Raw genomic sequence first — 113809 nt, forward strand, 5'->3', positions numbered from 1 at the left:
GGCTCTTGTTGTGGTGGATTGTTGTCCCGCTCCGCCGTGTCGGGGTGGGCTGGGCGTCGGCGCTCATGCGCTGCCGCCTGCGCGCGCCTTGGCGCGGGCCAGAATCGCCGCGGCGCTGGCCGGCAGCGCCGGCCGCGGCGGCGCGGCTTCCGTTTCAGTGGCAGGGGTGGCGACGGGTGCCGGCGCGCGTGCCGCCTCTCTTGCAGCCGCGCGCCGTGCGCGCCGCGCCTCGCGTTCGCGATAGCGCGCGCGTGCGTCCCAGGCGATCTGCAGCCGAGTGCGCGTATCGACCAGCAGCCGGCGCGCCTCGTCGTCGAGTGCAGCCAGCGCCGTGTCCGGCCAGGCGGCCATCAGGCCGGCCTCGATCGCGCCATCGACATCGTCGCGGCGCAGCAGCGCGACCAGGTGGTGTACAGGAGCAGGGCTGGCAGTGGGCTGGCCGGGCATCAATGGTTTCCGAAACTGGGCTTGCGCCGCTCCAGGAACGCGCGTGTCCCTTCGCGCATGTCCTGCGTCGAGAACGCCAGGCCGAACTGTGCAGCCTCATAGGCCAGGCCTTCGTCGAGCGCGGCTTCGCCGCCGACGAGGACGCAGTCGAGGATGCCGCGCAGCGCCAGCGGCGCCGCCTGCGCCAGTTGTGTGGCCAGCGCCATCGTCTCGGCTTCCAGCGCATCGGCCGGCACCACGCGGTTGACGAGGCCCAGCGCCTGCGCACGGGCCGCGTCGATCGGTGTGCCGGTCAGGCACAGCTCGAGGGTCGCCGCGCGGCCGGCCAGGCGCAGCAGGCGCTGGCTGCCGCCAAATCCCGGAATCAGGCCGAGATTGATCTCCGGTTGTCCGAGTTTGGCGGTGTCGGCGGCCAGGCGCAGGTGACAGGCCATCGCCAGCTCCAAGCCGCCCCCGAGCGCGAAGCCGTTGACCATCGCGATCACGGGCTTGGGCATCGTCTCGATGCGGCGCATCGTGCGCTGGCCGCGCAACGCGAAATCGCGCCCCTCGACCGGGCGCAGATCGGCCATTTCGGCGATGTCCGCACCCGCGACGAAGGCCTTCGGGCCGGCGCCGGTCACCACCACCACACGCACCTCGGGTGCCTGTGCGGCGGCCTCGAAGGCCTCGAACAGCGCGTCGAGCGTCGCCGAGTTCAGCGCATTCAGTTTTTCCGGGCGGTGGACGGTGATCACGCGGATGCCGTCGCGATCGTCTATCAGCAGCGGGGAGTCGGCCATACGGGCTCCTGGCGCGGAACCCGGCGCCTGGAACTCGCCGGACCGCGCGCGGTCGGATAGGGAGGTCGTCAGTGGCGGTTAAGCCCTGCGACCGCTATCCTAGCGCGTCAAGAGGGGCGGTTCGACCGCCCTTTCTCGTACAGGCGATATCGAAAAATCTGACCTAGCGGAGAACCAGGGAATGAAGTTGCGTTTTATTGCGGCCGCCGTGGCGGCCATCACGTTCAGCGGTTCCGCGTTCGCACAGCAGCAGGCCGCAGCTCCCGCGGCGTCGGCGACCGACAGGACCACGCTGAGCTATGCGCTGGGGTTCGATCTGGGCAATCGCCTGGCCGAGACCGGTGAGTCGGTCGACGTCAACACGATCATCAAGGGCCTGCAGGACGGTCACGGCAAGCGCCAGCCGACCTACACTCCCGAGCAGATGGGCGCGGCCTACAACGGCTTCCAGCAGCGCATGCAGCAGAAGATCGTCGCCGAGCGTCGCGCGGCGCTGACCGAGAACGAAGGCAAGGCCTCGGCGTTCCTGGCCGAGTACAAGGCGCGCGAAGGCGTGGTGTCGCTGCCCAGCGGCGTGATGTACCGCGTCGTCGAGGCCGGTTCGGGTGCCAAGCCGACCGCGTCGAGCCAGGTCGAGATCGCCTACCAGGCGCTGATCGTGCCGGTCGGCATCGGCGTCAGCGCCGAGGACAAGACCGCACCGTTCCGCGTGTCGGAGGCCCAGATCACCGGTCTGCGCGAAGTGCTGCCGCTGATGCCGCTCAACGCGGTCTACGAGATCGTGCTGCCGCCGGGCAAGTTCGTCACCGGGCAGAACGCGCAGGAGATCGCCAAGCAGCCGGTCGGTGTGATGGTGAAGCTGCTCAGCGTTCGCTGATCACGGTTTCGCAAGTGTGTCCCACGACGCCGACGTGCCCCGCACGTCGGCGTTGTCGTGTCCGGGCCCCGCATCGCCAAGCGCAGACGGAGCGTGCGTCGCGTCGCTAGAATGGCGCGATGGATGCTTCCCACCGCGCCGTGCCGACGCCGTGCACCGGCGTGTGCACGCTCGACGACCAGGGCCGTTGCCACGGCTGCCTGCGCAGCACCGAGGAGATCGGGCGCTGGCTGCAGATGAGCGACGCCCAGCGCCGGCACCTGATGGAGGTGGTCTTGCCCGCCCGCCAGGCCGCGCGCGCATGACGCCACCTGTCCTCGCAGCACGCCTGCGCCGGGTGTTGCATCCCCTCGACGGCGCGCCGACCGCGCGCGGCTGGAATGCCGACGAGCTCGAGGGCCTGCTTGGGCCGGACGCGACCTTGCGCGAGGCCGCGGTGCTGGTCGGGCTGGTCGAGCGCGAGCACGGCCTGCAGGCGTTGCTGACGCGGCGGACCGACACGCTGCGCCATCACGCCGGCCAAGTCAGCTTCCCCGGCGGCCGGCTCGAGCCCGAGGATGGCGGCCCGCTGCAGGCCGCATTGCGCGAGGCGAACGAGGAGATCGGGCTTGCGCCCACCCAGGCCGCGCCGCTGGGCTTTCTCGATCCGCTGGCAACCGTCACCGGCTACCGCGTGGTGCCGGTGGTGGCGATGCTCGATTCCGATTTTGCGCCCGTGCCCGATCCGGGCGAGGTCGCCGAGGTGTTCGAGGTGCCGTTGGATTTTCTGATGTCGCCGGCGAAACTGCGCCGGGTCGACATCGTCTTCGCTGGACGCACGCGCCATGTGCTCGAGTACGAGACGCTGCCCGATGCGCCGACCCACCGCATCTGGGGCGTGACCGCATCGATCCTGTTGAACCTGCGTCGTCATCTGGAGCGCGCATGAGCACCGAGTGGCGCACGCTGGTATCTGCCGAGGCGCTGGCCGCAGCGCTCGGATGCGAGGATCTGCGCGTGGTCGATTGCCGGTTCTCGCTCGCCGCCTCGGCCGGGGCCGTCGATGCCGGCGAACGCGCTTGGCGCGCTGCGCACGTGCCCGGCGCGGTGTATGCGCATCTCGATCGCGACCTGTCGGGGCCACACGGTCCGGGCCGCGGCCGCCATCCCTGGCCGACGGCAGCGGCGTTCGCGCAGGTGCTGGGGCGCTGGGGGATCGATGCCGCCACCCAGGTCGTGGCCTACGACGACGGCGACGGCGCATTTGCCGCGCGGCTGTGGTGGCTGTTGCGCAGCTTCGGCCATCGCCGGGTCGCGGTGCTCGACGGCGGTTGGACACGCTGGACCACGCTGGGGTTGTCGGTCGAGGCGCAGATGCCGATGCATCTGACGCGTGAGGTCGCCGGTGCCTTCGACACCAGTGGGCTGCTGCACACGGCCGATGATGTGCAGCGCCACGTCGCCACGGGTGGCCTGCTGGTCGATGCCCGCGCGGCGCCCCGGTTCCGCGGCGAGGTCGAACCGATCGATCCACGCGCCGGTCACGTGCCCGGCGCGATCAACCGGCCGTATATGGACAACCTGCTCGACGGCCGGTTCAAGCCTGCCGATGCACTGGCGCGCGAGTTCGGTGCGCTGCTCGACGGCCATCCCCCCTCGGCGCTGGTCGCGATGTGCGGCTCGGGCGTGACCGCCTGCCATCATCTGTTGGCAATGGCGCATGCCGGGCTCGACGGCGCGCGGCTCTACACCGGGTCATGGAGCGGCTGGATCGACGATCCCGCGCGTCCGGTGGCAACCGGGCCGTAGACCCTGCGCTCGTGCGACGCGCACAGTGGGGGTGCGCGACGCGTCAGCGTCCCAGTCGCGCCACCAGGGCACGCAGCCCGGCCTGGGTGTCGGGCGCCTGCCAGGCGGCGAGTTGGCGGTCGAGATCGAGCCGGTCGGGCAGCAGTGCGTCGATAAGATCGGCGCGTGCGATTCGGCGCGTTTCGCGCATCGGCGCCTGCGGCAGGGCCAGCAGCGACCGCAGCCAGCCGCAGGCAATAGATACCGTCTCCTCCGGCTCGGCCAAGGCGTCGACCAGCCCGAGCCGCAAGGCCTCGTCCGGATCGACCTGCAGGCCGCCGACGAGCAGGCGCTCGGCCTGGCGCTGGCCCACGGTGCGCCGCATCAGTTGCTGGATGCCGATCGGCGCGACCAGCCCGACCTGGGTTTCGTTGAGACCGATCCCGAACTCGCCGCGCGTCATCACCCGGTAGTCGCAGGCCAGCGCGAGCACGCAGCCGCCGGCCGGTGCGTGTCCGGTGATCGCCGCCGCGACCGGGACCGGCGAAGCCGCGATCGCCCGTACGGCATCGAAGAAACTGTCCCAGGTCGCGCGCAGCGCGGGCGCGTCGAGCGTCAGCAGATAGGGCACGTCGAGCCCCGCGGAGAAGAACCGCGGCTGGCCCGACAGCACCAGACCGGCGACGCCGTCGTCGGCCGCCGCCTCGACGGCCTCGCGCAGCGCGCGGCACAGTGTCGGGTCGAGCGCATTGACCGGCGCGCGTGCGAGCCGCAGTTCGCGGATCGGGCCATGGGCGATGATCTCGATCGGGGACGGCATCGCGGACCTTCCTGCAGATGGAGCGGCGATGGTAGTCGATGCCGCCGGCGCGACCGATCGGCTGGCCCACTGCATGCGGCACGTCAGCCTGCGCGCGTGCCTTCCGGACCGAGCGCGCCATCGCAGTGGCCCCGATCCGCAGCGACACGCAGCCTTCGACTCAGGCCAGCGCCTTGGTCCGCACCGACTCGGGCAGCGCCGTTGGCCGCCCGGTCGCGCGGTCGATCCAGACCACGACCACGTGGCCGTCGGCATGCAGCGTGGCGCCGTCCTCGGACACGATGCGGTGGCCGACCGTGACGCTGGTCGTGCCCACGCGCTGCGCAGACAACTCGACGACGATGCGCGAGGGGTAGGGGATCGGCTGTCGGTAGTTCATCTGCACCGCCGCCAGCAGCGGCGCGGTGGCATCGGTGACCCAGGGTTCGCCGACCGAGTCGAACCAGCGGATGCGCGCTTCCTCCAGATAGGTCATGAAGGTCGCGTTGTTGACGTGGTCGAACGCGTCGAGGTCGCGCCAGCGCAACTCGATCGGCACGCGGATCAGCACTTTCACTTCATTCATGCCTTGGCTCCCTTGGCCTTGGTCGTCTTGCCGGCCCGCTTGGCGGCCGGCTTCGCCTTGGGCTTGGTGTCGGTCTTGCGCAATTCCGCGCGGACCGCAGCGTCCGCCTCGGCAGCCTTGGTCGAGGCGCCCTTGCGCGGCAGCGGCTTGGGCAGGTGCGCGGTCGACTTGCGGGCCAGCTTGCGCGCCGCCCGCGGCTCGGCGGCCTCGGCCGGCACGGTCTGCAGCAGGCGCGCGAGGAACTGGCCGGTATGCGACTGCGGCATCGCGGCGACCTGCTCGGGCGTGCCTTCGGCGATGATCTGCCCGCCGCGATGACCGCCCTCCGGACCGAGGTCGATCACCCAGTCGGCGGTCTTGATGACATCGAGGTTGTGCTCGATCACCACCACCGTGTTGCCGTCGTCGCGCAGCTTGTGCAGCACGCTGAGCAGGTGCTCGATGTCGTGGAAGTGCAGGCCGGTCGTGGGCTCGTCGAGGATGTAGAGCGTGCGTCCGGTGTCGCGGCGCGAGAGTTCCTTCGACAGCTTGACGCGCTGCGCCTCGCCGCCCGACAGCGTAGTCGCGCTCTGCCCGAGCTTGACGTAGCTCAGGCCGACATCGACCAGCGTTTCGAGCTTGCGCGCGATCGGCGGCAGGTGCTCGAACAGCGCCAGCGCGTCCTCGACCGTCATCTCCAGCACGTCGTGGATGCTGTGGCCCTTGTAGAGGATCTCCAGCGTCTCGCGGTTGTAGCGCTTGCCCTGGCACACGTCGCAGGGCACGTAGACGTCGGGCAGGAAGTGCATCTCGACCTTCAGCAGGCCGTCGCCCTGGCAGGCCTCGCAGCGACCGCCGCGCACGTTGAAGCTGAAGCGGCCCGGCGAGTAGCCGCGCGCGCGCGCCTCGGGCACCTGCGCGAACAGCTCGCGCAGCGGCGTGAACAGGCCGGTGTAGGTCGCCGGATTGGACCGCGGCGTGCGTCCGATCGGCGACTGGTCGATATCGACAACCTTGTCGAACAGGTCCAGGCCCTCGATCTCGCGATAGGGCGCGGCCTTGTGCGAGGCGCCGTTGATCTCGTTGGCGGCCAGCGAGTGCAGGGTGTCGTTGATCAGCGTCGACTTGCCCGAGCCCGAGACGCCGGTGATCGCGGTGAACAGCCCCGAGTGGATCGTCAGGTCGACGTTCTTGAGGTTGTTGCCCGATGCGCCCAGCAGCCGCAGCTGCATCTTCGGGTTGGGCGTGTGGCGCTTGGCCGGGATCTCGATCCGACGCTTGCCCGACAGGTACTGGCCGGTCAGCGAGCGCGGCGCCTTGAGCACGTCGTCGTAGCTGCCCTGCGCGACGACCTCGCCACCATGCACGCCGGCGCCCGGGCCGATGTCGACGATGTGGTCGGCCAGGCGGATCGCGTCCTCGTCGTGCTCGACGACGATCACCGTATTGCCCAGGTCGCGCAGGCGGGTCAGTGTGCCGAGCAGGCGCTCGTTGTCGCGCTGGTGCAGGCCGATCGACGGCTCGTCGAGCACATACATCACCCCGACCAGGCCGGCGCCGATCTGCGAGGCCAGCCGGATGCGCTGCGCCTCGCCGCCCGACAGCGTGTCGGCCTTGCGCTCGAGGGTCAGGTAGTCCAGGCCGACGTCGACCAGGAAGCTCAGCCGCTCGCCGATCTCCTTGACGATCTTGGCGGCGATCTCGCCGCGCCAGCCCGGCAGCTCCAGGCCTTCGAAGAACGCCAGCGCCTCGTCGATCGGCAGCACCACCAGCGACTGCAGCGGCCGGTCGGCGACGAACACGTTACGCGCCGAGCGGTTGAGCCGCGCGCCGCCGCAGTCGGGGCACGGGCGTTCGCTGATGAACTTGGCCAGCTCCTCGCGCACCGCGGCCGACTCGGTCTCGCGATAGCGCCGCTCCAGGTTCGGCACGATGCCCTCGAACCGGTGCTTGCGCTGGGTGCGCGCCCCCGAGTCGGTGATGTAGGTGAAGGTGATCGTTTCCTCGCCGCTGCCCAGCAGCACCGCATCGCGCGAGGCCTGCGGCAGGTCCTGCCACGGCGCGTCGACGTCGAACTTGTAATGGCGGGCCAGCGACTGGATCAGCTGGAAGTAGTAGGCGTTGCGGCGGTCCCAGCCGCGCACCGCGCCGGCGGCCAGCGACAGCTCGGGATGCACGACCACGCGGTCGGGATCGAAGAACTCGCTCATGCCCAGACCGTCGCAGGTCTGGCAGGCGCCCATCGGCGCGTTGAACGAGAACAGCCGCGGCTCGAGTTCGGGCAGCGCGTAGTCGCAGACCGGGCAGCTGTACTTGGACGAGAACAGCTGCGGTGGGATCGAGGCATCGTCGATCGCCTGCACCGAGGCCATGCCCTCGCCGAGCTTGAGCGCGGTCTCGAAGGACTCGGCCAGCCGCTGCTTCATGTCCTCGCGCACCTTGAAGCGGTCGATGACCGCTTCGATGGTGTGCTTCTGGCGCAGCGCCAGCGTCGGCAGCGCATCGATCTCGTACAGCTCGCCGTCCACGCGCACGCGCACATAGCCCTGCGCGCGCAGCTGCTCGAAGACCTGCGCATGCTCGCCCTTGCGGTCGCGCACGACCGGCGCCAGCAGCATCCAGCGCTGTTCGGGGTCCAGGGCCAGCACCTGGTCGACCATCTGGCTGACGGTCTGCGCCTCGAGCGGGTAGCCGTGGTCGGGGCAGCGCGGGCTGCCGACCCGCGCATAGAGCAGGCGCAGGTAGTCGTAGATCTCGGTGATCGTGCCGACGGTCGAGCGCGGGTTGTGCGAGGTCGACTTCTGCTCGATCGAGATCGCCGGGCTCAGGCCCTCGATGTGATCGAGATCGGGCTTCTCCATCACGCTGAGGAACTGCCGCGCATAGGACGACAGCGACTCGACGTAGCGGCGCTGGCCTTCGGCGTAGATCGTGTCGAACGCCAGCGACGACTTGCCCGAGCCCGACAGGCCGGTGATGACGATCAGCTGATCGCGCGGCAGGTCGAGATCGATATTCTTGAGATTGTGGGTACGGGCACCGCGAATGCGGATGGTGTCCATCGCCATCGACGTCAGGTCCGGTTGGGGGCGGGGGAGGCACGCACGCACCCTTTGGGGCGCGCGGGAACGGGCAATCGGTCAGACTACCGAGCCGGTCATTTGGGGGCAAATCGGCCGAACGCCAGTGTGACGGGGGCTGGTCGCAGACCATGAGACGAGGCGGTTCAGGTGCCCTTGGCCGATGGATGGCCCGCCCAGGGCGCCCACGGTCGTCCGGTCTGGGGTGGTTTGACCGCAAGCCGCTGATCGCATTACAATTCCGCTTCTGTCCGCCCTCGATGGCGGCAGCGACCACAATAACTACAGAGGAAGTCTGGTCATGAGTTATGCAGTCCTGGTGACGGGCGGCAAGCAGTACCGCGTGATGGCGGGCGAGACGCTGCGCGTCGAGAAGCTCGACGGCGACGTCGGCAGCGAGATCAAGTTCGACAACGTGCTGCTGCTCGGCGATGCCGACGGCGTGAAGCTCGGCGATGCGCTCGCCGGCGCCAGCGTCAGCGCGACGATCAAGTCGCACGGCCGCGCCGAGAAGATCCGCATCATCAAGTTCCGCCGCCGCAAGCACCACATGAAGCGGCAGGGGCACCGTCAGCACTACACCGAAATCGAGATCACCGGCATCGCCGGTGGCAGCAAGTAAGGAGCAGCAGGCATGGCACACAAGAAGGGCGTAGGTTCCTCGCGCAACGGCCGCGACTCCAACCCGAAGTACCTCGGCGTCAAGATCTACGGTGGCCAGGCCATCGAAGCGGGCAACATCATCGTGCGTCAGCGCGGCACCCAGTTCCATCCGGGCAGCGGCGTCGGCCTGGGCCGCGACCACACGCTGTACGCGCTGGTCGACGGCAAGGTCGAGTTCACGACCAAGGGTCCGAAGAACCGCCGCACCGTCAACGTCGTCGCCGCGCAGTAATCCGCGCGACGTTCGTCCGGCACGAAGCCCCGCTCCGGCGGGGTTTCGTCTTTTCTGGCGGGGCAGCCCGCAGGCAAGACGGGATTCGGGAATGGGATGCGGGCGTCGCATGCGCGCACTGCATGGCCAGAGCCGGTCCACGAGGACGGGGCAGGTAGACTGCCGTTGTCCCGCTTTCCCAATCCCACTTTCGAATTCCCCATCATGAAGTTAGTCGACGAAGTCGAAATCACCGTCACTGCCGGCAACGGCGGCAATGGCTGCGTCGGGTTCCGGCGTGAGAAATTCATTCCGCTCGGCGGCCCGGACGGGGGCGATGGCGGTGACGGTGGCAGCGTCTGGCTGGTCGCCGACGAAAACCTCAACACCTTGGTCGATTTCCGCCACCAGACGATGTACCGCGCGCAGCGCGGCGAGAATGGCATGGGCCGGCAGATGTACGGCAAGGGCGGCGACGATCTGGTGATCGTCGTGCCGGTCGGCACCGTCGTGCACAACGTCACCACCGACGAGGTCATCGGCGATCTGACCGCGCATGGCCAGCGGCTGCTGGTCGCACGTGGCGGCAAGGGTGGCCTGGGCAACATGCACTTCAAGAGCTCGACCAATCGTTCGCCGCGCCAGTCGACCCCGGGCGAGGGCGGCGAGGAGCGCACGCTGCGGCTCGAGCTCAAGCTGCTGGCCGATGTCGGGCTGCTGGGCTTTCCGAACGCCGGCAAGAGCACGCTGATCCGCGCGGTCTCGGCGGCGACGCCGAAGGTCGCCGACTATCCGTTCACCACGCTGTATCCGAACCTCGGCGTGGTCAGTGTCGAGCCGGCGCGCAGCTTCGTGATCGCCGATATCCCGGGCCTGATCGAGGGTGCGGCCGACGGTGCGGGGCTGGGGGCACTGTTCCTGCGCCATATCCAGCGCACCCGGCTGTTGCTGCATCTGGTGGAGATCGCGCCGCTCGATGGCAGCGATGCGGTCGATCAGGTGCGCGCGATCGAGCACGAGCTCGGCAAGTTCGATGCAGCGCTGCTCGATAAGCCGCGCTGGCTGCTGATCAACAAGGCCGACACGCTGCTGCCCGAAGAGGCGCATGCCGAGGCGGCGCGGATCATCGAGGCGCTGGCGTGGACGGGCCCGTGGTTCCTGATCTCGGGTCTGGCCCACGAGGGCACGCGCGAGGTGATGCTCAAGGTCCAGGCCGCGCTCGACGAGCTCGATCGGCAGGCGCGCGAGGCGGCCGACGCGGTCTAGGCGGCTGCCCGCAGTTGCCCCTTCGAAGCCCGGCCTCTGGCCGCGCTTTCTTCGTGCATTAACAGGGAAAACTGGGGTTTTGCTCTGGCCCCGGTTTTGGTTTTGCGAGCAAGCAAGCAGGGCGGGCTCACCCATGGCGTGCTGCACGCGGCCCGGACGGCCGGTGCTCTGCCGCAGACGTTGGCTGCGTTCGGCTTTGGGGGCGAAGCGGTGTTGCCCGCAGGGAGGCGTCGCGCGCTGTCGTTGCGCGCTTCGGGGAAGCGCGCTGCAATCGAGCCAACGGGAGTCGGGGGTCCCTGGTCTCAGCGAAGACCAACAAAAAAACCCGGCCGGAGCCGGGTTCTTTTCGCATCGGCCGCGCAGGCGACCGGGCGGGGCTCAGGCAGCCGCCTTGAGCGCCTTGATGCGGGCCGACAGGCGGCTCTTGTGGCGGGCGGCCTTGTTCTTGTGGATCAGGCCGCGCGAGCTGAAACGGTCGAGGATCGGCTGGGCGACATTGAATGCCTCCTGCGCGCCGGCGGCGTCGTTGGCGTCGAGCGCCTTGAGCACCTTCTTGACGGCGGTGCGGAGCTGCGAGCGCTGGGCGGAGTTGCGCGCATTGCGCACGACGGTCTGCTTGGCGCGCTTCTTGGCGGACTTGATGTTTGCCACGATGGATTCCTGGAAGCTGGACGTGTGAAAATCCGGCTTGGCCGGACCAATGGAAATTTGAGCAGGAAATTATGGTGCTTTCATATACTTGCGTCAACAGGCCCGGCCTGAACGGGCTGCGACGGTGACCGCGCCCGATCCGGCGGCCGCCGCGCCCAAGGCTCGAGGCGGCCTGCTGCGCTCGAGCGCAGTGTTCAGCGCGATGACCCTGCTGTCGCGCATTGCCGGCTTCGCCCGCGACATGTTGCAGGCGACCCTGTTCGGGACCGGCGGGGCGATGAGCGCCTTCATTGTCGCCTATCGCATCCCGAATTTCCTGCGCCGGGTGTTCGCCGAGGGCTCGATGGCGATGGCCTTCGTGCCGGTGCTCAACGAGATCAAGGAGCGGGGCGACCGCGCAGCGCTCAAGTCCTTCGTCGACCACATGGCTGGCGCGCTGTGCGCGGTGGTGCTGGTGGTCTGCGCGGCGGGCATGCTGCTGGCGCCCCTGGTTGCGCGGTTGTTCGCGCCCGGCTGGGCCGATCAGCCCGAGCTGCTGGCGCAGACCGCGCAGATGCTGCGCATCACCTTCCCGTACCTGCTGTTCATCTCGCTGATGTCGCTGGCGGCGTCGATCCTCAACAGCCATGGCCGCTTCGGCTTGCCGGCATTCACGCCGGTGCTGCACAACCTGACGATGATCGCCGCGATGCTGTGGCTGGCGCCGCGCTTTTCGCTGCCGCCGCAGGGCCTGGCCTGGGGCGTGCTGATCGCCGGGTTTCTGCAGTTGGCGCTGCTGTGGCCGGCATTGGGCCGGCTGGGCCTGCGGCCGCGGCTGCGGCCGGGCTTTGGCCATGCCGAGGTGCGCAAGGTCGGCCGGCTGATGCTGCCGACGCTGTTCTCCTCCTCGGTCGCCCAGGTCAACCTGATCGTGGGCACCGCGTTCGCCTCGCTGCTGGCCAGCGGCAGTGTCGACTGGCTGTACTACTCCGACCGGTTGATCGAGTTCCCGCTCGGCCTGTTCGGCGTTGCGCTGGGCACGGTGATCCTGCCGCACCTCTCGCGCCGGCACGCGGCCCAGGATGCGCGGGGCTACAGCCAGTCGCTGGACTGGGGGCTGCGCATGGCGCTGCTGGCCGGCGTGCCGGCCGGTCTGGGCCTGCTGCTGCTGGCCGAGCCGATCACCGCGACCGTCTACAACTACGGCGCCTTCGGCGCCTACGACACGCGGATGGCCGCAGTCAGCCTGACCGCGATGAGCCTGGGCGTGCCGGCGTTCATGCTCAGCAAGGTGCTGGCCCCGGCGTTCTACGCCCGCCAGGACACCAAGACGCCGATGCGTGCGGCGATCTGGACGGTGGCGGCCAATGTCGCACTCACCGTCGCGTTGACCACGCCGCTGTGGTTCTACGCGGTGCCCGGCGCGCATGGCGGCATCGCGCTGGCGACGGCGCTGGCGGGCGTGGTCAACGCCGCGCTGCTGTGGCGCTACCTGCGCCAGCGCGCGATCTTCGTGCCCGAGCCGGGCTGGGGACGCTACCTGCTGCGGCTGGCCGGCGCCTGCGTGGCGATGGCCGCGGTGGTGCTTGCACTGCGCGGTTGGATCGGCGAGTGGACCGCGATCAGCGGCTGGCAGCACCGCATCGCCTGGCTGGCGCTGGTGATCGGCGCCGGTGCGGCCGCCTACGGCCTCGCAATGGTGGCGTTGGGCTTGCGGCCGCGGCACCTGCGGCACTGACTGTCGCAGCGAGCGGGCCCATGCGGTCCGCGGCGCGGCGGCCGCGCCCGCTATAATCTCCGGTCACCTTCCGGAATGCGGTGCCTGGCGCCGCTTCCGCCCCGACGAGACGCCATGAGCAGGCTGTTCCGCGACATCGCCGGCGGGTCCGAGTGTGCCGACGGCAGCGTGGTCTGCATCGGGGCGTTCGACGGCCTGCACCTCGGGCACCAGGCGCTGGTGCGCCACGCGGTCGCGCGCGCGCGCGACCTGGGCGTCGCGGCCGCGGCCTTGAGCTTTGAACCGCTGCCGCGCGAGTTCTTCGCCGCCGACGCGCCGCCGCCGCGGCTGGGGCCGGTGCGGGCGAAGATCGAGGGCCTGCGCACGCTCGGTGCCGAGGTCATCGGGCTGCTGCGCTTCGATGCGCGGATGGCGGCGATGTCGCCCGAGGCCTTCGTCGAGCAGGTACTGCTGGCGCGGCTGGGTGCACGCGAGGTCTGGGTCGGACCGGGCTTCCGGTTCGGGCACCGGCGCGCCGGCGATTTGGCGACGCTGCAGGCACTGGGGCGCGAGGCCGGCTTCGTCGCCGGGGAGATCGCGCCGCTGGCGATCGATGGCGAGCGGGTATCGAGCACGCATATCCGGGCCGCACTCGTGGCCGGCGATTTCGTCCATGCCGCCCGCTTGCTCGGACGGCCGTATGCCGTCTCCGGTCGCGTGGTGCGCGGCCAGCAGCTCGGCCGCACGCTCGGCTATCCGACCGCGAACCTGCGCTTCGGCGGCAAGGTGCCGGCGCTGCGCGGCATCTACGCCACGCGCGTGCATGGCGTCGGCGATGCGCCGTGGCCGTCGGTGTCGAGCTTCGGCACCCGGCCCACGGTCGGCGGCGTCGAGCCGCTGCTCGAGGCCCATCTGTTCGATTTCGACGGCGACCTGTACGGGCGCAGGATCGAGGTCGAGTTCGTCGCGCGACTGCGCGACGAGGAAAAGTTCGACGACCTGCCCGCCCTGGTCGCGCAGATGGATCTGGACGCCGTGCGCGCCCGGGCCCTGCTCGCCGAGGCGACCGCCGGCGCCCCTCCACGACAAGAACCGCAACGACAGGACGACGCGTGAGCGCCCAGGCCGACAATTCCCCGAACCCCTACAAGTCGACGATCCACCTGCCGGCGACCGACTTTCCGATGCGCGGCGATCTGCCCAAGCGCGAGCCGGCGATGCTGGCGCGCTGGGAGGAGGACGGCCTGTACGCCCAGTTGCGCGAGCATGCGCGCGGCCGTCCGCTGTTCGTGTTGCACGACGGCCCGCCTTACGCGAACGGCACGATCCACCTTGGCCATGCGGTCAACAAGATCCTCAAGGACATCATCGTCAAGTCCAAGGGCATGGCTGGCTTCGATGCGCCCTACATCCCGGGCTGGGACTGCCACGGCCTGCCGATCGAGATCGCGATCGAGAAGAAGTGGGGCAAGGTCGGGGTCAAGCTCGATGCGGTCGAATTCCGGCGCAAGTGCCGCGAGTACGCCAACGAGCAGATCGACATCCAGCGCCGCGACTTCAAGCGCCTGGGCGTGATCGGCGACTGGGACAATCCCTATCGCACGCTGGACTTTCGCTTCGAAGCCGACGAGATCCGCGCACTGGCGAAGATCGTCGACAACGGCCATCTGACCCGCGGGGTCAAGCCGGTGCACTGGTGCTTCGACTGCGGTTCGGCACTGGCCGAGGCCGAGATCGAGTACGCCGACAAGGTCTCGCCGGCGATCGACGTCGCCTACGTCGCGCGCGATGCCGCGGCGTTCGCGCGCGCGTTCGGCGCCACGCTGCCTGCCGGCGTCGAGGTCGCGCTGCCGATCTGGACCACGACCCCGTGGACGCTGCCGGCGTCGCTGGCGGTGTCGCTGGGCGCCGAGCTCGAGTACGCGCTGGTCGAAGGCCCGCCCGCGCAGGACGGACACCGCCGCTGGCTGGTGCTGGCCGATGCGCTGGCCGAGAACGCGCTGCGCCGCTATGGCGTCGAGGGCGACGTCGTCGTGCACGGCCGCGTGGCCGGCAGCGCGCTCGAGCACCTGGTGCTCGGCCACCCCTTCTATGCCGAGCGCGATATCCCCGTGATCCTCGGCGATCACGTCTCGGCCGAGGACGGCACCGGCGCGGTGCACACCGCGCCCGGCCACGGCCAGGAGGACTACGTCGTTGGCAAGGCCTACGGCCTGCTCGAGCGCTACAGTGCCGCGCAGCTCAACCCGGTCGACGGCCGCGGCGTCTACCTGCCGTCGACGCCGCCGATCGGCGACACCGCACTGGCCGGCCTGCACATCTGGAAGGCCAACGACGTCATCGTCGACGCGCTGCGCGCGCAGGGTAGCCTGCTGGCGTTCGCGAAGCTCGAACACAGCTATCCGCACTGCTGGCGCCACAAGACGCCGATCGCGTTCCGCGCCACACCGCAGTGGTTCATCTCGATGGAGCAGGGCGGGCTACGTGCCGATGCGCTTGCCGCGATCGAGGGCGTGACCTGGTACCCGGCCTGGGGCCAGGCGCGCATCGCCGGCATGGTCGAAGGCCGCCCGGACTGGACGATCTCGCGCCAGCGCACCTGGGGCGTGCCGATCGCGCTGTTCGTGCATCGCGAAACCGGCGAGCCACATCCGCGCACGGTCGAACTGATGCGTGCGGTCGCCGACCGCGTCGAGCAGCACGGCGTCGACATTTGGTACACGCTCGATGCGACCGAGCTGCTCGGCAATGATGCCGCCGACTACGACAGGATCACCGACATCCTCGATGTCTGGTTCGACTCGGGCGTCACCCATGAAGCGGTGCTGCGCGCGCGCGGCTACCCCAAGCCGGCCGACCTCTACCTCGAGGGCTCCGACCAGCACCGCGGCTGGTTCCAGTCCTCGCTGCTGACCGGCGTGGCGATCGACAAGGCGGCGCCGTACCGGCAGTGCCTGACGCATGGCTTCACCGTCGACGAGCACGGCCGCAAGATGTCCAAGTCGCTGGGCAACGGCATCGAGCCCCAGGACATCATGAAGACGCTGGGCGCCGACATCCTGCGCCTGTGGATCGCCTCGGCCGACTACAGCAACGAGATGTCGCTGTCGCAGGAGATCCTCAAGCGCACCGCCGACGCCTACCGCCGCATCCGCAACACCGCGCGCTTCCTGCTCGGCAACCTTGCCGGGTTCACGCCGGCGAGCGATCTCGTCGCGCCGCAGGACATGGTCGCGCTCGATCGCTGGATCGTGCATCGCGCCGCCCAATTGCAGACGCGCATCGAGGACGCGTACGCGCGCTACGACTTCGCCGAGATCGTCCAGGCGCTGTCGAACTTCTGCAGCGTCGACCTGGGCTCGTTGTACCTCGACGTGACCAAGGACCGCCTGTACACGATGCCCGAACACTCGGTCGGGCGGCGCAGCGCGCAGACCGCGATGTACCACATCGCCGAGGCCTTCGTGCGCTGGATCGCGCCGGTGCTCAGCTTCACCGCCGACGAGATGTGGGGCTATCTGCCCGCGCCGGCGCAGGGCACGCGCGAGGCCAATGTGCAGTTCGCGACCTGGTACACGGGCCTGACCTTGCTCGACGGCGACGCCGACTGGGGACCGCAGGATTTCGAGCGCGTGCTGGAGCTGCGCGAGCGCGTGGCCAAGGTGCTCGAGCCGATGCGCGCCAGCGGCGAGATCGGCGCCGCACTCGATGCCGAGATCGAACTGCGCTGTGGCGTTGCCGATGCCAACTGGCTCTCGCCGGTGGTCGACGAATTGCGCTTCCTGCTGATCAGCGGCGACGTCACGCTCGTCGACGCCGGCGACGCGACCGCGATCGGCGTGTCGGCGCGCGCAACCGACAAGCCCAAGTGCGTGCGCTGCTGGCAGCGCCGTGCCGATGTCGGCGCGCATGCCGAGCACACGGGGCTGTGCGGCCGGTGCGTGGAGAACATCGCGACCGATGGCCGCAATGGCGGTGGCGAGACCCGGAGGTGGTTCTGATGGCCCGTCCCGTCCCCAACGCGCTGCCGTGGCTGATGCTGTCGGTGGTGGTGATCGCACTCGATCAGCTGACCAAGTGGTGGGTGCTGACCTCGCTGCCCGAATACACCGCGATCCCGGTCATTGAAGGATTCTGGAACTGGTATCGCACCTACAACACCGGCGCGGCGTTCAGCTTCCTGGCCGATGCCGGCGGCTGGCAGAAGTGGTTCTTCACGATTCTGGCGATCGTCATCAGCGGCGTGCTGGCCGTCTGGCTGGCCAAGACCCCGCGGCGCGACTGGCGCACCGCACTGCCGTTCGCGCTGGTGATCGGCGGCGCACTGGGCAACGTCATCGACCGCCAGATCCACGGCCACGTCGTCGATTTCATCCAGTGGCACTGGCGCGACCACTACTGGCCGGCATTCAACCTCGCCGACGCGGCAATCGTCGGCGGTGCGATCGGCATTGCCCTGTTCGGCTTCTTCCCGGCGAAAAAGAAGTAGCCTCCGCCGCCAGGCAATGAAGTCGTCAGCGTTCTTTCGCGGGATCTGACAGGCCGCGATTGCCGCCCCTTCCCCCGCTTGCGGGGCATTGCACCCTTTACGGGCGGAAGGCTGGGATGGGGGCCAATGATCGGCCCAAAGCTGCGGATCGCGCATGCCCCCGCCCATCCCTTCCTCGCAGGGCGGGGGAGGCTTCGGTTTCATGTATCCCGGACACGCCGTCCTGCCGCCGTTCCGCTTCCGAACCGCCGCCTCCGGTAGACTGCGCATCTCATGGATATCGTCCTCGCCAACCCCCGCGGCTTCTGCGCCGGCGTCGACCGCGCGATCGAGATCGTCAAGCGCGCGATCGAGACGCTTGGCGCGCCGATCTACGTGCGCCACGAAGTCGTGCACAACCGGTTCGTGGTTGAGGACCTCAAGCGCCGCGGCGCGATCTTCGTCGAAGAACTCGACGAAGTGCCCGACGGCGTGACCGTGATCTTCAGCGCACACGGCGTCTCGCAGGCCGTGCGCGAGGAAGCCGCCCGGCGCCGACTCAAGGTCTTCGACGCGACCTGTCCGCTGGTGACCAAGGTGCACTTCGAGGTCGCGCGCCACTGCCGCGCCGGCCGCGACGTGGTGCTGATCGGCCACCAGGGCCATCCCGAGGTCGAAGGCACGATGGGCCAGTGGCGCGCCGAGGCCGGCGCCGGCAGCATCTACCTCGTCGAGGACGAGGCTGATGTGGCCGCACTCGACGTCGGCCAGCCCGAGAACCTGGCCTACACGACCCAGACCACGCTGTCAGTCGACGACACCCGCGGCGTCATCGCCGCGCTTCGCGAGAAGTTCCCGGCGATCCAGGGCCCGAAGAACGACGATATCTGCTACGCCACGCAGAACCGCCAGGACGCCGTGCGCGATCTGGCGAAGGAATGCGACCTGGTGCTGGTCGTCGGCTCGCCCAACAGCTCCAACTCCAACCGCCTGCGCGAGCTCGCCGAGCGCGACGGCGTGGAGGCCTACCTGATCGACGGCGCCGACGAGATCGACCCGCGCTGGGTCGAAGGCCGCCACCACATCGGCGTCACCGCGGGCGCCTCGGCCCCGGACGTACTGGTGCAGGGCGTGCTCGATCGCCTGCGCGAGCTGGGGGCCAACGGCATGCGCGAGCTCGCCGGCGAGCCCGAGAGCATGGTCTTCGCCCTGCCCAAGGAACTGCGCCTGCGCCTGGTCGATTGACGGCCGGCCCCCCGCTCCCTAGAATTCGCGTCCCAAGCCGGAATAGCTCAGTTGGTAGAGCGGCGCATTCGTAATGCGTAGGTCGTAGGTTCGATTCCTATTTCCGGCACCAGCGTCATCGAAAGCCCCGGCCTTGGTCGGGGCTTTTTGTTGTGCTCGCTCCGGTCTTGCGCCTGTTGTCCAGAGCGCAGTGGCGCGGCGCGATGGCGCGCAACCTGACCACAGATGACGTGTTGGATCGGTACACATGCAGACACACACACGCACTGCACTGCATCCGATTTCGACACGATTGGCCCACGGTGCTAGTGTCGAGCGCATCCGGCTGGTCAAGGGACAGCCATAGCAGACGCAATCTTGGCGCAGCGGCGTTGTGGCCGCTGCTGGCCGAGTGCAAGGGCGGACTCGGCTTGCAGGAGGGCGGGCTTGGAGACAGACGATTGGCGCGGTGCGCGCCGTGACGATGCCGCCGCGGACACGCGCCGCGTGCTGATCCACACCGTGGAAGGCGATTTCCATGCAGCCGTGGCCGGGCATGCGCTGCGGTTGCGGGGACACGAAGTCGTGCGCTGGCGCGGCGATCACTATCCCGAGTTCAGCGCCAGCACGGTGCGCTTCGGGGGCGACGGCATGCGCGGAACGCTCGTCTGCGACGGGCGCACGGTGTCGTCGGATGCGGTCGATGTGGTCTGGTATCGCCGGCGGCGTCTGGTGGCGTCGCCGGATTACGTCGACCCCCGTGATCAGGCGTTCTGCACCGAAGAACTGCGGATGGCGGAGCGCTCGCATCCCGAAGCCTTCGCCGATGCCTTCTGGATCAACCCGCCGGCGGCGTCCCTGCTGTGCGAGGTCAAGGCGCATCAGTTCCGTCATGCGCTGGCGGCCGGGCTCACGGTGCCACGCACGTTGATCAGCAACGACCCGGCGACGATCCGGGACTTCATCCGCGAGGTCGAGGAATGCATCTACAAGCCGCTCGGCGGCTACATCTGGAAGGAAGACGGGGCGAGTCTGAAGACCTATACCGCGAAGGTCGGGGTGGACGACCTCCCGGCCGATGCGTTGTTGCGTGCAACGCCTGGCATCTTCCAGGAGAAGGTTGCGAAGGCCTATGAGGTCCGCGCGCAGTTCTTCGGGCACAGCTGCTTCGCGATCAGGATCGACTCCAACACGCTCGAAGGCGGCGACCTGGACTGGCGGCTCGACCAGAGATCGATCCGGCGTTGCGAGCCGGCGCAGTTGCCAGATGCGGTCGAGGCGGCCTGCATCGCGCTCATGGCGCGGCTGGGCATCGTGAGCGGAGGATTCGATTTCATCGTCACGCCGGAGGGCGACTGGCAGTTCCTGGAGGTCAATGAGGCGGGGCAGTTCTTCTTCATCGAGTCCTGGTGCCCGGACCTGCCGGTACTCGATGCGTTCTGCCAATTCATCGAAACCGCGCGTGCGGATTTCAGGTATTCAGCGCCCGGGAAGCCGACAACTTTGACGCAGGCCACGGTTTCGGCCCACGTGCACGGGCTAATCTCGAAATGACTTTCGCAGTCCAAGGATCGCAGGAGCCGCTCAGCGCGGCCTCTTTCGATGTCGCGGCGGTACGTCGTGGCAATGATGTGATGTGTCCCATCCAATCATGAGGAGTGGTGATGTCCAGAAAGTCCGAAGAGCGTACGGCCGCGGCCGTGGAAGGCCGGGTGTTGGCGCGTGTGCTGTCCCGCGAGGAAATTGCGCACGTCAGTGGCGGGGCTGGCCCGTTGGCCGAACCGACCGATTCGTGGGTCGACCAGGGCACCTGCACGCCCAAGAGCGATCCGCCGTTGGTGTCGGATCCGCATCTGTGAGTCCATCGTGCGTGCGCGTCTGACGATTTCGCGGGCGCCTATCCTGGCGGCGATCCAATCGTCGCCGGGGTTTTATGGTCTGGAGTAATCGCATGCAGGCGCGTCTTGCGGGGGCGTTGCTGGTGTTGGCCTGCGATGCCGCACTGGCCGCGACGGGGACGCCATCGCCGTCCGATCCCTATATCGAGTTCCTGTGGTCCAAGACGCCCGAGGGCGCGCTGGCCAGACAGGAAACGCGTTCGTTCGTGCTCGGCGAGCGCTTCGGGCACCAAGTCTGCGTCGCGGTGCTCGATGCCGACGCCAAGACATCGGGGCTGACGATCGAGATGCGTGACACGGCGGGGCGCGTGGTCGCGCAGCAGGCGCATCCGGATTTCGATGGCAGCAAGCGCTGCTTTCCTGCGCAATTGCCGCCGGACGCGATGCCAGGGAGGTGGCGTGTGGTGGTCTACCTGGATGGCGCCGCGGCGCCGGCCGGCACCCGCGAAGTCGAGGTGTATCCGACGCTCGATGCGCTGATCGCTGCCACGCCCCAGGACATGCCCTATGTGCTGGGGCGTCCCAACTACGACGCGACGATCGCGCCCGAAGCGTTTGTCGGTGAGCTGGCCTGGGTCATGCACATCGCGCCTGACGGCAGCGTCGACCGGGTGGAGATCGAGCGTGCCGAGGGCATTGGTCTGAAGATCCGCGATCGCGCCATTCGTGCCGGCGAGATCTCGCTGTTTCCGCCGCGCTCGGGGCCCGACTCGACTTCGACCTTTCGTCGGCAGCTGTCGTTCCGGAACGACGAGTAGCCAATCTCTCTGGCGCACGGGCAGGCTGCTTGAGGCGTCGTCGCCACGTCCGCCGCAGTTTCCGCGCAGCATCGCAGATGCAGTCGCCGAGCCGGGATGCCCACGGTGCCCAAGGTCAGCGGCATCGGGTCGCATTCCCTGTATCGGCCGGCGCCGCGACAATGCGCGCAACCTGCCCACGTCTTCGCCGAGATGATTCGTTCCCTGTACCTCGCCGGACCCGATGTGTTCCGGCCCGATGCCCGCGCGCGCGGGCTCGAGCTCAAGGCGCTGTGCGCGCGCTTCGGCGTCGAGGGCTTGTATCCGCTCGATCAGGACGTGCCGGCGACGCTTGTCGATCCGGGCGAGCAGGCGCGGTGGATTTACCGGGCCAACATCGGCCTGATCGAACGCGCCGATGCGGTGCTCGCCAATCTGGATTTCTTCCGCGGACCGGAGCCCGACAGCGGCACCTGCTTCGAGGTGGGCTATGCGGTCGCTTGCGGCAAGCCGGTGTACGGCTATATCCCCGAGGGCGGCACGCTGGCCCAGCGCATCCGCCTGCGCCATCCCGAGGCGATCGGACCCGACGGCGTGCTCGATGTGCACGGCTGGAACATCGAAGAGTTCGGGTTGCCGCTGAACCTGATGCTGTCGGTGCCGGCACCGCTGGTGGTCGGCGATGCGGCGATGGCGTTGGCGCAGTTGACGCGTCGTGGCGAGACGCCGCTGATGCCGGCGGAGGTGCCACGCGCGTCCGAACGCCAGGGCGGCGTCACCAGTCCCTAGGCGAATGCGCCGGGGCTCAGGCCACTGCCACGCGATTGCGCCCGGCGGCCTTGGCGCGGTAGAGCGCGCTGTCGGCATCGCGCAGCCAGTCGGGCGGTGAGCCGAACTCCGGACGCGTCGTCGATACGCCGATACTGGCCGTACACGCCAGCGTTGGATGGCCATCGAACGACAGCGCGGCGATGCCGGCGCGGACATACTCGGCGACCGCGGCCGCGCGTGCCGGCCCCGCGGGAGCGAGCAGGATCGCGAACTCGTCGCCGCCGATCCGGGCCGGTGTGTCGGTGGCGCCGGCAGCCGTCCGCAGCACATCGGCCACCCGTCGCAGCACGAGATCGCCGACACCGTGGCCGTAGTGGTCGTTGATCGACTTGAAAGCGTCGAGGTCGATCATCAGCAGTGTGGCCGGATCGCCATGGTGATCGAAGCGCGACAAGGCGTCGCGCACCCGGATGTCGAAGTGTCGCCGGTTGGGCAGGTCGCTGCCCGAGTCGGTCCGGTTGCTGCGTTCGAGCTCGCGGTTTTGCCGGGCGATCGTCCTGCCCAGGCGGTAGGTCACCAGGCTCAGCGCGATGGGATAGCCGACCATCAGCGGGACGCAGGCGAGCAGGGCGCGTGTCGAGGTCTGCGGCGCGAATGGATAGCCGGCCAAGGCCCAGCCGGCCAAGAAGGCGAGTGCAGACACCATGGCGGCCCGCCAGAACAGACGCCATCCGCCCGCAGCCATACGGTCGGAGGCGAGCACCGAGGCGATGGCCACCGTCGGCAGCAGGTTGACCGCGATCGCCGCGATCCACAGGCCACCGGCCGCCGCATCGATGAGGAGATTGCGGTACTCGGTGGCGACCGGGTCGTGTGCGCGTTGCGAACGCATCCAGGCCAGTTGCGGCCACAGCACGGCGTTGAGCGCCAGCGCGACCCAGAGCCAGACCGGCGCCTCGCGTTCGGCCAGCACCGAGGCGATCGGCAGCGCACACAGCGCGGCACCCAGTATCCGCATGCGGCGGATCCGGGATGGGAACAGTTGGGCTGCAGGACGTGCCCGGTGGTGAAGGTCGTCGCGGTCGGGCATCGGGAGCGGCCCCCCCCCGGGGCCCGTTGTCCGAGGCGATTGTAGCGGTGCCCGGTGGCGGCGTGCGGGCGTCTGCGTCTCCGTCGCTGCGACTGCGCTCGGCTATCCTGCCGGGCCCTGCAATGGACCGATCATCGATGGCCAAGCCCGCCGCCAAAGCCCGAACCGCCTTCGTGTGCAGCGAGTGCGGCGCCGACTACAACAAGTGGCAGGGGCAGTGCAGCGCTTGCGGCGCCTGGGACACGATCGCCGAGATCGTGCTCGAGAGCGCGGTTTCGGTCCGCTCGCCGGCGGCACGCCGCTCGGGCTGGGCCGGCAAGGTCGACGCGCCCAAGGTCATGGCGCTCAAGGATGTGCAGCAGGGCGAGGATGTACGGGTGTCGACCGGCATCGGCGAGTTCGACCGGGTACTGGGCGGTGGTCTGGTCGAGGGCGCGGTGGTGCTGGTCGGCGGCGACCCTGGCATCGGCAAGTCGACATTGCTGTTGCAGGCGCTGGCGCGGATGGCGCACACGCTGCCGGGGTTGTACGTCACCGGCGAGGAATCGCTGGCCCAGGTCGCCGGCCGCGCGGTCCGGCTGGGGCTGTCGCTCGACGGTCTGCATGCGCTGGCCGAGACCGGCATCGAGCGCATTCTCGAGCACGCCTCCAGGCTCAAGCCCGGGCTGATCATCGCCGACTCGATCCAGACCCTGTGGACCGAGTCGCTGACCGCAGCTCCCGGCTCGGTGAGCCAGGTCCGCGAGTCGGCCGCGCGCCTGGTGCGCTATGCCAAGGAGACCGGCACGGCGGTGTTCCTGGTCGGTCACGTCACCAAGGAAGGCGGTATCGCGGGCCCGCGCGTGCTCGAGCACATGGTCGATGCGGTGCTGTATTTCGAGGGCGACAGCGGCAGCCGCTTCCGGGTGATGCGCGCGTTCAAGAACCGCTTCGGCGCGGTCAACGAGCTGGGCGTGTTCGCGATGGGCGAGAAAGGCCTCAAGGAGGTCGCCAACCCCTCGGCGATCTTCCTGTCGGGTGCGGGCGCGCAGCAACCGGGCAGCTGCATCATGGTCACGCGCGAGGGCACCCGGCCGCTGCTGGTCGAGGTGCAGGCGCTGGTCGACGCCTCGCCGCTGTCCAACCCCCGGCGTGTCGCGGTCGGCATGGAAGGCAACCGGCTGGCGATGCTGCTGGCGGTGCTGCACCGGCACGGCGGCATCATGACCGGCGACCAGGACGTGTTCGTCAACGTCGTCGGCGGCATCCGCGTGCAGGAGACCGCGGCCGACTTGCCGGTGCTGCTGTCGGTGTTGTCGTCGCTGCGCGACATTCCATTGCCGGACAAGACCATCGCCTTTGGCGAGGTCGGCCTGGCCGGCGAGATCCGGCCGGTGCCCAATGGCGAGGAGCGTCTGAAGGAGGCTGCCACCCACGGCTTCGTGCGTGCGATCGTGCCGCGCGCCAATGCGCCCAAGGCCGGCGCCTACAAGGGCATGGAGGTCATCGCGGTCGAACGGCTGGCCGAGGCGCTCGAGCATGTCTGAGTGCCGGGTCGGGCGTCCGGCCTCAATCGACTGAGTGCCGGTGATGCCGCTTGCCCGCGTCGTCTCGATCGCGTTGCATCCGTTCGTCGTCTTCGCGACGCTCGCGTTGCTGGCGGCCTGGCGTGCCGATCCCGCCTCGCTCGGGCGTACCGCGCTGGGGCTCGTCGCCGGGGTCGCGATCGTCGCGGCCTTCATCTGGCAACGGCGACGGGGCGGGCATTGGGAAACGGTCGATGCCTCGCGGCGGCAGGAGCGGCCGCTGCTCTATGCGCTGCTGCTGATCGTCGCCGGTGGCTACTGGCTGTGGATGGGCGGCCGGGGTTCGGCCACTTCCACCGGCGTGCTCGCGGCGGCACTGATGTTGTGCGCGGCGGGCCTCGCCAACCGCTGGATCAAGCTGTCGCTGCACATGGCGAGCCTGGCGTTTGCGGGCGTGGCGATCTGGCCGCTGTCGCCCGCGGTCTCGGTGACGGCGCTGCTGGCCTTGCCGGTCTTGGGCTGGTCGCGGCTGCGTCTGGCACGGCATACCTGGCCCGAGACGATCGGCGGCACCGCGCTCGGGTTGGCGACGGGTCTGGCGCTGCTGGCGGTGGGCTGACAACGCGCGCCCAGGTCGCGCGTGTTCGCTCAGTGGCCGCCGGAGGCCGCACCGCCGATCTTCGCCGCGAACGGCGGCCGCGCCATCCAGACGAACGCGATCACCAGCAGGAACAGGATGCCCAGCAGGTGGAAGATCTCGTTGAAGCCGATCTGGGTCGCCTGCTGGGCGATCATCTGATCGAGCATCATCGCGCCGCGTTGCACATCGCCCTGGCCGAGCGCGGCGACCGTCTGCTGGATCGCAGGATCGTGTGCGGGGATGTGCTCGGTCAGCTGCGCATGGTGGATGGTGCTGCGCTGGTTCCAGGCCCAGGTGGTCAAAGAGGCGGCGAAGCTGCCGCCGAGCGTGCGCACGAAGGTCGCCAGGCCTGAGCCGGCAGCGATCTCGTGCGGTTCGAGGTCCGACAGCAGGATGGTGAGCACCGGCATGAAGAACAGCGCCACGCCCAGGCCCTGCCACAGCTGCACCATCGCGACATGCTGGAAGTCGACCTCGAGATTGAAGCCCGAGCGGATGAAGCTGGTGAAGGCCATCACCATGAACGCGAACGTCGCCAGGATGCGCAGGTCGAAGCGGGTCGCGTACTTGCCCACCAGTGGGGTGAGCAACACCGGCAGGATGCCGATCGGCGCGGTCGCAAAGCCCGCCCAGATCGGCGTGTAGCCCAGGTTGCGCTGCAGCCACAGCGGCACCAGCAGGCCCACGGCGAAGAAGGCCGAGTAGCCGAGCACCATCGCGAGCGTGCCGAAGGCGAAGTTGCGATGGCGGAACAGCCGCAGGTTGACGATCGGGTCCTTCTCGGTGAGCTCCCAGATCAGGAACACCGCCAGGCCCAGCACCGAGGTGATCGCCAGCCAGACGATCTTGGTCGACTCGAACCAGTCTTCCTCATTGCCCAGGTCGAGCAGCGTCTGCAGTGCGCCGACGCCGATGATCAGCGTGATCAGGCCGACGTAGTCCATCTTCGGCGTCTCGAGCTTCTCCGGGCGCCCACGCAACTGGCTGGCGACGACAAGGCTGGCGAAGATGCCGATCGGCACGTTGATGAAGAAGATCCATTCCCAGCTGTAGTTGTCGGTGATCCAGCCGCCGAGGATCGGGCCGCAGATCGGCGCGACCACGGTGACCATCGCCAGCAATGCGATCGCCTGCCCCCGCTTGGCCGGGGGATAGATCGAGATCAGCAGGGCCTGGGTCACCGGATACATCGGGCCGGCGACGAAACCCTGCAGCGCGCGGGCGGCGACCAGGAATCCCATGCTCGAGGCCAGGCCGCACAGCAGCGAGGCGATCACGAACGCGAACGTCGCCCACACGAACAGCTTGCGCTCACCGAAGCGGCGGGTCATGAAGCCGGTCAGCGGCAGCGCGATCGCATTGCTGACTGCGAACGAGGTGATGACCCAGGTCGCCTGGTTCGAGCTCGCGCCGAGGTTGCCGGCGATCGTCGGCAACGAGACGTTGGCGATCGTGATGTCGAGCACCTGCATGAACGACGCCAGCGCAAGGCCGATGGTCGTCAGCGCCAGGTTCGGCGGACGGAAGGCGGAGGCAGCGGCCGGGGCGGGAGCGCCCGGCGCGTCGGCGGTGGTCGTGGACATGGCGGCCTCGGTGCCGGGAGTCGGCTCAGCGGCGGGCGGCGAGCTGAGGCAGGTTGGCCTCGATCGTGCGCGTGATCAGCGCATCGGCCTGGGCTTGCTGCTCGGCGTAGGCATCGGTCGACAGCAGCGGCGCGGCGCGCTTGGCCTGGGACGTGGCCAGTACCGGGCCGGTCTGGTCGCGCACCGCGACATCGACGTGCATGCTCAGGCCCAGGCGCAGCGGATGCTCGGCCAGCTGCGCGGGATCGAGTTCGATGCGCACCGGCACGCGCTGGACGATCTTGATCCAATTGCCGCTGGCGTTCTGCGCCGGCAGCAGCGAAAACGCGCTGCCGGTGCCCATGCCGAGGCTGGCGACCTTGCCGCTGTAGCGCACCTTGCCGCCGTAGAGGTCGGCGCGCACTTCGACCGGTTGGCCGATGCGCATGCCGGTGAGCTGGGTCTCCTTGAAGTTGGCCTCCACCCAGACCTGCTCGAGCGGCACGATCGTCATCAGCGTGTTGCCCGGCTGCACCCGCTGGCCGAGCTGCACCTCGCGGCGGGCGACATAGCCCGACACCGGCGCGACGATGGCCATGCGTTGCAGGTCGAGCCAGGCGCGGCGCAACTGCGCGGCGGCGGCCTGGACCTGCGGCTGGCTGGCGACCTCGGTCGCGTCGACCAGCGCGCGGCTGCGCGAGAGTTGACCTTGCGAGGCCGACAGCGCGGCTTCGGCGCCGGCCAGCACGTCGCGGGCGTGGGCCAGTTCCTCGCGCGAGACCGCACCGCTGGCGACCAGCCCCTCGCGGCGGCGCACGTCTTCGCGGGCCTGGCGCACGGCGACCTGTCGCGCCGCCAGTTCGGCCTGACCGGATTCGACGCTGCTGTAGAGGCCGCGCACCTGCCGGACCGTGCCGGCGAGGTTGGCGACCGCCTGGTCGTAGGCGACCTGGGCGTCGTTGGGGTCGAGGTGCACCAGCGCCTGGCCGGCCTCGACGCGCATGCCTTCGTCGGCATCGATCGAGACCACGGTGCCCATCGTCTGCGGCACGATGCTCACGACGTTGCCCTGCACGTAGGCGTCATCGGTGTCCTGGTGCCAGCGCGCGACCAGCAGATACCACGCCGCCCAGCCGACCCCGGCCAGGATGGCGACGGTGGCCAGGATCGTGAGCGCGCGGCGGCGCTTGCCAGTCTTCTGTGGCGCGGTGGCGGTGTTGGATTCGGAGGTCATGGCGTGGTCGCCCCGGCTTGGGTCTGCGTGGAAGGGGTGGGCGCGGCGAGCGTCAGGCCGCCGCCGAGTGCGCGGTCGAGATCGACCGCGGCGCCGAAGCGCTGCGCGCGCAGCGTGGCGAGTTGCTGTTCGAGCTGGAACAGCGGCCGCTGCGCAGCGAGCACATCGAGCTGGTTGCCGATGCCGGCGCGGTAGCGGGTATCGGCGAGCGCGAACGCCTGGCGGGCGGCCTCGGTCGCATCGGCGACGGTGTCGATCTGCGCGTCGAGCGCGCGCGCCGTCTGCAAGGCGTCGGTCACCTCGCGCAGCGCGACGACCAGCGCCTGGTCGTAGCTCGCGACCGCAGTGTCGTAGTCGGCGTCGCGCTGGGCCAGGCCAGCGCGCAGCCGACCGCCGTCGAAGATCGGCAGGCTCAGCGCGGGGCCGCCGAAGCCGAGCACCGCATCGCTGCCGAACAGGTCTGAGAGGTTGCCCGCCGCCAGGCCCACCAGCGCGCTGAGATTGACGCTGGGCTTGAAGGCAGCCTTGCCGGCGTCGACGCCGCGTGCGGCGGCTTCGACGCGCCACCGCGCGGCGACGACATCGGCGCGATGGCCCAGCAGCTCGCTCGGCAGTACTGCGGGCACGCCCGGCGGTGGCGTCTGCAGCAGGCGCGGGCGGGCGATGTCGAGGCCGCGGTCGGGACCCTTGCCCAGCAATGCGGCCAGCGCATTGCGCGCCATATCGATCTGCTGCTGCGCAGCCTGCGCCTGCTGGCGCGCGATGCCGATCGCGGTGTCGGCATTGCGCAGCTGCAACTGGTTGTCGAGGCCGGCGTCCACGCGCTGCTGCGCGAGGTCGCGCAATCGGCTGGCGCGGTCGATCTCGCGCTGCGCCACGTCCTGCGCGTCGAAGGCCTGCGCCAGCGCGATGTAGCCGCGCGCGACATTCGATGACAGCGTCAGGCGCGCGGCCTGCGCATCGACTTCGGCAGCGCGCGCCTGCCCAGCAGCCGCCTCGAAGGCCGCGCGCTGGCCGCCCCACAGATCGGGCGCCCAGGCGAAGTCGAGCATCAGCACGCCACTGGCCTTGAAGTCGCCGCCGATCGGGTCGGGCGCCAGAGTTTCCGGCAGTTGCACACCGCTCACGCGCGCGCTGGCGCCGAGAGTCGGCCGACGCTGCGCATCGGCCAGGCCGGCCTGCGCCTGCGCGCTGCGGGTGCGGGCATCGGCGGCGGCCAAGGACGGGCTGTCACGCAACGCTTCATCGATCAGCGCATCGAGCTGCGGGTCGCCGAACGCGGTCCACCAGTCGCTGCTCGGAAAATCCGCAGCGCTGAGCGGGGGGCCGGCCAGGCTGCGGCCTGCAGCGAGCGTGTCGGCATCGCTGGGCGTGAGCTGCGGCGCCAGGCCGCGACTGCTGGCGCAACCTGCGAGCAGCAGTGCGGCGACGATCGGCAACACCGCAGCCGGCGCCCGTCGCCGGGCGCGTGTCGTGGGAGAAGGCATGGTCACTGTCCCGGGAAGGAGAGGTTGTCGCGAACTTGTTCGAGAAGCCGGATGAACTGCTGCCGCTGGGCGTCGTCCATGCCCGACATCGCGCGCTCGCGCACGCGGTTGCCGCATTGGTCGATGTCGCGCCAGATCGCCTCGCCCTGCGCGCTGAGTCGGATGCGCACCACGCGGCGGTCGTCGGGATCGGCATGGCGCTCGACCAGGCCGCGGTCGATCAGCTTGTCGATCAAGCGGGTCATCGCGCCGGGATTGAGCTCGGCTGCGCGGGCGAGATCGGTGGCGTTGCTGGTGCCCAGCGCCAGCTTCTTGAGCGTGATGTATTGGCTGAAGCTCAGCTCATGCCCGGCCTGGGCGAGCTCGTCGGCCATGCGCGTCCACATGGCATCGCGGACCTGCCGGAACAGCAGGCCCAGCGACGAACCGCTGGCGGAAGCGCAAGGGCGGGGAGCGTTCGACATGGCGGCGCATATTCCTCGCCGTTGCAATTGTTGTCAAGGCAAGTATTGCCGCCGCAAGCGGTGTTCAGGTAGGCGGCTGGTATCGGTTCAGGCGTTGACCCGTCGGTCAGGGAGCAGGTTGGATGTCGTAAGGCTGCCGGAACTGGCGCAGCGGCTTGGCCGGGTTGGGCCCGATGCGGTAGAGCTGGGCGGCCGCTCGGCCCGCGGTTCGCAACCGCGTCGCGGCCAGCCCTTCGGCGACTTCAGTCTGGACGTCCACGACTTGGCCGTCCGGCCCAAAGCCCAAAACCCAGACGAACCGGCCCACATAGTCGGCCGGCGCGAGGTCGTCTGGATAATCAGTACGTCCGTGGACGTACATGCGGTCGCCTTGTGCGAACGCAGCCGAGGCCAGGGACTCCGCCACCTCGATCGTGGTCTGCGCCGCGATCTGCCCATCGAAACGCAGGACGATGCGACGCAGGCCGGGTGTCACGCCCAGCGCGGCGAGGTCGATCTTGCCGCAGCGGACGAACTTCGATTCGGTTCCAGGTTCGGTGCCTGACCACAGCGTGTGGCGGCCGGCGCTGTCGTCGATCTCCAGCTGAACATCGACCGGGCGCTGCGGGAAGCCCTGCGTCTTCCAGCAGGCCAGGTGCGGTGCCTCGGGATGGCGCAACAGGCCCTGGGCGACCGGGCGGGCGCCGGACCCCGCCACCGGCGCGTTCCAGAGAAACTCGATGTGGCCGAAGATCGGCGAATGCGCCTCGTCGTCCGCGGTGGCCGTCGAGATCGAAGCGGCGAGTGCGAGGGCGACTATCCATGTGCGCATGCGCGTTTTCCAGATCAGTGGGCAGAGCTCAGACCGGACGCCGCAGCACCAGCTCCAGCACGAATTTGCTGCCGAAGAACGCCAGCACCAGCAGCGCCATCGCCGCCAGCGTCCAGCCGACCGCGCGGGTGCCGCGCCAGCCATGACGCCAGCGGCCCAGCAGCAGGGCGCCGAACGCCAGCCACGACAGCACGCTCAGCACGGTCTTGTGGATCAGGTGCTGGGCGAAGAAGTCGTCGACGAACAGCACACCGGTCACCAAGGTTGCGGTCAGCAGCGCGAACCCGACCCAGATCGTGCGGAACAGCAGCGATTCGAGCTCGGTCAGCGGTGGCAGCGCGCGCAGCCAACGATGGAATTCGCGTCGGCGCAGTGCGCGTTCCTGCGCCCACAACAGCATCGCGAGCAGGGCGGCGATCGCGAGCGTGGCGTAGGACAGCAAGGCGCACCAGGCGTGCAACTGCAGGCGCCAGTCCGGCACGCTGGACGCGACATGCGCGCCCCGGCCGTAGGAGATCAGCGCCGCGGCGGCGATCGGAAACACGATCACGCCCAGCGCGGCCATACGTCCACGGATGTCGTAGAGCATCGTCAGCACCGCCATGCCCAGACCGACCAGCGACAGCGCGGCGTAGAAATGCAGCTCGGTGCCCACGTCGCGCCACACCAATATGTGCGCGGCGGCATGCAGCGCGACGGCGGCGCCGGCCGGCACCGCCCACCACGCGTTGCCGGGCGCAGGGTCGCGCCCGACACCGTGCACGAGCGCGACGGCCGCGGCCAGGTAGAGCAGGGCTGCGATGAGAACCATTGTCATCGCGGAAGTGTCGCACAGGAACGCCCCAAACGCGCCTGCCGCCGATCGACGCGGGCCGGGGCGCCGGGGCGTGCGGGGCTATAATCGCCGACCGTTTTCAAGCCAGCCCGAGTCCCCGCATGTTCGAGTCCCTGACCCAGCGCCTGTCCGGCACCATCGAGCGCCTGCGCGGGCGCGGCCGTCTGACCGAGGAGAACATCCGCGAGGCGACCCGCGAGGTGCGCATCGCGTTGCTGGAGGCCGACGTCGCGCTGCCGGTGGTGCAGGCACTGATCGAGCGGATCAAGGTGCGCGCGGTCGGCCAGGAAGTGCTCAAGTCGCTCACCCCGGGCCAGGCGCTGATCAAGGTCGTGCGCGACGAGTTGACGGCGGTCATGGGCGCGCAGGCGACCGAGCTCAATCTCGCCGTGCCGGCGCCGGCGGTCGTGCTGATGGCCGGCCTGCAGGGCGCGGGCAAGACGACCACGGTCGGCAAGCTCGCCAAGCTGCTGAAGGAAAAGCGCAAGAAGAAGGTCATGGTCGTCAGCGCCGACGTCTACCGTCCGGCCGCGATCGAGCAGCTGCGCACGCTGGCCGAACAGGTCGATGTGCGCTTCTTCCCGTCCGAGGCCTCGCAGCAGCCGGTCGACATCGTGCGCGCGGCGATCGCCGATGCGCGCAAGTCGTTCATCGACGTGCTGCTGGTCGACACCGCCGGCCGCCTGGCGATCGACGAGGCCATGATGGCCGAGATCAAGGCGCTGCATGCCGCGGTCAATCCGGTCGAGACGCTGTTCGTCGTCGACTCGATGACCGGTCAGGACGCGGCCAACACCGCCAAGGCCTTCGGCGAGGCGCTGCCGTTGACCGGCGTGGTGCTGACCAAGACCGACGGCGATGCCCGCGGTGGCGCGGCGCTGTCGGTGCGCTACATCACCGGCAAGCCGATCAAGTTCGTCGGCACCGGCGAGAAGGTCGACGGCCTCGATGTCTTCCATCCCGAGCGCGTCGCCAGCCGCATTCTCGACATGGGCGACGTGCTGTCGCTGGTCGAGCAGGTCGAGCACCAGGTCGACAAGGACAAGGCGGCCAAGCTCGCGCAGAAGGTCGCCAAGGGCAAGAAGTTCGACCTCAACGACATGAAGGACCAGCTCGAGCAGATGCAGAACATGGGCGGCATCGGCAGCCTGATGGAGAAGCTGCCGGGCTTGGGTCAGGTGCCCGAGCATCTCAAGCAGCAGGTCCAGCAGAACAAGGAAGTGCCGCGGATGATTGCGATCATCGACTCGATGACCAAGAAGGAGCGGCGCAACCCGACCCTGCTCAACGGCTCGCGCCGCGCGCGCATTGCTGCCGGCTCGGGCACGACCCCGGCCGACGTCAACAAGCTGATGAAGCAGTACATGCAGATGGAAAAGATGATGGGCAAGATGGCCCGCGGCGGCATGAAGGGCATGATGCGGGGCCTGCAGGGGATGATGGGCGGCATGGGCCGCATGCCGTTCCGGTGAGCACGGGCGCGCACCCGGCGCGCCAGCGGGCCGACGCGTTCTGTGCGCGCTTCGGCCTGCGGATTCCGGTCCTGCTGGGGCCGATGGCCGGCGCCTGTCCGCCGGCGCTGGCGGCGGCGGTGGCCGACGCCGGCGGCCTGGGCGCGATGGGCGCGGTGCTGTCGCAGCCGGCCGACATCGAGACGTGGATGCGCGCGTTCCGCGACCGCACCACGGGCCCGGCGCAGGTCAATCTGTGGATTCCCGATCCGCCACCGGCGCGCGACGCGGTCGCCGAAGCGGCGACCCGGGCGTTTCTCGAACGCTGGGGGCCGGTGGTGCCGGCCTCCGCCGGCGACGCCACACCGGCCGACTTCGATGCCCAGTTCGACGCCTTGCTGGCCGCGCGTCCGGCGGTCGCCTCGAGCATCATGGGGGTGTTTTCTGCGGCGCAGGTCGAACGCCTGAAGGCGGCCGGGATCGCCTGGTTCGCCACCGTCACCACGCTCGACGAGGCGCGGCAGGCGCAGGCCGCCGGCGCCGATGCGGTGGTCGCACAGGGGGCCGAGGCGGGCGGACACCGCGGCGCGTTCGAGGCCGCCGAGGCCGAACACCGGATCGTCGGGCTGTTCTCGCTGGTGCCCCGGCTGGCCGACGCCCTCAAGCTGCCGGTCATCGCCGCCGGCGGCATCGCCGATGGGCGCGGCATCGCCGCCGCGCTGACGCTCGGCGCGAGTGCGGTGCAGGTCGGCACCGGCCTGTTGCGCACGCCCGAGGCGGCCATCGCGCCGGCGTGGGCGGACGCACTGGCGAGCGCCGAGCCGGAGGCCTGCTGGCCGACTCGGGCGTTCAGCGGCCGGCTCGGCCGTGCGCTGGCGACCGGCTACGTGCGCGCAGCCGCGGCCGACGGCGTACCGCCGCCGCGGCCGTACCCGGTGCAGCGCGGGCTCACCGCGCCGATGCGCGCCGCCGCGGCCCGCGATGGCCGTCTCGACGCGATGCAGGCCTGGGCGGGGCAATCGGCCTGGTTGGCGCAGGCGCGGCCCGCCGGTGAGCTCGTGCAGGGCTGGTGGCGCGACGCGCAGGCGTTGCTGTGACACGCGCCGCGCTTGCTGTCAGCCACTGGATCGACGGCCGGCCGGCGGAGACGGCGGACCTCGCCGCGGCCCTGGTCAACTACGGGCATTTCTCGACATTGCAGGTGCGCGGACGCGCGGTTCAGGGGCTGGACCTACATGTGGCGCGCCTGCAGGCCGCCAACCTCGAACTGTTCGGCAGCCCGCTGGCGTCGGACGCGCTCCTCGGCGCGATGGCCTCGGCGCTGGTGGCCGCTGGCGTCGACGATGCGACAGTGCGCATTGCGGTGTTCTCGCGCGATATGCCGGCCGTCGAGCGCGGCGAGGCGGTGCCGACGGTGCTGCTGGTCGCGTTGTCGCCGCCGCGCGCGCCGCCGGCCGCGCCGCTGCGGCTGGCCTCGCATATCCATGTCCGTACGCTGGCCCATCTCAAGCACGCCGCCACGTTGCCGCTGTTGCATGCACGCCGGCAGGCCGCGCTGGCCGGCTACGACGATGCGCTGCTGGTCGATGCCGACGGCACCATCGGCGAGGGGGCGCTGTGGAACGTCGGCTTCGTCGCCGGCGACACCGTGGTGTGGCCGATCGCGCCGGCGTTGCGGGGTACGAGCGAGCGTTTGCTGCAGCGCGCGCTCGAGACCGCGGGCATCGCGCAGCGCCACGCCCGTGTCGGCCTGGACGATTGCGCGGGCTTCGAGGCCGCGTTCGCCTGCAACAGCGGCGGGGTGCGTGCGGTGGCGTCGATCGACGGCTGGCGCTTCGATGTCGACGCGGCGATGCTTGGGCGCCTGCGCGCGTTGCTCGCCGCGCAGCGCTGGGTGCCGCTCGCGAGTGCACGCTGACCGGCGCTTGCACCGGCCGCCGCCGCTTCCGCTATAATCGCCGGCTTACCTCGCCACCCTGGCGACTGGGCAACACAGGAAGCAAAGCAATGGTCAAGATCCGTCTGACGCGCGGCGGCGCCAAGAAGCGTCCGTTCTACCACATCATCGTGACCGACTCGCGCAGCGCGCGCGACGGCCGCAACATCGAGCGCGTGGGTTACTACAACCCGGTCGCGACCGGCGGTGAGCAGCGTGTCGTCCTCGACACCAAGCGCGTCGACCACTGGGTCAAGAACGGCGCCCAGATGAGCGACAAGGTCCGCGCCCTGTACAAGGAAGCGGGCAAGGCTGCGGTCGCCGCTGCCTGATCCATGGGCCGCGCCTGCGGGCGCGGCCATGCCGATATGAACGACCCGACGCGCCAGCCGCCCCAGCGGATGATCCAGCTGGGCAAGGTCCATGGCGCGTTTGGCGTGCGTGGTGAAGTGAAGCTCGAATCGTTCACCGAGCCGCGCAGCGCGATCTTTCGCTACCAGCCGTGGGTGCTGCGCGACGGCCGCGGGGGTGAGCGCACGCTGTCGGGTGCGCGCGGACGCGAGACGCCCAAGGGCGTGGTCGCCACGCTGCCCGATATCGCCGACCGCGATGCCGCCGAGGCCGCACGCGGGCTCGAGGTCTGGGTGCCGCGCGAGGCGCTGCCGCCGCCCGCGCCGGGCGAGTACTACTGGGTCGACCTCGAGGGTCTGCGCGTGCGCAACCTCGACGGCGTGGACCTGGGGACGGTGTCCCATCTGTTTTCGACCGGCGCCAACGACGTGCTGGTCGCCCAGAGCGAGCGCGAACGCATGATCCCGTTCGTCGTGCCCGACTATGTCGTCTCGATCGATTTCGACGCCGGCCTGGTGACGGTCGACTGGGACGCGGACTTTTGACAGCGGCGATGCGCGATCGGTGATCGGACGCGCCGGGTCGCGATGCGCGACGCGGCGCCGCACCCTGGATCGGCCAGTGTGGCCATCTCGTCGTTGGTGACCGGAAAGGACCGTCATGTCGTCGGAAGCTGAAACGCACCCCGCCTCCCGAGCCACCGAGCGCGCTGGCATCCGCATCGATGTCGTCAGCCTGTTTCCCGAGTTCATCGACCAGGCCGCCGCGGTCGGCGTGGTCGGGCGCGCGCGCGAGCGCGGGCTGATCGCGCTGCAGGGCTGGAACCCGCGCGACTACGCACAAGGCAATTACCGCCGGGTCGACGACCGGCCGTTTGGCGGCGGTCCGGGCATGGTGATGCTGATCGAGCCGCTGCGGGCTGCGCTCGCCGCTGCGCGTGCGGCCGATCCGGCGCCGGCGCGGACGATCTACATGAGCCCGCAGGGGCGGCCACTGACCCAGGCCAAGGTGCGCGAACTGGCCGCGCTGCCGCGGCTGATCCTGCTGTGTGGCCGCTACGAGGGCGTCGACGAGCGGCTGCTGGAGGCCGAGGTGGACGAAGAAGTGTCGATCGGCGACTACGTGCTGTCGGGCGGGGAGCTGGCCGCGGCGGTCATCGTCGATGCGGTGGCCCGGTTGCAGGAGGGCGCATTGAACGATGCCGACTCGGCGGTGCAGGACAGCTTCGAGGGCGATGGCTTGCTCGACTGCCCGCATTACACCCGGCCGGTCGAGCATGCGCTGGGCCGGGTGCCCGATGTGCTGCTGTCGGGCAACCATGCCCAGATCGCCGCCTGGCGCCGGCAACAGTCGCTGGGCCGCACCGCCGAGCGGCGCCCGGACCTGCTCGACGAGTCCGCGCTGGGCAAGGCCGACCGGCGGCTGCTCGCGGCCTGGCGGGCCGAGCGCGGCCAGGATCCGGACGCCTGAGCGCCGCCGCGCCGGCAGTGGCATTCGCTGGGCGGCTGGGCCTATAATGCGCGGCTAACCAAAAACAACGGGCCATCGTGCCCGCCATGCCAGAGCGTGCGTCCACGTGCACCACGCCTACAACGACTCCAACAGGCCAAGACCATGACCACCAAGCCCTCCTTGAACACCCTGCTGCAGGAATTCGAAAGCGCCCAGACCGCGCGCGAGCTTCCCGACTTCGGCCCCGGCGACACCGTCGTCGTCAACGTCAAGGTCAAGGAAGGCAACCGCGAGCGCGTGCAGGCCTACGAGGGCGTGGTCATCGGCAAGAAGAACGCCGGTCTGAACTCCGCGTTCACCGTCCGCAAGATCTCGCACGGCTACGGCGTCGAGCGCGTGTTCCAGAGCCACAGCGCGCAGATCGAGTCGGTCGAAGTCAAGCGCCGCGGCAAGGTCCGCGCCGGCAAGCTGTACTACCTGCGCGGCCTGGAAGGCAAGAAGGCCCGCATCAAGGAAGACCTGTCGGCTTCGGCGAAGGCCAAGAACGAGAAGGCACGCGCCGACAAGGCTGCTGCCGCCGCCGCACCGGCGCCGGCTGCCGAGTAATCTCGGCCCGGTTTCGATGTCGCACGACGGCCGCCGCAAGGCGGCCGTCGGCGTTTGGGCGTCTTGATTGGATGTTCGACATGCCGCCCGCCCCTGATTGCCGTGCTTGATTTGCCTGGCGGCGCACCGATATCGGACCGATGAATCAAGCCCCGGGCTCCTCTGCCGCCGACAGCGTCCGCCTCGATCTCTGGCTATGGGCGGCGCGCTTCTTCAAGACCCGCGCACTGGCCAAGCAGGCGATCGAGACCGGCAAGGTCGATGTTGGCGGTCAGCGGGCCAAGCCCGCACGTGCGGTGCGCCTCGGCGATCCACTGCGTGTGGCCCGAGGCGAGGAAGTGTTCGAGGTCGTCGTGGCGGGCCTGTCGGACACGCGCGGACCGGCCAGCGTGGCCCAGGCGCTGTACACCGAATCGGAGGTCTCGCGTGCTGCGCGTCTGGCGCGCGTCGCCGAGCAACGCGCGCAGCGCGCCGGCTATCGCGCGCCCGAGCACAAGCCCGACAAGCGCGCCCGACGGTTGATCCGGGCCCTGGGCGATATCGACGCGCTGTAGCGCCGGCGCGATTAGAGGGCGGGAACATGTCCGAACGCGCGACACGGCTGCTGCGTCTGCTCGATGATCTGCGCCGTCGGCGCCTGCCGGTCCCTGGACGCGAACTGGCCGATGGGCTGGGCATCAGCCTGCGCACCCTGTATCGCGACATCGAGGCCTTGCGCGGGCAGGGCGCCGAGATCTATGGCGACCCTGGCGTGGGCTATCAGCTGCGCCCCGGATTCCTGCTGCCCGCGATGATGTTCTCCGACGAGGAGCTCGAAGCGCTGGTGCTGGGCGCGCGCTGGGTCGGCAGCCACGCCGATCCGGAGCTGGCGGCCGCGGCCACCCGCGCACTCGACCGACTCGTCGGCGTCTTGCCTGGCGCATTGCGTTTGCAGGTGGAGACCAGCGGCCTGTTCGCCCCGCATTGGGCGCCCTCGGAGCCCGAGCCCTGGCTGCCGATCCTGCGGCGTGCGATCCGGGGCGAGCGCGCGTTGCGCATGCAGTACGCAGACGCGGCGGGACGCGGCAGCGTGCGCACGATCTGGCCGTTCGCGATGGCCTTCCTGTCCGATACCCGCCTACTCGCCGCCTGGTGCGAGACGCGCGGCGATTTCCGTCACTTCCGCGCCGACCGGGTCGTGTCGTTGGAGGACACCGGCCTGCGTTACACCGTGCGTCGCCACGAGTTGCTGCGCAGATGGCATGCCCAACGACGGACCGTGCGGCACGCGGCGGTTGGCGACGACGCTGCTGACAGCCACTGACAGCGGGGCCGTGGAGACTGGCGGCTCTTTCCAGACCGAGCAGGCCCCCGATGACCGATACGCTGACGTTCTACACCCATCCGATGTCCCGGGGGCGCGTGGCCCGCTGGATGCTGGAGGAAACGGGGCTGCCCTACGAGGAGGTACTGCTCGCGTACGGCGGCAGCATGAAATCGCCGGCGTATCTGGCGATCAACCCGATGGGCAAGGTCCCGGCGATCCGGCATGGCGATATGGTCGTGACGGAGAATGCGGCGGTGTGCGCCTATCTCGCCGAGCTGGTGCCCGACAGGCAATTGGCGCCGCCGCCCGGCTCGCCCGAGCGGGGCAGCTACTACCGGTGGCTGTTCTTCCTGGCCGGACCGTTCGAATCGCTGCTCACCGCGCAGGAGACCGGCGCCTTCGCGCCGGCGCGCACGGCCGGCTACGGCAACCCGGACGACGTGATGCGGACCTTGGAGCAGGCGGTGACGGGCAGGCGGTTTTTGGCGGGCGAGCGCTTCAGTGCGGCGGATCTGTATATGACCGCGGTGCTGGGCTACTACATGCAGATCGGCGCGATCCCATCGCGGCCGGCCTTCGTCGAGTACGTGCGCGCCCACGCCGCACGCCCGGCGGCGCAGGTGGCTGCGAAGCGCGACGATGCCCTGATCGCACAGGCGTCGGCAGCCAGCTGACGCCGGGCCGCGGGCGGCCGCATTGCGCGGCCGTCCGCGTTGCCTCGCCGATGCAAGATCAGCGCAGGTCGAACCGATCGAGTGCCATCACCTTCGTCCAGGCCGCGACGAAGTCGTCGACGAACTTGCCCTGGGCGTCGTCGCTGGCATAGACCTCGGCCAGCGCACGCAATACGGCATTGGATCCGAACACCAGGTCGACGCGGGTGCCGGTCCACTTCACTGCACCGCTCCGACGATCGCGACCCTCGAACACGTCGCGCGCCTTGGAGCGGGGCGACCAGGCGGTGTCCATGTCGAGCAAGTGGACGAAGAAGTCGTTGCTCAGCACGCCGGGCCGGTCGGTGAACACGCCGTGCCGGGTGTCGTCGACACCGATGTCGAGCACACGCAGGCCGCCGATGAGCACGGTCAGTTCGGGGGCGGTCAGTGTCAGCAGTTGCGCCCGGTCGATCAGCAGCGCTTCGGCGGGGATCGCCGAGGGGCCGGCCAGATAGTTGCGGAAGCCGTCAGCGTGCGGCTCGAGTACCGCGAACGACGCGACATCGGTCTGTGCCTGGCTCGCGTCGGTGCGACCGGGCGAGAACGGCACGGCGATCTCGCGGCCGGCCGCCATCGCGGCGTGCTCGACGCCGGCATTGCCCGCGAGCACGATCAGGTCGGCCAGCGACACCTGCTTGCCGCCCGGCGCGTCGAGGTTGAACGCGCGCTGGATGCGCTGCAGTACGTCGAGCACCCGCGCCAGTCGGTCGGGGCGATTGACCGGCCAGTCCTTCTGCGGCGCCAGACGGATACGTGCGCCGTTGGCGCCACCGCGCTTGTCGCTGCCGCGGAACGTGGACGCGGACGCCCACGCAGTGCCCACCAGTTCGGAGACCGTCAGGCCCGATGCCAGCACCTGCGCCTTGAGCGTCGCCACGTCGGCCTCATCGATCAACGGATGCTCGGCCGCAGGCACCGGGTCCTGCCAGATCAAGGCTTCCTTGGGAACCTCGGGGCCGAGGTAGCGTGCGCGCGGTCCCATGTCGCGATGGGTCAGCTTGAACCAGGCGCGAGCGAAGGCGTCGGCGAAGGCCTGTGGGTTCTCGAGAAAGCGCCGCGAGATCTTGCCGTACACGGGGTCGAAGCGCAGGGCCAGGTCGGTGGTCAGCATCCGCGGTCGGTGCTTCTTGGCCGGGTCATGGGCGTCGGGCACGATGTCGCCGGCCTCGCGGGCGACCCACTGGTGCGCACCGGCGGGGGACTTCTCCAGTTCCCACTCGAAGCCGAACAGATTCTCGAAGAAGTTGTTGCTCCACAGCGCCGGTGTCGTGGTCCAGGTCACTTCCAGGCCGCTGGTGATCGTGTCGCCTGCCTTGCCCGAGCCGAAGCTGCTGCGCCAGCCCAATCCTTGTTCCTCCAGGTCGGCGGCTTCGGTTTCTGCACCGACATGCTCGGCTGGACCGGCACCGTGGGTCTTGCCGAAAGTGTGGCCGCCGGCAATCAGTGCGACCGTTTCCTCGTCGTCCATCGCCATGCGGCCGAAGGTATCGCGGATGTCGTGCGCGGCGAGCAATGGGTCGGGGTTGCCGTCGGGGCCTTCCGGGTTCACGTAGATCAGCCCCATCTGCACCGCGGCCAGCGGGCGTTCGAGCCGACGCGTGTGGACGTCGCCGTCGGCATCGTCGTCGGACACCAGCACCGCTGCGTCGCCGGGCTTCTCGACACCGTGCGAGCCGTGTGCGTAGCGCACGTCGCCGGCGAGCCAGGTCGTTTCACGGCCCCAGTACACGTCCTGGTCGGGCTCCCAGGTGTCTTCGCGCCCGGCGGCGAAGCCGAAGGTGCGAAAGCCCATCGTCTCCAGCGCCACGTTTCCGGTGAGGATCAGCAGGTCCGCCCACGAGATCCGCCGCCCGTACTTGCGCTTGATCGGCCACAACAGTCGCCGGGCCTTGTCGAGATTGACGTTGTCGGGCCAGCTGTTGAGCGGGGCGAATCGCTGCTGGCCCCGGCCGCCGCCACCGCGGCCGTCGCCGGTGCGGTAGGTTCCGGCCGCGTGCCAGGCCATGCGGATGAACAGCGGGCCGTAGTGGCCGAAGTCGGCCGGCCACCAGTCCTGGGAGTCGGTCATCAATGCGCGCAGATCGCGCTTGAGGCCGTGGTAGTCGAGTTTCTCGAACTCGGCCGCGTAATCGAAATCCGCGCCCATCGGATCGGACTTCGACGAGTGCTGGCTGAGCAGATCGACGCGCAACTGGTTGGGCCACCAGTCGCGATTGCTCGTGCCCTGGACAGCGGCATCGTGATGGAAGGGGCATTTGGCTTCGGTGGACATGGGGGCCTCGCGGTTGGCGCAGAGTGGGTCGCGACCGGTCGGGTGGTAAGTCCCGGTGCTGCCGGACAGTTGCCTGGTCACAGGGGTAATCGCGATATCGCGGCGATGCACGTATAGCGATTCATCGCAACTGGGCTTAGCGTAGTGGTGCGTGATGCGCTATGGAAATCGATTGTTTCCCAATAATCTATAGTTAAAAGCTATCGATAGACGCGGAGGCCGTTGACATCGGGGGCGGCATCAAGTCGCACGCGCGCTCAGAGCGTTTCGGGCATCATGGCGCCGCGCTGACGGACCAACGCTCGATGAATCAAAACGAACGGACCTCCTTTTTCCCCGTGCTTGCAGCTCTTTTACTGCTGCTCTCCGCATCCGCAATGTGGTGGCCGGCATTACGAACGCCGCTCTGGGGAGACGATTACGTTTTCCTCCATGCGGCGCGCGTGACGAATGCGCTCGGTGCACCGTGGTGGTCGGACTTCTGGCCGACATCGCCGCCCCGGTTCTGGCGTCCGCTCTCGCAGGAGGGGTATTGGCGCTGGGTCGATGCCTTCTTGGGGGGGCGCTCACGCGCTGTCCATGGGGTTAGCCTTGGGTTGCACGCATTGGCGACGCTGGCAGTGGCACTGTTCGCCTTCCGTCTCGCTCGTGCCTGTCAATGGCAGCGTTCATTGACTGTTGCCGCGCTGAGTGGAGCGGTCCATGGCACGCTGACGATGCACCTCTTGCCGGTGCACTGGGCTTCCGCTGCGAACAATGCGTTGCTGACACTGTTCACGATGCTGCTGATGTCGGCTTGGGCGGCGACCATACATATGTCCGGACGCCGTCGTTACATGCTCTACGCGTCCCTTCCTATTTGGCTTGGACTGGCTCTGTTAAGCAAGGAATCGGCTGCCTTATCCCCAGCACTGATGGTTCTGGTCAGGTTGTTCGTGTCGACGCGACTGCCCGATCGACATGAGATTGTGGCGTGGGCGGCCTGTGTCTGCGTCGTCTTGGTGTGGCTGCTTCTACGCGAGCGCTTCACCGAAAACACTGACGCGTCCTACGCCATGGGATTGGGGGGCCACGTCTTCCGCAACGCGGCTGCGTTCGGTGCATGGATGTTAAACGTGCCACGCGAAGCACTGAGGATGGCAGTGGAAGGCGAGCGATTGCGTGGTGCTGCTTGGATTGCCGCAACTTCCCTGCCGATGCTGACTGCTTGGTGCATCGCGGTCTGGCGAGGGCATCTACTCTTGCGCAAGTGGCAGTGGCTTTGTATTACGGCATTTGCCGTTACTGCCTACGCGCCATACTTTCTGTTTGCTTGGAACAGTTACGAATACTACGCGGCGATCGCAGTGATCCTACCGGTCATTGCGCTGGCTCGGTGCCTTGCCAGAAGCCGTGCAGCGCTGCTAGTAGCGGGATTGATCAGCGCTTCGTCGTGGATCGCGGTTGAAGGCACGCGCCAGCTTGAGCACCCGGGCCTGATTGGTCGAGCGCATGAAGCAGAGACGTTGTTGCTCGCCCTCCAGATGCAGGGCGTGAGCGGCCCCTTCAATGTAAGCGTCGTCGATTCCCAGCGATTTTATGCGATTGGTCAAATGGGGCTTGCATGGAGACTCGGCCTGTCCCCTGAACAGATTCAGGTTGGGGGCGACTGCCCGGCAATCGGTCACTGCTTGGAGTTCTCACTAGATGGGCGATGGCGGTGGCGCCCCGACCCGAGCGAAACGGGGATCGCAGTACCTCCCGCCGCCCTTTGAGCGCGAGCCGACCTTGAGTGACTTTGCGCTGGCGCGCCTATGCTTCGAGGTCCCTCGGCTCCAGGCGAGTCATCTGCGGGCTACAGCAGCGCGCGTATCCGGTAAAGCGCTTCCAGCGCCTGCTTGGGCGTCAGTTCGTCGGGATCGATCCCGGCCAGCGCTTCGACCGCGGCCGACGGCGGCGCGAACAGGCCGATCTGCTGCGGGGTGCCGAGCGTGTCGGCCGACATCGGCGGCGCGGGCGTGTCGTTACGCCGCTGCTCGAGCTCGGCCAGCCGCGCCCGGGCATCGCGCACGACCTGTTTGGGCAGGCCGGCCAGCGCTGCGACCTGCAGACCGAAGCTGCGGTCGGCCGGCCCGTCCTTGACCGCGTGCATGAACACCAGCGTCTCGTTGCCCTGCTGGTCGCGATGCTCGACTGCGTCCAGATGCACGTTGGCGATGCCGCTGCCGGGCTGCGCCAGCGCGGTGAGTTCGAAGTAGTGCGTTGCGAACAGCGTGTAGCTGCGGTTGCGGCCGGCGAGATGGCGCGCGCAGGCGTCGGCCAGCGCGAGTCCGTCGTAGGTCGAGGTGCCGCGGCCGATCTCGTCCATCAGCACCAGCGATGCGTCGGTGGCGTGGTGGAGGATGTAGCTGGTCTCGGCCATCTCGACCATGAAGGTCGACTGGCCCTTGGCGAGATCGTCGCCAGCGCCGATGCGGGTGAGGATTCGGTCGATCGGGCCGATCGTCGCGCGGGCCGCCGGCACGAAGCTGCCGATGTGCGCGAGCAGCACGATCAGCGCGTTCTGGCGCATGTAGGTGCTCTTGCCGCCCATGTTCGGGCCGGTGATGACCAGCATGCGGCGGTCGCCGAACTCGGGGCCGTCGCCGAGCACCAGGTCGTTGGGCTCGAAGGGGTCGCGCCGCACCGCCTCGACCACCGGATGGCGGCCACGCTCGATGCGCACGCCCGGATGCGCGTCGAGCTGCGGGCGCGACCAGTCGAGCGCCTGCGCGCGTTCGGCGAAACAGGCGAGCACGTCGAGTTCGCTGAGCGCGCCCGCGCACTGCTTGAGGGTCTCGAGGCTGGCATTGAGCGCGTCGAGTAACTGTTCGTAGAGCAGGCGTTCGCGGGCGAGCGCGCGCTCGCGTGCGGACAGCACCTTGTCCTCGAACTGCTTGAGTTCCTCGGTGATGTAGCGCTCGGCATTGGTCAGCGTCTGCCGCCGCGTGTAGTGCGCCGGCGCCTTGGCCGCGTGCGCTTTGCCGATCTCGATGAAGTAGCCGTGCACACGGTTGTAGCCGACTTTGAGCGTGGCGATGCCGCTGGCCTCGCGCTCGCGCGCTTCCAGATCGACGAGGAACTGGTCGGCGTTGGTGCTCAACCGGCGCAGCTCGGCCAGCTCGGCATCGTAGTCGTCGGCGAACACACCGCCGTCGCGCGCGAGCACCGGCGGCTGCTCGACCAGGGCCGTGGCCAGCAGGTGGGCCTGCTCGCCGTGCTCGCCGAGGGCGTCGTGCAAGGCGCGCAGGCGCGGCGAGTCGATCGCCTGCAGCGTGGTGCGCAGGTCGGGCAGCAGCGCCAGGCCGTCGCGCAGCGTGGACAGGTCGCGCGGCCGCGCCGAGCGCAGCGCGATGCGTGTGAGCACGCGTTCCAGATCGCCGAGCGCACGGAAGCGCTCGCGCAGCGCGACATCGGCGCCGTCCTCGATCAGCGCCTCGACCGCGTGCAGGCGCTCGCCCAGCACGCCGCGATCGCGCAGCGGCCGGTGCAGCCAGCGGCGCAGCAGGCGCCCGCCCATCGGCGTGACTGTGCTGTCGAGCACGCCGAGCAGGGTATTGCGGGTGTCGCCGTCGACGCGGGTATCGAGTTCGAGATGCCGACGCGTGGCGGCGTTCATCGCGATCGCGCCGTCGCCGCTTTCCACCGCGATCGAGGTCAGATGCGGCAACCGCTGCTTCTGGGTCTCCTCGACGTAGCCGAGCAACGCGCCGGCTGCGGCGATCGCCAGCGGCCGGTCGTCGATGCCGAAGCCGGTGAGGTCGTGCAGGCCGAAGAACTGCAGCAACTGGCGGCGGCCCGAATCGGCATCGAACAGCCACGGCGGCCGCCGGCGCATGCCGCTGCGCTCGCCCAGGAACGCAGGCCAGCCGTCTTCGTCGGGCACCAGCAGTTCGGCCGGGTCGAGCCGCGCCAGTTCGGCCTCCAGCGTGTCCTCGTTGGCGCATTCGCAGACCAAGAAGCGCCCGCCGGCCAGATCCGCCCAGGCCAGCCCGTAATGGCCGGCGCGATTGCGCGCGACCGCCATCAGCAGCGTGTCGCGACGCTCCTGCAGCAGCGCCTCGTCGGTCACCGTGCCCGGCGTCACGATGCGCACCACCTTGCGCTCGACCAGCCCCTTGCTCGCGGCCGGATCGCCGATCTGCTCGCAGATCGCCACTGACTCGCCGAGCGCGACCAGCCGCGCCAGATAGCCTTCGGCCGAATGGTGCGGCACCCCGGCCATCGGGATCGGCGCGCCGGCCGAGTTGCCGCGCTGGGTCAGCGTGATGTCGAGCAGCCGCGCCGCCTTGCGGGCGTCGTCGTAGAACAGCTCGTAGAAATCGCCCATGCGGAAGAACAACAGCACGTCCGGGTGCTCCGCCTTGGCGGCGAAGAACTGCTGCATCAGGGGCGTGTGCGTGGCCGCGCTTTTGGTCGACGAGGATTTCGAATGGGAATCAGCGGTTTGCAAGCAACGTCCTTACAGGATCTAGCGGTCGGTACACAGCCGGCAAGGCCGTGTCTGTTGCGCGCCAGCGCGGCTGCGCTCACTTGGATGCGATCAAATCGACGTGACAACGCACAGACAGCGGATCGACCAGGGATGAGGTGGTTGCAACGCAGGTAGGGCCCCACGTCGCCAAGGCCCCAGTTTAAGCCCTCCGCTAGGCGTCGCTGCGAATCGAGCGTGACCGAGGCGCTGTCGCGGCTGGGCCGACGAGGGGCGTCAAGGTCCTTTCGCCCTCGTAAACGGCGGAGACGCTCGACCGGCGCTTGCGGTGACCCGGAAGCCCTGGCGCACTCGGTTGTCCACGCCGGTGCCCCCGCGCGCTCTGGGGCAGGTGGCGCAAGCAGGAAAGAAGGTCTGCCGGCATACGGCGCGGGCCCGTCCCGCGCCATGACCTGCTCCAGGCCATTCCGCTGAGGGGATGCCGCGCAACGCCCCGTCGATTCGGACTGGCCGCGGTTCGCCCCCTCCAGGCGACGACACGCGGCTTCTGCTGCCGATGCGCCTGGCTCGATGGGTTCGGCCATCGACTGTCATGCGCTCCAGGTTGGTGACTTGTGAGAGGGCGGTGACTAACGCACGAAGCGGTCTGCCGCGATCGACTCACGCAGCCCGATTGCTGCTGGACTTCACGCTTTGTGCGAGGACTTGCGCCTGCTCGTTCATTTCTTCGACGGAGGCAGCCATTTCCTCCACCAGCGCTGCGTTCTGCTGCGTCATGGTGTCCATCTGAATGACACTGTGGTTGATCTGCGCAATCCCGGAGTTCTGCTCGGCACTTGCCGCTGCGATTTCTGCCACGATCTCGTCGAGGCGAATGACCATGCCCTTCAAGCCATTGATGCGCTCGCCCGCTGCCCGCGATTGCGCCGATCCACGGGCGACCTGCTCGCCCGACGTGGTAATCAAGGCCTTGATTTCCTTGGCGGCAGCGGCGCAGCGCTGCGCCAAGCTACGCACCTCACTGGCTACGACGGCGAAGCCGCGCCCCTGTTCGCCTGCCCGTGCGGCTTCCACCGCCGCATTGAGCGCCAAAATGTTGGTCTGAAATGCGATGCCGTCGACCACGGTGATGATGTCGGAGATCTTGCCGGCCGAGGCCTCGATGTCCTTCATCACCTCGACGATGCCGGCAACCACCTCCTGTCCACCGTCGGCAGAGGCCGCCGCTTCACTGGCAAGTTTGCTTGCGCGCGTCGCGCCTTCCGCGTTCTGCTGCACCGTGCTCGTCATTTCCTCCATCGAGCTTGCGGTCTCTTCGAGCGCCGCCGCCTGCTGCTCGGTCCGTCGCGAGAGATCCCGGTTGCTCGACACCAGGTTCGCCGACGTCGCCGTGAGCGATTCCACAACCTTGGCCAACTGCACGTTGGCTTCGATGTCCAACAGCGCCCCGACCGCTCGAAGCGGCGTCCCGTCACTCGCACGCTTCGTCAATCCGCGGGCACGGAACCAACGATACTCGCCACTCTTGAGTTCAAGACGGTACTCAATATCGAAGCCGGTCCGCCCGCTGCGATCACTCAGGTGGGCTGCGAATGCGTTCAGAGACCTTTCCTTGTCTTCCGGGTGCAGGCGGGAGGCCCAGCTATCCAGCACGTTGGGGAACTCGGCTTCGCTCGCAAAGCCGAGCAGACGGCGGAACTGATCGGACCACCAGAATTCATTGTTGGGATTGATCGGATCGCCGGCGATGACGCTCATGTCCCACAGGCCGTCGTTGAGCATCTGGGCGCCCAGCTCGAACCTGATCAACGTCGTGTCGAGGAATTGATCGTGCTCGCGCTGGAGGGTGATGTCCCGCAGTGTGCCTGCCACAGCTCGTCCGCCGGTCGGCGTCGGGATGGCCCTTGCATCGACCCGGAACCAGCTGAAGGCCCCGTCCCGCATGCGTAGACGATGCTCGCTTTCGAACGCCGAGCCGTCACCGCGTTTCACGAACGCGGAGAAGTCCTGGGTCACGCGTCCTTTGTCCGCCTCGTGGATGCGGTCGATCCACGTGTCCAAGGTGGCGGGAAGCTCCTCGCTGGTGCCGTAGCCGAGCGCGCGGGTGTAGCTGGCAGACCACCAGGCCTTTTGCCTGGTGTCCGGGTTGGACGTGTCAAGGCATGGAATCCCCCACAGGCACGCAGCCGATTGATCGGACATCTGGACAACGCTCAGCGCCTCCTTGAGACGTTCAGCCATCCCGGCCGCCTGGGCTTGTGCCGCTTGCGTCTCATCCCGCGATGCGCGCAACTGCCGCGCCAGATCGCGGATCAGGACTGCGTCTGGTCCTTTCGGCCAGTCAGGGGCCACGCCGTTCAGCTCGGCCGATGCGGCCGCGGAGAGAGCCTGAGTCATGCGATTCTTGATCCACATCGGGGGGCGCCTTTGTATGTATGCCGGGGGAATCAGCCGGTAGCGGCTGGGCACCGGCGATCTTGATGTCCCGATTTGCAGCGCACATCCTGAGTTCATGCCGGTTCATCGGCGTCCAGGGCATCGGGACCTGGCGTCGAGCGTTCTCGCAAGTCAGCCGCCCCCCCGATGCGGCAGCGGATCGGAAGCCCGAATGCGCGACGCGCTTGCGTGGATGCGGTAAAACAGGCTTTTGGGCAGGCAAGCACGACGATGAGCGCAATCCCCGACGACGCGGCACTGCAGGCGATGGCCGCCAGGCTGGGCGGACTGCTGCATGACCGCCACCATCGCCTGGTGACCGCCGAAAGTTGCACCGGCGGCTGGATCGCCAAGGCGATGACCGATATCGCCGGTTGCTCGGACTGGTTCGATTGCGGCCTGGCGGCGTACAGCTACGAGGCCAAGCAGGCGTTGCTGGGCGTCAGTCTGCAGACGCTCGAAACGCATGGCGCGGTCAGCCGCGAAACCGCAATCGAGATGGTGTCCGGCGCGTTGGTCAATTCCGGCGCCAGCATCGCGGTCGCGGTGACCGGCATCGCCGGGCCCGGCGGCGGCAGCGACGACAAGCCGGTCGGCACGGTGTGGATCGCGTGGAAGCGGCGCGGCGACTATGCGCGCGCGCAGATCCATCATTTCGAAGGCGACCGTGAGGCGGTACGGCGACAGACCGTCGCGGCGGCGCTGCGCGGGCTCGAGGCGACGCTCGACTGATGTGGGAGACGCTCGCCACCGTCCGCGATCTGGGCCGCATCCAGGAGATTGCCTCGGTCCTGGTGCGCTATGGCTTCGGCGATGTCGTGCAGCGCATCGGCATGGCTGGCGCGCTCGAGCGTGCCGGTCGCCTGTTGCATCTCCACGCGGCCGATACCGCGCGCATGACCCAGCCCGAACGGGTCCGCCATGCGCTGCAGGACCTGGGACCGACATTCGTCAAGCTTGGGCAGATCCTCGCCACGCGCGTCGACCTGCTGCCGCCGGACTGGATCGAAGAACTGGGCCGGCTTCAGAGCCGGGTGCCGCCGGTGCCGTATGCGGCGATCCATGCCCAGCTGATCGAAGACCTGGGCGAGGCGCCGGACACCGCGTTCGCACGCTTCGAGCCTGAGCCGATCGCCGCCGCCTCGCTCGCGCAGGCGCATCTGGCCTGGCTGCACGACGGCACGCCGGTGGTGCTGAAGGTGCGGCGCCCCGGAATCCGCGAGATCGTCGAAGCCGACCTGCGCCTGCTCGCGCGTTTGGCCGAGATTGTCGAGTCGCAGGCGCCGGACCTGCGCCGCTATCGCCCGGTGGAGGTCGTGCGCCAGTTCGATGCTTCGCTGCGGCGCGAGTTGGACTTTGCGGCCGAGTGCCGCAACGCCGAGCGCATCGCAGCGAATTTTGCCGACGATCCGGCTGTGCTTGTGCCCCGGGTGCACTGGCAATGGACCTGCGAGCGGCTCAATGTGCAGGACCGGGTGGTCGGCATTGCCGGTGGCGACCTGGCCGGCATCGAGGCCGCAGGCCTGGACCGCCACGCGCTTGCGCTTGCGGGCAGTGCCATCGTCATGAAGATGGTATTCGAGGATGGCCTGTTCCATGCCGACCCGCATCCAGGCAACCTCTTTTTCCTGCCCGATGGCCGCATTGCACTGATTGACTTCGGCATGGTCGGCCGCGTGCCGCCGGAGCTGCGCTATCAGGTCGCGCGACTGCTCCACGGGCTGGTCTCCCAGCAACCGCAGAGCGTGTGCGATGTGCTGCTGGACTGGACGACGAGCGATGTCGAGGTCGACGAGGGGCGGCTGCAGAACGAGATCGACGGTTTCGTCGACCAGTATCGCGGTCTGCCACTGCGCGACCTGCGGATGGGTGCGATGCTCGCCGACATTACCGGACTGCTGCGCCGGCACGGTCTGATGCTGCCGCCCGATCTCGCGCTGCTGATCAAGGCCTTCCTGACGCTGGAAGGCCTCGGCCGCCAGCTCGATCCCGGCTTCGACATGACCAGTACCGCGCAGCCGTGGCTGGAGCGGGTGATGCTGCAGCGCTACGCGCCACGCGCGCTGGCGCGGCGCGGGCAACGCACGCTGTCGAGCGCGATCGATCTTCTGGCCGATCTTCCGCGTGACCTGCGCCGTCTGCTGCAAAGCGCGCGTCGTGGTCGCCTGCGCGCACAGATCGAGGTGACCTCGCTCAAGTCGTTCGGCGACCAGGTCAACGCCGCCGCCAATCGGCTTACGGTCGGCGTCGTCACCGCCGCGCTGATCATCGGCTCGTCGATCGTCATGAACAGTGTCAGCGGCGGCGCAACGCACCGCTGGCTGATGGCGCTGGGCGTGCTCGGTTTCGTCGGCGCGGGCCTGAGCGGGGTGTGGATCCTGCTGTCGATCTGGCGCAGCGGCCGCAAGTGACGTGGATCTCGCCTGGGCGGCGCTGCGCGCCGCCCGACGGTACGATCAGCGTACCGGCATGCCCGGTTGCGCGCCGTCATCGGCCGCCAGCAGTGCAAGCGCGCCACCGTCGAACCCGGCCGACAGGATCATGCCTTCGCTCAGGCCGAAACGCATCTTGCGCGGCGCGAGATTGGCGATGAACACCACGTTGCGGCCGACCAGCGCTTCGGGCTCGCCGTAGCTGGCACGGATCCCGGAGAAGATCTGGCGCTTGCCCAGGTCGCCAGCGTCGAGTTCGAAGCGCAGCAGCTTGTCCGAGCCCTCGACGGCCTCGCAGACCAGGACCTTGCCGATCCGCAGATCGAGCTTGGCGAAATCGTCGATCCCGACATAGGCGGTGTCGGTGGCCGCGGGTGCGGACGTTGCCGGCGCCTTTGCCTCGCTCTTCTGCGGGGCGGCGGGGGCAGCGGCGGCGAGCGTGTCCTTGGAGGCTTCGGTCATGGCGGTGAGCAGGGTCGGGTCGATACGGGTGAACAGCGGCACATAGGCCTGGATCGTCCGGCCGGTCAGCGGCTGGTCGAGATCGTGCCAATGAGTGACGGGCGCTGCGAGGAACGCCGCGGCCTGTGTGCTGGTGCGCGGCAGGATCGGCTGCAGGGCGCCAGCGAGGATACGGAACAGGTTCAGGCCCTGGGTGCAGACGGCCTGCAGTTCGGCGTCGGCGCCCGCCTGTTTGGCGATCACCCAGGGCTTGCGATCGTCGATGTAGCGGTTGGCCTCATCGGCAAGCGCCATCACCTGGCGGATCGCGCTGGCCGGGTCGTTGCGCGCATAGGCTTCGCGCACGCCGGACAGCGCCGCGACGAAACGCGCGTACTGCGCCGGATCGGGCAGTGCGTCCGCCAAGCGCGCGTCGAAGCGCTTGTGGATGAAACCGGCGCAGCGGCTGGCCAGGTTAACGAACTTGCCGACCAGGTCGGCGTTGACGCGCGCGACGAAGTCCTCGAGGTTCAGATCGAGGTCGTCGACGCCGCCCGAGGATTTCGCCGCGAAGTAGTAGCGCAGCGCCTCGGGGTCCAGACCCTGGTCGAGATACGTGCGCGCCATGACGAACGTGCCGCGCGACTTGGACATCTTCGCGCCATCGACCATCAGATAGCCGTTGACGTGAAGCCGCGTCGGGACGCGCAGATCCGCACCGTGCAGCATCGCCGGCCAGAACAGGCCGTGGAAGTTGACGATGTCCTTGCCCAGGAAATGGTGCAACTCGACATCGCCGTCGGGCGACAACCAGGCGTCGAAATCGATGCCTTCGCGCACGCACAGCGTCTTGAAGCTGCTCAGATAGCCGATCGGCGCGTCGAGCCAGACATAGAAGAACTTGCCCGGGTGGCCGGGGATCTCGAAGCCGAAGTAGGGCGCGTCGCGCGAGATGTCCCAGGCGCGCAGGCCGCCCTCGCCGTCCAGCCACTCTGCGAGCTTGGCCTTGACGCCGGGCGCCGCGACATCGCCGGCGAGCCAGTCGCGCAGCATGTCCTGGAAATGGCCGAGTTCGAAGAAGAAATGCTCGGACTCGCGCACCTCGGGCGTGGCGCCGCTGACCACCGACTTCGGGTCAATCAGGTCGCTGGGCGCATAGGTCGCGCCGCAGTGCTCGCAGTTGTCGCCGTACTGGTCGGGTGTGCCGCACTTCGGGCATGTGCCCTTGACGTAGCGGTCGGGCAGGAACATGCCGCGCACCGGATCGTAGAGTTGCGCAACGGCGCGACGTGCGATGTGTCCGCCGCGCTCCAGACGCGCGTAGATCGTCTCCACCATTGCGCGGTTGGCCGCCGAGTGGGTCGAGTCGTAATGGTCGAACGCGACGCCGAACGCGGCGAAATCCCGTACATGCCCCGCGTGGATCTCGGCGATGAACGCCTCTGGCGTGGTTCCCGCCTTCTCGGCTGCCAGCATGATCGGCGTGCCGTGGGTGTCGTCGGCGCAGACGAAATGCGCGACATCGCCCGCCATACGCTGGGCCCGGACCCAGATGTCGGCCTGGATGTACCCGACCAGATGGCCCAGATGCAGCGGGCCGTTGGCATAGGGCAGGGCGGCGGTGACGAGCAACTTGCGCGACATGGCGATGGCAACGGCAGGAACGGGGCCGGATTATCGCATGCCGGTCCGGCGCCCGGTCCTCGCCAAAAAAAGAGCCCGGCGTAAGCCGGGCTCCTTCATGACGCAACAAGCGGATTAGAACTTGTAGGTCGCACCGAGGTACACGAACCGGCCGACGCTGTCGTAGAACGCGTGGCTGGCTTCAGCACCGAAGTAGTTCGCCGGCGGGTCCTTATCGAACAGGTTGTCCGCGCCGATGTACACCTTGATGCCCGAGTCCGGGAACGTGTAGCCAACCTGGGCGTTGTGGTAGGTGTACGAACCATTGCGGATCGGGCTGGTCTGGCCCGGGTTGCTCTGGTACGACGCCGGCTCGACGCGCAGGTTGTGGTGCATGTAGCGGGCCGTCCACGAGACATCCCAGTCGCCGCGCTGGTAGGCGGCTTCCAGGTTGCCGCGCAGGCGCGGGTCGGAGACCGCGGTCACCCACTCCTTGTACTCGTTCGGGAAGTCCTGGAACTCCCACTCGCGAGACTGGATCAGGCGGGTACCGACCATGCGCGTGACCATGTTGCCGCCCATGAACTCGAAGCGGTAATCGACTTCGAAGTCAACGCCGACGCGGCGGGACTTGGCCAGGTTCTCGTTCAATGCGCGCCAGCTGTAGATGCTGTGCTCGGGGAAGAAGCGGCCCTGCGGATCGGTGTAACCACCCGGCCCTGCACGCAGGACCTGACCACAGAAGAGGTTGCCCGCCACACCGCCGGGGGAGTCCACGCAACGCGTTGCATTGGTCTGGCCATTCACCGCGCCGATCGCGTCGTCAAGGGTGACGCGCCAGTAATCGACCGAAATGCCCAAGCCCTTGACGAACTCGGGCTGCCACACTGCGCCGAACGAGACGGTCTCAGCCGATTCGGGACGCAGATCCGGGTTGCCGCCGCTCACGCCGGGGCGCCGGGCCGTATAGCCGTCCTCCCAGCCGACCGGGACGCCCAGCGCAGAGCAATTGGCCTGGCGGAGCGCCTGGTCGGCGGCCGTCGCGGGGCGATTGTTGTTAGTACGGGTGTAGTCGCAGGGGTCGTTGATTGCTGCGAAGTTCTCGGACTGCGGGTTGAACAGCTCGCCGATGCTCGGTGCACGCACGGCCTTGGCGGTGGTACCGCGCAGGCGCAGCGACGGGAACATCTGCCAATCCAGACCGATATTCCAGGTCTTGGTCGAGCCGATCGTGTCGTAGTGCGAGTAGCGGCCGGCCAGATCAAGCGACAGACGCTCTACGGCCGGCAGATCGGCCAGCAACGGGATCGTCGTTTCGAGGAACGCTTCGCTGACCTTATATTCACCACCGCGGCTGGCGATGGCATTGAGGAAGGTCAGCCCCTGAGCGGCAAGCGGATCGGTGTCTTCCTGGCTGCGCTCCTGGCGATGCTCGACGCCCGCCGCGAAACCGACATCGCCTGCAGGCATCGAAAACAGCGCGTTGTTAGCGACCGATGCGCTGTACACCGTCTGCTTGAGCTTGGAGCGGTTCAGCGAATCGACGTTGAACCACGCCGCAGCCGCCGGGTTGGCCGCGACTGCGCCGTTGCCAAAGACCGAGAACGGCACGCAACCAGCCACGAGATCGGCGCGGTACTTCTGGAGGGTGTGGATGTTGAACGCATTCGGATCGACCGTGCTGCGGCAAGCGAGGTTGCCATTGGCATCGAGAACCGTGTCCAGGCCCGCGTGCCAACGTTCGTTGATGCGGTTATTGAGGTTCAGGCGAGAGATCGACGACTCGCCGTAGTTGAACGAGGTCTCGTAGGTCCAGTTCTCGCCGAAGAAGCCTTCCAGGCCGACCACGATACGCTTGGTATCGCGCTCGATCTGCTCGCCACGACGACCTGCATCGACGTTCATGCGGCCGATCTCGAAGTACTCGGCCGGTGTGCCGTTGAGCGTTTCGGTCCGCAGCAAGCCGGGGTTGGCATCCATCAGCGCACGCAGCTCGGGCGTGATGTAGGCATTGTCGGTACGGATGCGCAACTGCGAGTCGAACGCCGACTGGCCGTAAAAGTGCGCTTCGGTCTTGCTGTACTTCGCCTCGGCGAACACGCGGTGGTTGTCGTTGATGTCGAAACCGAAGATCGCGTTGACGCTGGTGCGATCGAACTCCGGCTCCAGGTCCGCCAGCGAGTTGAGGTCGGTGAAGTCGCAATCGATGCAAGACGTACCGGCTGCGTTGTACCAGCCATCGTAACGGTTGCGAGAGATGCTGCCGTCAGGATTGAAGTGATAGCGCTGCGTCGGATTGAACGGGTTGCTTCTGGGATCAATCTTGCCGCCCGTGTAGAACGAGCCGCCGAACGAGATCGAGTGGTTGCCACCCGGACCGGCGAGAATGTTCTGCGGATTCGACTCGCTCGACGGCTTGGAGGGATCGTAGTTCGGGTTGGGAGTCGTCACCAGGTAACGACGGCCGATTTCGCGACTCGTGCGGCTGAAACGGTCCTGCTCGCTGCGCTCGACCGAGAACGCAACATTGCCGCGGTCGTCGGCGAAGTTGCTGCCGGCCGAGAAGCTGAGGAACTGCCGGCCAAAGCCGCCTTCGCTGGCCGCGCCCTTCTGGCCGCGCAGTTCGAAGCCCTCGAAGGACTTCTTGGTGATGAAATTGACGACACCCGCAACCGCGTCGGCACCGTAGACGGCCGAGGCGCCACCGGTAATGACCTCGACGCGCTCGATCCACTCGACGGGGATGGTGTTGGTATCGACCGCGGTCGATCCCGGGGTCGCGCCGACATGGCGGCGGCCGTTGACCAGCACCAGCGTGCGCGAGGTGCCCATGCCACGCAGGTCGAGCAGGCCGACGCCCGCGGTGCCGATGAAGCGGGTCGAGTTGCCCAGCGTGTAGGTTGCGCTGAGCGCCGGCAGCTTGGTCATCAGGTCGCCGATCGTGATCGCACCGGTGGCGCGGATCTCTTCGGCAGTGATGGCCGTCACCGGCGAGGGGGTCACAAAGCCTTCGCGCGCAATGCGCGAGCCGGTGACGTTGACCCGGTCCAGGGTCTGGGTGTCCGTATCGGGCGCCACGTCCTGGGCATGGGCAGCTGCCGTGGCCAGCAACGACAGCGCGATGGCCGCACAAAGCGGTGCGGTCTTGTTAGAAATCATCAACATACATCCCCTTGGTAAAAAAAAGCCCGCCCGAGGTCGACCTTGGAGGGCGCCCGGAATTAACTCCGAGTTAACCTATTTGCCATAGGTTCGTAACGAAATCAAGACTTGCTGTCTCGTTCGAAGACCGCTCTTGTCGGGATCCGGAACAGGGGGATGACACTGAATGCGCTGACGGCAGATAGCGACTTCTTGCTGAATACGCCATGCACACACCTCGCCTCCCTGATGCGCGAGCGATCAGGGGGCGGGAAGACATAGGATCCAAGCCTGTAGGCGGGATCCAAGGGCGGCTTATTCCCGCTGCCAGACCTGCTCGCGGCAGATGAAGGCGATACAGCCCGACACGCCGAGCCGGTTGGCATCGATCAACTTGGCCTTCGAACGATAGGTTTTGCCGTTGGCAGGGTCGAGGATCGTGCCGCCCGACCATTCATTGCCGTCCGGCTTGAGATCCCAGAGGATCGTCATGCCGGTGATCGGCTGATTTCGACGCTCGCCTGTGCACTTATCGCAGGTCGGGTTCGGCCCGCGATCGGAATGCAACACCTCGACAACCTTGCCGCTCAGCGTGCCGTTGGCAGCCTGACTGATTTCGACAATCGACTTCACCCGGCCGGTTTCGTCGTCGATGGTCTTCCAGCGGCCGGCCGGTGACTGCGCCAGGGCCACGAACGGAATGGACAGCAAAGCGGCTGCGAAGGCGATTGGCATCTTGCGCATGTGACACCTCGTTGACGGGCTGGTGGCGCGAGTCTATAGCGCCGCTTCGCGGAAAGGCAGCTTAGATATGAACCAGTTCAAGAGTGGACGAGGAGGCCCCGGCCAGGGCCGGGACCTCCTGCGTGTGCCGCTTACTTGAACTTGTAGTTAAAGCCGGCGTAGTAGTACCGGCCGATGTTGTCGAAGAGCGCCGATTCGGCAGTGTCGCCGAACAAACCACGCGGCGGCGAGCGGTCGAATGCGTTGTCGATACCCAGATAGATATCCCAGCCGGTTCCCGGCACTTCGTATCCGAACTGGAAGTCGCTGTAGGCCATCGAGCCGGTCCTAATCTCGTTGCGCTGGAACGGATTGGTGTTGTAGCTCTCCTTCGCCACACGCAGCATGCTATCGACGTAGCGCAGCTCCCACGACGCACGGAACCCGTTCTGGACGCGATACGTGGTCGACAGGTTCGCCCGCCAGCGGGGCGTACCAATCGTCGTCACATCCTCGATGAATTCACCCGGATCGTCCTGGAAAGCGAACGTGCGCGCCCGCAACATCCGGGTGCCGACGAAGCGCATGTCGAACTGTCCCGGACCCCACGGCTTGCGGTAGGACATCTCGACGTCCACGCCCGAACGCTCGAGCTTGGAGACGTTCTCGAGCAGTGCCCGGACGAAGGCGATCTCGTACGCCGGGAAGCCGCCGCCACCGCTGGCGCCGGCGCGATCGATCTGATCGCAGAACCGGTTGTTGATGCCCGACGGCGAATCCACGCAACGGTTGGCGACCTGCTGCCCGCTGACCGACGAGATGGCATCGGTCAGGCTGACGCGCCAGTAATCGAGGGTGACGCCGAAGCCCGGGATGAAATCGGGGGTGAAGACCAAACCGGCGCTCAGGGTCTTTCCTTCTTCCTGCGCCAGATCAGGATTGCCGCCGCTCAGCCCCGGACGCGTCGACTGAACGGTCGAGATGTAGTTTGCGGGGATGCCGAGCGCGGCGCAGTTGGCCGCACGCAGCGCCGGATCTCCGGCAGTGGAGATCCCGCGGCCGGGACGGGAGTCGCAAGGATCGGAGATTGTGAAGAAGTTCTCCGACTGCGCGCCGTAGAGCTCACCGATGTTGGGTGCTCGCACCGCCTTGGAGTACGTGCCGCGCAGACGCACCGACGGCACGACCGTCCAGTCCAGGCCGGCCCGCCACGTGGTGGTGCTTCCGATTGTGTCGTAGTCGGAGTAGCGACCTGCGAGGTCGAAGATCAGGCTGTCCACGCCAGGGAGATCGGCAAGCAGCGGCACGCTGAACTCGGTGAAGACTTCCTTCACCGAGTACTCGCCGCCTTCGCTCGGGATCGCGTTGAGGAATGTGAGGCCTGCGTTGGACAGTTCATCGGCCTGGGTCCGGCTCCGCTCGCGGCGGTACTCGGCGCCGGCCGAGAACCCGACGCCACCTGCGGGTAGCGTGAACAGCGCCGAGTTCGCCACCGAACCACTGAAGACAGTTTGGCTCAGCCGCCCCTTGCTGACGGTATTGGCATTGAACCAGGCGCGGGCCTCGTCACTGACCGCGCCATCGCCGAGGATGCTGAAAGGCACACAACCGTTGGCACCGAACGGAGTGACCGGCAGACCGGTGTGCGGATTGATCGAAGTCGGATCGATCGACGAGCGGCAGACGATCTGGCCGCTGGCCGGATCGATCACCGCATCCAGACCGGCGTAGAATCGCTCAGTGATGCGGTTGTTGACATTGATCCGGCGTTCCTTCGTCTTGCCGTGGACCAGCGAGACCTCGTAGGTCCAATCCGGAGAAAGCGAGCCTTCGAACCCGATGACAGCGCGCATGGTGTCGCGCGTGACGTCTTCGCCGCGCTGCCCGGCATCGGTGTCGAATCGATACACCGAGATCCCGGGCTGCAAATCCACCTCGTTGGTATCTTGATCCCAAACAGACGCAACCAACCCATTATCGTCGATGAAGTCGCGAAGCTCCGGTGACAGGTAGGGATTGTCGCGGGTGATGGAATACGGGATCGGGCTGCTGAAAGCGGGCTGGCCGAGATACTTGGACTTCGTTTGGGCGTACTTGCCTTCGAAGAAGAACCGGTGATTGTCGTTGAAGTCGAAGTTGACGATGGTGTTGATCGAGCCGCGATCGAAGCCGGGCTGCAGATCCGCGACGCGATTGAGGTTGAGATAGTCGCAGTCCTGGCAGGCATTCGGGTCGTTCACCGTGCCAAAGTCCTGCGGGCGGAACTTGCCGCCTGGGGTCAAAACGTACGGGACCGTATAGTCGGCGTTATAGAATATGCCTCCCTCCGTCAGGCTGGTCAGTCCTGCATTGGGAAGCAGCAGGTTCTGATAGTTGTCCGGGCCTGCAGGGCGACTGGGGTCGTAGTTCGGATTCTGGATCGTGCGATACGAGGTCCGCCCGATTGCGCGATCGGAGAAACGGAACCGGTCCTGGGTGCTGTACTCGACCGAGACACCCACATTGCCCTGGCCTTCTGCGAACTGGGTGCCGGCCGTGATGCTTCCGAACGAGCGCTTGAAGCTGCCTTCGTCCGAGATCCCCGTCTGGCCGCGCATCGTCACGCCTTCGAACGAATCACGCAGGACGAAGTTGACGACGCCCGCGACTGCGTCTGCGCCGTAGACTGCCGACGCACCGCCGGTGATAACTTCGACGCGCTCGATCCATTCGACCGGAATGGTGTTGACGTCGACCGCGCCGGAGCCGGGCGTGCCGCCGACGTGGCGGCGGCCATTGACCAGGACCAGGGTCCGATCGGTGCCAAGGCCGCGCAGGTCGAGGAGGTTCAGGCCGACCGTGCCGATGAAGCGCGACGAATTGCCGAGCGAGAAGGTCGTGGCGAGCTGCGGCATCTCGTTCATGAGATCGCCGATCGTTACCGCACCGGTGGTGCGGATCTCTTCAGCAGTGATCGCGACTACCGGGGATGGCGTCACGAAGCCCTGGCGAGGAATGCGCGAGCCGGTGACCGTGATCTTGTCGAGCTCGGTCGTCTCGGACTGGGGGGCGGTCTGCGCAAAGGTCGCCGCCGGCGCACATGCCAGGGCCGCGAAGATGGCGGTCGCAAGGTGGGAGCACCTCGCCTGGGTCCTAGATCTCATCGATATCCCCTTCGAAAGCGTTGATAGACGGACGGGCGTCCGTCGGCCGATTTAACGCCAAAATTACGAAGTGTTCAACTTGCGTTCATTGCGTTCCTCTTGACCTAAGTCCTCGCCGCGGGAAGACCGCTCGGCGAGAATGGGCTCCTCATTGCAACGAAGACGTGTCTCATGTCGATGCCCAGCGCCACGCCGATCCCTGCCCGCGCCGTCCAAGGCGCCCTTCACCCACATCCGCGCATCCGCAACATCATCGCCGTCGGCTCGGGCAAGGGCGGGGTCGGCAAGTCGACGACGTCGGTGAACCTGGCGCTTGCGCTGGCGGCCGATGGCGCCCGGGTCGGGGTACTGGATGCCGACGTCTACGGGCCGAGCATCCCGACGATGCTCGGCCTGTCCGGCAAGCCGGACAGTCCCGACGGCAAGTCGATCCTGCCGCTGCAGGCCCACGGCATCGAGGCGATGTCGATCGGCCTGCTGGTCGACCAGGACACCCCGATGATCTGGCGGGGACCGATGGCGACGTCGGCCCTGCAGCAGTTGCTCAACGACACGCGTTGGGGCGGCGAGGAAGGCCTGGACTACCTCTTGGTCGATCTGCCGCCCGGCACCGGCGACATCCAACTCACCCTGGCGCAGAAGATCCCCGTCGCTGGCGCGGTGATCGTGACCACGCCGCAGGAGGTCGCGACGCTCGATGCCCGCAAGGCGCTGAAGATGTTCGAGAAGGTCGAGGTCGCTGTGCTCGGCCTGGTCGAGAACATGGCCCAGCACGTGTGCTCGAACTGCGGGCATGTCGAGCATCTGTTCGGGTCGGGCGGCGGCGAGCGCATGGCCGAGCGCTATGGGGTGCCATTGCTGGGCGCATTGCCGCTGGAGATCGGGATCCGCGAGCAGGGCGATGCCGGTGCGCCGATCGTCGCCTCCGCGCCGGGCTCGGCAGCGGCTGCGGCCTATCGGGCGGTCGCGCGGGCCATGGTCGCCGAACTCGAGAAGCGCCCGCGCGCGCCGATGTCGATCTCCGCGTCCCTGGTGTGATCGCGGCGGGGTGCGGCGGGCCGGTGCCGGCCCTACAATGCGTATTCACTGCCGCATCCGCCCCGGGAACACCGTATGAGCATCAAGAGCGACCGCTGGATCCGCCGCATGTCCGAGCAGCCGGGGGGCATGATCGAGCCGTTCGAGGCCGGGCAGGTCAAGCACGTCGACGGCCAGCGTATCGTCAGCTATGGCACCTCGAGCTACGGCTACGACGTGCGCTGCTCGCGTGAGTTCAAGGTGTTCACCAACATCAACTCGACGATCGTCGACCCCAAGCGGTTCGACCCCAAGAGCTTCGTCGACGTGGTCGGCGACGAGTGCATCATTCCGCCCAATTCGTTCGCGCTGGCGCGCACGGTCGAGTACTTCCGCATTCCGCGCGACGTGCTGGTGGTGTGCCTGGGCAAGAGCACGTATGCGCGCTGCGGCATCATCGTCAATGTGACCCCGCTCGAGCCGGAGTGGGAAGGCCACGTGACGCTGGAGTTCAGCAATACCACGCCGCTGCCGGCCCGCATCTACGCCAACGAGGGCGTGGCGCAGATGCTGTTCTTCCAGTCCGATGCCGACGACGTCTGCGAGACCTCGTACAAGGACCGCGGTGGCAAGTACCAGGGCCAGACCGGGGTGACGCTGCCGCGCACCTGAGCAACCTGTCGCTTTCTTCCAACAAGGACGTGTGATGCAAGACACCAACCCCTATCAGGCCCCGGTGGCCGAGTTGCAGGGCGATACCGACGAAGTGCTGGCCGAACGCGGCACGCGGCTGGGCGCGGCGGTGATCGATGGCCTGATCGGGCTTGCGATCATGACACCGGTGATGTGGCTCGGCGGCTACTGGTCTGCAGTGATCGCGGCGGCCCAGCGCGGTGAGCAGGTCGGGTTCGGCCTGCAATTGCTGTGGATGGGGATCGGCCTGCTGATGTTCGCGGTGATCCACGCCTGGCCGCTGCATGTCGGTGGCCAGACCTGGGGCAAGCGGTGGCTGGGGATCCGCATCGTGACGCTCGATGGCCGGCCGGTGACCGCGACGCGCGCGCTGTTGGCGCGCTACCTGCCGTTGCAGGCCGTGGGCGGGATCCCCTGCCTGGGGGCGCTCGCGGTCCTGGTCAGCGTGTGCATGATCTTCCGCAAGGACCGGCGCTGCGGCCACGACGTCGTGGCCGGCACGCGTGTGGTCAAGGTGCGTTGACGCGCGCTCAGCCGGGCAGCACGGCCTGCAGGCGGTTGATGCGCTCCACCAGCAGTTCGGGCGAGTACGGGCGGGCCGCGACGCGGCCCCAGACCGGCGCGGGCCAGGCCGGATCGTTCTGGTCGCGACCGATCACGTGCACGTGCAGTTGCGGCACCTGGTTGCCCAGCGCCGCGATGTTGAGCTTGAACGGCCGGAACGCGTCACGGATCGCGCGCGCCACGATATCGATCTCCTCGGTCAGCAGGCTGCGCTGTTCGCTGCCAAGGTCGATCAGTTCGCGGGCGTCGGGCAGGCGGGGGACCAGGATCAGCCACGGATAGTTGGCATCGTCCATCAGCCGCACTTCGCTCAGTGCGAGCGTGGCGACCGGGTGGGTGTCGTCGGCCAGCTGCGGGTGCAGGACGTAGCGGGCAAGGGCGGCGGTGTGCGGCATCATCGGCCTCCGGTCAGCGCAGCGCCGCGGCGAGGAACTTCATCGTCTGCCGGCGGGCCTCGGCGGCGCTGTCGGGGTGGTAGTGGGCCGGGTCGACGTCGCGGTTGAAGGCGTGGCCGCCCGGGTGGACATGGATCTCGGCGTCCGGCTGCCGCGCGCGATGGGCGGCGATATCGGCTTCGGGAATGCTGGCGTCGTCGGCACCGAAGTGGAACAGCATCGGCGCCTGCAGCGGTTCATCTAGGAACGGCACGGTGCGCGCGCCGTAGTAGCTGACCGCGGGTAGCCCCAAGCGGGTGTTGGCCAGGAAGGCAAGGCTGCCGCCCCAGCAGAAGCCGACCACGCCGATCTGGCGATGGCCTTCGCCGCGCAACAGGTCGCGTGTGGCGCGGACGATGCTGACGGCGCGGTCGAAGCCGAGCTCCGTGGCAAGCGCACGGCCGCGCTCGAAGTCGGCGGCCTCGTAGGTCAACTCGACATTGCGTGCGACCGGGTCGAACAGCGCCGGGGCGATCGCGACATAGCCGGCCGCCGCGTAGCCGTCGGCGACGCTGCGGATGTGGGCGTTGACGCCGAAGATCTCCTGCAGCACCACGATCGCGCCTTTGGCGGCGGCGCCATGCGGCGGGTCGGCCCGCCAGGCGTTGACCGGCCCCGACGCAGTGGCGACGACGATGTCCCGGCCCATGGCGGCGTCCTGTTCACATGATCGGCCCGAGTCTACCCCAGGCCGGTGGCCGCAGGACCGCCCCGGCCGCCGCCGCTATACTGCGCGGCCCCTCGTGCCCCGCAACCGCGGACCGGTCCATGCCGGCCGGCCGGCGGTGCGCGTGGGCTCCTCCCTCCTGCACCCACCACGGTTCCCATGTCCGCAGCCAGTCCCAAGGTCGGTTTCGTCAGTCTCGGCTGTCCGAAGGCCCTCGTCGATTCCGAACGCATCCTCACCCAGTTGCGGGTCGAGGGCTACGACATCGTGCAGACCTACGACGATGCCGACGTGGTGGTCGTCAACACCTGCGGGTTCATCGATTCGGCGGTCGCCGAGTCGCTCGACGCGATCGGCGAGGCGATGGCCGAGAACGGCAAGGTGATCGTGACCGGGTGCCTGGGCAAGCGCGAGGAGATGATCCGTGGCGCGCATCCGGGCGTGCTGTCGATCAGCGGGCCGCAGGACTACGGCTCGGTGATGGGCGCGGTGCATGCGGCCTTGCCGCCGCGGCACGATCCCTTCATCGACCTGGTGCCCGATACCGGCATCAAGCTGACGCCGCGGCACTATGCGTATCTGAAGATCTCCGAGGGCTGCAACCACCGCTGCAGCTTCTGCATCATTCCTTCAATGCGCGGCGACCTGGTGTCGCGCCCGGTCGACGACGTGCTGCGCGAGGCCGAGCGGCTGGTACGCGGCGGCGTGCGCGAACTGCTGGTGATCTCCCAGGACACCTCGGCCTACGGCGTGGATGTGCGCTACGCCGAGCGGACGTGGCGCGATCGCGCGTACCAGACGCGCATGAAGGCGCTGTGCGAGGGGCTGTCGGAGCTGGGCGTGTGGACGCGGCTGCACTACGTGTATCCGTACCCGCATGTCGACGACATCATCCCGCTGATGACCGAACGCCATGCCGACGGCAGCCGCAAGCTATTGCCGTATCTTGACGTGCCGCTGCAACATGCGAGCCCTCGCATCCTCAAGCTGATGAAGCGGCCCGGCGCGATCGAGCGCACCCGCGAGCGCATCGCGCGCTGGCGCGAGATCTGCCCCGACCTGACGATCCGCAGCACCTTCATTGTCGGCTTCCCCGGGGAGACGGAAGACGATTTCCAGCAGTTGCTGGACTTCCTCGATGAGGCTCAGCTCGACCGCGTCGGCGCGTTTGCCTACTCGCCGGTCGAGGGCGCGACCGCGAACCTGCTGCCCGATCCTGTGCCAGAGGCGGTGAAGCAGGAGCGGCTGGCGCGGTTCATGGACAAGCAGGCGGAGATTTCCGCAGCCCGGCTCGAGGCCAAGGTCGGCACCGTGCAGTCCTGCCTGGTCGACGTCGTCGACGGCGACCTGGCGATCGCGCGCACGATGGGCGATGCGCCCGAGATCGATGGCGTGGTGCAGATCCAGGACGGCCGCGAGGCCGGCTTGTGTCCCGGCGATTTCGTCGAGGTGGCGATCATGGGCAGCGACGAGCATGATCTCTACGGCGAAGTCGTGGAGACGGATGCATGAGGCGATGGGCGAGCGGGATTGCGACGGGGCTGCTGCTGGCGTTCGTGGCCGGCACCGCAGGCGCGGCGGACGGGCTGAGCGGCACCTACCGGGCGGTGGACGAGGATCCGGCGACGGCGCTGGCCGACGCCCAGCTGACGCTGCGGGCCGAGGGCCGCGGCTGGTTGGCGATGTTCCGTGGCGAAGGGCTGGCCATGCTGCCGCTCAGCGGGCGTGAGCAGGCGGCACTGTTTCCCGGTGTCCCGCCCGAGGCCGGACTGCAGTGCGCGTCGTCGAGCGCGTTCCTGATGTGCCGCGTCGCGCCGGGCACCGTGTTCCCCGACCAGAAGTTCACGTCGACGACCGGGTACTTCAGCGCGTTCTCGGACACGCAGATCCACGAGCTGCAGCGCATCGATTGAGCGCCCGGCCGGGCGCAGGTCCGGCGCGCGCCCTCGCGTATCTACGGCGCGGGCGCTGCCTGGGCGGCCGTCTCGACATAGGCCCAGGTCGCGGCCTCGATCGCGTCGATCGCCGCGATCGCGCCGGGCAGCAGGGCCCGTCCGCCGTCGCCGCCATCGTCGCGCATCCGCCCTGAGGCGTTGTAGTCGACCAGGGCCTGCCAGGCCGGCAGGCGCGCGTCGACGGTTGCAAGCAGCTGCCGCAGCGCGCCTCGCGCGATCACGTTTCCCGCGCCATCCTCATGCGCTGCCAGAACGGTGTGCGCCCGCGCGCGGAATGCGGCGTCGAAGTGATGGGTATCGGTCCGCGCCTTCCAGAACGCGCCGAGCCGGAACCGCTCGTCGTCGGCGGCGCGTGCGCTGCGCCCGGAGGGGCCCGTGCCACGTTCGATCAGGAACGGCCGCAGCCGCGCGGCGAGAGCGGCATGGGCGTCGGTCGTTGGGTCGGCAGGGGCCGGGGCGGGCGTGGTCGCCGGCGAAGTGGGGGCGGGGCCTGGACTGCAGGCGGGGAGGGCGGCGGCCAGCAAGATGAGTACGGCGCTGGTGCTGCGCGCGCGGAGCCTCCTGTTCGCAGCCGTGGCGGTCCGGCCACCGTGTCGGCGATCGCGGCCCATTCAGTCGGCGTAGTCGACCGAGACGATCGCGAACGTGCGCGACCCGCCCGGCAGTTCGACTGCGACCTCGTCGTCGACGCGCTTCTTGAGCAATGCGCGCGCGAGCGGTGAATCGATACTGATCCAGCCTTCGCGCGCATCGGTTTCATCGGGGCCGACGATGCGGTAGCGGCTGCACTGCCCGCTGTCGAGGTCTTCCAGTTCGATCCAAGCGCCGAAGAACACCGCCGCAGGATCGGTCGGCACGGTGTCGACCACGCGCAGCGCTTCGAGCCGCTTGCCGAGGTAGCGCACGCGGCGGTCGATCTCGCCCAGCTGTTTCTTGCGATACGTGTACTCGGCATTCTCCGAGCGGTCGCCTTCGGCCGCAGCGGCCGACAGGGCGCGTACGACCTCGGGCCGGCGCACCCGCCACAGATCGTCGAGCTCGGCCTTGAGCCGGGCGTGGCCGTCCGGAGTGATCAGCGCGGTGCTCTTTTCCGGTGGCGGGCGCCAGCGACTCATCGGCGCCCGATCCCGCCCAGCAGGTTGCGCACGATCCGGTTGGTGATCGTGCGCACCGCCTGCTTGCCGGCAGCCTGGACCGCGCCCTGGCGCCGCTTGGTGCCGAACAGGAACTCGTTGAACTTCTGGCCCAGGCCGCCCTCGGCCGCATCGGCATCGCGCGGCTTGGCCGGGGGGGCGTCGCCCGCCGCGGTCGCGGCCTGCGCGCGTTGGGCCAGCAGTTCGGCGGCCGATTCGCGATTGACCGGCGTGTCGTACTTGGCGCCGACCGGACTACCGGCGCGCACGCGTGCACGTTCGGCCTCGCTGATCGCGCCCATCCGGCAGCGCGGCGGCGCGATCAGCGTGCGCTCGACCGGTGCCGGCGCGCCGCCGGCCTGCAGCATCGAGACCAGCGCCTCGCCGGTCTTGAGCGTGGCGATCGTGGCGGCGACGTCGAGCGCGGGATTGGGCACGAAGGTCTGCGCGGCGGTGCGCACGGCTTTCTGATCGCGCGGCGTGTACGCACGCAGCGCGTGCTGCACGCGATTGCCGAGCTGGCCGAGCACGGCCTGCGGCACGTCGTCGGGGAACTGCGAGCAGAAGTAGACGCCCACGCCCTTGGAGCGGACCAGGCGCACCACCTGTTCGATGCGTTGTTGCAGCGACGCCGGGGCGTCGCCGAACAGCAGATGCGCCTCGTCGAACACGAACACCAGTCGCGGCTTGTCGAGGTCGCCGACCTCGGGCAGCGTCTCGAACAACTGCGACAACAGCCACAACAGGAACGTCGCGTACAGCCGCGGCTTGAGGATCAGCCGGTCGGCGGCGAGGATGCCGATCACGCCGCGGCCGTCGGTGCGCGTGCGCATCAGGTCGTCGAGCGCCAGCGCAGGTTCGCCGAAAAACGGTGCGCCGCCGTCCTGTTCCAGCCGCAGCACCGCGCGCTGGATCGCCGCGACCGACGGCGCGGAGACCAGGCCGTACTCGGACGAGACCGCCTTGCGCTCCTCGGCGACCAGCCCCAGCAGCGCGCGCAGATCGTCGAGGTCGAGCAGCAGCAGGCCGCGGTCGTCGGCGAGCTTGAACACGATGTCGAGCACGCCGGCCTGGGTATCGTTGAGCTCGAGGATGCGCGCCAGCAGCGTCGGCCCCATCTCGCTGACCGTCGTGCGCACCGGATGGCCGGACACGCCGAACAGGTCCCAGAACACCACCGGGCTGGCCTCGCCGGCATAGTCAGGTACGCCGATGCGCGCGGCGCGTTCGCGCAGCGCCTCGCCGATCTCGCCGGGCACCGCCAGACCCGCGACGTCGCCCTTCACGTCGGCCATGAACACCGGCACACCCAGGCGCGAAAAGCCTTCGGCCAGCGTGGTCAGCGTGACGGTCTTGCCGGTGCCGGTCGCGCCGGCGACCAGGCCGTGACGGTTGCCCAGCGCAGGTAGCAGGTGCACGGGGCCACTGTCGGGCGTGGTGACGGCCTTGCCGATGAGGATCGGATCCATGGATTCAGAGCGCTTGGAGGAAGTCGCGATTCTAGGACCTCGTCGCTGCCGGTGCCGTGCCGTCGTCGAGGTGGGTGACGCGCGCACAATGGGCGGGTGTTCTCAAGGAGCGTCGCCATGCCCTCTCGACTCCCGTCGCGTCTGCTCTGCCTGATCGTCGCGGCCTTGCCCGCAGTGGCCCTTGCCTGCGCGTTGCCTGCCCCGGACGGGCCGCTGCCTGTGGGCCAGCAGCGCTTCGAACTGGCCGACCCGACGCGGCGTGGCGTGGCGGGCGAGGCGCCCGATGCGGTGCGCACGCTCCCCGTCGTCGCCTGGTACCCCGCCGCGCAGGCCGCGCCGCCACGCCCGTATCTGCCGCAGGACGAGGCGGCGCGGCTGTTGCCGGCGCTGGCGCGCAATCTGGGCTACGCCGTCGACGACACCCGCGCGATCGCCGCCTGTACCGCCGCAGGTGCCGGGACCGGCGTGGCGCCGCGGCCCGAGCGCGGCTTCCCGTTGGTGGTCCTGAGCCACGGCTTCTTCCTGTATCCGGCGCAGAACACCGCACTGGCGCAATCGCTGGCCAGTCATGGCTATGTGGTGGTGGCGCTGGGGCATCCCGGCGACGCGGTGGACCTCGCGCTGTCCGATGGTCGGGTGGTGCCGACCGACATGCGCGCCGAGGCACCGGCGCTGCTGGAATGGCGCCGGCGTTTCCATGCCGCCGACGATCACGCCACGCGCGCCGCGTTGATCGATGGTTACGCACAGGCGCTGGCCGGCAGCCGGCTGGGCGCCAGCCAAGCGACCTGGCGCGAAGACGTGCTGTTCGTGGTGCACGCATTGCAGGCCGGGCACGTGCCGCCGACGTTCGCGCCGGTGCTGGCCGCGGCCGACTCGCAGCGGCTGGCGATCGCCGGCATGTCCTTCGGCGGTTCGACCGCGGCGACCGCCTGCCAGCGGTTGCCGACCTGCCGCGCGGCGGTGAGTCTGGACGGGTTGAATTTCGACCCCGGACTCTACGATGCCGACCTCGGTCGGCCGCTGCTGGCGCTGACCAGTGACTGGGTGCGGTTTCCGCTCTACGACGGCACGCCTGTCGACCCTGCGTTCCACCACAACGATTACGCCTACGCGCGCTGGACGCAGGTCGGGCTGGCGCCGGAGGTAATCCGGCTGCGCGTGCCCGGGACCCGGCACATGGCCTTCAGCGACCTGCCGCTGCTGATGACCGGACCGTCGCACGAAGCGCGCTTCGGCGATGCGGATGCCGCCGCGACCGCGCGCGGGATCGCCGCGGTGACGCGCGCGTTCCTGGCCCACCATCTCGACGCCGCGCCCGCGGCCGACCTCGATGCGGCGATCGACGCAGCCGGCTTCGCCCGCCACGACCCGGCACAGACCCGCGACTGGGCCCGCTCGCAGGCCGGGGCCGGGCAGCCGGACGGCTGAGCCCGGCGACCGTCGCTCGCCTTGCCGCGGCGCGATGGCCGGGGCTACCCTGCCGGCCCCTCAAAGCGAAGTCCCGCATGCCCGAGTCCCGGTTCTCCCGTCGTTTTCCGCTCGCGCACCTGGGTGCGCTGGCGCTGGCGTTGGTTCTGTCCAGTCACGCGACCGATGCGCACGCGCAATCGCGCCGCGACCGCGAGGCAGCCGAGGCGCTGAATCAGCGGATGCTCGATGCCGAGGGGCGCTACCGTGAAGCGCTGGTGCGCATCGCCAACGACGACCCGGCGGGCGTCGAGGCGAGCAATGCCGCGCTCGAGGACATGGAAGACGTGATGGTGGCCTGCGAGAAGCAGCGCGGCTGCAGCGTTCCGCAGCTGTTGACCAGCTACAAGCGCCTGCTCAAGGCCGATGCCGACGCGCAGGCCGGGCAGGGCGAGGACGACGCGCCGGTCGATGCGCCGGACGGCAGCCTGCCGACCGCCGATGTGCCCGCCACTGCCAGCGCTTCGGCGCTGCTGAGCGAGGACGAGCGGTTCAAGCGCATGGTCGAGCTCAATCCGGCCGTCCAGGCCGGCATCCGTCGCTGGCTCACCGACATGCGCGTGTCGCTGATCACCAGCCATGAGAACTACCAGTACATGCGGCATCTGATGTCGCCGGCCTTCAAGCGCAGCGGCCTGCCCGAGGCGCTGCTGTTCGGCATCATGGCCAAGGAATCCAACGGCCGGGTGCACGCGCGTTCGCGCGCCGGCGCCGCCGGGCCGCTGCAGTTCATGCCCGCGACTGGGCGCCGGTTCGGTCTGGGTCCCGACGGCAGCGGCTTCGACACGCGCTACGACCCGCGCCAGGCGGCCGATGCCGCGGCGGTCTACCTCAACGAGCGGTTCGCCCAGCACGGCGACGAGATCGAGTACTGGCTGGCGGCCTACAACGGCGGCGAGGGGCGCGCGCTGCGCGTCTACCGCGAGGCGGCGGGCCGGCGCTTCTGGGACCCGGACGTCTACAACCAGTTCCCGCCCGAGACCCGCGACTACGTGCCGATGGTGATTGCCGCGGCGTGGCTGTACCTGCATCCGCAGGAGTACGGGCTGACCTTCCCGAAGGTCGATGCCCGGCCGGCAACGTTCCGCCTCGAGCGGCCGGCGTCGATCTACGAGCTGACGATCTGCCTGGGCAACGGCAACACCCGCGATGGCTACATGCGCGCGCTGCGCAACCTCAATCCCAGCTATGAAGCCGAGAGCCTGCTGCCGGTCGGCACCGTGCTCAACGGCACCGTGCGCATGGCCGGGCTGTACCGCCAGTGGTGCGTACGCGGTGCGCGCGCCGATCTGGCGGCCGAACTGGTGAACAGCGATCCGCGCGCGGCGATCGTGCGCACCGGCGCGATCGAGGTGCTGCCTGACGCGAACGTCGAGGCGCCGGCGGCGCTGCCGGCCGCGCCCGCCGCCCCGCGGCCGCCGCAGGCCACGCCCGCGCCTGCGCGCAGCCATCGCGTCGCGCGTGGCGACACGCTGGGCAAGATCGCGCAGCGCTATGGCTGCAACATCTCGACGCTCGCGCGCGCCAACGGTCTGCGCGCACCGGCGTACGCGCTCAAACCGGGACAGACGCTGACGCTGCAGGGCTGCGCGCGCTAGACGCTGCGCGCCGCGCCCTCGCCCGAATGCGGGCAGGGCGCGGGTCTGGTCACGCGCCCAGGCGCGTGGCCAGCCGTTCGCCCAGGCGCACCGGCGATTCGGCGTGCAGCGTCGGGGCCAGTTCGGCCACGCCGGGCGGCAGCAGCACGATCACCGTCGAGCCGTAGTTGAAGCGCGCCATTTCGGCGAAGCGCTCGAGCACGATGCCGCGCCCGCGGTAGTCCTTGCGCTGGATCCGGTCGCCGTAGGCGGGGATCTCCTCGCCGGCCCAGACCGTTTCTACGCCCGAGACCAGCAGCGCACCGACCATCACCTGGACCATCGGCCCGAAGTCGGTATCGAAGTGGCACACCAGCCGCTCGTTGCGCGCGAACAGTCGCGGCACATTGGCGACCGCGTCGGTGCCGACGCTGAACAACCGGCCCGGGACGTGCACGGTCTCGCGCAGCGTGCCGGTCCAGGCCATGTGCACACGGTGGTAGTCGCGCGGCGACAGGTACACGGTGGCGTAGCGGCCGTCGAGGTAGGGCGCCGCGTCGTTGGCGTCGCCGAGCAGTTCGGCGACGGTGAACGATTGGCCCTTGGCCTGGAAGATGCGGTCGCCCTCGATCGCGCCGCACTGGCTAATGTGGCCGTCGGCCGGCATCAGCAGGGCGCGCGGGTCGGGGTCGGGGCTGCGCGCGCCCTCGCGCAGCGCGCGGGTGAAGAAGGCATTGAAGCTGGCGTAGGACGCCGGGTCGGGATTGGCCGCCTCCGACAGGTCGACGCCGAAGCGGCGCACGACCGTGTCGATCAGCCAGCGCCGCGTGCCCGGATGGGTCGAGTAGGCCAGCCGGCGTGCCATCGACGACAGCAGGCGGTGCGGCAGCGCATAGGTCAGCGTGGTCGTCAGGCTCATGGGCGCGTGTCCGTGGTCAGGCGCAGCAGGTCGTCGGCGATGGCGTCGGGCTGGGGTGTCTCGCCGTTGAGGACGCTGCCCGAGACCACGCCGGCCATGCGGCCCTGGGGATCGAGCACTGCCATCGAGGCGCTGTGATCGATCGTGTAGGCGCCGGCCGGCGCGTCGCCGCGCAGCGGCACCTTGGCGAACACCATCGACAGCGCGCGCGTGAAGCGCTCGAGCGTCGGCAGGTCGGCGGTTGCGGCCAGGGTGTCGCGGTGGAAGGCATGCGCGTAGTCGCCGAGCCGCTGTGGCGTGTCGCGCTCGGGGTCCACCGACACGAACAGCACCCGCGGCCGGGTCGCCCCGGGCAGCGCTTCCCAGCGCCGCTGGGCCTGCGCCAGCTGGGTCAGCGTCATCGGGCACACATCGGGGCACTGGGTGAAGCCGATGAACACCAAGGTCCAATGTCCGGCCAGCGCGCTGGTCGGCAGCGGGGTGCCGTCGGCCTGCTGCAGTTCGAGTTGCGGCAGTGCGCGCGGCTGGGGATAGAGCTGCACGACCTGTAGCGACGGGCGGCCGGCATCGGCGCCGCCGGTGAAGTAGCGCTGCGCTGCGAGCAGGCCGAGCCCGCCGGCGAGCGCGATGCACAGGATCACGAGGGTGGTGCGGTTGAACATCCGTCTGGGGCCGCGAGTCGAGGGACCGGGCATCATAGCCCGCCGCGCGCGCCTGTCCGGTCGCGCGCGGGAGCGCGGCGGCGGCTGACCTATAATCGCCGGCCATCAGCCGTCCCCCGAGCCGCGCGCGCCATGACCGAAGAACTGCAGACGATCGTCGACCTGATCCGCTATGGCGCCAGTCGCTTCAACGCCGCCGGGCTGACCTTCGGTCACAGCTACGACAACGCGATCGACGAGGCCACCCAGCTCACGCTCCACGCGCTGCACCTGCCGCACGACCTGAGCCCGGTCTACGGGCAGTCGCGAGTCACCTTGGCCGAAAAGGAAGACGTGCTGGGCCTGTTCCTGCGTCGCATCGAGGAGCGGATCCCGGCGGCCTATCTGATCGGTGAGGCCTGGTTCGCCGGCCTGAGTTTTAAGTCCGACCGCCGCGCGCTGGTGCCGCGTTCGCCGATCGCCGAACTGATCCTGTCCGGCTTCGAGCCGTGGCTGGGCGGCCGCGAGGTGCGTCGCGCGCTGGACCTGTGCACTGGCTCTGGCTGCATCGCGATCGCGATGGCGCACCACAATCCCGATTGGCACGTCGACGGCGTCGACCTCAGCGACGAGGCGCTGTCGCTGGCGGCCGAGAACGAGGCCCGGCTGGAGGTGCGCAACACGCGCTTCCTCAAGTCCGATCTGTTCGAGAGCCTGCAAGGCGAGCATTACGACCTGATCGTGACCAATCCGCCGTACGTGACCAACGACGAGACCGACGCGCTGCCGCGCGAGTACGGCTACGAGCCCGAGATGGGCCTGCGCGCTGGCGACGACGGCCTGGACCTGGTGCTGAAGATCCTGCGCGACGCGCCGCTGCATCTGACCGAGGACGGGCTGCTGATCTGCGAAGTCGGTGAGTCCGAGCAGCATCTGATCAAGCTGCTGCCCGAGCTGCCGTTGCTGTGGGTCGAGTTCCAGGTCGGGCAGATGGGCGTGTTCGTTGTCGAGCGCCGCGACCTGGTCGCGCACAACGCGCGCATCGCCGAGCTCGCGGCCGCGCGCGCATCGGCGCCGGCTGCGGCCTCCAGCGCTGCCGCGGGACCGGCCAGCGACCTGTTCTGACGCACCGCACCACGGGCCGTCCCAGCGCGTTAAGCTTGGCGGCCCTCCTGTTTCGACGGCGCGCCAGCGCCGCGGTGCCATGTCCAGCAATCGTTTCGGTCAGCTGTTCAGTGTCACGACCTTCGGCGAGAGCCACGGACCGGCGATCGGCTGCGTGGTCGATGGGTGCCCTCCGGGCATCGCGCTCGCGCCGGAGGACTTCGCGCATGATCTCGCGCGCCGGGCGACCGGCAAGAGCCGGCACACCTCGGCGCGCCGTGAGGCCGATGCGGTCGAGATCCTCAGCGGCGTGTACGAAGGCACGACCACCGGCACGCCGATCGCGCTGCTGATCCGCAATACCGACCAGCGCAGCAAGGACTACGCGAACATCGCCGCGCAGTTCCGCCCTGGACATGCCGACTACGCCTACTGGCAGAAGTACGGCATCCGCGACCCGCGCGGCGGCGGCCGCTCGTCGGCGCGCGAGACGACAATGCGTGTGGCCGCCGGCACGATCGCCAAGAAGTGGCTGGCGCAGCGTCACGGCGTCCAGGTGCACGGCTGGCTGTCGCAACTGGGCGAGCTGGTGCCGTCGGTGTCCGATTCGCAGGCGATCGACTGGACCGTGGTCGAGGCCAACCCGTTCTTCTGGCCGGATGCGGCGCAGGTGCCGGAACTGGAGGCCTATATGGACGCGCTGCGCAAGTCCGGCGATTCGGTCGGCGCGCGCGTGACCGTGGTCGCCGACGGCGTGCCGCCGGGCTGGGGCGCACCGATCTACGGCAAGCTCGACGGCGACCTGGCGGCGGCGATGATGTCGATCAACGCGGTCAAGGGCGTCGAGGTCGGCGACGGCTTCGCGTCGGTCGCCCAGCGCGGCAGCGCGCATCGCGACCTGATGACGCCGGCCGGCTTCGCGTCCAACCATGCCGGCGGCGTGCTCGGGGGAATCAGCACCGGCCAGCAGATCGTGGTCTCGACCGCGTTCAAGCCGACCTCGAGCCTGCGCCTGCCAGCCGATGGCGTCGATGTCGATGGCAACGTGGTCGAGGTCATCACCACCGGCCGCCACGATCCCTGCGTGGGGATCCGCGCCACGCCGATCTGCGAGGCGATGCTGGCACTGGTGCTGATGGATCAGGCGCTGCGCCATCGCGCGCAGTGTGGCGATGTCGGCGAGGTGGGGCCGCGGATTCCGGGACGCCTCGATGGCTGAGCCGCGTCCGCGGGTTTGGGTCGCGCAGCCGCTGTTCGACGACATCGTCGCGCAGCTGCACGCGCACTTCGACGTCGTCCAAGTGCCCACAGTCGTCGAGCACGACCCGGTCGCGATCGCCGCCGCGTTGCACGATGTCGATGGCGCGCTGGTGACGCTCAACGAGCGCGTCGGCCAGGCCGAGGTCGCGGCCGCGCCGCGCCTGCGTGCGATCGCCAATGTCGGCGTGGGCTACAACAATCTCGATGTCGCCGCGCTGCACGCGCGCGGCATCGTCGCGACCAACACCCCCGACGTGCTCACCGAGACCACGGCCGATTTCGGCTTCGCGCTGATGATGGCCGCCGCGCGTCGGATCACCGAGGCCGAGCGTCACCTCCGCGCGGGGCGCTGGCAAGGCTGGAACTTCAAGGGTCTGCTCGGCGCCGATCTGCACGGCAGCACGCTGGGCATCCTGGGCATGGGGCGGATCGGGCAAGGCATCGCCCGGCGCGCCGCCGGTTTCGATATGCGCGTGCTGTATCACAATCGCAGTCGCCTGCCCGCAGAGACCGAGCGCAGCTGCAATGCGCATTACGTCGAGTTCGAGGCGCTGTTTGCGCAGGCCGACCATCTGGTCCTGGTGTTGCCGTACTCGGCCGCCAGCCACCACATTGTCGATGCCGCCGCGCTGGCGCGAATGAAGCCGACGGCGACGCTGACCAATATCGCCCGCGGCGGCATCGTCGACGAGGGCGCGCTGGCCGACGCGCTGGCGCATGGCCGGCTGGCATCGGCGGCGCTCGACGTGTTCGAGGGCGAGCCCGATGTCGACCCGCGCCTGCTTGCACTCGACAACGTGGTGCTGACCCCGCACATCGCCAGCGGCAGCCTGGCCACGCGCCGGGCGATGGTCGCGCTCGCGGTCGACAACCTGATCGCCGCGCTGGGCGCAGGCCCCGATGCCGGCCGCCCGCCGAGCCCGATCGCGCCGGTCGGCCAGGCCGCGAAACGACCGGGAACCGCCTGAGCTTCAGGGCGGGCGGTTCCCCGAGCCCCGATCAGCGCCTGCGTTTCCCACGTTCCCCTTTTTCGAGAGTGCCCGTCATGTCCCAGTCTCCCTCCCGCACCTTCCGCGTCGCTGTCGTCGGTGCCACCGGCGCCGTCGGCGACACCATGTTGTCGATCCTCGCCGAACGCGATTTCCCGGTGTCCGAACTCGTCGCTTTGGCGAGCGAGCGCTCGGCCGGCACCACCGTCAAGTTCGGCGACGAGGACATCGTCGTGCAGGACCTGGCCACGTTCGATCCGAGCGGCGTCGACATCGCGCTGTTCTCAGCCGGCGGCGACACCAGCAAGGCGTACGCGCCGAAGTTCGCCGCCGCCGGCGCGGTGGTCATCGACAACAGCTCGGCATTCCGTTACGACGACGACGTGCCGCTGGTGGTCAGCGAGGTCAATCCCGAAGCCGCACGCAATCGCCCGCGCGGCATCATCGCCAATCCCAACTGTTCGACGATGCAGATGCTGGTCGCGCTGGCGCCGCTGCACCGGCAGGCGGGGATCGTGCGGATCAATGTCGCGACCTACCAGTCGGTGTCGGGCGCAGGGCGTTCGGCGATGGAGGAGCTTGGTCGCCAGACCGGCGACCTGCTGAACTTCCGCGACCTCGATCCGCAGAAGTTCCCGGTGCAGATCGCTTTCAACCTGATCCCGCACATCGACGATTTCCTGGACAACGGCTTCACCAAGGAGGAGATGAAGCTGGTCTGGGAGACGCGCAAGATCCTCGGCGACGACAGCATTCTGGTGAACCCGACCGCGGTCCGCGTGCCGGTGTTCTACGGCCACTCCGAAGCGGTGGCGGTGGAGACACGCGACAAGCTCACCGTCGAGGCGGCGCGTGCGTTGCTGGAGCAGGCGCCGGGCGTGGAGGTCGTCGACGAGCGGCGCGCGGGCGGCTATCCGACGCCGGTCACCCACGCCTCGGGTCGCGACGCGGTGTTCGTGGGCCGCATCCGCGAGGACCTCTCGCATCCCCACGGCCTGAACCTGTGGATCGTCTCGGACAATATCCGCAAGGGCGCTGCGCTCAATGCGGTGCAGGTCGCCGAACTGGTCGCGGCGGAGCGCTGAGCATGCGCGCTGGCCGCCCGCCGTCCGCGGCGTCGCCGACGTTGCGGAGCGCGGCGGCCGGCCGCTACAGTCGGCCGATGGATCGGGGGAAGGTCGTGTCGCGCATCGTGCAGCACCTGCTGGTGGCAGGCGCCCTGCTGGGCGTCGCCGGACCGGCGTTGGCGCTGGGGCTGGGACGCATCGAGGTCCGCTCGCAGCAGGGCGAGCCGTTGCTGGCCGAGATTCCGGTGATCTCCAGCGACCCGGCCGAACTGCGCCAGTTGCAGGCCCGGCTGGCGTCGCCGGAGACCTTCGCCCGCATCGGCCTGGCGCCGCCGCGTGGCGTGGTCTCGGACCTGCGCTTCGGCGTCGCGCTCGATGCGCGCGGTCGGCCGGTGATCCGGGTCACCAGCGCCGCACCGGTGCAGCAGCCGGCGCTTGCCTTCCTGGTCGAGGTCGATTGGGGCCAGGGCCGACTGGTGCGCGAGTACTCGGCGCTGCTCGCGGTGCCCGACACCGTCGCGGCCGAAGCGCAGCCCGCGATCCAGGCACCTGTGGCCGCGCCGGCCGACGCGATCGTGCGGCCGCCGGTTGTCACCGCCACCGAGACGCCCGCTGCACCGGCCCCGGTGCAGGCACAGGCGCCGACCGCGTCACAACAGGCGCCGGCCACGCCACCTGCAACGCCGGTGCGCACGGCACCCAGGCCTGCCCCGCCGCCCGTGCGACCCGCGGCAAGCATCGCCCAACCTGCCAGCGATCGCGCGCAGACGTTGCCGGCCGTCCGGCCCGGCCAGACCCTGTCGACAATCGCCGCGCCCTTGGCGCGTGAGGCCGGCATCAGCGTCAACCAGGCGATGGTGCTGCTGCTGCGGCACAACCCTGATGCCTTCATCGGTGGCAATCTCAACCTGATCCGCCAGGGCGCCGTGCTGCGCGTGCCGCCGCGCGACGACTGGGCCGAAGCCGGCGTCGCCGAGGCCGATGCGCTGGTGCGCCAGCAGGTGGGGCAGTGGCGCGACATGCGCCAGCCTGCCGCGGCGCCAGTGGCGACTGCGCCAGCCGCCGCCACGACGCCACCCCCGACCGCCCCCCGCACCGCACCCGCCGCGCCCGCCGCTCCCACTGCGGTCGCCACGCCATCGGCCCGGCTCGAGATCACACCGCCGGCCGGCGACGCCGCGCTGGCGGCGACACAGTCCGGCATCGCGGCCGGCGCTGGAGGAAACATGCTGCGTCAGGACCCGCACCAGGCCGAAGAGGCCGCGATCTCGCGCGACGCGGAACTGGCCGAACTGCGGTCCCGACTCGACGATCTGGAGCAACTGCAACGCCAGCAGCAGCGGTTGATCGAGATGAAGGACGCCGACCTTGCGGCCGCGCAGCAGCGTCTGGACGCGGCCCAGGCGTCGCCCGGCGCGCCCTGGTCCTGGTTGTGGCTGACCCCGGCGCTGCTGGTGGTCGGTGCGCTCGCCTTCCTGCTCGGTCGCCGTGGGCGCCGGGCCGCAGCGGCGCGGACAACCGTGAGTGCCGTGGACGGGTCGCCGGCCGCCGCCCAGGCGGCCGACGCCGTGCCCGCCTTCGCGCGGTCGGCACCGCCTGCCGCTGCACCGGTTGCAGCCCCCGTCGTGCCGCCGACCGGTGGGCCGACCTGGCATGTCGGCGATACGCCCCCGGCGTCCGACGTCGCGCCGGCGGCGGCGCCACCTGCGCCGGCACCGGTCCAGACGCCGGTCGAGCTCGATCGCGGCGACGCGGTCGAACCGCCGGCCGGCATCGAGCGTCTGGAACTGGCCCGCGCCTACATCCACCTGGGCGATGTCGACACCGCGCGCGGCCTGTTGCAGGACGTGGCCGATGGCGGCGAACCGGTCGCTGCGGCCGAGGCTGTGCGCCTGCTGCGTACGCTGGGCTGAGCGCGCGATGCGATTCGCGCTGGGCGTCGAGTACGACGGCAATGGCTTTCTGGGCTGGCAACGGCTGAGCAAGGCCGGCGAGGGCGGGCAGGAGTCGGTGCAGGCCGCGCTGGAGACGGCGCTGTCGAAGATCGCCGCGCATCCGGTGGCCACGGTCTGCGCCGGGCGCACCGATGCCGGCGTCCACGCGCAATGCCAGGTCGTGCATTTCGATACCGAGGCCGCGCGCGCGCCGCGTGCCTGGATGCTCGGTGCGACCACGCTGATGCCGCCGCAGGTCAGCGTGCGCTGGTGCCAGCCGGTGCCCGACACGTTCAATGCGCGCTTCTCCGCGCGCGCGCGCCATTACCGCTACCGCATCCTCAACCGCCAGGTGCGCCCGGCATTGCACCGGCAATACCTGTCGTGGGAACTGCGGCCGCTCGACGCGGCCGCGATGCATCGTGCCGCCCAGGCGCTGGTCGGCGAGCAGGATTTCTCTGCGTTCCGCACCGTGCATTGCCAGGCGCCGCATGCGCGCCGCGACCTGCAGCGCATCGCGGTCCGCCGCGAGGGCGACGAGGTCGTCGTCGAGGTGCAGGCCAACGCGTTCCTGCACCACATGGTCCGCAACATCGTCGGCTCGCTGCTCGAGGTCGGTGCCGGGGCGCAGCCCGATACCTGGATCGCCGAGGTGCTGGCCGGCCGCGATCGCCGCCTGGCCGGCCCGACCGCGCCCGCCGCTGGCCTGGTCTTTCTGGGGCCGTTGTATCCGCCGGAATGGAACCTGCCGGCGGAGGTCACGCTGCCCTGAGCTCAGGACGTTCGGATCGCCCTGCTCAGAAGCGGGCTTCGAGCCCGAGGGTCACCAGATCCGCACGGTTGATCTCGGTGTCGCAATAGGCGGTGCTGTAGACGCGATAGCAATAGCTCGACGCGTACAGGTGGTAGGTGTAGGCCAGTGTCAGATTGACGTGGCGGTGGATGTCGACGCCCAGGCCCACGCCCGCATAGCCGCCGTCGGCCGAGTCGCCTTCGCCCACATCGGCGTACCAGTAGCCCAGGCGCGCCATCGCGAACAGCGGTGTGCGGCCGAACTGGAACCGGGCGTTGGCACCGAGGCTGCCGTAGTCGGCACCGCCGAAGCGCCAGCCGTCCTTCGATGTCGCGTCGATCCGTGCGGCAACACCTTCGATGCCGACCTGCACGACCGGACCGGCCTGCCAACGGTAGCCGGCGCTGATCGCCTGGGTGTCCTGGCGCACATCGTCGTAGATCCAGGCCTGGCCTGCCTGCAAGGCGACGAAGGCGGCGCCTCTCGGGGTCTCGGTCGTGGGCGTGGTGACGGCGGGCGAGGGGGGCGTTTGGACGGCGTGCGTCGGCTCGGTCGCAACCAGGCGCGCGGGCGGCGGTGCAGTCTCGGCGGCGGCTCGGTGGGCCGGCGGCTGCGCGGCAGCGGGTGGCGTCTGTTCGGTCTGCTGGCGCTGTCGGTACTCCGTCCAGGCGGGCGACAGGCTCTGCGCGTGGACGGGCAACACGGCCGCCGCGGCAATCGCGAGTACGTGGCGTGCGATCGGTTTCATGGATTCCCCCTGAGGTGCGCGGCCGCAGGGCCTGCGTTTTCGAGGACGCGGCGCGCGCAGACATGCCGGCCACGCGTCGGACCTGACGCGGATCTCGTGATCGGGGTGAATACCGGTTGGCGCGCAGTCGAGTCAGGGCGCACGTGGCACGCGCCTTCGTCGTTGCTGTCGTCGTTCCCTGACGGCACCCTCAGCCGGCGGCGCGTAGCGTGTGCAGCGCCGCGCAGGCTGTCAAGCGTGCGTGTCGGGCCGCGCGACGCTAGGCTGGCCGGATGCGAGCGACCTCGATCAAGTTCTGCGGGCTGACCCGGCGCGAAGACGTCGAGGACGCGGTCGCACTCGGCGTCGACCATGTCGGCTTCGTGTTCGCGGCGCGCAGCCCGCGCCGGCTCGATCTCGACCAGGCACGCGGGCTGCGCGCGGCGGTGCCGCCGCAGGTGCAGGTGGTCGCGTTGACGATGGACAACGCCGCTGCCGAGGTCGCGGCGATCGTCGAGGGCCTGGCCCCCGACGTGCTGCAGTTCCACGGCCAAGAGGACGCCGCGTTCTGTCGTGGCTTCGGGCGGCCCTACTGGAAGGCGATCGCGATGGGCGGCGATCCGGCGGCCGCGTTGCGCACGCTGGGCGATTGGCCCGATGCCGCGGCGTTCCTGTTCGATGGCCATGCGGCCGGCGAGCCGGGCGGCGGCGGCGCGCGCTTCGACTGGGCGGCGCTGCCCGCGACGCTCGACCGGCCGTTCTGGCTAGCGGGTGGCCTGGATGCCGGCAATGTGGCGCAGGCGATCGCGACCGCGCGGCCGGCGGGGGTCGACGTGTCGAGCGGGATCGAATCCGCACCCGGCCGCAAAGACGCCGAGCGCATGCGTGCGTTCGTGGCGGCGGTGCGGGACATCGCGCTCTAGCTGGGTTCGGTGCTGCGTTGCCGCTCGGCGGTCAGGCCAGTTCTCGCGACAGCCAGTTCGCCAGCCCGTTGGCGCGGGCATCGTCGCCATCGCGCGGGCTTGCGAGCACCCACTGGGCGCCGGTGGCGGCAAAGCCCCAGGGGGCGAGCAGGCGGCCGGCAGCGAGATCGTCGGCGACGAGCTCCTGCGGCGCGATCGCCACACCGAGTCCGGCAACCGCGGCTTCGAGCAGGAAGTAGAGATGCTCGAAGCCCGTGCCCAGGGCCTGGGGCGGCGCTGCACCGCTGGCCGCCGCCCAGGCGGGCCACGCCTGCGGCCGCGACAGGGTGTGCAGCAGTGGCTCGCGCAACAAGGCGTCGGGTGCGAGTGCGCGCAGGCGTGCGACCTCGGGATGCCGGGGGCTGACGACTGGTCCGATGCGTTCGGGCGCCAACGGGCGTACGCGCCAGGTGGCCGGCCAGGGCGCCTGGCCGATCAGCAAGGCGGCGTCGAAGCCGGCCAGCGACTGCGGAAACGCGCCCTCGTGCGGCGACAGGTGCAAGCGCAACACAGGTAAGGCCTCCGCCAGTCGAGGCAGGCGCGGAATCACCCAACGCGCGACTAGGCTGCCCGGGCAGCCGAGCACCAAGGCCGCATCGCCCTGCGTGTGCCGGATCGTCGCGACCGCACTACGCAGGCGCGCGAAGGCATCGCCGGCCGCATCGCGCAGACGTTCCCCGGCCGGCGTGAGTCGCAGGCCGCGGCCGGCGCGGACGAACAGGGGCGTGCCTAGCGCGTCCTCGAGCAACCGCACTTGGCGGCTGACCGCCCCATGGGTCACATGCAGGGCTTCGGCGGCCCGGGTGAGGCTGCCCAGCCGGGCGGCCGCCTCAAAGGCGCGCACGGCGTTGAGCGACGGCAGATCGGCATCGGTCATCTGTGAGATTTCCTGAGCTAACGGTCAGATCTTATCGGTTCCGGGGCTTGGACGTGTGCGCTAGAGTGCGAGTCATCTTTTCGCCGTGTCCTTTCGATGTCCGACGCTCCGATCACCGACTTCCACGCCTATCCCGACGCCGCCGGCCACTTCGGTCGCTACGGGGGCCGCTTCGTCGCCGAGACGCTGGTCGGGCCGGTCGCCGAACTCGCGGCCGCTTACGACGCTGCGAAGGTCGATCCCGCGTTCCAGCAGGCGTTCGACGCCGACCTCGCGCATTACGTCGGTCGGCCCAGCCCGATCTATCACGCGCAGCGGCTCAGCGACGCGGTGGGCGGGGCGCGCATCCTGCTCAAGCGCGAGGACCTCAACCACACCGGCGCGCACAAGATCAACAACACCATCGGCCAGGCGCTGCTCGCCAGCCGGATGGGCAAGACCCGGATCATTGCCGAGACCGGCGCCGGCCAGCACGGCGTGGCCTCGGCGACCGTCGCCGCGCGCCTGGGGCTGGAGTGCGTGGTCTACATGGGCGCGACCGATATCGAGCGGCAGAAGATCAACGTCTACCGCATGCGCCTGTTGGGCGCGCAGGTGGTGCCGGTGACCTCGGGCTCGGCGACGCTCAAGGACGCGCTCAACGAGGCCATGCGCGACTGGGTCACCAACATCGCCGACACCTTCTACATCATCGGCACCGTCGCCGGACCCGACCCGTACCCGCGCATGGTCCGCGACTTCAATGCCATCGTCGGCCGCGAGGCGCGCGCACAGATGCTCGCCGAGTACGGCCGGCTGCCCGATGCGATCACCGCGTGCGTGGGCGGCGGCAGCAACGCGATCGGCCTGTTCCACGCGTTCCTCAACGATCCGGGCGTGCGCATCGTCGGCGCCGAGGCCGCTGGCGACGGCATCGCGACCGGCCGTCATGCCGCCTCGATCGCCGCCGGCCGTCCGGGCGTGCTGCACGGCAACCGCACCTATGTGATCTGCGACGACGATGGCCAGATCACCGAGACGCACTCGGTGTCCGCTGGGCTCGACTACCCGGGCGTCGGCCCCGAGCATGCGTTCCTGGCCGACGCCGGCCGCGCGCAGTACGTCGGCGTCACCGACGACGAAGCGCTGGCCGCGTTCCACCAGCTTGCCCGCACCGAGGGCATCCTGGCCGCACTCGAATCCAGCCACGCCATCGCCCAGGCGATCAAGCTCGCGCGCGACCTGCCCAAGGACGCGATCGTGCTGGCGAACCTGTCTGGCCGCGGCGACAAGGACGTCCACACGATCGCCGGGCGCGAGGGGTTCACGCTGTGAGCGCGGCGACCGGATCTGCGATGTCCCGGATCGACGCCCGCTTTGCCGCGCTGCGCGCCAGTGGCCGCAAGGCGCTGATCCCGTTCGTCACCGCCGGCGATCCGTCGCTGGATGCGACGGTGCCGGTCATGCGTGCGCTGGTCGACGCGGGCGCGGACATTCTCGAGCTCGGCGTGCCGTTCTCCGACCCGATGGCCGACGGCCCGACGATCCAGCGCAGTTCCGAACGCGCGCTTGCACGCGGCGCCGGCATGGCCTGGGTCCTCGATGCGGTGCGTGCGTTCCGGGCGACGGATGCCACGACCCCGGTCGTGCTGATGGGCTATCTCAACCCGGTCGACATCCGCGGCCCGGCGGCCTTCGCCGCGCAGGCGTGCGAGGCCGGCGTCGATGGCGTGCTGCTGGTGGACCTGCCGCCCGAGGAGGCCGGCGAGTACCGCGCCGCCTTCGATGCCCAGGGTCTGGCCCTGATCCTGCTGGCCTCGCCGACGACCGATGCCACCCGCATCGAGACCTTGTGCGCCCAGGCGCAGGGCTACCTGTACTACGTCAGCTTCGCCGGGGTCACCGGTGCCTCCGACCGGCTCGACCCGACGCAGGCTTCGGCCCGATTGCGGACGCTGCGACAGGCCAGCCGCGCGCCGGTCGTCGCCGGCTTCGGCATCCGCGATGCCGCCGGTGCCGCGGCGATGGCGGCCGACGCCGATGGCGTGGTCGTGGGTAGCGCCCTGGTCGCCGAGATCGCCGATGCCGCCGATCCGGGCGAGGCCGCGCGCCGCGCCGGGGCGTTCCTGGCGCCGCTGCGGGCCGCGCTCGACGCCGCCTGAACAGCGCGGCCCGGCACCGGCCGTCGGTTACACTTCCGCGCTTCGCGGCCCCGTACGGGCCGGCGGGAGTACACGAGCCATGTCCTGGTTGCAGAAGATCATGCCGCCGCGCATCCGCACCGATGCCGCCGCGGTCCGCAAGCGCAGCGTCCCCGAGGGCCTGTGGGAGAAGTGCGAGCGCTGCAGCGCCGTGCTCTACGGCCCCGAACTCGAAGAGAACCTCGAGGTCTGCCCCAAATGCGGGTTCCACCGTCCGATCCGCGCACGCGCGCGCCTGAAGGCTTTCCTGGACCCGGGCAGCGTGCAGGAGATCGCGGCTGACCTCGGCCCGACCGACATCCTGAAGTTCAAGGACCAGAAGAAGTATTCGGACCGCATCAAGGCCGCACAGCGCTCGACCGGCGAGCGCGACACCCTGGTCGCGATGCAGGGCACGTTGATGCAGCGCCCGATCGTCGCCAGCGCGATGGACTTCGCCTACATGGGCGGTTCGATGGGCTCGGTCGGCGGCGAGAAGTTCGCGCGTGCCGCCGAGCAGGCGCTGGCCGCCGGTACCCCGTTCGTCAGCTTCGCCGCCAGCGGCGGCATGCGCATGCAGGAAAGCATGTTCTCGCTGATGCAGATGGCCAAAACCTCGGCCGCCCTCGGCCGTTTGCGTGAGGCCGGCCTGCCGTACATCTCGGTGTTGACCAACCCGACCTTCGGCGGCGCCTCGGCGTCGTTCGCGATGCTCGGCGACATCAACATGGCCGAGCCCGAAGCGCTGATCGGCTTCGCCGGTCCGCGCGTGATCGAGCAGACTGTGCGCGAGACCCTGCCCGAGGGCTTCCAGCGCAGCGAGTTCCTGCTCGAGCACGGCGCGATCGACCAGATCTGCGACCGCCGCGAACTGCGTGCGCGCATCGCGCGTCTACTCGCGTTGCTGAGCCGGCAGGACGCGCCTTCCGAGGCCGCCGCGTGAGCCGCAGATACTTCGGTACCGACGGCATCCGCGGCCGGGTGGGCGAGGGCTCGATTTCGGCCGATTTCGTGCTGCGCCTGGGCAACGCCTACGGCCATTCGCTGCGCGCGCGCGGCGCCGACTGGCGGCGCCCGCAGGTGGTGATCGGCAAGGACACGCGGATCTCCAACTACATGTTCGAGGCCGCGCTCGAGGCCGGCCTGGTCGCGGCCGGGGTCGACGTGCAGCTGATGGGCCCGATGCCGACGCCTGCGGTCGCGCACCTCACGCGCTCGCTCGGCGCCGACGGCGGCATTGTGATCTCGGCCTCGCACAACCCGCACCACGACAACGGCATCAAGTTCTTCAGTGCGCAGGGCGAAAAACTCGACGACGCCACCGAACTGGCGATCGAGGCGGCGCTCGACCAGCCGTTCCGCACCGTGCCGTCGGAGCGGCTGGGCAAGGCAGTGCGTACGCGCGATGCGGTCGGCCGTTATGTCGAAGCCTGCAAGGCCTCGGTGCCGCGCGGCTTCGATCTCGACGGCATGCGCATCGTCGTCGACTGCGCCAATGGCGCGACCTACCAGGTCGGGCCGATCGTGCTGCGCGAGCTGGGCGCCCAGGTCGAGGTGATCGGCGCCGAGCCCAATGGCGTCAATATCAACGACGGCGTCGGCTCGACCCATCCCGAAGGCCTGGCCGGACGCGTCAGTCACAGCGGTGCGAACCTCGGGATCGCCTTCGACGGCGACGGCGACCGCGTGCTGTTCGTCGACAGCAACGGCACTGTGCGCGACGGCGACGATCTGCTCTACGTGCTGGCCCGCGACTGGCAGCAGCAGGGGCGCCTGCAGGGACCGGTCGTCGGCACGCTGATGAGCAACTATGGCCTGGAGCGCGCCTTCGGCGAGGCCGGCATCGGCTTCCTGCGCGCCAAGGTCGGCGATCGCTATGTGCACCAGGCACTGATCGAACACGACGGCGTGCTCGGCGGCGAGACCTCCGGTCACCTGCTGTGTCTGGATCGCGCCAGCACCGGTGACGGCATCATCAGTGCGTTGCAGGTGCTCGAAGTGCTGCGCCGCCGGGGCGTGTCGCTGCAACAGGCGCTGCACGGCCTGGCGAAGGTGCCGCAGCGCACTGTCAACGTCCGCTACGCGGGCGATGCCAAGCCGGCCCAGGCGCCGTCGGTGCAGGCCGCACTGGCGCAGGCGCAAGCGGCGGTTGAGGGTCGCGGCCGCGCGTTCCTGCGGCCGTCGGGCACCGAGCCGGTCGTGCGCGTGACCGTCGAGGCCGACGACGCCGCCCTGATGCAAACCACACTCGATCGACTGGCCGACGCCGTGCGCGCGGCCGCTGCCTGACTTTTGGAGGATTTTTCATGACCGCCCGCATTCCGACGCTCGACATTCGACGCTTCGACACGGACCGGGACGCCTTCGTCGCCGAGCTCGGCGCTGCCTACCGGCAGTGGGGCTTTGCGGGCATCAAGGGCCACGGCATCCCGCAGGCGCAGATCGATGCGGCCTACGACGTCTTCAAGGCGTTCTTCGCGCTGCCCGAGGCCACCAAGCTGCAGTATCACGTCCCCGGCGGCGGCGGTGCGCGCGGCTATACCGCGTTCGGTGTCGAGACCGCCAAGGGGGCCCAGCACTTCGACCTCAAGGAGTTCTGGCACATCGGCCGCGAGATCGCGGACGACTCGAAGTACCGCGACGTGATGCCGCCGAACCTGTGGCCGTCCGAGGTGCCGGGCTTCCGCGAGCACGGCTATGGGCTGTACCAGGCACTCGACGCGCTGGGCGCGCGGGTGCTCTCGGCGCTCGCCCTGCACATCGGCTTGCCCGAGCACTGGTTTGCTGACAAGACCGACAGTGGCAACTCGATCCTGCGCCCGATCCACTACCCGCCGATCACCGCCGATGACATCCCCAACGTGCGCGCCGGCGCGCACGAGGACATCAACCTGATCACGCTGCTGGTCGGCGCCAGCGCCGCCGGGCTGGAAGTGCGTTCGCATGATGGCGAGTGGGTGCCGTTCACCTCGGACGCCGACACGATCGTGGTCAACATCGGCGACATGCTGCAGCGCCTGACCAATCACGTGTATCCGTCGACGACGCATCGGGTAACCAATCCACCGGGCGAGGCGGCGCGCCAGCCGCGCTATTCGGTGCCGTTCTTCCTGCACCCCAATCCGGACTTCCTGATCGACGTACTGCCCTCGACGGTCACTGCCGACAACCCGAGCCGCTACCCCGAGCCGATCACCGCCCAGGGCTATCTCGAGGAACGGCTGCGCGAGATCAAGCTGAAGTAGCGGGATTGGGGATTGTGGATTCGGAACGGCGCCGTCATGGCGCCGCTTCTTTTGGTTCCTCGCCGAAGTCCGAAGTGCTGGTTTCTATCTCGATCAGGCGCTTGTCTCCGGAACGCGCGTCGCGCCGGCCGGGGGCTGCTCCTCGGCTCGGTCAGCCATCCTGGCTGACTCGCCGCCGCGGGCCATCCATGGCCCTCTATCGCAACCCCCGACCAGCACGACGCACTGCGTCCGACGGCGCGCAACTTCTCCCAGCATGCGGTGCTGCGTTATCCGAAGTCGGGTTGCCTGCGCCCGCGGCAGCGGACTGGCAGCCGGAGGCCGCGTCGAGCGCGCCAGGGATGGCGCGCGCCCGAGTCAAGGCAGGATGCCTTGACCGAGGGGGGAGCGGCTTCCGGCCGGCAGGCTGCTGCCCGTCCGAATGAGAGCTTCCCTTCCCGCCCTTGGGAAAGGAGCACTTCTTGCGCCCTTTAGATCACCCATTCACGCACCCCCGGCTCCTCAAAACCCGTACACCACGTTCACCGTTGTCAGGCGGTCGGTGCGCTGGCGGTCGTCGGTGACCTCGGTATTGTGGCGGATCTCGAAGCCGGCCTTGAGGGCGAGGGCGTCGGTCATCTTCACCTGCACGCCGAGCTCGTTGCGGGCGAAGGTGTTGTCGCTGCCCGATTCGATCAGCAGAGTGTCGTAGAGGCGGGTGTTGTCGTTGAGCTGATGGCTGAAGTCCATGAAGCCGCGGACGATCGCCTCGTTGTTGTGCACGCGCACATCCTGCGCCTTGGCCCAGCGGTAACCGGGGCCGATCTCGAACACCAGCTTGGTGCGCTCGTCCATGAAGGCTTCGAAGCCGTAGCCGCCGGCCACCGTGGTCTGGTACTCGTTGGTGCTGAAATGGTCGCGCTCGTTGCGCGCCGAGCCGAACACGTAGTGACGCTCGCCGAGTTGGTAGCCGGTCGAGCCGAACAGCTCGTAGCGGCGCGCGTTCTCGACCTCGTCGGCGGTGCCGTACAGGAACGACGCATTCACCGCATGCTTCCACAGTTCGGTCTCACGGGCGAGCGCGAGCTTGCCCACGATCGTTTCGCTGTCGGTGTTGCCTTTGGAGATGGCCACGCCGAGCTCGCCGGTGCCGGTCCAGCCGTCGGTGGCCAGGGCGAGGGTGGGGGCCAGCGCGAGCGCGCAGGCGAGGGCGGTGAGGGCAGGGAAAGAGCGCATGGGGGGGAACTCCGGTCATCGTGGACATCACGCGAAACAGGCCGCGCAACAAAAAGCCGGCGAGGGCCGGCTACGGCTATTTTGCGATGTGAAGGCCGGCCTTTGAAGGCCCGCGCGATTCTCCAGCTATGCCCCGTTGGGTTGCAGCGCCTAGAATCCCCGTTCCGCATTCATGAGGATGGCCAATGCGTCCACGCATCGTCGCCGGCAACTGGAAGCTGCACGGCAGCCGTGAATTCGCCAATGCGCTGGTATCGCGGATCGCCGCGACGCCGGCGCCGGGGGTCGAGGTGGTGATCCTGCCACCGCTGCCTTATCTGGGCGACCTGGCCGAAGCCTTCGCGGGTGCCCAGGGCCTTGCCTTCGGTGCCCAGGATGTCAGCAGCAACCAAGAGGGCGCCTATACCGGCGAGGTGTCTGCGACGATGCTCGTCGATGTCGGCGCGCGCTTCGGGCTGGTCGGCCATTCCGAGCGTCGGCAGTACCACCACGAGAGCAGCGAGCATGTGGCGCGCAAGTTCCTGGCAGCGGTCAATGCCGGGCTGCGGCCGATCCTGTGCGTGGGCGAGTCGCTGCAGCAGCGCGACGCCGGCCTCACCGAGGACGCCATTGCCGCCCAGTTGCGCCCGGTGCTCGACCTGGTCAGCGCGGCCGCCTTCGCCGACGCGGTCGTCGCCTACGAGCCGGTCTGGGCGATCGGCACCGGCCGGACCGCGTCTCCGGACCAGGCCCAGGCCGTCCACGCCTTCATCCGTAGCGAAATCGCGGCACGGGATGCTAAGATCGCCGATTCGTTGCCGATCCTGTATGGCGGCAGCGTCAAGCCCGCCAACGCGGCCGAGCTGTTCGCGCAGCCGGATGTCGACGGTGGGTTGATCGGCGGAGCCTCGCTGTCGGCCGCCGATTTCCTGGCCATCGTCGCTGCAGCCGCGCGCTGAGCGGCCCCTCGTACCACACGTTCTGCGAGCGCCCACGCAATGCTGTTCGTCTTCAACATTCTGTTCGTCATCATCGCGATCGCGATGATCGCATTGGTCCTGATGCAGCGCGGTGCCGGCGCGTCGGCCGGTTCGGGCTTCGGCGGCGGCGCCTCGGCCACGGTCTTCGGCGCGCGCGGTTCGTCGAACTTCCTGTCCAAGGCCACCAAGTGGCTGGCGATCTCGTTCTTCTCGATCACCCTGTTCATGGCCTGGTACGCGATGCATCGCGCCAACCCCAATGCGCTGGACATGGATCTGGGCGTGATGGGTGCGCAGCAGCAGGCGCCCGCCGTGCCGGCAGTGCCGCAGGGCGACGCTGCCGTGCCCGCAGCACCGGCAGTCTCGGGCGCGGTCCCGCAGGCGCCGGCCGACGCCGCGACTGTGCCGTCGGCACCGGCGCAGGAACCTGCGCCGCAGGCTCCCCAGACGGAATAATTCGCGCTACAATGCGCGGCTACCGAGTGCTGCAGTAATGCGCTCGGGCGGTTTCAGGTTTGCCCAGGTGGCGGAATTGGTAGACGCACTACCTTGAGGTGGTAGCGGCTTAGGTCGTGGGGGTTCGAGTCCCCCCTTGGGCACCAGAAAATACGGACGTCGGCACGCGTGCCGCGCCGGCGAAAAGCCCCCGCAAAAGCGGGGGTTTTTCGTTTCAAGCACGCGGTTTGCTGTGGTTGAGACGCGTTCTTGCCGCATGCGTCCGGTCGGCGCCTGGGCGCCTCCTTGCAGGCCGCCCGAATCGCGTATCGGCCCGGGGTAATCGTTTACTCGTCAGTTCTGAAAACGGTACAATTAGGGGGATCGGTGGAGGCGTCGCCAACGCGGCGGTCCCCGATATGCGTGAGGCGCCCAGGCGCCTCGTGAGTGCGACGTCACGACGTCGAGCCAAGGCCGCAAACCTGCGGCTGTAGCCGAGAGAACAATCCAGTGCTGGCCGAATATCTGCCGACCCTGCTGTTCCTGATCGTTGCCACGGGGATCGGCATCGCCTTGCTGGTCGTTGGCAACCTGCTCGGGCCCAAGCGCCCGTCGCTGGAGAAGCTGTCGCCCTACGAGTGCGGATTCGAGGCATTCGAGGACGCGCGCATGCAGTTCGATGTGCGCTACTACCTGATCGCGATCCAGTTCATCGTCTTCGACCTGGAAATCATCTTCATCGTGCCCTGGGCGACCGTGTTCCGCGAACTCGGCATGCTCGGCCTGATTGAGATGGGCATCTTCGCCGGCATGCTGCTGCTCGGCTTCATCTACGTGTGGAAGAAGGGAGCGCTGGAATGGGAGTGAGCCAGACCGTTGCGCGCCTGATGAACAACCCGCTGCCGGAAGGCCGGGTCGACGACATCCTGCGCCCCGAAGGCGAAAACCCGCTGCTCGAGCGCGGTTTCGTCACCACCAGCTCCGACGCGCTGCTCAATTGGGCGCGGACCGGCTCGATGTGGCCGATGACCTTCGGTCTGGCCTGCTGCGCGGTGGAGATGATGCACGCCGGCGCAGCGCGCCTGGACCTGGACCGTTACGGCGTGGTGTTCCGCCCCAGTCCGCGCCAGTCCGACGTGATGATCGTGGCCGGCACCCTGGTCAACAAGATGGCCCCGGCGCTGCGCAAGGTCTATGACCAGATGCCCGATCCGAAGTGGGTCATCTCGATGGGCAGCTGCGCCAATGGCGGCGGTTACTACCACTATTCGTATTCCGTGGTGCGCGGCTGCGACCGCATCGTGCCCGTCGATGTTTACGTGCCGGGCTGTCCGCCGACGGCCGAGGCACTGGTCTACGGCATCCTGCAGTTGCAGAAGAAGATCCGCCGCGCCACCAATTTCGGCGACGAGAAGACGGGGCTGCGCGATGCGTGACCAACCTGTTCGGGAAACGGCGAGCGCATTCGCCGCGCGCCTGCGCACTCGCTTTGCGGACGCCGAAGTGGGCGTTGCGCTGCCGCGCGGTGAGGTGACGATCACCGCCGCCGGCGACTGGCTCGACACTTGCCGCGCGTTGCGCGACGAGTTCGGCTTCGAGTCGCTGATTGATCTGTGTGGCGTCGATTATCTGGGCTACGGCAGCGACGAGTGGGACACCGAGGTGTCTTCCGAGGGCTTCAGCCGCGGCGTCGAAGGCCGTGGTCCGGGTCGCTTCCGCTTCGGTGAAGCCCCGAGCCGCCAGGTCGGCCAGCCCGATGCGACCGCCGAGATCCCGGTGCCGCAGCGCCGTTTCGTCGTGGTCGCGCAGCTGTTGTCGATCCGTCACAACCGCCGCCTGACGGTGCGCTGCTTTGCGCCCAGCGACGATCTGCCGGTCGTGTCCTCGCTGACCGGGCTGTGGCCGGTCGCCGACTGGTTCGAGCGCGAGGCGTTCGATCTGTTTGGCGTGATCTTCGAAGGCCATCCCGACCTGCGACGGATCCTCACCGATTACGGCTTCGTCGGCCATCCGTTCCGCAAGGATTTCCCGTTGATCGGCAACGTCGAAGTGCGTTACGACGCCGAACGCAAACGCGTGGTCTACGAGCCGGTGACCTCGGTCGAGCCGCGCGTCGGCGTGCCACGCGTGATCCGCGACGATGCCCGCTATGCGACCGCCAGCGGTGAGCAGATGGCCCGCCGCGCGGAGGACGCCAAATGAGTGCCGTGCCGACTACTTCCCTGCACCAGGCGAACACCACGCCGAGCGCGGATGTCCTCAAGCAGGAGATCCGCAACTACACGTTCAACTTCGGCCCGCAGCATCCGGCCGCGCATGGCGTGCTGCGCCTGATCCTGGAAATGGACGGCGAGACGGTGATGCGCGCCGATCCGCATATCGGCCTGCTGCATCGCGGGACCGAGAAGCTGGCCGAGTCCAAGCCGTTCAACCAGTCGATCGGCTACATGGACCGTCTCGACTACGTGTCGATGATGTGCAACGAGCACGCCTACGTGCGCGCCATCGAGACGCTGATGGGCGTCGAGGCGCCCGAGCGCGCGCAGTGGATCCGCACGCTGTTCGACGAGGTCACGCGGATCCTCAACCACCTGATGTGGATCGGCTCCAACGCGCTCGACCTGGGCGCGATGGCGGTGATGCTCTATGCGTTCCGTGAGCGCGAAGAGCTGATGGACGTCTACGAGGCGGTCTCGGGCGCGCGCATGCATGCCGCCTACTACCGGCCTGGCGGTGTCTACCGCGACCTGCCCGAGCGCATGCCGCAGTACAAGGAATCGCGTTGGCGCAAGGGCGAGAAGCTCAAGCGCTTCAATGCCTGGCGCGAGGGCTCGATGCTCGACTACCTGGAGGCGTTCGCCAAGGACTTCCCCAGCCGCGTCGACGAGTACGAGACCCTGCTCACCGACAACCGCATCTGGAAGCAGCGTACTGTCGGCATCGGCGTCATCCCGCCCGAGCAGGCGATGGCCTGGGGCATGACCGGCCCGATGCTGCGCGGTTCGGGTATCGAGTGGGATCTGCGCAAGACCCAGCCGTATGCGCGCTATGCCGATGTCGATTTCGATATCGCGGTCGGCGTCAACGGCGACTGCTACGACCGCTACCTGATCCGCGTCTTCGAGATGCGCCAGTCGGCACGGATCATCGCCCAGTGCGTGGCATGGCTGAAGGCCAACCCCGGCCCGGTCATGCTCGACAACTACAAGGTGTCGCCCCCCTCCCGCGCGGAGATGAAGGACGACATGGAAGCGCTGATCCACCACTTCAAGCTGTTCACCGAGGGCTATTGCGTGCCCGCGGGCGAGACCTACAGTGCAGTCGAGGCGCCCAAGGGCGAGTTCGGTTGCTACCTGGTCTCCGACGGCGCGAACAAGCCGTTCCGCGTGCATCTGCGCGCGCCCGGCTTTGCGCATCTCTCGTCGATGGACGCGATCACCAAGGGCCACATGCTCTCGGACGTCGTCGCGATGATCGGCACCTACGACATCGTGTTCGGAGAAGTCGACCGATGAAGGCGACCGGAAATTTCGAGAACGCCCGCAACGTCGACCCGATGGTCGTGCTCAGCGAGGACACCCGCGCGCACATCGACCACTGGTTGACCAAGTTCCCGCCTGACCGCAAGCGTTCGGCGGTGCTGCAGGGCCTGTTCGCTGCGCAGGAGCAGAACGGCGGTTATCTCACCGACGAGCTCATCGCCGGCGTGGCCAAGTACCTGGACCTGCCGCCGGTGTGGGCGTACGAGGTCGCGACGTTCTACTCGATGTTCGAAACCGAGAAGGTCGGCCGCAACAACGTCGCCTTCTGCACCAACATCAGCTGCTGGCTCAACGGCGCCGAGGATCTGGTCGCGCACGCCGAGAAGAAACTCGGCTGCAAGCTGGGCGAGTCCACGGCCGACGGCCGCGTCTTTCTCAAGCGCGAGGAAGAATGCGTCGCCGCGTGCTGCGGCGCGCCGGTCGTGGTCATCAACGGTCACTACCACGAGAAGCTCTCGCCCGAGAAGGTCGACGAGCTGCTCGATGGTCTGAAGTAGGGCAACGCGCGGACATGGCACATCACCATCCCAAGTCTTCCGAAGGCTACGGGCCCGTCGGGCCTGCGCCCAAGGAACACCAGGCGGTTTACACCACGCTGCATTTCGACAAGCCGTGGAGCTACGAGAACTACCTCAAGACGGGTGGTTACAGCGCGCTGCGCAAGATCCTCGAAGAGAAGATCCCGCCGGCCGACGTCATCGAGATGGTCAAGCAGTCGGGCCTGCGCGGTCGTGGCGGCGCGGGCTTCCCGACCGGTCTGAAGTGGAGCTTCATGCCCAAGGGCGAGATGCAGAAGTACATCCTCTGCAACTCCGACGAGTCGGAGCCGGGCACCGCCAAGGACCGCGACATCCTGCGCTACAACCCGCATGCGGTCATCGAAGGCATGGCGATCGCCTGCTACGCGACCGGTTCGAGCGTGGCCTACAACTATCTGCGCGGCGAGTTCCATCACGAGCCGTTCGAGCATCTGGAAGAAGCCACCGCCGAGGCCTATGCCAACGGCTGGCTGGGCAAGAACGTGCTCGGCTCGGGCATCGACATCGACATCTACAACGCGCTGGGCGCGGGCGCCTACATCTGCGGCGAGGAAACCGCGCTGATGGAGTCGCTCGAAGGCAAGAAGGGCCAGCCGCGCTTCAAGCCGCCGTTCCCGGCGAACTTCGGCCTGTACGGCAAGCCGACCACGATCAACAACACCGAGACCTACGCCTCGGTGCCGGCGATCGTGCGCAACGGCCCGGAGTGGTTCCTGAATCTGGGCAAGCCCAACAATGGCGGCTGCAAGATCTTCTCGGTCTCCGGCCACGTCGCGCGTCCGGGCAACCATGAGATCCGCCTGGGCACGCCGTTCTCCGAGCTGCTCGATCTGTGCGGCGGCATGCGCAATGGGCACCGCATCAAGGCGGTGATCCCGGGCGGTTCGTCGATGCCGGTGCTGCCGGGCGAGACGATGATGGGCCTGACGATGGACTACGACGCGATCCAGAAGGCCGGCTCCGGCCTGGGGTCGGGTGCGGTCATCGTGATGGACGAGACCACCTGCATGGTGCGCGCGTGCCAGCGCATCGCCCGTTTCTACTTCAAGGAGTCCTGCGGCCAGTGCACGCCCTGCCGCGAGGGCACCGGCTGGATGTACCGCATGCTCACCCGTATCGCCGAACACAAGGCGACCGTCGACGACCTGCAGATGCTGCGAGCGGCCGCCGGCCAGATCGAGGGACACACCATCTGCGCGTTCGGCGAGGCCGCCGCGTGGCCGGTGCAGGGCTTCCTGCGCCACTTCTGGGACGAGTTCGAGTACGCGATCGTCAACCGGCGTTTCCTGGTCGACGATCAGCGCAACGGCACCGTGGTGTCGAAGGCGGTGGCCGCATGAGCGCGCAACCTGTGAATCCGAACCTGCCGCCTGACCACGTCACTGTCTTCATCGACGGCGTCGAGTTGGCCGCGCCCAAGGGCTCGATGATCATCCAGGCCGCCGACAAGGCCGGCATCGCGATCCCGCGCTTCTGCTACCACGACAAGCTGGCGATCGCGGCGAACTGCCGCATGTGCCTGGTCGAAGTCGAGAAGATGCCCAAACCCGCGCCGGCCTGCGCCACGCCGGTGATGGACGGCATGAAGGTCGTCACGCGCAGCGAGAAGGCGCTCAAGTCGCAGCGCAACGTGATGGAGTTCCTGCTGATCAACCATCCGCTCGATTGCCCGATCTGCGATCAGGGCGGCGAGTGCGAGCTGCAGGACCTGTCGCTGGGCTACGGCCGTTCGGTCAGCCGCTTTGCCGAGCGCAAGCGCGTGGTGCCCGACGAGGACCTCGGTCCGCTGGTCGCCACCGAAATGACGCGCTGCATCCAGTGCACGCGCTGCATCCGCTTCACCGCCGAGATCGCCGGGACCTACGAGCTGGGTGGCATGCAGCGCGGCGAGAACCTGCAGATCGGCACCTATGACGGCAAGCCGCTGACGACCGAACTGTCGGGCAACGTCATCGACGTGTGTCCGGTCGGCGCGCTGACCAACAAGGTCTTCCGCTTCCGCGCGCGGCCGTGGGAGTTGATCGCGCGCGAGTCGCTCGGCGGCCATGACGCGCTGGGCAGCAACCTGTTCCTGCACCTGCGCCGCGGCGAAGTGATGCGCGCGGTCCCACGCGACAACGAGGCGGTCAACGAGTGTTGGCTGTCGGACCGCGACCGTTATTCGCATCAGGGCCTGGCGGCCGAGGACCGTGCGCTGCATCCGCAGATCAAGGACGGCGGCCAGTGGCGCGAGGCGACCTGGGACGAGGCGCTCACGCGCGCGGCCCGGATCCTGCGCGACAACCCGGCCGACGAACTCGGCGTGCTGGTGCACCCGGCCACGTCGAACGAGGAGGGCGCGCTGCTGGCACGTCTGGCCGACGCCCTGGGCTCGGGCAACCTCGACCATCGCATCGCCCAGCGCGACCTGTCCGATGGCGCCGTCGCGCAAGCCTTCGCAATGCCCGTCGCCGAGCTCGACAAGGCCGATGCGGTGCTGATCGTCGGGTCCAACCTGCGCCATGAAGTGCCGCTACTGCACCACCGCGTGCGCCAGGCGTGGAAGCGCGGCGCCAAGGTCTATGTCGTCAATCCGGTCGATTTCGAGTTCACCTTCGACATCGCCGACAAGGCCATCGTGGCGCCGTCGCGCATCGCCGAGACGCTGCAGGTCGCCGAACTGGCCGACGCGCTGCGCGATGCCAAGCATGCCGCGATCCTCGTCGGTGCGCAGGCGGAAACCAGCGCGCATGCCGCCGACATCCGCAAGGCCGCGGCCGCGCTGGCGCAGTCGACCGGGGCCGCGCTGTGCCGGATCCCGCAGGGTGCGAATGCGGTCGGTCTGACGCATGCCGGCGTGCTGCCGACCACGCGCGATGCCAACGCGATGCTCGCGCAGCGTCGTGGCGCCTATGTGATCTACGGCATCGAGCCGGGCCTGGACTTCGCCGATCCGGCGCAAGCGATGCAGGCACTGGGCGCGGCCCAGGTCGTGGCGTTCAGCCAGTTCGCCTGCGAATCCACGCGCAGCGTCGCCGACGTGATCCTGCCGATCGGCGCGCTCGCCGAGATCGATGCCACGCTGACCAACCTCGACGGACGCGCGCAGCATGCGACCGCAGCCGGCAAGCTGCCGGGCGATGCCCGGGCGGGCTGGCGGGTGCTGCGTGCGCTCGGTGGCGAGCTGGCGGTGCCTGGCTTCGAGTTCACCGATCTGGCCGGCCTGCGTGCGGGTCTGCAGCCGCGGACCGTGACGGTCGCGGCCTCTGCGGCCCCGACGGTCGACGGCGACGGGCTCGAACTGGCGGTGACCCAGGCGATCTACCGGGTCGATGCGCTGACCCGTCGCGCCGCGGCGCTGCAGTCTCATCCGCTGACCCTGGGCCCGCGCATCGCGCTGCATCCCGATGACGCCTCGGCGCAGGGCGTGGCCGATGGCGGCATGGCCAAGGTCAGCAACGCGGTGGGCACCGGCACGCTGCAGGTCGTCGTCGACGACCGCGTCGCCCCCGGCGCGGCATGGGTCGAATCGGGCTACGGCGCCACCGCGGCGCTGGTGGCCGGCAAGGTCAAGGTGGTGGCGGCATGAGCATGCCTACAGCAAGCCTTTTGCAAGGCGGCGTTTCGCAAGCCGGCGTGACGAACACCGCATCGTTGCTCGGCGATCTCACCGCGCCACTGCACGACGCGCTGCTGTCGCTGGGCGGCCTCGGCGTGGTGTTGTGGATCGTGCTCAAGATCCTCGTGATCGCGATGCCGGTGATCATCGCCGTGGCGTTCTACGTGGTCTGGGAGCGCAAGCTGATCGGCTGGATGCACGTGCGCCATGGGCCGATGTATGTCGGCATGGGCATCTTCCAGGCCTTCGCCGACGTCTTCAAACTGCTGTTCAAGGAAGTCATCCAGCCGACCAACGCGCAGCGCGTGCTGTACGTGCTGGCGCCGCTGATCACCCTCGCGCCGGCATTCGCGGCCTGGGCGGTGGTGCCGTTCGACGCGCAGTTGGTGCTGTCGAACGCGAACGCGGGCCTGCTGTACCTGCTGGCGATGACCAGCCTGGGCATCTACGGGATCATCCTGGCCGGCTGGGCGTCGAACTCCAAGTACGCGTTCCTGGGTGCGATGCGCGCCTCGGCGCAGATGATCAGCTACGAGATCGCGATGGGCTTCGCCCTGGTCGGCGTGATGGTCGGCGCCGGCAGCCTGAATCTCAGCGAGATCGTCATGGCGCAGTCCGGCGGCAAGGGGCTGTTCGACTGGTTCTGGTTGCCGATGCTGCCGCTGTTCGTGATCTATTTCGTGTCCGGTGTGGCCGAGACCAACCGCTCGCCGTTCGACGTCGTCGAAGGCGAGTCGGAGATCGTCGCCGGCCACATGGTCGAGTACTCGGGGTCGGCGTTCGCGCTGTTCTTCCTGGCCGAGTACGCGAACATGATCCTGATCAGCTTCCTGACCTCGACGTTCTTCCTCGGTGGCTGGCTGTCGCCGTTCCAGGGCTGGTTCGACGGCGTGCCGGTGCTCGAGTGGCTGGCGGTCGATGGCTGGTGGTGGCTGTTTGCGAAGGTGTTCTTCTTCGCCAGCTGTTTCATCTGGTTCCGTGCGTCGTTCCCGCGCTACCGCTATGACCAGATCATGCGGCTGGGCTGGAAGGTGTTCATCCCGATCAGCATCGGCTGGATCGTGGTCACCGCGTTGATGGCGTACTTCGGCGTATTCGAGGCAGGGCAGTGATGGGCAAGTTCGTTGCATGGTTCAGGAGCCTGCTGCTGCTCGAGTTGCTCGGCGGCATGGCACTGACGTTCCGATATCTGTTCCGGGACAAGTACACGCTGATGTACCCGATGGAGAAGGCGCCGCAGTCGCCGCGCTTCCGTGGGCTGCATGCGCTGCGCCGCTATCCCAACGGCGAGGAGCGCTGCATCGCGTGCAAGCTGTGCGAGGCGGTGTGCCCGGCACTGGCGATCACGATCGATTCGGAGCCGCGCGCCGACGGCACCCGCCGCACCACGCGCTACGACATCGACCTGTTCAAGTGCATCTACTGCGGGTTCTGCGAGGAATCGTGCCCGGTGGATTCGATCGTCGAGACGCATATCCACGAGTACCACTTCGAGAACCGCGGCGAGAACATCGTGACCAAGCCGCAGCTGCTGGCTATCGGCGACCGTCTCGAGTCCGAGATCGCCGAACGCCGCGCCGCCGACTCCGCGTACAGGTAAGCCATGGACCTCGCCCTGATCTTCTTCCTCGTCTTCGCCGCGACGACCGTGATGTCCGCGGTTGCGGTGATCAGTGCCCGCAACCCGGTGCACGCGGCGCTGTTCCTGGTGCTGACGTTCTTCTCCACCGCCTGCACCTGGCTGCTGGTCGGCGCCGAGTTCCTCGGCATCGCCCTGGTGCTGGTCTACGTCGGTGCGGTGATGGTGTTGTTCCTGTTCGTGGTGATGATGCTCGACATCGATGTCGCGCCGCTGCGGGAAGGCTATGTGCGCTACCTGCCGGTCGGCCTGATCGTGGCGGTGGTGATGCTGCTCGAGATCCTCGCCTTGATCGGCGTGCGCAGTCGCATGACGCCGTTCGCGGTCGATGCGGTCGACGCGGCTGGGGTCTCGAACACGGTGTGGCTGGCCCGCCGGCTGTTCACCGACTTCCTGCTGCCGTTCGAGGTCGCCGCGGTGATCCTCACCGTCGCGGTGATCGCCGCGGTGACGCTGACGCTTCGTCGCCGTCCGGGCGCCAAGCACCAGAACCCGGGCGAGCAGGCGCGGGTGCGGGCCCAGGACCGCATGCGCGTGGTGAAGATGGACGCAGTGCGTCCGGTGGTCGAGGCCCCGGCTGATGCCGGTGACCTGCCGACCGAGGGAGAAGCGAAATGACCGAGCTGTTCGGAACCGGCCTGTCGCTGGGCCATTACTTGTCGCTGGGCGCGGTGCTGTTCTGCATCTCGGTGGCGGGCATCTTCCTCAACCGGAAGAACGTGATCATCCTGCTGATGTCGATCGAGCTGATGCTGCTCGCGGTCAACATCAACTTCGTCGCATTCTCGCGCGAATACGGTGATGCCGCCGGTCAGATCTTCGTGTTCTTCATTCTGACCGTGGCCGCGGCCGAGGCCGCGATCGGCCTGGCGATCCTGGTCACGCTGTTCCGCAACCGGCGCACGATCAACGTCGCCGAACTCGACACGCTGAAGGGCTGAGCCGGGCATGGAGTACACCATTTCAAAGGGCATCCTGGTCGCGATCGTCCTGGCCCCGCTGCTGGGCTCGATCATTGCCGGCCTGTTCGGACGCCAGGTCGGGCGCACCGGCGCGCATGTGGCGACGATCGCCGGTGTCGCGGTCAGCTGCGCGCTGTCGGTCTACACGCTGTGGCAACTGCTGCAGGGCGCCGCACCGTTCAACGAGAACGTCTACACGTTCTTCGAGGTCGGCAACTACTCGGCGCACGTCGGCTTCCTGGTCGACAACCTGACGGCGATGATGATGGTCGTGGTGACCTTCGTGTCGCTGCTCGTGCACCTGTACACCATCGGCTACATGGCCGAGGACCCCGGTTACCAGCGGTTCTTCAGCTACATCTCGCTGTTCACCTTCTCGATGCTGATGCTGGTGATGGGCAACAACTTCCTGCAGCTGTTCTTCGGCTGGGAAGCGGTGGGCCTGGTGTCGTACCTGCTGATCGGCTTCTGGTTCAAGAAGCCCAGCGCGGTGTTCGCCAACATGAAGGCGTTCCTGGTCAACCGCGTGGGCGACTTCGGCTTCCTGCTTGGTATTGCCGGGGTGCTCTACTGGTTCGGCAGCCTCGACTACGCGACCGTGTTCGCGGCCGCCGACACCACGATCGGTGGTGGCCAGACGGTCGAGATCATCAGCGGCTTCGAGTGGTCGGTGGCGACGCTGGTCTGCATCTGCCTGTTCATCGGCGCAATGGGCAAGTCGGCCCAGGTCCCGCTGCACGTGTGGCTGCCCGATTCGATGGAAGGCCCGACCCCGATCTCGGCGCTGATCCACGCCGCGACGATGGTCACCGCCGGCATCTTCATGGTGGCGCGCATGTCGCCGCTGTTCGAGCTGTCGGAGACCGCGCTGCAGTTCATCCTGTTCATCGGTGCGACCACCGCGTTCTTCACCGGCCTGATCGGCATCGTGCAGAACGACATCAAGCGGGTCGTCGCGTACTCCACGCTGTCGCAGCTGGGTTACATGACGGTCGCACTGGGCGTGTCGGCGTACTCGGCCGCCGTGTTCCACCTGATGACGCACGCGTTCTTCAAGGCGCTGCTGTTCCTGGCCGCCGGCTCGGTAATCATCGGCATGCACCACGAGCAGGACATGCGCAAGATGGGCGGCCTGCGCAAGTACATGCCGATCACGTTCTGGACCAGCGTCATCGGTACGCTGGCGCTGGTGGGCACGCCGTTCTTCAGCGGCTTCTACTCCAAGGACACGATCATCGAGGCGGCCAAGCACGCCGGCGACGGCGGCTGGGTGTACCAGTACGCGTACTGGTCGGTGCTGCTGGGCGCGTTCGTGACCTCGTTCTACAGCTTCCGCCTGCTGTACATGACGTACTTCGGCAAGGAGCGCTTCCGCGACGCGCACGCCTCCGACGCGCATGCTGCGCACGATGCGCACGGCCAGGAGACGCATCACGAGCCGCTGGACGACGACGGACACGGCCATGCGGTCGCCCATGCGCACGACGACCATGGTCACCACGGCCATGGTGCGCACGAGCCGCACGAGTCGCCGTGGGTGGTCACGCTGCCGCTGATCCTGCTGGCGATCCCGTCGATCCTGATCGGCTACTTCACCGCCGGGCCGATGCTCTTCGGCACCGATTGGAGCGGCCACCATGCAGGCAACGGATTCTTCGACGGCGTGATCCACGTGCTGGCGTCCAACGACGTGCTGGCGACGCTGAAGGAAGAGCTCTGGCACGGCCCGGTCGGGTTCGCACTGCACGGTTTCGTTGCCCCGGCGTTCTGGCTGGTCGTGGCCGGCTTCGTGCTCGCCACGGTGATGTACTGGTGGAAGCCGGAGCTGCCGGCCAAGGCCGCGCGCGTGTTCGCGCTGCCGATCCGGGTGCTCGAGCGCAAGTACTTCGCCGACGACCTGTGGATCGGTGGCTTCGCCGGTGGCGGCGTCGCGCTGGGCAAGCTCTCGCGCGTGTTCGACACCAAGGTCATCGACGGCCTGTTCGTGAACGGCTCGGCGCGCGTCGTCGACCTGGTCTCGGGCCTCGTCCGCCGGCTGCAGTCCGGCGCTCTCTACCACTACGCATTCGCGATGATTGTCGGCCTGATCGTGCTCCTGGCCGTCCTCATCAAGTACTGGCGCTGACGGAAATACCCACGTGTCGAACTGGCCTCTTCTCAGTCTATTGATCTGGCTGCCGATCCTCGGCGGCGCCTGCGTGCTCGCATTGGGCGATCGCCGCGCCGATGCCGTGCGCTGGGCGTCGCTCGCGGTCGCCGTGGCGGTGTTCGTGCTCAGCCTGCCGCTGTTCACCGGCTTCGATTACGCGAATGCGGGGATGCAGTTCCTCGAGCGCCGCGAGTGGATCCCGTCGCTGGGCATCGAGTACCACCTGGGCGCGGACGGCATCTCGGTGGCGCTGATCATCCTGACCACGCTGACCACCGCGCTGGTGCTGATCGGCGCGTGGACCTCGGTGAGCAAGCGCGTGCACCAGTACTACGCCGCGATGCTGATCCTCGAGGGCATGATGATCGGCGTGTTCTGCGCCGTGGACGCGATGCTGTTCTACGTGTTCTTCGAGGCGATGCTGATCCCGATGTTCATCATCATCGGCGTGTGGGGCGGTCCGCGGCGCGTCTACGCCTCGGTCAAGTTCTTCCTCTACACGTTCCTCGGCTCGGTGTTCATGCTGGTCGGGCTGATCTACCTGTACCTGCAGGCCGGCAGTTGGCAGTTGCCCGACCTGTACGCGGTGCGGTTGTCGGCGACCGAGCAGACATGGCTGTTCTTCGCGTTCCTCGCCGCGTTCGCGGTCAAGGTGCCGATGTTCCCGGTGCACACCTGGCTGCCCGATGCGCACGTCGAGGCGCCGACCGGCGGCTCGGTGATCCTGGCGGCGATCATGCTCAAGATCGGCGGCTACGGCTTCCTGCGCTTCAACCTGCCGATCACCCCGGACGCCGGCCACGAGTGGGCGTGGCTGGTGATCGCGCTGTCGCTGATCGCGGTGGTCTACGTCGGCCTGGTGGCGCTGGTCCAGCAGGACATGAAGAAGCTGGTCGCGTATTCGTCGGTCTCGCACATGGGCTTCGTGACTCTGGGCGTGTTCATCGCGTTTGCGCTGGTGCGCGACGTCGACGCCGGCGATGCGGCCCGCCTGGGCCTGCAGGGCGCGATGGTGCAGATGGTCTCGCACGGCTTCGTGTCGGGTGCGATGTTCTCGTGCATCGGCATCCTGTACGACCGCATGCACACGCGCATGATCAAGGACTACGGCGGCGTGGCCAATGTGATGCCCTGGTTCGCGGCCTTCTACGTGCTGTTCGCGATGGCCAACTCTGGCCTGCCGGGCACGTCGGGTTTCGTCGGCGAATTCATGGTCATCCTGGCCGCGTTCCAGAACCACCCGCTGATCGGCTTCTTCGCTGCGATGACGTTGATCATCGGCGCCGCGTACACCCTGTGGCTGGTCAAGCGGGTGCTCTACGGCGAGGTCGCCAATGCGCACGTCGCCGCGCTCAAGGACATCAACGGCCGCGAGGCGCTGGTGCTGGGCGTGTTCGCCGCGGGCACGCTGCTGATCGGTGTCTACCCCAAGCCGCTGACCGACCTGATGGAGCCGTCCATCGCGCAACTGGCGAACGTGATCGCCGCCAGCAAGCTGTGAGTCCATATTCAATGAGAGCCGTGCCGCGATGATTTCCGCTCCGATGACGCCCCCCGTCCGCACGTTGGCCGAGCTTGGCCCGATCGTGCCTGAGCTCGTCGTGATCCTGGGCGCGTTCGCGCTGCTGATGCTCGACCTGTTCCTCGACCCGCGCCGCCGCATCGTCACCCATGCGCTGGCGGTGGCCACGATGCTCGGCGCCGCCGCGCTGATCGCCGCCGGGATCGGCGGCCACGGCACGATCCTGGCCGACATGTTCGTGCGCGACGCCGGCGCGGACGTGCTGAAGGTCGCCGGTCTGATCGTCGGCGCGATCGCGCTGGGCTACGCATGGCCGTACCTGCGCGAGCGGGGCCTGTACCAGGGCGAGATCCCGGTGCTGTTCCTGTTCACCAGCGCCGGCATGATGCTGCTGGTCTCGGCCAACAACATGACGATGGTCTACGTCGGCCTGGAACTGCTGGCGCTGTGCTCGTATGCGCTGGTGGCCTGCGACCGCGACAACCCGCTGTCGTCGGAAGCGGCGATGAAGTACTTCGTCCTCGGCGCGCTGGCCTCGGGCATGTTGCTGTTCGGCATGTCGCTGATCTACGGCGCGACCGGTACGCTGTCGCTGCCCGGTATCGACCAGGCGGTCGCTGGGCTGGTGGGCGAGGGGCGCGTGCTGTTGCTGACCGGCATGGTGTTCGTGCTGGTGGGCATCGCGTTCAAGTTCGGTGCCGCGCCGTTCCACATGTGGCTGCCCGACACCTACCACGGCGCGCCGACCCCGATCGTCGCGTTCATCAGCTCGGTGCCCAAGCTGGCCGCGTTCGGCATGGCCTGGCGCCTGCTCGACACCGCGCTGGGCCAGGTGCACGACCAGTCACAGCTGCTGCTGGCGCTGCTCGCGGCGCTGTCGCTGGCGGTCGGCAACCTGTTCGCGATCGCGCAGACCAACCTCAAGCGCATGCTCGCCTACTCGACGATCTCGCATGTCGGCTTCCTGTTCCTCGGCCTGGCCGGCGGCGGTGAAACCGGACATGCGGCGGCGATGTTCTACGCGATCAGCTACGCGATCATGTCGGTGGCCTCGTTCGGCGCGATCGTCATGCTCTCGCGCGCCGGCTTCGAGGCCGAGCGGATCGAGGACTACAAGGGTCTGAACCAGCGCAGCCCGTGGATGGCCGGTCTGGTGCTGTGCATCATGGCCTCGCTGGCCGGCGTGCCGCCGTTCCTCGGCTTCTGGGCCAAGCTGGTGGTGCTGCAGGGCGCGCTGGAAGGCGACCTGCTGTGGCTGGCGATCGTCGGCATCGTGTTCGCGGTCATCGGCGCGTTCTACTACCTGCGCGTGATCAAGGTCATGTACTTCGACGCGCCCAACGCCGCGCCGGTCGCGCAGCGCCCGGGCCAATTGCTGCGCATCGTGTTCGCGGTCAATGCGCTGGCGCTGCTCGGGCTGGGCCTGTTCTGGAGCCCGCTGATGGCCTGGTGTCAGCAGGCGTTCGCCTGACCGCAAAGGCCGCGCGTGCGCGGTCCATCGATGTCTTCAATACCGGCCGGGTCTTCGACCCGGCCGGTGTCGTTTGCGGGATCCGTTCGATGTCGATACGGCCGAGCGCCGCCATTGGACACGCGCGCATGAGGATGTGACCTCGGTCATGGGTCGAGCACGGCGCTGGCGTATTCATTTGCATGGCGCCGCGCGGGCGTGTTACCCCGGAACCCGCCCGTCGACGACGGCGGGCCGGTGCGGCGCGCGGCTCGCCGGATCCTCCGGTCACCGCCGGGCTGCACCGGGACGTCACCCAACCAGCAAGGAGACGATCATGGACAAGGTCAAGGCAAGCAAGGATCAGGGGACCCGTCGCAACCCGGCCGGCGATGCGAGGTCCAACCTCGATCGACTGATCGGGCAGATGCAGAAGCAGACGGCGAAGGGCACCGCCCTCGACACCGCCGGGATCGCCCCGCAGGCGACCTGCTCGCGCACGATCTACTGCGTCTGAGCGCAGTGCCGCACCGGCCGGCGATGCCGGCAGGTGCGGCCTTCGTGTTGCGGATGGCATCGGCCATGGACATGGCAACGGCGCCGGCGCATGCCGGCGCTTTCGATTGGGACCGCCTCGCGGCCTGCCATCGTGCAGGCCGTGCGGTCTGCCTGCCGGCGCCGCCGCTGTGGCCGATCGCATCAGCGTATCGCCTGGCGATCGCCATCTGCCGGCCCTCGCGCGCGGGTATCCGCTTCTTCTCGGTGCCGGCCCTGCGCTTCTTCGCCGGGGATACCGAGATCCGCGCGCCGGGTGCGCTGCTGCCCGACGCGCGCGACGCATCGGCTGGCGCGTATCTGCGTCGCCTCGCAGCCGAGTGTCCAGACGCGCCGGCATGGCTGGACATCGAATCGCCCCTGGTTGTCGATCCGGCGACATGGCGGGATGTCCGCGGTTTTCTTTCTGGTTGGTGCGAACGGCTGGGCTGCCCAGTGCGTCCGGTGGCCTCGCACCTGCTGCTGGGACGCTTCCGGCGCAATACCAATGACCGCACGGCCGCGACGCTGCTGCTGCCATTGCTCGGGCAGGTCGCCGTGACGCAGGGCGCCGGTGGCGATACGCAGCGCGTCGCGCCCGGCCAACTGCTGTACAGACCGCCCGGCGAGGCCGTGGAGGTGGCCGAGGACGTTGGGGGCGTCGCGTTGCGCCTGGACATCCCCGTGCAGCGGACGGCCTCCACGCGCGAGCTGATCGCACTGTTCGCCTCGCTGGTGCAACCCGAGCGCTATCCCCAGGGCCTGGTGCCGTATCTTCCGGCGACGCCCGCATGTGCGGCCGACGGCGCGATCGTGCTGCCTGATGCGCTCGCCCGCGATGTCGAGGCGCTCGGCGACTTCGCCGCCGGGCCGAATGCCGAACTCGCCCAGCGCGTGCAGTGGATCGCCCGCGCCAGCGCCTGCGCGTTGGAGCCGGTGCCTGGCTGCGCCGAGCCGCCGGACCTTGCCCCGGGCGACCGTATCCGCAGCGCGCCCGGGACCCGCATTCTCGAACTTCCGGCAGGCGAGGGGACGCGGCTGTGGGCGATCAACGGGCACACGCTGGCCGTCGAGGCGACACCCGGCAGCCGCAGGCTGCGCGAGGCGCTGATGCGGGGCGGATCGTCGACCGTCGCCGCGTTGTGCGGATCGGAGCCGGCGTTGCGGGACGCCCTGGCGCAGTTGTGCGCAGCGCGCGGGGTCGAGTGGACTGCCGCCGACCGTGCCGGAGGGGTCTGAGGTCTTGGCCCGTCGTGTGCGGCGCGAGGCGGTCAATGGCCGCGACCCGGGGCGGCCGGCCTCACCTGCCGGTCTCGTGCTGACGCTGCCCGTCGCGGGTTCGACGGTCCGGCTGCCGCCTGACGCCAGGGCGTTCGTGCGCGCCGTCGCACGCGGCGGTGGCGGTGCGCTGTTGCAGCCGCGCGCGCGGCAGCGCCGGGACGGGCTGGTCGAAGCGCTCGGGCCCTTGCAGGGCCCGGAGGATGCGCGCCGGCTTGCGGCGGTCCTGGCCCGGCCGGCGTTCGCGCCGTTCGTCGATATGCTCGAGGCGTTGGGGCCATGGTGCCGTGCCCTGGCGCAGGCCCATGCCGATCTCTTTGCGCGCCGGGTGCTGGGGCTCGGCAACACCGCCTTGTTCGCCCCGTTGATCAGTGACGCGTTCGTCCGCTGCGCCGCCGGCGGGCCCGACACGGCCGAGGCACTCGAAATCAGTCGCGAGCAGTTCCAGCGCTTTCTCGAGCGCTTCGTGCTGCGCCTGCGCCGCGATCTGGATGCCGGGGTCTTCGGCGATGCGGTGCGCGGGCCGGTGGTCGGGCTGTGGGCCAGCGCGTCGGAAACGCACAACGGTGGCCAGCGCGTGCTGTGCCTGCGGCTGCGCGGCGGCAGGTGCATCGCCTACAAGCCGCGACCGGTCGATGGCGAGCGGCTCTTTCTCGCCGACGGGGCGGGCCGCGGCGACGCCGCGCTGTTCGCCTGGCTCAATGCGTGCTCACCGGTGTCCGGTCCGGTGCGGCTGCCCACGCTGCGGGTCTGGCGCGGCGTGGGGCGCGACGCTTGGACCTACAGCTGGCAGGACTGGATCGCGCCGCCGCGCCAATGGGGCGTGCTGGACCCGGCGCAGCCGTCGATCGAAGGCGCGCGCCTGTCGCCGCGGGCCGCGGCGAGCTATTGGCGCTCGGCCGGTGCGCTGGCCGTGGCCTGTCACGCGGTCGGCGCCACCGACCTGGGCGAGGGCAACGTGCTGTGCGGCATCCGTCCCGGTGCGCCCGACCCGATGCCCTATATCGTCGATATGGAAGTGTTCGGCTGCCACATGACGCGCTTGACCGGCACCGGATTGGTCCTGGGCGATGCGCAGACCGGTCACCCGGGCTTCGCGTCCCGCCTGCAGGCCGATGCTGTCGAGGGGCCAGCCGCCGGCTTGTTCGCGGCGCCCGGCGGCGCACTGGCATTGCGACCGGCGGCCGTGTGGGCACGCACCACGTCGCGGGCGGCGGTTGCCGATCTCGCCGGCAATCTCGGTCCTGCGCGTTATCTGCCGGCGATGCTGCGCGGCATGTTCGATGCCTGGACCTGCCTGCTGCATCACCGGCGCGCGTTCGACGCGCATCTGCGGCGGGCGCTGCGCGGTGGGCGCGTCCGCGTGCTGACCATGCTGACCGCAACCTATGCCCGCGCGCTTGCCGCGCAGGCCAGCGGCGCGCCGATCGACATGCGGTCATTCGGCCAAGCGGAGCGTACGCAACTGGCGCGTGGCGATGTGCCGTACTTTTTCGCAGCGGCCGGGGGCGGCCCGCTGCAGTGCCTGGCCGCGCCGACGTTTCTGTGCGCCCGTGCGGCCGGGCCGGTGACGCTCGCGCTGCCGTCGCTGCGGCCGGACCTGCATGCGCGGCTGGCCTGGCGCCCCGACCTGGTCGATCTGGCGACGCTGCTCCAGGACGCGGTCGCACATGCGTATCGCGATCTCGAACGCGACGCGCCCGAGGTCTGGCGCGACGGTCGCGGCTGGCGCTTGTGCGATCCGGCGCTGGGCGTCGCGCTGCATCTTCGCAGCGCGCATGCTGGGGAGGTCCACCTCGACTGGCCCGTGGCGAACTGTCGGGTCGTCTACACCTGGAGCCGGCGGCGGATCGAGCTGCGTACGCAGGCGTTGCCCGCAGCTGCGCCGCGGTTGCCGGCGGTGGCCCGGCGGCTGCGCGCGATCCAGCGCATCGACGGCGCCCTGCGTCGACAATGGGCCGCGGACGGCTTCCGGGATCGCGCATTGGCTGCGCGCCTTGCGCGGTTGACGCGCGCCGCGCTGACGTGGCTGGAGACGGTGCTCGACACGCACGGTTGGCCGACCGTCGCACGCGTCGGCGCCCAGGCCTGCGACGCCGCTGCCGCGCTCGCGCAGCACGCCGGCCGCGATGCCGCGCCCCTGCAGCGACGCTGTCTGGCACTGGTGAGCGCTGCCGCCGCGCAAGGCGAGGTGCCGCTGCGCCATCTGGCGTACGTGACCGATGCGGTGTGCGTGCAGGCCGGCCGCCCGCAGCGCTACGGCAGCAAGTTCAGGCGCCGCCGCGGGCGGTGGGTGCCGTACCCGCTGGAGCAGCCCGACCAGGTCGATGCGCATCGGCGTCGGATGGGGCTGCCGCCGCTTGCCGCCTATCGCATGCAGTTGCAACGCACCTACGGATACGACACGCCATGAACACCACGCCCTACCTGGAAATGCAGGGGCCGCTGGACTGGGCGCAGTTCGTCTCGACCTGCTGGGACGTGCGACCGGTGGTATACCGCCAAGGCGGCGCGGCGCCGTACCCCGTCGATGCGGCGCTGCGCGCGGCCGCGGCGGCGGCACGTGAGGCGACTGCAGGCGGGACGGTGTGCCGGTTCGTGCTCGACGATCGCCAGTTGCGGCAGCCTGGCAGTTGGCTGCCGCGCGTGGATGACGGCGACTTCGCGCGCTACGCGCAGCGGGTGCTGCGCGAGGCCGGCACGCGTGCGGGCTACGCGCTGATCGTCAACGAATTCCATCGGCACGACGCCGATATCTTCGAGGCCGGGCGCCGGTTCTTTCGTGGTTTGTGGGCGCACGTCGGCCTGCCGGCGAGCGGGGCGATCACCACGCTGTTCCACGGCAACTACGAGCGCACGCCGGTGGGCGTGCACAAGGACCGCTTCTCGACGTTCGTGTTCGTGCTGCAGGGACGCAAGCGCATGCGCTTCTGGCCCGCGCGCCCGTGGCAGGACGCGGTGGCCACGCGGGTCGACTATGCGCAGCATCTGGACGCGTCGTTCGCCATCGAGATCGGCCCAGGCGATCTGCTCTACTGGCCGTCGACCTATTACCACGTCGGCGAGACGGTCGGCGCCGAGGTGGCCACCAGCGTGAACGTCGGCGTCCCGCATGACGGCCATGCGGTGCTCTATGCCCTCGATGCGATCGAGCGCGCGGCCGAGGTCTGCGATGCGGACGAGACGGGGCCGGCTGCCGATGCCTTGGGCGCGGAGGACGCCGGACGGCCGGCTGGTGTGGTGCAGGCGCTGGAACGGGCGCGGGACCTGACGTCTGCGCAGGCGCTGCGCAGCGCGGCGACGGCGGGCTATCTCTCGCTGCTGACCGGTGGCGGCTTCATGCCGCCGCCGGCGATGCCGCTGGCGCCGCTCGACGACCGGGCGCAGTTGCGGTTGGCCGACCCGGCGTATCCGCTGGTCTGGAGCCACGACGATGCGCCGGGGGCGGTGCTGTGCGGCGCGGCCGGGCATGTCCGTCGTATCGAGCGTTTCGACTCCGTGGCCGCCGCTTCGCTGCGGTGCTTCGATGGCGGCGCGGCGATCGCGGTCGACGCGCTGCTCGCGCCGTTCGAGACGCGGCCGGGAGAGGCGACTTCGATGCCCCGAGACGACGCCCGTGCGCTGCTTCAGTGGCTGGTCTCCACGCGTGCGCTCGCCTGCGTATCGGCCGTTTAGCGCACGGCGATGGCGCCGGCATTGGTGCTTGCGTTATGATGCGCCCGCGGTCGGTCGTGACCTGGGTTCGCCCACACGATCGAGCGATGCGAAACGGGATCTGCAGCGGTGTTCTGGCTTGCAATTCCGCACCGCTCGCTTCATAATCGCACTCCTGATGCGGGGTGGAGCAGTCTGGCAGCTCGTCGGGCTCATAACCCGAAGGTCGCAGGTTCAAATCCTGCCCCCGCTACCAAATTTTTCGCGTCGATCGATGGGTATCCGCAAGGTGCCCGAAAGCGAAAAGTCTGGGCTTGCCGAAGCTCCTGCTTCGCTTCGGCGCCGACATCCAGTGGTATCGGACAAGGGGCCCGTCGGGCCCCTTGTCGTTTTCCACGACCGCAAAACCGACGCGCGCGTCGGCAGGTCGTCGAAGTGCAGGCGATCGGACGCGGTACCGGACAACGCGAGGGACGAGTGGCGGACAAGGCGACACAACTCAAGACGATGCTGGCGGCGACGGTCGAGTCTCTTGGCCTCGAACTGCTGGGCATCGAATACCTGCCGGCGCCCGGTGGCGCGCTGGTGCGGCTCTACATCGATGTGCCGGCGACCGATACGGATGCCGCCGAGGGTGGGGCGACCGACGGCGAGGCCGGGCAGGGCGTGACCATCGAGCATTGCGAGGCGGTCAGCCGCGAGGTGTCGGCCCAGCTCGACGTCGAGGACCCGATCAGCGGCAACTACACGCTCGAGGTGTCTTCGCCCGGCGTCGACCGGCCGCTGTTCGAGGCCGCGCATTTCGCGCGCTTCGCCGGCCAGACCGCGAAGGTCGGCCTGAAGCTGCCGCAGGACGGGCGCCGCCGCCTGACCGGCCGCATCGACGCGGTCGAGGGCGAGACCATCACGTTCGACGTCGACGGCACGCCGTTGACGGTGCGCATGGACAACATCGACAAGGCGCGGCTGGTCCCCGACTGGGCCGCGCTGGGCCTGGCGCCGTCGAAGGACAAGAAGGGACGCGCCGCCGGCGCGACCCGCAACGCAGACAACACACCACGTGACAACAAGCGGCCGCGCAAGCCGGCCGGTGCGGAGTGAATGAAAAGATGAGCAAGGAACTGTTGCTGGTCGTCGATGCGGTCGCCAGCGAGAAAGGTGTCCCCGAGACCGTGATCCTGGAGGCCATCGAGGCCGCACTGGCCACGGCGGCCAAGAAGCGCTATGTCGATCAGGACGTGCTGACCCGCGTGGCGATCGATCCCAAGGACGGCAGCTACGAGACCTTCCGCCGCTGGGAAGTCGTGGCCGATGACGTGGTGATGGAATCGCCGGATCGTCAGATCCGCCTGATGGATGCGGTCGACGAGGCCGACGGCGTCGAGGTCGGCGACTACATCGAAGAGCAGATCGAGAACGTCGATTTCGGCCGCATCGCCGCGCAGGCCGCCAAGCAGGTGATCGTGCAGCGCGTGCGCGAGGCCGAGCGCCAGCAGGTCGTCGACGCCTGGAAGGATCGCGTGGGTGAGCTGGTGACCGGCGTGGTCAAGCGCGTGGAGCGCGGCAACGTCTATGTCGACCTGGGCGGCAACGCCGAGGCGCTGATCCAGAAGGACAAGGCCATTCCGCGCGATGTCGTGCGTGCCGGCGACCGTGTGCGCGGTTACCTGTACGACGTGCGCAGCGAGCCCCGTGGCCCGCAGCTGTTCATCAGCCGCGCCGCGCCCGAATTCATGATGGAGTTGTTCAAGCTCGAGGTGCCGGAAGTTGGCCAGGGCCTGGTCGAGATCAAGGCCTGCGCCCGCGATCCGGGCGACCGCGCCAAGATCGCCGTCGTCGCCTACGACACCCGCACCGACCCCATCGGCGCGTGCATCGGCATGCGCGGCTCGCGCGTGCAGGCGGTCTCCAACGAGCTCAACGGCGAGCGCGTGGACATCGTGCTGTGGTCGGACAACCCGGCGCAGTTCGTCATCAACGCGATGGCCCCGGCCGAAGTGCAGTCGATCGTCGTCGACGAGGACAAGCACTCGATGGACCTGGCGGTCGCCGAGGACAAGCTGGCGCAGGCGATCGGCAAGGGCGGGCAGAACGTGCGCCTGGCCAGCCGCCTGGCGGGCTGGCAGCTCAACGTGATGACCCAGGACCAGGTGACCGCGAAGTCGGAGGCCGAGCAGGCCGCTGCGCGCCAGTTGTTCATGGACAAGCTGGAAGTCGACGAGGAAATCGCCGGCATCCTGGTGTCGGAGGGCTTCGGCACCGTCGAGGAGATCGCCTACGTGCCGGTCGGCGAATTGCTCGCCGTCGAGGGCTTCGACGAGGACATCGTCGAGGAACTGCGCTCGCGCGCCCGCGACGCCCTGCTCAACGACGCGCTCGCGGTCGAGGAAGAAGCCGACGAGAACGCGCCGACCCAGGACCTGCTGGCGCTCGAGGGCATGGACGAGGACACCGCGTTCGCACTCGCCGCCCACGGCGTGCGCACCAGCGAGGACCTCTCCGACCTGGGCGCCGACGAGGTGCTGGAGTTCGGTATCGAGGGCCTCGACGAGGCGCGCGCCGCGGCGTTGATCCTGGCCGCACGTGCCGAGGAAATCGCACGTCTGGAACGGGAGGGGTGATCTGCCGCCCGGTCGTGTGAAGGCCGGGCAGGACGACCCGAAGTCGT

Annotated in this window: 100 protein-coding genes, 3 tRNA genes and 1 pseudogene; 74 read left to right on the plus strand and 30 right to left on the minus strand. The window is 68.8% G+C overall.

From position 1 onward, the window contains the following. Positions 1–63: 63 nt before the first annotated feature. Together WAF18_RS10365 and WAF18_RS10370 are read right to left on the minus strand one after the other, a co-directional pair. Complete coding sequence (locus tag WAF18_RS10365; protein WP_337245024.1) at positions 64–447, minus strand: hypothetical protein; 384 nt, start codon at positions 445–447, stop codon at positions 64–66. Continuing rightward, positions 447–1229, minus strand: coding sequence for an enoyl-CoA hydratase-related protein (locus WAF18_RS10370; protein WP_337245025.1), 783 nt, complete (start codon positions 1227–1229; stop codon positions 447–449). Before WAF18_RS10370 ends, WAF18_RS10365 begins: the two co-directional genes overlap by 1 nt. Positions 1230–1410: 181 nt before the next feature. Between WAF18_RS10370 and WAF18_RS10375 the strand changes: the two genes are divergently transcribed. The 3 genes and pseudogenes from WAF18_RS10375 (at position 1411) to WAF18_RS10385 (ending at position 3894) form a co-directional block, all read left to right on the plus strand. Further along, on the plus strand, positions 1411–2106 hold the full coding sequence (locus WAF18_RS10375) for an FKBP-type peptidyl-prolyl cis-trans isomerase N-terminal domain-containing protein (protein WP_337245026.1): 696 nt from the start codon (positions 1411–1413) through the stop codon (positions 2104–2106). Between the two features lie 119 nt (positions 2107–2225). Then, positions 2226–3034: pseudogene (locus WAF18_RS10380) on the plus strand (DUF1289 domain-containing protein). Continuing rightward, positions 3031–3894 carry a sulfurtransferase gene (locus WAF18_RS10385; protein ID WP_337245027.1) on the plus strand — a complete coding sequence of 288 codons (864 nt, stop codon included), beginning with the start codon at positions 3031–3033 and terminating at the stop codon, positions 3892–3894. The pseudogene WAF18_RS10380 and the gene WAF18_RS10385 overlap by 4 nt, the downstream one beginning before the upstream one ends. Positions 3895–3937: 43 nt before the next feature. Here WAF18_RS10385 and WAF18_RS10390 read toward each other — a convergent pair whose 3' ends face one another. The 3 genes from WAF18_RS10390 to uvrA form a co-directional block, all read right to left on the minus strand. Then, on the minus strand, positions 3938–4693 hold the full coding sequence (locus WAF18_RS10390; protein ID WP_337245028.1) for an enoyl-CoA hydratase/isomerase family protein: 756 nt from the start codon (positions 4691–4693) through the stop codon (positions 3938–3940). A 160-nt stretch (positions 4694–4853) separates the two neighbouring features. Next, positions 4854–5258: a thioesterase family protein gene (locus WAF18_RS10395; RefSeq protein WP_337245029.1), complete on the minus strand. Its 405-nt coding sequence runs from the start codon at positions 5256–5258 to the stop codon at positions 4854–4856. Further along, positions 5255–8305 (minus strand): excinuclease ABC subunit UvrA, encoded by a 3051-nt coding sequence (gene uvrA / locus WAF18_RS10400; protein ID WP_337245030.1) that lies wholly within the window; start codon positions 8303–8305, stop codon positions 5255–5257. Before uvrA ends, WAF18_RS10395 begins: the two co-directional genes overlap by 4 nt. A gap of 313 nt (positions 8306–8618) precedes the next feature. On the opposite strand from uvrA, the gene rplU reads away from it, so the two are divergent. The 3 genes from rplU to cgtA all read left to right on the plus strand — a co-directional run bounded on the left by rplU (position 8619) and on the right by cgtA (position 10457). Beyond that, positions 8619–8939: a 50S ribosomal protein L21 gene (rplU, locus tag WAF18_RS10405; protein ID WP_337245031.1), complete on the plus strand. Its 321-nt coding sequence runs from the start codon at positions 8619–8621 to the stop codon at positions 8937–8939. Positions 8940–8951: 12 nt separating this feature from the next. Next, positions 8952–9212: a 50S ribosomal protein L27 gene (rpmA, locus tag WAF18_RS10410; RefSeq protein ID WP_047136307.1), complete on the plus strand. Its 261-nt coding sequence runs from the start codon at positions 8952–8954 to the stop codon at positions 9210–9212. Between the two features lie 204 nt (positions 9213–9416). Next, positions 9417–10457, plus strand: coding sequence for an Obg family GTPase CgtA (gene cgtA, locus WAF18_RS10415; RefSeq protein ID WP_337245032.1), 1041 nt, complete (start codon positions 9417–9419; stop codon positions 10455–10457). Positions 10458–10835: 378 nt separating this feature from the next. Here the strand turns inward: cgtA and rpsT are convergent, their stop codons facing one another. After that, positions 10836–11108, minus strand: a complete 273-nt coding sequence (rpsT, locus tag WAF18_RS10420) for a 30S ribosomal protein S20 (RefSeq protein WP_047136305.1) — start codon at positions 11106–11108, stop codon at positions 10836–10838. 172 nt (positions 11109–11280) lie between these two features. On the opposite strand from rpsT, the gene murJ reads away from it, so the two are divergent. The 10 genes from murJ (at position 11281) to WAF18_RS10470 (ending at position 21920) form a co-directional block, all read left to right on the plus strand. After that, positions 11281–12825, plus strand: a complete 1545-nt coding sequence (gene murJ / locus WAF18_RS10425; protein ID WP_337245148.1) for a murein biosynthesis integral membrane protein MurJ — start codon at positions 11281–11283, stop codon at positions 12823–12825. Between the two features lie 114 nt (positions 12826–12939). After that, a complete protein-coding gene (locus tag WAF18_RS10430; protein ID WP_337245033.1) occupies positions 12940–13920 on the plus strand; it encodes a bifunctional riboflavin kinase/FAD synthetase in 981 nt (326 codons plus the stop codon). 68 nt (positions 13921–13988) lie between these two features. Next, positions 13989–16805, plus strand: coding sequence for an isoleucine--tRNA ligase (ileS, locus tag WAF18_RS10435; RefSeq protein WP_337245149.1), 2817 nt, complete (start codon positions 13989–13991; stop codon positions 16803–16805). Then, the gene (gene lspA / locus WAF18_RS10440; protein ID WP_337245150.1) at positions 16802–17293 is read left to right on the plus strand and encodes a signal peptidase II; all 492 of its coding nucleotides are present in this window, start codon (positions 16802–16804) and stop codon (positions 17291–17293) included. Before ileS ends, lspA begins: the two co-directional genes overlap by 4 nt. A 273-nt stretch (positions 17294–17566) precedes the next feature. Beyond that, positions 17567–18517 (plus strand): 4-hydroxy-3-methylbut-2-enyl diphosphate reductase, encoded by a 951-nt coding sequence (gene ispH, locus WAF18_RS10445; protein ID WP_337245034.1) that lies wholly within the window; start codon positions 17567–17569, stop codon positions 18515–18517. Between the two features lie 36 nt (positions 18518–18553). Then, positions 18554–18629: transfer RNA gene (locus tag WAF18_RS10450), tRNA-Thr, on the plus strand. A gap of 245 nt (positions 18630–18874) precedes the next feature. Beyond that, positions 18875–20050, plus strand: a complete 1176-nt coding sequence (locus tag WAF18_RS10455; protein WP_337245035.1) for an MvdC/MvdD family ATP grasp protein — start codon at positions 18875–18877, stop codon at positions 20048–20050. A 110-nt stretch (positions 20051–20160) separates the two neighbouring features. Continuing rightward, positions 20161–20355, plus strand: a complete 195-nt coding sequence (locus WAF18_RS10460) for a hypothetical protein (RefSeq protein ID WP_337245036.1) — start codon at positions 20161–20163, stop codon at positions 20353–20355. 92 nt (positions 20356–20447) lie between these two features. Then, positions 20448–21152: a hypothetical protein gene (locus WAF18_RS10465; protein WP_337245037.1), complete on the plus strand. Its 705-nt coding sequence runs from the start codon at positions 20448–20450 to the stop codon at positions 21150–21152. A gap of 192 nt (positions 21153–21344) precedes the next feature. Next, the gene (locus WAF18_RS10470) at positions 21345–21920 is read left to right on the plus strand and encodes a nucleoside 2-deoxyribosyltransferase (protein WP_337245038.1); all 576 of its coding nucleotides are present in this window, start codon (positions 21345–21347) and stop codon (positions 21918–21920) included. Positions 21921–21936: 16 nt separating this feature from the next. On the opposite strand, the gene WAF18_RS10475 is transcribed toward WAF18_RS10470, so the two are convergent. Next, positions 21937–22920 (minus strand): diguanylate cyclase, encoded by a 984-nt coding sequence (locus tag WAF18_RS10475; protein ID WP_337245039.1) that lies wholly within the window; start codon positions 22918–22920, stop codon positions 21937–21939. Between the two features lie 209 nt (positions 22921–23129). Between WAF18_RS10475 and radA the strand changes: the two genes are divergently transcribed. Both radA and WAF18_RS10485 read left to right on the plus strand, forming a co-directional pair. Beyond that, entirely contained in the window at positions 23130–24518 is a 1389-nt protein-coding gene (gene radA, locus WAF18_RS10480) for a DNA repair protein RadA (RefSeq protein WP_337245040.1), read from the plus strand. A 43-nt stretch (positions 24519–24561) separates the two neighbouring features. Then, on the plus strand, positions 24562–25116 hold the full coding sequence (locus WAF18_RS10485) for a hypothetical protein (protein WP_337245041.1): 555 nt from the start codon (positions 24562–24564) through the stop codon (positions 25114–25116). A 29-nt stretch (positions 25117–25145) separates the two neighbouring features. Here WAF18_RS10485 and WAF18_RS10490 read toward each other — a convergent pair whose 3' ends face one another. The 6 genes from WAF18_RS10490 to ccsA all read right to left on the minus strand — a co-directional run bounded on the left by WAF18_RS10490 (position 25146) and on the right by ccsA (position 31512). After that, the gene (locus WAF18_RS10490; RefSeq protein WP_337245042.1) at positions 25146–26720 is read right to left on the minus strand and encodes a DHA2 family efflux MFS transporter permease subunit; all 1575 of its coding nucleotides are present in this window, start codon (positions 26718–26720) and stop codon (positions 25146–25148) included. A 25-nt stretch (positions 26721–26745) separates the two neighbouring features. Beyond that, positions 26746–27933, minus strand: a complete 1188-nt coding sequence (locus WAF18_RS10495) for an efflux RND transporter periplasmic adaptor subunit (protein ID WP_337245043.1) — start codon at positions 27931–27933, stop codon at positions 26746–26748. Then, complete coding sequence (locus WAF18_RS10500; protein ID WP_337245044.1) at positions 27930–29420, minus strand: efflux transporter outer membrane subunit; 1491 nt, start codon at positions 29418–29420, stop codon at positions 27930–27932. The genes WAF18_RS10495 and WAF18_RS10500 overlap by 4 nt, the downstream gene beginning before the upstream one ends. A gap of 2 nt (positions 29421–29422) precedes the next feature. After that, the gene (locus WAF18_RS10505) at positions 29423–29884 is read right to left on the minus strand and encodes a MarR family transcriptional regulator (protein ID WP_337245045.1); all 462 of its coding nucleotides are present in this window, start codon (positions 29882–29884) and stop codon (positions 29423–29425) included. A 106-nt stretch (positions 29885–29990) separates the two neighbouring features. Beyond that, complete coding sequence (locus tag WAF18_RS10510) at positions 29991–30695, minus strand: hypothetical protein (RefSeq protein WP_337245046.1); 705 nt, start codon at positions 30693–30695, stop codon at positions 29991–29993. A gap of 28 nt (positions 30696–30723) precedes the next feature. Further along, a complete protein-coding gene (ccsA, locus tag WAF18_RS10515; RefSeq protein ID WP_337245047.1) occupies positions 30724–31512 on the minus strand; it encodes a cytochrome c biogenesis protein CcsA in 789 nt (262 codons plus the stop codon). 119 nt (positions 31513–31631) lie between these two features. On the opposite strand from ccsA, the gene ffh reads away from it, so the two are divergent. From ffh to WAF18_RS10565, 10 genes are all read left to right on the plus strand, one after another. Beyond that, complete coding sequence (ffh, locus tag WAF18_RS10520; RefSeq protein WP_241945793.1) at positions 31632–33002, plus strand: signal recognition particle protein; 1371 nt, start codon at positions 31632–31634, stop codon at positions 33000–33002. Beyond that, the gene (locus tag WAF18_RS10525) at positions 32999–34078 is read left to right on the plus strand and encodes a nitronate monooxygenase (RefSeq protein WP_337245048.1); all 1080 of its coding nucleotides are present in this window, start codon (positions 32999–33001) and stop codon (positions 34076–34078) included. Before ffh ends, WAF18_RS10525 begins: the two co-directional genes overlap by 4 nt. Continuing rightward, positions 34075–34899, plus strand: coding sequence for an aminotransferase class IV (locus WAF18_RS10530; protein ID WP_337245049.1), 825 nt, complete (start codon positions 34075–34077; stop codon positions 34897–34899). The genes WAF18_RS10525 and WAF18_RS10530 overlap by 4 nt, the downstream gene beginning before the upstream one ends. An 89-nt stretch (positions 34900–34988) precedes the next feature. Beyond that, positions 34989–35249, plus strand: a complete 261-nt coding sequence (gene rpsP / locus WAF18_RS10535; RefSeq protein WP_337245050.1) for a 30S ribosomal protein S16 — start codon at positions 34989–34991, stop codon at positions 35247–35249. 36 nt (positions 35250–35285) lie between these two features. After that, the gene (rimM, locus tag WAF18_RS10540) at positions 35286–35813 is read left to right on the plus strand and encodes a ribosome maturation factor RimM (protein WP_337245051.1); all 528 of its coding nucleotides are present in this window, start codon (positions 35286–35288) and stop codon (positions 35811–35813) included. Between the two features lie 169 nt (positions 35814–35982). Continuing rightward, positions 35983–36738, plus strand: coding sequence for a tRNA (guanosine(37)-N1)-methyltransferase TrmD (gene trmD, locus WAF18_RS10545; protein ID WP_337245151.1), 756 nt, complete (start codon positions 35983–35985; stop codon positions 36736–36738). Positions 36739–36882: 144 nt separating this feature from the next. Next, positions 36883–37326, plus strand: a complete 444-nt coding sequence (rplS, locus tag WAF18_RS10550) for a 50S ribosomal protein L19 (RefSeq protein ID WP_183426030.1) — start codon at positions 36883–36885, stop codon at positions 37324–37326. Positions 37327–37466: 140 nt separating this feature from the next. Then, positions 37467–37880: an RNA-binding S4 domain-containing protein gene (locus WAF18_RS10555; RefSeq protein WP_337245052.1), complete on the plus strand. Its 414-nt coding sequence runs from the start codon at positions 37467–37469 to the stop codon at positions 37878–37880. Positions 37881–37906: 26 nt separating this feature from the next. Next, complete coding sequence (locus WAF18_RS10560) at positions 37907–38629, plus strand: YafY family protein (protein ID WP_337245053.1); 723 nt, start codon at positions 37907–37909, stop codon at positions 38627–38629. Between the two features lie 50 nt (positions 38630–38679). Further along, positions 38680–39306: a glutathione S-transferase family protein gene (locus tag WAF18_RS10565; RefSeq protein WP_337245054.1), complete on the plus strand. Its 627-nt coding sequence runs from the start codon at positions 38680–38682 to the stop codon at positions 39304–39306. Positions 39307–39364: 58 nt separating this feature from the next. Here WAF18_RS10565 and katG read toward each other — a convergent pair whose 3' ends face one another. Further along, positions 39365–41620 carry a catalase/peroxidase HPI gene (gene katG, locus WAF18_RS10570; protein WP_337245055.1) on the minus strand — a complete coding sequence of 752 codons (2256 nt, stop codon included), beginning with the start codon at positions 41618–41620 and terminating at the stop codon, positions 39365–39367. A 305-nt stretch (positions 41621–41925) separates the two neighbouring features. Here katG and WAF18_RS10575 point away from each other — a divergent pair, with 305 nt between their 5' ends. Next, positions 41926–43374 carry a hypothetical protein gene (locus WAF18_RS10575; RefSeq protein WP_337245056.1) on the plus strand — a complete coding sequence of 483 codons (1449 nt, stop codon included), beginning with the start codon at positions 41926–41928 and terminating at the stop codon, positions 43372–43374. 80 nt (positions 43375–43454) lie between these two features. Here the strand turns inward: WAF18_RS10575 and mutS are convergent, their stop codons facing one another. Together mutS and WAF18_RS10585 are read right to left on the minus strand one after the other, a co-directional pair. Continuing rightward, on the minus strand, positions 43455–46025 hold the full coding sequence (gene mutS, locus WAF18_RS10580; RefSeq protein WP_337245057.1) for a DNA mismatch repair protein MutS: 2571 nt from the start codon (positions 46023–46025) through the stop codon (positions 43455–43457). Positions 46026–46730: 705 nt separating this feature from the next. Beyond that, complete coding sequence (locus WAF18_RS10585; protein ID WP_337245058.1) at positions 46731–48485, minus strand: methyl-accepting chemotaxis protein; 1755 nt, start codon at positions 48483–48485, stop codon at positions 46731–46733. Between the two features lie 288 nt (positions 48486–48773). On the opposite strand from WAF18_RS10585, the gene WAF18_RS10590 reads away from it, so the two are divergent. Both WAF18_RS10590 and WAF18_RS10595 read left to right on the plus strand, forming a co-directional pair. After that, complete coding sequence (locus WAF18_RS10590; RefSeq protein ID WP_183426257.1) at positions 48774–49238, plus strand: CinA family protein; 465 nt, start codon at positions 48774–48776, stop codon at positions 49236–49238. Then, positions 49238–50917 (plus strand): AarF/UbiB family protein, encoded by a 1680-nt coding sequence (locus WAF18_RS10595; protein WP_337245059.1) that lies wholly within the window; start codon positions 49238–49240, stop codon positions 50915–50917. The genes WAF18_RS10590 and WAF18_RS10595 overlap by 1 nt, the downstream gene beginning before the upstream one ends. A gap of 45 nt (positions 50918–50962) precedes the next feature. On the opposite strand, the gene metG is transcribed toward WAF18_RS10595, so the two are convergent. The 4 genes from metG to WAF18_RS10615 all read right to left on the minus strand — a co-directional run bounded on the left by metG (position 50963) and on the right by WAF18_RS10615 (position 60009). Continuing rightward, positions 50963–53023, minus strand: a complete 2061-nt coding sequence (gene metG, locus WAF18_RS10600) for a methionine--tRNA ligase (protein WP_337245060.1) — start codon at positions 53021–53023, stop codon at positions 50963–50965. A 114-nt stretch (positions 53024–53137) separates the two neighbouring features. Further along, positions 53138–56161, minus strand: coding sequence for a TonB-dependent receptor (locus WAF18_RS10605; RefSeq protein WP_337245061.1), 3024 nt, complete (start codon positions 56159–56161; stop codon positions 53138–53140). A gap of 297 nt (positions 56162–56458) precedes the next feature. Continuing rightward, positions 56459–56887: a DUF2147 domain-containing protein gene (locus WAF18_RS10610; RefSeq protein ID WP_337245062.1), complete on the minus strand. Its 429-nt coding sequence runs from the start codon at positions 56885–56887 to the stop codon at positions 56459–56461. A 131-nt stretch (positions 56888–57018) separates the two neighbouring features. After that, complete coding sequence (locus tag WAF18_RS10615; RefSeq protein ID WP_337245063.1) at positions 57019–60009, minus strand: TonB-dependent receptor; 2991 nt, start codon at positions 60007–60009, stop codon at positions 57019–57021. A gap of 177 nt (positions 60010–60186) precedes the next feature. On the opposite strand from WAF18_RS10615, the gene apbC reads away from it, so the two are divergent. The 3 genes from apbC to WAF18_RS10630 all read left to right on the plus strand — a co-directional run bounded on the left by apbC (position 60187) and on the right by WAF18_RS10630 (position 62242). After that, entirely contained in the window at positions 60187–61047 is an 861-nt protein-coding gene (apbC, locus tag WAF18_RS10620) for an iron-sulfur cluster carrier protein ApbC (protein ID WP_337245152.1), read from the plus strand. 75 nt (positions 61048–61122) lie between these two features. Further along, positions 61123–61698, plus strand: coding sequence for a dCTP deaminase (gene dcd / locus WAF18_RS10625; RefSeq protein ID WP_183426014.1), 576 nt, complete (start codon positions 61123–61125; stop codon positions 61696–61698). Positions 61699–61732: 34 nt separating this feature from the next. After that, on the plus strand, positions 61733–62242 hold the full coding sequence (locus tag WAF18_RS10630) for an RDD family protein (RefSeq protein ID WP_337245064.1): 510 nt from the start codon (positions 61733–61735) through the stop codon (positions 62240–62242). Positions 62243–62249: 7 nt separating this feature from the next. Here the strand turns inward: WAF18_RS10630 and WAF18_RS10635 are convergent, their stop codons facing one another. Both WAF18_RS10635 and WAF18_RS10640 read right to left on the minus strand, forming a co-directional pair. Continuing rightward, a complete protein-coding gene (locus WAF18_RS10635; RefSeq protein WP_337245065.1) occupies positions 62250–62678 on the minus strand; it encodes an HIT family protein in 429 nt (142 codons plus the stop codon). Positions 62679–62691: 13 nt separating this feature from the next. Continuing rightward, the gene (locus WAF18_RS10640) at positions 62692–63366 is read right to left on the minus strand and encodes a dienelactone hydrolase family protein (protein ID WP_337245066.1); all 675 of its coding nucleotides are present in this window, start codon (positions 63364–63366) and stop codon (positions 62692–62694) included. A 177-nt stretch (positions 63367–63543) separates the two neighbouring features. On the opposite strand from WAF18_RS10640, the gene rimO reads away from it, so the two are divergent. Further along, positions 63544–64896 carry a 30S ribosomal protein S12 methylthiotransferase RimO gene (gene rimO, locus WAF18_RS10645; protein WP_337245067.1) on the plus strand — a complete coding sequence of 451 codons (1353 nt, stop codon included), beginning with the start codon at positions 63544–63546 and terminating at the stop codon, positions 64894–64896. After that, complete coding sequence (locus WAF18_RS10650) at positions 64893–65297, plus strand: hypothetical protein (RefSeq protein WP_337245068.1); 405 nt, start codon at positions 64893–64895, stop codon at positions 65295–65297. Before rimO ends, WAF18_RS10650 begins: the two co-directional genes overlap by 4 nt. Positions 65298–65338: 41 nt before the next feature. Here the strand turns inward: WAF18_RS10650 and WAF18_RS10655 are convergent, their stop codons facing one another. From WAF18_RS10655 to WAF18_RS10665, 3 genes are all read right to left on the minus strand, one after another. Then, positions 65339–65863, minus strand: a complete 525-nt coding sequence (locus WAF18_RS10655) for a hypothetical protein (protein WP_337245069.1) — start codon at positions 65861–65863, stop codon at positions 65339–65341. 87 nt (positions 65864–65950) lie between these two features. Further along, positions 65951–66454, minus strand: a complete 504-nt coding sequence (greB, locus tag WAF18_RS10660; protein ID WP_337245070.1) for a transcription elongation factor GreB — start codon at positions 66452–66454, stop codon at positions 65951–65953. Continuing rightward, positions 66451–67941 (minus strand): helicase HerA-like domain-containing protein, encoded by a 1491-nt coding sequence (locus tag WAF18_RS10665; RefSeq protein ID WP_337245071.1) that lies wholly within the window; start codon positions 67939–67941, stop codon positions 66451–66453. The genes greB and WAF18_RS10665 overlap by 4 nt, the downstream gene beginning before the upstream one ends. A gap of 117 nt (positions 67942–68058) precedes the next feature. Between WAF18_RS10665 and WAF18_RS10670 the strand changes: the two genes are divergently transcribed. Both WAF18_RS10670 and WAF18_RS10675 read left to right on the plus strand, forming a co-directional pair. After that, entirely contained in the window at positions 68059–69372 is a 1314-nt protein-coding gene (locus tag WAF18_RS10670) for a hypothetical protein (RefSeq protein WP_337245072.1), read from the plus strand. 77 nt (positions 69373–69449) lie between these two features. Then, positions 69450–71009 (plus strand): transglycosylase SLT domain-containing protein, encoded by a 1560-nt coding sequence (locus WAF18_RS10675; protein WP_337245073.1) that lies wholly within the window; start codon positions 69450–69452, stop codon positions 71007–71009. Positions 71010–71058: 49 nt separating this feature from the next. On the opposite strand, the gene asd is transcribed toward WAF18_RS10675, so the two are convergent. Together asd and WAF18_RS10685 are read right to left on the minus strand one after the other, a co-directional pair. Beyond that, the gene (gene asd / locus WAF18_RS10680; protein WP_183426526.1) at positions 71059–71907 is read right to left on the minus strand and encodes an archaetidylserine decarboxylase; all 849 of its coding nucleotides are present in this window, start codon (positions 71905–71907) and stop codon (positions 71059–71061) included. Further along, on the minus strand, positions 71904–72569 hold the full coding sequence (locus tag WAF18_RS10685; RefSeq protein ID WP_337245074.1) for an SCO family protein: 666 nt from the start codon (positions 72567–72569) through the stop codon (positions 71904–71906). Before WAF18_RS10685 ends, asd begins: the two co-directional genes overlap by 4 nt. Positions 72570–72701: 132 nt before the next feature. Between WAF18_RS10685 and prmB the strand changes: the two genes are divergently transcribed. The 6 genes from prmB (at position 72702) to truA (ending at position 79674) form a co-directional block, all read left to right on the plus strand. After that, positions 72702–73673 (plus strand): 50S ribosomal protein L3 N(5)-glutamine methyltransferase, encoded by a 972-nt coding sequence (prmB, locus tag WAF18_RS10690; RefSeq protein ID WP_337245075.1) that lies wholly within the window; start codon positions 72702–72704, stop codon positions 73671–73673. A gap of 79 nt (positions 73674–73752) precedes the next feature. Next, complete coding sequence (gene aroC / locus WAF18_RS10695; RefSeq protein ID WP_337245076.1) at positions 73753–74871, plus strand: chorismate synthase; 1119 nt, start codon at positions 73753–73755, stop codon at positions 74869–74871. Next, positions 74864–75880, plus strand: a complete 1017-nt coding sequence (locus tag WAF18_RS10700) for a D-glycerate dehydrogenase (RefSeq protein ID WP_337245077.1) — start codon at positions 74864–74866, stop codon at positions 75878–75880. Before aroC ends, WAF18_RS10700 begins: the two co-directional genes overlap by 8 nt. Before the next feature lie 77 nt (positions 75881–75957). Beyond that, entirely contained in the window at positions 75958–76986 is a 1029-nt protein-coding gene (locus WAF18_RS10705) for an aspartate-semialdehyde dehydrogenase (RefSeq protein ID WP_337245078.1), read from the plus strand. Positions 76987–77063: 77 nt separating this feature from the next. Further along, positions 77064–78881 carry a FimV/HubP family polar landmark protein gene (locus tag WAF18_RS10710; RefSeq protein WP_337245079.1) on the plus strand — a complete coding sequence of 606 codons (1818 nt, stop codon included), beginning with the start codon at positions 77064–77066 and terminating at the stop codon, positions 78879–78881. 7 nt (positions 78882–78888) lie between these two features. Then, positions 78889–79674 (plus strand): tRNA pseudouridine(38-40) synthase TruA, encoded by a 786-nt coding sequence (truA, locus tag WAF18_RS10715; protein ID WP_183426519.1) that lies wholly within the window; start codon positions 78889–78891, stop codon positions 79672–79674. A gap of 25 nt (positions 79675–79699) precedes the next feature. On the opposite strand, the gene WAF18_RS10720 is transcribed toward truA, so the two are convergent. After that, a complete protein-coding gene (locus WAF18_RS10720) occupies positions 79700–80443 on the minus strand; it encodes an outer membrane beta-barrel protein (RefSeq protein ID WP_337245080.1) in 744 nt (247 codons plus the stop codon). Positions 80444–80715: 272 nt separating this feature from the next. Here WAF18_RS10720 and WAF18_RS10725 point away from each other — a divergent pair, with 272 nt between their 5' ends. Further along, on the plus strand, positions 80716–81345 hold the full coding sequence (locus WAF18_RS10725; protein ID WP_337245081.1) for a phosphoribosylanthranilate isomerase: 630 nt from the start codon (positions 80716–80718) through the stop codon (positions 81343–81345). A 31-nt stretch (positions 81346–81376) separates the two neighbouring features. Here WAF18_RS10725 and WAF18_RS10730 read toward each other — a convergent pair whose 3' ends face one another. Beyond that, entirely contained in the window at positions 81377–82261 is an 885-nt protein-coding gene (locus WAF18_RS10730) for a LysR family transcriptional regulator (RefSeq protein ID WP_337245082.1), read from the minus strand. Between the two features lie 96 nt (positions 82262–82357). Here WAF18_RS10730 and trpB point away from each other — a divergent pair, with 96 nt between their 5' ends. The 5 genes from trpB to WAF18_RS10755 all read left to right on the plus strand — a co-directional run bounded on the left by trpB (position 82358) and on the right by WAF18_RS10755 (position 87665). Next, complete coding sequence (gene trpB / locus WAF18_RS10735) at positions 82358–83575, plus strand: tryptophan synthase subunit beta (RefSeq protein ID WP_337245083.1); 1218 nt, start codon at positions 82358–82360, stop codon at positions 83573–83575. 20 nt (positions 83576–83595) lie between these two features. Further along, positions 83596–84402 carry a tryptophan synthase subunit alpha gene (gene trpA / locus WAF18_RS10740; protein ID WP_337245084.1) on the plus strand — a complete coding sequence of 269 codons (807 nt, stop codon included), beginning with the start codon at positions 83596–83598 and terminating at the stop codon, positions 84400–84402. A 79-nt stretch (positions 84403–84481) separates the two neighbouring features. Next, the gene (accD, locus tag WAF18_RS10745) at positions 84482–85363 is read left to right on the plus strand and encodes an acetyl-CoA carboxylase, carboxyltransferase subunit beta (RefSeq protein WP_337245085.1); all 882 of its coding nucleotides are present in this window, start codon (positions 84482–84484) and stop codon (positions 85361–85363) included. Continuing rightward, positions 85360–86709 carry a phosphoglucosamine mutase gene (glmM, locus tag WAF18_RS10750; RefSeq protein ID WP_337245086.1) on the plus strand — a complete coding sequence of 450 codons (1350 nt, stop codon included), beginning with the start codon at positions 85360–85362 and terminating at the stop codon, positions 86707–86709. Before accD ends, glmM begins: the two co-directional genes overlap by 4 nt. A gap of 17 nt (positions 86710–86726) precedes the next feature. Then, positions 86727–87665, plus strand: a complete 939-nt coding sequence (locus WAF18_RS10755) for a 2-oxoglutarate and iron-dependent oxygenase domain-containing protein (RefSeq protein WP_337245087.1) — start codon at positions 86727–86729, stop codon at positions 87663–87665. 501 nt (positions 87666–88166) lie between these two features. On the opposite strand, the gene WAF18_RS10760 is transcribed toward WAF18_RS10755, so the two are convergent. Next, the gene (locus WAF18_RS10760) at positions 88167–88880 is read right to left on the minus strand and encodes a DUF481 domain-containing protein (protein WP_337245088.1); all 714 of its coding nucleotides are present in this window, start codon (positions 88878–88880) and stop codon (positions 88167–88169) included. A 185-nt stretch (positions 88881–89065) separates the two neighbouring features. Here WAF18_RS10760 and tpiA point away from each other — a divergent pair, with 185 nt between their 5' ends. From tpiA to nusA, 24 genes are all read left to right on the plus strand, one after another. After that, entirely contained in the window at positions 89066–89818 is a 753-nt protein-coding gene (tpiA, locus tag WAF18_RS10765) for a triose-phosphate isomerase (RefSeq protein WP_337245089.1), read from the plus strand. Positions 89819–89857: 39 nt separating this feature from the next. Continuing rightward, positions 89858–90295, plus strand: a complete 438-nt coding sequence (secG, locus tag WAF18_RS10770) for a preprotein translocase subunit SecG (protein WP_337245090.1) — start codon at positions 89858–89860, stop codon at positions 90293–90295. 61 nt (positions 90296–90356) lie between these two features. After that, positions 90357–90441, plus strand: a tRNA-Leu gene (locus WAF18_RS10775). Between the two features lie 343 nt (positions 90442–90784). Then, positions 90785–91141: an NADH-quinone oxidoreductase subunit A gene (locus WAF18_RS10780; protein ID WP_183426507.1), complete on the plus strand. Its 357-nt coding sequence runs from the start codon at positions 90785–90787 to the stop codon at positions 91139–91141. Then, a complete protein-coding gene (locus WAF18_RS10785) occupies positions 91132–91710 on the plus strand; it encodes an NADH-quinone oxidoreductase subunit B (protein WP_183426506.1) in 579 nt (192 codons plus the stop codon). The genes WAF18_RS10780 and WAF18_RS10785 overlap by 10 nt, the downstream gene beginning before the upstream one ends. After that, positions 91703–92476, plus strand: a complete 774-nt coding sequence (locus WAF18_RS10790; protein ID WP_337245091.1) for an NADH-quinone oxidoreductase subunit C — start codon at positions 91703–91705, stop codon at positions 92474–92476. The genes WAF18_RS10785 and WAF18_RS10790 overlap by 8 nt, the downstream gene beginning before the upstream one ends. Then, a complete protein-coding gene (locus WAF18_RS10795; RefSeq protein WP_337245092.1) occupies positions 92473–93789 on the plus strand; it encodes an NADH-quinone oxidoreductase subunit D in 1317 nt (438 codons plus the stop codon). The genes WAF18_RS10790 and WAF18_RS10795 overlap by 4 nt, the downstream gene beginning before the upstream one ends. Beyond that, a complete protein-coding gene (gene nuoE / locus WAF18_RS10800; protein ID WP_183426503.1) occupies positions 93786–94313 on the plus strand; it encodes an NADH-quinone oxidoreductase subunit NuoE in 528 nt (175 codons plus the stop codon). Before WAF18_RS10795 ends, nuoE begins: the two co-directional genes overlap by 4 nt. Positions 94314–94327: 14 nt before the next feature. Then, positions 94328–95695 carry an NADH-quinone oxidoreductase subunit NuoF gene (gene nuoF, locus WAF18_RS10805; protein WP_337245093.1) on the plus strand — a complete coding sequence of 456 codons (1368 nt, stop codon included), beginning with the start codon at positions 94328–94330 and terminating at the stop codon, positions 95693–95695. Next, on the plus strand, positions 95692–97923 hold the full coding sequence (gene nuoG, locus WAF18_RS10810) for an NADH-quinone oxidoreductase subunit NuoG (RefSeq protein WP_337245094.1): 2232 nt from the start codon (positions 95692–95694) through the stop codon (positions 97921–97923). Before nuoF ends, nuoG begins: the two co-directional genes overlap by 4 nt. A 65-nt stretch (positions 97924–97988) precedes the next feature. Beyond that, entirely contained in the window at positions 97989–99065 is a 1077-nt protein-coding gene (gene nuoH / locus WAF18_RS10815) for an NADH-quinone oxidoreductase subunit NuoH (protein WP_255492907.1), read from the plus strand. Beyond that, positions 99065–99553: an NADH-quinone oxidoreductase subunit NuoI gene (gene nuoI / locus WAF18_RS10820; RefSeq protein WP_337245095.1), complete on the plus strand. Its 489-nt coding sequence runs from the start codon at positions 99065–99067 to the stop codon at positions 99551–99553. Before nuoH ends, nuoI begins: the two co-directional genes overlap by 1 nt. A gap of 3 nt (positions 99554–99556) precedes the next feature. Continuing rightward, entirely contained in the window at positions 99557–100210 is a 654-nt protein-coding gene (locus tag WAF18_RS10825) for an NADH-quinone oxidoreductase subunit J (protein ID WP_337245096.1), read from the plus strand. Continuing rightward, on the plus strand, positions 100207–100533 hold the full coding sequence (nuoK, locus tag WAF18_RS10830; RefSeq protein ID WP_337245097.1) for an NADH-quinone oxidoreductase subunit NuoK: 327 nt from the start codon (positions 100207–100209) through the stop codon (positions 100531–100533). The genes WAF18_RS10825 and nuoK overlap by 4 nt, the downstream gene beginning before the upstream one ends. 7 nt (positions 100534–100540) lie before the next feature. Next, positions 100541–102679 carry an NADH-quinone oxidoreductase subunit L gene (nuoL, locus tag WAF18_RS10835; RefSeq protein WP_337245098.1) on the plus strand — a complete coding sequence of 713 codons (2139 nt, stop codon included), beginning with the start codon at positions 100541–100543 and terminating at the stop codon, positions 102677–102679. Positions 102680–102692: 13 nt separating this feature from the next. Further along, positions 102693–104204 (plus strand): NADH-quinone oxidoreductase subunit M, encoded by a 1512-nt coding sequence (locus tag WAF18_RS10840; protein ID WP_337245099.1) that lies wholly within the window; start codon positions 102693–102695, stop codon positions 104202–104204. A gap of 28 nt (positions 104205–104232) precedes the next feature. Beyond that, positions 104233–105696, plus strand: a complete 1464-nt coding sequence (gene nuoN / locus WAF18_RS10845; protein ID WP_337245100.1) for an NADH-quinone oxidoreductase subunit NuoN — start codon at positions 104233–104235, stop codon at positions 105694–105696. Positions 105697–106012: 316 nt separating this feature from the next. Then, positions 106013–106192, plus strand: a complete 180-nt coding sequence (locus WAF18_RS10850; protein WP_337245101.1) for a hypothetical protein — start codon at positions 106013–106015, stop codon at positions 106190–106192. A gap of 65 nt (positions 106193–106257) precedes the next feature. After that, complete coding sequence (locus tag WAF18_RS10855) at positions 106258–107448, plus strand: hypothetical protein (protein ID WP_337245102.1); 1191 nt, start codon at positions 106258–106260, stop codon at positions 107446–107448. Positions 107449–107452: 4 nt separating this feature from the next. Continuing rightward, positions 107453–109900, plus strand: coding sequence for a DUF4135 domain-containing protein (locus WAF18_RS10860; protein ID WP_337245103.1), 2448 nt, complete (start codon positions 107453–107455; stop codon positions 109898–109900). After that, positions 109897–111162: a cupin domain-containing protein gene (locus WAF18_RS10865; RefSeq protein WP_337245104.1), complete on the plus strand. Its 1266-nt coding sequence runs from the start codon at positions 109897–109899 to the stop codon at positions 111160–111162. Before WAF18_RS10860 ends, WAF18_RS10865 begins: the two co-directional genes overlap by 4 nt. Positions 111163–111320: 158 nt before the next feature. Further along, positions 111321–111397: transfer RNA gene (locus tag WAF18_RS10870), tRNA-Met, on the plus strand. A gap of 251 nt (positions 111398–111648) precedes the next feature. Then, on the plus strand, positions 111649–112242 hold the full coding sequence (rimP, locus tag WAF18_RS10875) for a ribosome maturation factor RimP (protein WP_337245105.1): 594 nt from the start codon (positions 111649–111651) through the stop codon (positions 112240–112242). A gap of 8 nt (positions 112243–112250) precedes the next feature. Continuing rightward, positions 112251–113762, plus strand: a complete 1512-nt coding sequence (nusA, locus tag WAF18_RS10880) for a transcription termination factor NusA (RefSeq protein WP_337245106.1) — start codon at positions 112251–112253, stop codon at positions 113760–113762. Positions 113763–113809 lie beyond the last annotated feature (47 nt).

It is taken from the genome of Luteimonas sp. gir, from assembly GCF_037198055.1.
GTDB lineage: Bacteria > Pseudomonadota > Gammaproteobacteria > Xanthomonadales > Xanthomonadaceae > Luteimonas > Luteimonas citri_A.

Bases quoted from the DNA above. Each gene is read 5' to 3' on its own strand.
- WAF18_RS10365 (WP_337245024.1), bottom strand. From the start codon at position 447: ATGCCCGGCCAGCCCACTGCCAGCCCTGCTCCTGTACACCACCTGGTC.
- WAF18_RS10370 (WP_337245025.1), bottom strand. From the start codon at position 1,229: ATGGCCGACTCCCCGCTGCTGATAGACGATCGCGACGGCATCCGCGTG.
- WAF18_RS10375 (WP_337245026.1), top strand. From the start codon at position 1,411: ATGAAGTTGCGTTTTATTGCGGCCGCCGTGGCGGCCATCACGTTCAGC.
- WAF18_RS10385 (WP_337245027.1), top strand. From the start codon at position 3,031: ATGAGCACCGAGTGGCGCACGCTGGTATCTGCCGAGGCGCTGGCCGCA.
- WAF18_RS10390 (WP_337245028.1), bottom strand. From the start codon at position 4,693: ATGCCGTCCCCGATCGAGATCATCGCCCATGGCCCGATCCGCGAACTG.
- WAF18_RS10395 (WP_337245029.1), bottom strand. From the start codon at position 5,258: ATGAATGAAGTGAAAGTGCTGATCCGCGTGCCGATCGAGTTGCGCTGG.
- uvrA (WP_337245030.1), bottom strand. From the start codon at position 8,305: ATGGCGATGGACACCATCCGCATTCGCGGTGCCCGTACCCACAATCTC.
- rplU (WP_337245031.1), top strand. From the start codon at position 8,619: ATGAGTTATGCAGTCCTGGTGACGGGCGGCAAGCAGTACCGCGTGATG.
- rpmA (WP_047136307.1), top strand. From the start codon at position 8,952: ATGGCACACAAGAAGGGCGTAGGTTCCTCGCGCAACGGCCGCGACTCC.
- cgtA (WP_337245032.1), top strand. From the start codon at position 9,417: ATGAAGTTAGTCGACGAAGTCGAAATCACCGTCACTGCCGGCAACGGC.
- WAF18_RS10430 (WP_337245033.1), top strand. From the start codon at position 12,940: ATGAGCAGGCTGTTCCGCGACATCGCCGGCGGGTCCGAGTGTGCCGAC.
- ileS (WP_337245149.1), top strand. From the start codon at position 13,989: ATGCGCGGCGATCTGCCCAAGCGCGAGCCGGCGATGCTGGCGCGCTGG.
- ispH (WP_337245034.1), top strand. From the start codon at position 17,567: ATGGATATCGTCCTCGCCAACCCCCGCGGCTTCTGCGCCGGCGTCGAC.
- WAF18_RS10460 (WP_337245036.1), top strand. From the start codon at position 20,161: ATGTCCAGAAAGTCCGAAGAGCGTACGGCCGCGGCCGTGGAAGGCCGG.
- WAF18_RS10465 (WP_337245037.1), top strand. From the start codon at position 20,448: ATGCAGGCGCGTCTTGCGGGGGCGTTGCTGGTGTTGGCCTGCGATGCC.
- WAF18_RS10470 (WP_337245038.1), top strand. From the start codon at position 21,345: ATGATTCGTTCCCTGTACCTCGCCGGACCCGATGTGTTCCGGCCCGAT.
- WAF18_RS10475 (WP_337245039.1), bottom strand. From the start codon at position 22,920: ATGCGGATACTGGGTGCCGCGCTGTGTGCGCTGCCGATCGCCTCGGTG.
- radA (WP_337245040.1), top strand. From the start codon at position 23,130: ATGGCCAAGCCCGCCGCCAAAGCCCGAACCGCCTTCGTGTGCAGCGAG.
- WAF18_RS10485 (WP_337245041.1), top strand. From the start codon at position 24,562: ATGCCGCTTGCCCGCGTCGTCTCGATCGCGTTGCATCCGTTCGTCGTC.
- WAF18_RS10490 (WP_337245042.1), bottom strand. From the start codon at position 26,720: ATGTCCACGACCACCGCCGACGCGCCGGGCGCTCCCGCCCCGGCCGCT.
- WAF18_RS10495 (WP_337245043.1), bottom strand. From the start codon at position 27,933: ATGACCTCCGAATCCAACACCGCCACCGCGCCACAGAAGACTGGCAAG.
- WAF18_RS10500 (WP_337245044.1), bottom strand. From the start codon at position 29,420: ATGCCTTCTCCCACGACACGCGCCCGGCGACGGGCGCCGGCTGCGGTG.
- WAF18_RS10505 (WP_337245045.1), bottom strand. From the start codon at position 29,884: ATGTCGAACGCTCCCCGCCCTTGCGCTTCCGCCAGCGGTTCGTCGCTG.
- WAF18_RS10510 (WP_337245046.1), bottom strand. From the start codon at position 30,695: ATGCGCACATGGATAGTCGCCCTCGCACTCGCCGCTTCGATCTCGACG.
- ccsA (WP_337245047.1), bottom strand. From the start codon at position 31,512: ATGACAATGGTTCTCATCGCAGCCCTGCTCTACCTGGCCGCGGCCGTC.
- ffh (WP_241945793.1), top strand. From the start codon at position 31,632: ATGTTCGAGTCCCTGACCCAGCGCCTGTCCGGCACCATCGAGCGCCTG.
- rpsP (WP_337245050.1), top strand. From the start codon at position 34,989: ATGGTCAAGATCCGTCTGACGCGCGGCGGCGCCAAGAAGCGTCCGTTC.
- rimM (WP_337245051.1), top strand. From the start codon at position 35,286: ATGAACGACCCGACGCGCCAGCCGCCCCAGCGGATGATCCAGCTGGGC.
- rplS (WP_183426030.1), top strand. From the start codon at position 36,883: ATGACCACCAAGCCCTCCTTGAACACCCTGCTGCAGGAATTCGAAAGC.
- WAF18_RS10555 (WP_337245052.1), top strand. From the start codon at position 37,467: ATGAATCAAGCCCCGGGCTCCTCTGCCGCCGACAGCGTCCGCCTCGAT.
- WAF18_RS10560 (WP_337245053.1), top strand. From the start codon at position 37,907: ATGTCCGAACGCGCGACACGGCTGCTGCGTCTGCTCGATGATCTGCGC.
- WAF18_RS10565 (WP_337245054.1), top strand. From the start codon at position 38,680: ATGACCGATACGCTGACGTTCTACACCCATCCGATGTCCCGGGGGCGC.
- katG (WP_337245055.1), bottom strand. From the start codon at position 41,620: ATGTCCACCGAAGCCAAATGCCCCTTCCATCACGATGCCGCTGTCCAG.
- WAF18_RS10575 (WP_337245056.1), top strand. From the start codon at position 41,926: ATGAATCAAAACGAACGGACCTCCTTTTTCCCCGTGCTTGCAGCTCTT.
- mutS (WP_337245057.1), bottom strand. From the start codon at position 46,025: ATGCAGCAGTTCTTCGCCGCCAAGGCGGAGCACCCGGACGTGCTGTTG.
- WAF18_RS10585 (WP_337245058.1), bottom strand. From the start codon at position 48,485: ATGTGGATCAAGAATCGCATGACTCAGGCTCTCTCCGCGGCCGCATCG.
- WAF18_RS10590 (WP_183426257.1), top strand. From the start codon at position 48,774: ATGGCCGCCAGGCTGGGCGGACTGCTGCATGACCGCCACCATCGCCTG.
- WAF18_RS10595 (WP_337245059.1), top strand. From the start codon at position 49,238: ATGTGGGAGACGCTCGCCACCGTCCGCGATCTGGGCCGCATCCAGGAG.
- metG (WP_337245060.1), bottom strand. From the start codon at position 53,023: ATGTCGCGCAAGTTGCTCGTCACCGCCGCCCTGCCCTATGCCAACGGC.
- WAF18_RS10605 (WP_337245061.1), bottom strand. From the start codon at position 56,161: ATGATTTCTAACAAGACCGCACCGCTTTGTGCGGCCATCGCGCTGTCG.
- WAF18_RS10610 (WP_337245062.1), bottom strand. From the start codon at position 56,887: ATGCGCAAGATGCCAATCGCCTTCGCAGCCGCTTTGCTGTCCATTCCG.
- WAF18_RS10615 (WP_337245063.1), bottom strand. From the start codon at position 60,009: ATGAGATCTAGGACCCAGGCGAGGTGCTCCCACCTTGCGACCGCCATC.
- apbC (WP_337245152.1), top strand. From the start codon at position 60,187: ATGCCCAGCGCCACGCCGATCCCTGCCCGCGCCGTCCAAGGCGCCCTT.
- dcd (WP_183426014.1), top strand. From the start codon at position 61,123: ATGAGCATCAAGAGCGACCGCTGGATCCGCCGCATGTCCGAGCAGCCG.
- WAF18_RS10630 (WP_337245064.1), top strand. From the start codon at position 61,733: ATGCAAGACACCAACCCCTATCAGGCCCCGGTGGCCGAGTTGCAGGGC.
- WAF18_RS10635 (WP_337245065.1), bottom strand. From the start codon at position 62,678: ATGCCGCACACCGCCGCCCTTGCCCGCTACGTCCTGCACCCGCAGCTG.
- WAF18_RS10640 (WP_337245066.1), bottom strand. From the start codon at position 63,366: ATGGGCCGGGACATCGTCGTCGCCACTGCGTCGGGGCCGGTCAACGCC.
- rimO (WP_337245067.1), top strand. From the start codon at position 63,544: ATGTCCGCAGCCAGTCCCAAGGTCGGTTTCGTCAGTCTCGGCTGTCCG.
- WAF18_RS10650 (WP_337245068.1), top strand. From the start codon at position 64,893: ATGAGGCGATGGGCGAGCGGGATTGCGACGGGGCTGCTGCTGGCGTTC.
- greB (WP_337245070.1), bottom strand. From the start codon at position 66,454: ATGAGTCGCTGGCGCCCGCCACCGGAAAAGAGCACCGCGCTGATCACT.
- WAF18_RS10665 (WP_337245071.1), bottom strand. From the start codon at position 67,941: ATGGATCCGATCCTCATCGGCAAGGCCGTCACCACGCCCGACAGTGGC.
- WAF18_RS10670 (WP_337245072.1), top strand. From the start codon at position 68,059: ATGCCCTCTCGACTCCCGTCGCGTCTGCTCTGCCTGATCGTCGCGGCC.
- WAF18_RS10675 (WP_337245073.1), top strand. From the start codon at position 69,450: ATGCCCGAGTCCCGGTTCTCCCGTCGTTTTCCGCTCGCGCACCTGGGT.
- asd (WP_183426526.1), bottom strand. From the start codon at position 71,907: ATGAGCCTGACGACCACGCTGACCTATGCGCTGCCGCACCGCCTGCTG.
- WAF18_RS10685 (WP_337245074.1), bottom strand. From the start codon at position 72,569: ATGTTCAACCGCACCACCCTCGTGATCCTGTGCATCGCGCTCGCCGGC.
- prmB (WP_337245075.1), top strand. From the start codon at position 72,702: ATGACCGAAGAACTGCAGACGATCGTCGACCTGATCCGCTATGGCGCC.
- aroC (WP_337245076.1), top strand. From the start codon at position 73,753: ATGTCCAGCAATCGTTTCGGTCAGCTGTTCAGTGTCACGACCTTCGGC.
- WAF18_RS10700 (WP_337245077.1), top strand. From the start codon at position 74,864: ATGGCTGAGCCGCGTCCGCGGGTTTGGGTCGCGCAGCCGCTGTTCGAC.
- WAF18_RS10705 (WP_337245078.1), top strand. From the start codon at position 75,958: ATGTCCCAGTCTCCCTCCCGCACCTTCCGCGTCGCTGTCGTCGGTGCC.
- WAF18_RS10710 (WP_337245079.1), top strand. From the start codon at position 77,064: ATGGATCGGGGGAAGGTCGTGTCGCGCATCGTGCAGCACCTGCTGGTG.
- truA (WP_183426519.1), top strand. From the start codon at position 78,889: ATGCGATTCGCGCTGGGCGTCGAGTACGACGGCAATGGCTTTCTGGGC.
- WAF18_RS10720 (WP_337245080.1), bottom strand. From the start codon at position 80,443: ATGAAACCGATCGCACGCCACGTACTCGCGATTGCCGCGGCGGCCGTG.
- WAF18_RS10725 (WP_337245081.1), top strand. From the start codon at position 80,716: ATGCGAGCGACCTCGATCAAGTTCTGCGGGCTGACCCGGCGCGAAGAC.
- WAF18_RS10730 (WP_337245082.1), bottom strand. From the start codon at position 82,261: ATGACCGATGCCGATCTGCCGTCGCTCAACGCCGTGCGCGCCTTTGAG.
- trpB (WP_337245083.1), top strand. From the start codon at position 82,358: ATGTCCGACGCTCCGATCACCGACTTCCACGCCTATCCCGACGCCGCC.
- trpA (WP_337245084.1), top strand. From the start codon at position 83,596: ATGTCCCGGATCGACGCCCGCTTTGCCGCGCTGCGCGCCAGTGGCCGC.
- accD (WP_337245085.1), top strand. From the start codon at position 84,482: ATGTCCTGGTTGCAGAAGATCATGCCGCCGCGCATCCGCACCGATGCC.
- WAF18_RS10755 (WP_337245087.1), top strand. From the start codon at position 86,727: ATGACCGCCCGCATTCCGACGCTCGACATTCGACGCTTCGACACGGAC.
- WAF18_RS10760 (WP_337245088.1), bottom strand. From the start codon at position 88,880: ATGCGCTCTTTCCCTGCCCTCACCGCCCTCGCCTGCGCGCTCGCGCTG.
- tpiA (WP_337245089.1), top strand. From the start codon at position 89,066: ATGCGTCCACGCATCGTCGCCGGCAACTGGAAGCTGCACGGCAGCCGT.
- secG (WP_337245090.1), top strand. From the start codon at position 89,858: ATGCTGTTCGTCTTCAACATTCTGTTCGTCATCATCGCGATCGCGATG.
- WAF18_RS10785 (WP_183426506.1), top strand. From the start codon at position 91,132: ATGGGAGTGAGCCAGACCGTTGCGCGCCTGATGAACAACCCGCTGCCG.
- WAF18_RS10790 (WP_337245091.1), top strand. From the start codon at position 91,703: ATGCGTGACCAACCTGTTCGGGAAACGGCGAGCGCATTCGCCGCGCGC.
- WAF18_RS10795 (WP_337245092.1), top strand. From the start codon at position 92,473: ATGAGTGCCGTGCCGACTACTTCCCTGCACCAGGCGAACACCACGCCG.
- nuoE (WP_183426503.1), top strand. From the start codon at position 93,786: ATGAAGGCGACCGGAAATTTCGAGAACGCCCGCAACGTCGACCCGATG.
- nuoF (WP_337245093.1), top strand. From the start codon at position 94,328: ATGGCACATCACCATCCCAAGTCTTCCGAAGGCTACGGGCCCGTCGGG.
- nuoG (WP_337245094.1), top strand. From the start codon at position 95,692: ATGAGCGCGCAACCTGTGAATCCGAACCTGCCGCCTGACCACGTCACT.
- nuoI (WP_337245095.1), top strand. From the start codon at position 99,065: ATGGGCAAGTTCGTTGCATGGTTCAGGAGCCTGCTGCTGCTCGAGTTG.
- WAF18_RS10825 (WP_337245096.1), top strand. From the start codon at position 99,557: ATGGACCTCGCCCTGATCTTCTTCCTCGTCTTCGCCGCGACGACCGTG.
- nuoK (WP_337245097.1), top strand. From the start codon at position 100,207: ATGACCGAGCTGTTCGGAACCGGCCTGTCGCTGGGCCATTACTTGTCG.
- nuoL (WP_337245098.1), top strand. From the start codon at position 100,541: ATGGAGTACACCATTTCAAAGGGCATCCTGGTCGCGATCGTCCTGGCC.
- nuoN (WP_337245100.1), top strand. From the start codon at position 104,233: ATGATTTCCGCTCCGATGACGCCCCCCGTCCGCACGTTGGCCGAGCTT.
- WAF18_RS10850 (WP_337245101.1), top strand. From the start codon at position 106,013: ATGGACAAGGTCAAGGCAAGCAAGGATCAGGGGACCCGTCGCAACCCG.
- WAF18_RS10855 (WP_337245102.1), top strand. From the start codon at position 106,258: ATGGACATGGCAACGGCGCCGGCGCATGCCGGCGCTTTCGATTGGGAC.
- WAF18_RS10865 (WP_337245104.1), top strand. From the start codon at position 109,897: ATGAACACCACGCCCTACCTGGAAATGCAGGGGCCGCTGGACTGGGCG.
- rimP (WP_337245105.1), top strand. From the start codon at position 111,649: ATGCTGGCGGCGACGGTCGAGTCTCTTGGCCTCGAACTGCTGGGCATC.
- nusA (WP_337245106.1), top strand. From the start codon at position 112,251: ATGAGCAAGGAACTGTTGCTGGTCGTCGATGCGGTCGCCAGCGAGAAA.